The following is a 115,343-nucleotide window of genomic DNA, read 5'->3' on the forward strand; positions in this document are numbered from 1 at the left end:
GCTAAATCTAAAATGATTCTTCTCTGTTTTACATTTTCAGTCATACTCTTTCCTCCTTTTTTCACTCGGATTTGTTTCTTCTATTCCGTTTTTAGTTATTCATTTTTAATAAATTCTTAGATAAATCGCATTCTATTAAAAGTCTATTATTCAAAATGTTATTATACAGTTATTTAAGTTTGAAAAATAATAAATTCATAAAAAAAAGGCAACCAATTAAAAAGTTAATTAGTTGCCTTTTCGTATGTTTTTTTAGTTTTATCTTAAACTTATAATATTTTTTCTAAAAACAGCTTAGCTCGATCTGTTTTTGGTTTTGTAAATAGTTCAATTGGTGTAGCATCTTCCACTAATTTCCCTTCATCTAAGAAAAGAATTCGGTCTGCTACTTCTTTAGCAAACCCCATCTCATGAGTTACGATTACCATAGTCATACCAGTATGAGCTAATGATTTCATTACTTCTAGAACTTCTTTAACCATTTCAGGGTCTAATGCTGATGTTGGTTCATCAAACAGCATTACTTTCGGTTCCATTGCAAGTGCTCTAGCAATCGCTACACGTTGTTTTTGTCCACCAGATAATTTCGGTGGATAAACCCCAGCTTTTTCACTTAAACCAACTTTTAAAAGTAATTCTTTCGCAATTTCCTCAGCCTTACTTTTACTGATTCCTTTAACATTAATTGGTGCATACGTAATATTTTCTAAGACAGTCATATGAGGGAAAAGGTGAAAATGTTGAAATACCATTCCTACCTCTTCTCTAATTTTCATAATATTATTTTTTGGATTTGTAATTTCCACTTTACCCATCAAGATTTGACCAGATGTAGGTGATTCTAATAAATTCATACATCTTAAAAATGTAGATTTACCCGAACCCGAAGGTCCAATTACAGCCACAACAGATCCTTCTTCGATTGTAGTGGTAATGCCTTTTAATACATTTACATTGCCAAAGCTTTTATATAAGTCATTAATTTTAATCATTTGTACGTAATCTCCTTTCAACTGCTTTACCTAGGAGTGTTAATAGCATAATTAAAACATAGTATACCCCTGCTACGAAGATTAATGGTTCCATGTAAGAATACGATTCTCCACCAACTAAATAAGCTCTACGCATTAAATCGGACGCACCAATTACGGTTACCATTGCTGATTCTTTCGTTAACGTTATAAATTCATTCATAAGTGCTGGTAAAATATTTTTAAATGCCTGAGGTAAAATGATTTTTGACATCATTTTGCGATACGGAATTCCAAGAGCAGAAGCTGCTTCTTGTTGACCTTTATCAACTGCTTGGATCCCAGCACGGATTACTTCCGAGACATATGCACCAGAATTTAACCCAAATGCTAAAACTGCCGCTGGAAATTGTTCTATTTCAAAACCAATTATTTGTGGAAGTCCAAAATATATAATCATTAATTGTAAAACCATTGGCGTACCACGGAAGATTGATGTATAAAAATCTGCAATTAATACTAACCATTTAGAACGACTAATTTTCATTAATGCGAGAAGAATTGCTAAAACTAAACCTAATAAAATTGAACATACAACAACTAGTATGGTTAATTTTAATCCAGCTAAAATATACGGGATCGAAGGAACGATTTGCGAGAAATCTAAGTTCATATATTAGTACTCCTTTATTTATTCGACTTTTATTACTGTTCGTTTTTGTAAATTTAGATAAAAAGCACTGGTTTAGAAACCAATGCCTTTTGTTTCAAATAATTCATAGCCAATTGATTGCTCATATTCAGTTAGTGCTTCATCTAGGATGTTTAGCCCATCATCAATTTGACTTTTTGTTACTGTTAAAGGTGGGATCATTCTAATCACTTCACTGTTATTTCCACAGAAATAGAATAAAACTCCTTTTTCTAAAGCGATATCAAGAATTTTAAATAAGCCATCCCCATTCGGTTCTTTTGTTGATGGATTGATGATTTCAATCCCGATCATTAAACCGATTGAACGAATATCTCCAATTACTGGGTGCTTTTTCTTTAACTCATGCAATTTTTCAACAGCATAAGCCCCAACCTCTTTTGTATTCTCTAATAAATTTTCTTCTTTAATAATTTCTAGTACAGCAAGTGCAGCCGAGCATGCAATTGGATTTCCACCAAAAGTTGTCCCGTGACTACCAAGTGGCCATTGTTTCATTAATTCATTAGATGCAACAGTCGCACTTAACGGGATCCCGTTTGCAATCCCTTTAGCAATTGCCATAATATCAGGTGTTACATCAAATGTATGAGCTGCAAACCAATTACCTGTACGACCAAATCCAGTCTGTACTTCATCGAATATTAATAAAATATCGTGTTGATCACAGATTTCACGGATCTTTTTCAACCATGCTTTAGGAGGAACCACATATCCGCCTTCTCCTAATACAGGCTCTACAATTACGGCTGCAACTTCTTCTGGTGTTACTTGATGATTAAATAGTCTTTTAAAATCTTTTTCTAATCGATCAACAACAAATATTTCTTCATCCATTCCTTCAGGACATTCTGAAACATTTGCATATGGAATTTGGTATGAACCAGAAGGATTTAGAAATTTACGATATTTACTTTTTGAAGTCGTAACGCTTAATGCACCCATTGAACGACCGTGAAAGCAACCAATAAATGAAACGATATACGGGCGCTTTGTCGCGTGTTTGGCTAATTTTATAGCTCCCTCAATTGCTTCCGTACCACTATTACCAAAGAAGAATGTATCTAAGTCTCCTGGTAGTATTTCTGCTAATTGATCAGCTAATTTTAAAATAGATTCATAGATTATAACGCCAGATGGTCCATGCGCTAGTGAATCTGCTCCATCTTTAATAGCCTGTACTACTTTTGGGTGACGGTGTCCAACATTTGTTGTTGCAATACCTGAAGTAAAATCTAAATATTGCTTCCCATCAACACCGTAGTAGTAACAACCTTCTTCTTTAACAACTGGTAAATTTGGGTGATCTTTCGCCATACTAGGCGCTAAGCGTAAAGGCATTTTTTCAAGTAAGTGACTCCAATCTTTCTCCATCAAATCATTCCTCCTGATCTAAACGAATCCTTTTTATGACGTTTATTTAAGATCCCCAAACCATTTTTTAATTAATTTATCTACTGTTCCATCTTCTTTTAATTCAACTAAGGCTTTATCAAATTTAGCTGTTAACTTAGAATCCTTTGGAAATGCAACTGCTGAACCAGATTGCTCAAAGAAATCTTCAATTAGTAAGCCTTCCATCGTATCAAGTTTATCTAAATAACCTTTTGCAACTGTTTGTTCTATAATAACTGCATCAAAACGACCAGCTTTTAATTCTTCTACCATTTCTGGAATTCTGTTTCGATTTTCCACTTTAAATCCAGCTGTTTTTGAAACTTCAATAGCTTTAGTCTCTTGGATTGATGCAGCTTGTACACCAACTGTTTTTCCTTTTAAATCTGCTAGAGTCTTAATATTAGAATCTTTATTCACGACAACTTGGTTTTGGTCAATAAAATATGAATCTGTAAAATCTGCTTTTTTCGCACGTTTTGGTGTTTCTTTCATTCCAGCCATAATAAAGTCAACTTTATCTGCATTCATTGCAGTAATAAGTGAGCCAAAATCAAGGTCTTTCACTTTAATTTTATAACCAGTTTTTTTACCTAACTCTTTTGCTAAATCGATATCAAAACCAATAATATCGTCATTCTTTGTATCGATAAACTCATATGGCTTGTAGTCAGCACTTGTTCCTAAAATTAATGTTTTGTCATCAGATTTACTATTACACGCTGATAACATTCCGATTGATAACACTGTTGCAGATAAGACTCCGATTAATTTTTTCATTACTGTTTCCCCCTTAATTTTTGAAAAATTCTAACTACTAGTCTTTATTATCATGATTAAATTTAGATTAAACAACTAGTTTTTTTCAATGAATAATTATTTTATAAAATGAATTTTAACACATACTAATAATTATGCAAACACAATTTTATATATTTCGACAAAATATCTTAGTAAACACTTATATACCAACGAAATTATATAAAAATATTTTCTTTGCAAATCCACTAGTTTTATATATTTATACAAAACTAGTGAATAACCGCTATATAACTCACTTAGTTTTATTCGATAACTTTTTTTCGACAAATACTGCAAAACCCCAGTGAGAATCAATATTATTCAAGAAAAACCCTATAAATAAAGCGTTTTCATTAATATACACAAAAAAAGCGCCATTTTTTAAATGGCACCCACTTCAAAATGTGTATAATATTCAACTCATAAATTATTTCATCATACTAATTTGTTCTTTAACAACGACATCTACTACTCTAGATTCTTCATAATAAAAAGCATGATGATACTTTTTATCGTCATTTAATAGTATAGGAAGAAAATATGGTATACACTCTCCAACACCTTCATTTTGCTTGTCTGTTACCCAATCGATCCTCTTCCAGTCTAATATACCTTCATCTGTTTTGATTGGAGTATTGTAATACAGCTCTTCAGCAACATCAGCTTTAAAAATATACATCCCACCAAAAACATGATCTTTTTCCTGCCATGTGACTAATCCTTTATGTGTAATTTGATCTAATTCTATGAATAATCCAGTTTCTTCTAATATCTCCCTTTGTACCGATTCTTCTATTGTTTCATTTATTTCAATTTTCCCTCCAACCCCATTCCAGATTCCCATTGTTGGTGCTTTGAATCTATTTAGCATTAATAATTCCGATTTACGCTGTATAAAACATAATGTATATTTCAAAATTGACACGAGCCTTTCAATGATTAGTTTGGTTCTTTTCCACTTATTATGGCATAATTTGCTATTAATTTGTCAGCTAAATTAACTTTACTAATTATTTAGAATATTTTAAAATTTATTATATAAATGAAATTGGAGGGGTATAAGTGGACCAATCAAATGTAATTGATTTAAATCAATATCGAAAATTACGCAAACACAGAATAGGCTCCTTTGCATTTCGAGCAGAACATGATGAATCAGTTCATATTGATGCACTTATGCTTCTAATCGTTACATGTTCAATTGGAATCATATCTTTTTTTCTTATATTTTATATTATCTTCAATTTTTTCAATTAAAAAATCTAAAATACATAAAAAAGTACAAAATGCTGAGCATTTTGTACTTTTCTTTTTTTAGATTTGTTCGCAGTATTGATCAAAATAGTTTTGAAGTTTTTGAATAACTTGCATTGGATCATGTCCTTCAATTTCATGACGTTCAACCATTGCAACTAGTTCACCGTCTTTTAACAAAGCAAATGAAGGTGATGATGGCGCTTTACCTGTGAAATATTCACGAGCTTTTGCTGTTGCTTCTTTATCTTGCCCTGCAAATACCGTAACAAGTTGATCAGGTCTTGCGTCATAATGAACAGCATGAGAAGCCGCAGGACGTGCAATTCCTCCAGCACAACCACATACTGAGTTAACCATGACTAAAGTTGTTCCCTTCTTAGCAAGAGCTTCATCTACTTCTTCTGGTGTTTTTAATTCTATATACCCAGCTGCTGAAATTTCTTGACGCGCTGTATGAACAACATCATTCATAAAAAAATTAAAATTCATATTCATATTTATCTACCCCTTATATACTTTTCTTCATCTTACCAATTGATCGTCTATTTATTCAAGCTTTTGAACTCGAATATTTATTCGTTAAAGGAACGAATGATCTTTACAACAGCATCTTGCATATCAATTCCTTTATTCATAAATTCTTCTTCACATTCGATTAGCTTTGTTTTAACATTTTCATTATTGAAAAATGATTGAATGACTCGATCTTTTACTGAACGATGAAACCATTTTCTATTTTGTTGACCTCTTAGATCAGAATGATAACTATTTATATTCATCAATTCTAAAAACAAATTGGTCTTTTGTAAAAATTCGCTCATGCCTAGACCGGATTCCGTCGAAGTGGCCATAACTACCTGTTTCCAGTTAGGTGTTGGTGAAGAGACAAGTTTCATCGTCTGTTTCATTAATGAGGCTGTATACTTCGAAAGTTCAATTAACTCCCCATCACATTTATTAATAATAACGAAGTCGACAAGTTCTAGTATACCTCTTTTAATGCCTTGTAAATCATCGCCACCTCTAGCCAATGTTAATAAGACCATACAATCAACGTGCTCTCTAATACTTCCTTCACTTTGACCGATGCCGACTGTTTCAATTAATGTATAATCAAACCCAGCAGCTTCACATAATAGTATTGTTTCATACGTATTAGCATGTACTCCACCAATAGTCCCGTTCGATGCAGAAGGTCTTATAAATGCTAATGGATGATGTAATAATTCCGTCATTCGAGTCGAGTCTCCAAGTATGCTCCCTCCTGTAATCGGACTACTAGGATCAATTGCTAAAACTGCAACTTTTTTACCAGACTCACATAAATCTTTACCGAAATATTCTATAAATGAACTCTTACCAGCTCCAGGAATTCCAGTAAAACCGATTCGAAAACTCTTTCCGGTATAAGGTAAAATTTTACCAATCAATTCATTTACAAACATTTTATCTTCAGACTTTTGACTTTCAACTAAAGTAATCGTTCTTGCAAGAGTTGACAAATCGCCAGAAAGAATCCGATTAATCGTTTCTTGAATAGTTAACCGCCTTCCATTCATTTGATTAATCCTCTTTAGATAAACAGAGTAGAATCTTTTCTGCAGCTTCGGTTAACACTGTTCCTGGCCCAAAAATTGCACTTGCGCCATTATTTAATAAGAAATCATAATCCTTTTCTGGAACAACTCCACCTACAAAAATCGTCATATCGTCTCTTCCTAATTTTTTTAATTCATCTCTTAATAGTGGCAATAATTCTTTATGCCCTCCTGCAAGAGAGCTCATCGCAACACAATGAACGTCAAATAAAACGGCTGCTTTTGCCACCTCTGCAGGTGTTTGGAAAAGTGGACCAACATCCACATCAAATCCAAAATCGGCATATGCAGAAGCTACTACTTTAATCCCACGATCGTGACCATCCTGACCAATCTTCGCCATAAATATCCTTGGTCGACGCCCATCTTTTTCTGTAAAGTCTGCTACTAAATTTTGAATACGTTTTACTTCATCTTCGTTTTTATGCACAGACGAGTACACCCCTGTCACAGTTTCTACCTTCGCAATATGTCTTGGCGCATATTTTTCAACCGAAGTAGATATTTCACCTAGAGTCGCACGTACCTTTGCACATTGAATAGCGATTTCAAGTAAATTTCCTTCTCCCGTTTTTACACAGTTCTCTAATGCTTCTAACCAGTATTGAACCTCTTTTGTATTTCTGCTTTCTTTCAGTTGTTTTAATTGATCTAGTTGCTGCTCTCTAACTTCATTGGCATTAACCGACAGTACATCTTCAATTTCTTCCTCATCTATACTAAATCGGTTCACACCGATAATGACATCTTCTCCACTATCTATTTTCGCTTGTTTTGCAATCGCAGCTTCTTCTATTCTCATTTTCGGTATCCCTTTTTCGATCGCTTGTACCATACCGCCCAATTCATCTATTTCTTTCATATATACCCATGCTTTTTGAACTAATTCATAGGTTAACTCTTCTATTTTATTTGAACCACCAAATGGGTCGATAACATTAGTCAGACCACATTCATGTTGTAATATTAATTGTGTATTTCTTGCGATTGAAGCTGAATTCGGTGTAGGAAGAGCAATTGCTTCATCAAAGGCATTTGTATGTAATGATTGTGTTTGTCCGAACACCGCAGCGAGTGCTTCAATTGTTGTTCTTGCGATATTGTTCATCGGATCTTGTTTTGTTAAACTCCATCCAGAAGTTTGGCAATGTGCTCTAAGCATGTAACTCTTTTTATTTTTCGGATTAAATTGGAGCATCATTTGTGCCCAAAGAAGTCGCCCCGCTCTTAATTTAGCAATTTCTGTTACAAAATCCATTCCAATTCCCCAAAAAAATGATAATCGTGGAGCAAACTCATCAACTGTTAAGCCTGCTTCTAAGCCGGTTTTTACATACTCTATACCGTTTAAGATTGTATAAGCTAACTCTATTTCAGTTGACGCTCCTGCTTCTTGCATATGATAACCAGAAATGCTAATTGGGTTAAATTTCGGCATGTTTTTTGAGCAATACGAAAATATATCGCCGATTATTCGCATTGACATTTTTGGAGCATATATATATGTGTTTCTTACCATATATTCTTTGAGTATGTCATTTTGAATCGTACCGGTGAGTTTAGCTGTATCTACCCCTTGCTCATTTGCAGCAACAATATAAAAAGCTAAAATTGGAAGAACTGCTCCGTTCATTGTCATTGATACAGAAATATCTTGTAATGGAATTCCGTCAAACAGTATTTTCATGTCTTCTACTGAGTCAATAGCCACTCCTGCTTTACCAACATCTCCAACAACTCGATCGTGATCTGAATCATATCCTCTATGAGTTGGTAAATCGAAAGCAACTGACAAACCTTTTTGACCTTTTGCTAAATTTTGTTTATAAAAAGCATTACTTTCTTTTGCCGTTGAAAATCCTGCATATTGTCTAATTGTCCAAGGTTGTGTAACATACATTAATGGATAAGGTCCTCTTACAAATGGAATTTGACCAGGATAGGATTTTGGAATTTTCATTTCTAGATTATTATTAGGTGTCGCTATGGAAAAAGGTTTCTTATTAAAGGTCTTTCTCATTTTTGCACCTCGATCTTCATTAATTCATTAATTAAATTTGGTAAATGGGTTATTTCAGACATAGAATACTGATCCTCATCACTAACTTCTTCAACTACTCTTACTAATTTCTTCTTTGGATTCATTAATTGAAAAAAATTCACTTTCTTTTCATCACCAGCGATAAATAATACATCAGCATCAATTTTATTTTTTAATCCGATGGAATGTAACGTAAAAAGAATATTTTTCATAAGGTCTTCTTCCTGTTCACTTGCTCCCTCAAGAATCAAACAATCCCAGTTTGCATTTGCTAGTTGATGGCATTTTTCAATCCAATTACTAAAATGATAGATTTCTAGATCATGATTCAATTCGTCTGGATCTTTTCTATTATATTTATTCGGTTCATGTCTTCGGTACGAATTTAAACCTACAAGTTTCACATCACCTAGCATCATTTTTTCAATCGATTTCTCCCTTTCGACCGCAATCTCTTTATGTAGTTCTCCAGTTTCTATATATTCTTTATAGCCACCATTGCTTTCGACTTGTAAAAAGAGATCCCAGGCACCCACACATAGTTCATGTGTTAATTCCTCCAAATAATAGCAACCCTTTACAATATTACCGAATTCTTTTAATTTACTTTCATAGTTCAATAAGTGAAAAATATTTTCTGACCATCTCTTAGCATCCTCTGTATTTTCATATGGAATCAATTCTATGAAATTAGCCTCGCCAATCATCCCAGCAATCACTTCTACTGTTTTTCTAATTAAATTTAATTGAGGTTCTTCTTTCGTAATCGTTCTTGTCGAAGTCACAGCTTTAATCGGTATGTCAATTGCTATATCCTCTTCATTAATAAACTCTCTTAATATAGTTGGGAGTAACAAACGGAAAACTTGTAATTTTGAAATAGAGCCGAAAAAATCTGTATCAATATAAACCTCTAATTGTAACTCATTGATAAATTGTTCTAATTCATCCTTTTCTTTCGAGTGTAAAATATCTGATAATAGCGCTAATGTATAACCAATTTCTTGAATCAAGCTTGCACCATTTTGATGAAATTCCTTCGTAGATACTAAATGTTTCTTATCATTTTTTTCTTCTATTAATTGAACTTTTTTCGTGTCATTTATGAAAGATAATATATTATTTTGATTCTCATAATATAGTGGTTTAATCGTAATTTGAGTATATAGTTCCTTAACATAACATTCTAAGTCCATTGGAATTGAATTGATCCAGTCAGAAGCAGTAGCTTGAAATAAATTTGAATTTAATAGGAGTTTGTCCACTTTAGTCCCTCCAGTACAGTGTTTATTACCATATGTATGAAGGTACACACCAAAGCAGACTAGAAAGGATAAAATTGAAATAAAAAAAACCGCTATTAATAGCGGTTTTAGACTAGTCGCAAACGCTCGTCTTCTTCGTTGTAACGTCTACTTACGATATTCAAGAATTAACTGTTAATTTCGCACCACTTTGCATTTCGACTTTTTTTCTTTTTTGAAAAAGTCTATTCACAAATAACATCATTGGAAAGCTAAAAAATGCGATAATACTAATTATAATAAATGCATATCCACCTTTTTCATATCCAAAATAGGATAATAAACTTCCCCCTAATGCTGGACCAAATACGAAACCAAACTTCGAAAAGCCCATTGCTCCAAAGTAAGTTCCTTTTAATTCTTCTGGCGCAAGTTGATCTACAAATACATCAGTAAAGGTAAAAGCAAATATTTCTCCGATTGTAAAAACAATCATGACAATTGCTAAAAGGTAAAAATTCGTAAATATGCCAAATCCAGCGACTGATAGACTGACGATGATATTCCCAATCATCATTGATACAGTTGGTGGGAAATTTTTCATTCGACTTACAATTGGAAACTGTAATAAAACGACTGTTACAGCATTAATTGTTGTTAAGTAAGCATAAAGCTTAATACCTTCATGAAATTGTGGCGCATTTGCAAAGTATTGAGACATTGTAGAGAAACTTTGTGAATAGCCAAGTCCGTAAATACAAATAGTCAGTATAGTCAATGCAAAAACAACATCTTTACGTAAAATCGATAAAGATTCTTTCATAGAAACCTTTTGTCCACTTGAAGAAGTTTGATTTTCACCAATCTTGTATTTCGATAGCATATAAAACAAAGTGATTCCATAGAAGAAATAAACAATACCTGATAATACAAATGGTAATGTGCTATGCGAACTACCAAGATATAATCCAACTAAAGGTCCTATTGCTACACCAACATTAATAGCAGCATATCTTAAATTAAATACTAGAAGCTTTGATTTTTCATCTGTTAAATCTGAAAGTAAGGCCCTTGAAGATGGTTCAAAGAATGAAGAGCATATATTTAGAATTGAATTGAGGATAAAAAACCAACCAAAACTATCTCCTAACCCAAATCCTATCAAGGTCAGAGACCAAAGAAAAATACTGGTAAGTAGAATCTTCTTTCGTCCTATTCTATCTGAAAGAGATCCTCCTATGAAGCTAAAAAACACGCCTAAAAATGCAGATACCGTTAACATAATTCCAACCATCGCTGGAGAAATATGCTTTTCTGAAGTTAAGTATATCGCCAAGAATGGCATACTAACTGTACTAGCAAAACGTACAAATAATGTTCCTATCACGATATTCCAAGCAACTGGATGTACCGCTGATAAATTTTTAAACATCTTATTCCCCCCTATTCCTAAGATGTCACATATTTTAAAATTATCTTACAAATGTTAAGTTTTATCAAGTTTTTTAGACTAATTAGTCATTTTTAAATTTGACTCCTTTTAAGGACATTCCATCAACCCAGCACGCTATTTACTCTCTATTGAGATGAATAAAAGAACTTAAGAATCGAAAAGCCAATAAAAAATAGCAACCAATTAAATGTTAATTAGTTGCCATTATGTATGTTATTCTGTTTATCACACTTTGCTAAATAAGTTAATGTCGTTTATGAATTATTTTTTTCACTTAACTTCATTTGTCTATACATATTGTCTTTAAAGATCCCCATAAAACGATTTGAACTATTATCGATCACTTCAAATCCATATTTATTGTATAAAGTATGCGCATCTTTTGTCCCTAACATAAATACTCTCACTGTTGTTAGCTTCTCATACTTCATTATTTCTTCCATTAACCACTTTGATAAACCTAAGTTTCTATAATCTGATAATACAAATACATCCGCTAAATAGGCAAATGTTACGCCATCAGATATAACTCGAGCAAACCCAACTTGGCGTGAATTGGTACTACTCGGCTCACCAGCATAGATACCAAAGCAAAAAGACCCCTCTATGAATCTTTCAACAAATTCATATGGAATATCATTTGCCCAATATGAATCATGATCTAAAAATTGGTGAATAACACCTTTGTCTAAATATTCTTTATTAGTAGATATATAAAAGCCATTTTTTTCAGCAAGCATTTGTATCACTCCTCTTAAACCTTTTATTCAGAATAATATAATTATACAAATTATTCTATTATTTAGAATCAAATAAAGAATAATCATTGCATACAAAAAAACCTTACTTCTAATTAGAAGTAAGGTCTATTCTTAATATACGCTTGTATTTTCTTTTGTTGTATTTTCTAGGATTTCTTTAACTCTTCCTAAGAATTTACCACAGATAAATCCATCAAGCACTCTGTGGTCAAGTGATAAACATAAATTAACCATATCACGTACACCAATCATGCCATTTACAACAGCAGGACGTTTTACGATGCTTTCAATTTGAAGAATCGCTGCTTGTGGATAGTTAATAATACCAGCACTTTGTACACTTCCAAATGAACCTGTATTATTGACAGTAAATGTACCACCTTGCATTTCTTCAGATTTCAACTTACCTGTACGTACTTTTTGTGCAAGCTCAGTAATTTCACGAGCAATGCCTTTAATTGTCTTTTCATCAGCATTTTTAATTACTGGAACAAATAATGCATCATCAGTAGCTACTGCGATCGATAAGTTAATATCTTTCTTTTGAATGATTTTGTCTCCAGCCCACATTGAGTTAATTTGTGGATATTCTTTTAATGCTTGCGCAACTGCTTTTACGAAGAATGCAAAGAATGTTAATGGGAAGCCTTCTTTTTGTTTAAATGAATCCTTCAAGCTATTACGGTAATTAACTAAGTTTGTCACATCAACTTCAATCATCATCCAAGCATGTGGTGCCTCATGCTTACTACGAAGCATATTAGCAGCAATTGCCTTACGTACGCCTGTAACAGGAATTTCGATATCTCCTACTGCAGAAGTAACTGGAACTGAAGGAGCAGCTGGTGTTTTTGCAACTTCTACTGAAGGAGCAGTCGCTTGTTGTGTAGCTGGCTGTGAAACAACTTCAACTGAAACAGCTGGTGCAGCAGGCGCAGTTGGAACTCCGTTTGCAATTGCATTTAAAACGTCTTTACGTGTTACACGCCCATTTGTACCTGTACCTGGTATGAATGATAAATCTAAATCGTTTTCTTGTGCTAAACGAAGGACAGCTGGAGAGAATCGAACTTTTCCAGACTCATCTGTTTTAGCAATTTCTCTAACTTGTGCTTTTTCAGGAGTTTGTGCAACTGGTGCAGGAGCTTCAGCTGTTTTTACTTCTTCTACTGTTGTAGCAGCAACTTCACTTGTTGCCCCTTCAACTTCGATTGTACAAATGATTTCACCAACAGCTAACGTTTCACCTTCACCTGCGATTAACTCTTTGATTACGCCTGTAAATGAAGATGGTACTTCCGCATTTACTTTATCTGTCATTACTTCAGCTAATGGATCGTATTTATTTACACGATCTCCTACTTTTACTAACCAAGTACTAATCGTACCTTCCGTAACACTTTCACCTAATTGAGGCATTTTAATATTTTCGATCATAGGTCATGTCCCCCTTTTCAAAGCAGTGTGATTAAAATGCTGCAAGCTCTCTTGCTGCTTTTTCAACTTTATCTGGATTTACCATAAAGAATTTTTCCATAGTAGGTGAATATGGCATAGCTGGAACATCTGGACCAGCAAGTCGTGCGATTGGTGCGTCTAAGTCAAATAAGCAATGTTCAGCAATAATCGCTGCAACTTCACTCATGATGCTTCCTTCTTTATTATCTTCAGTCACTAATAAAACTTTACCTGTTTTAGATGCAGCTTCGATAATTGATTCTTTATCTAATGGGTAAATTGTTCTTAAATCTAAAACGTGAACTGAAATGCCATCTTGTGCAAGTTTTTCAGCTGCTTGAAGTGCAAAATGTACACATAAACCGTAAGTAATGATTGTGATATCATCACCTTCACGTTTAACATCAGCTTTACCGATTGGTAAAACGTAATCTGTTTCAGGAACTTCACCTTTAATTAAGCGATATGCACGTTTATGTTCAAAAAAGATAACTGGATCATTATCGCGGATTGCAGCTTTCAATAAACCTTTTACATCATAAGGAGTTGAAGGCATAACGATTTTTAAACCTGGTTGACCCGCAAATACTTTTTCAACTGATTGGGAATGATATAATGCACCGTGAACTCCACCACCATATGGTGCACGGATTGTGATTGGACAAGTCCAATCATTATTTGAACGATAACGAATTCTTGATGCTTCTGATATAATTTGGTTGACTGCAGGCATAATGAAGTCAGCAAACTGCATTTCTGCAACTGGACGTAAGCCGTACATTGCCGCCCCAATACCAACACCCGCGATTGCAGATTCTGCAAGTGGTGTATCTAATACACGATCCTCACCAAATTGATCATATAGACCATGAGTCGCTTTGAATACTCCACCTTTTAATCCAACGTCTTCCCCTAATACAAATACCTTTGGATCGCGTTCCATTTCCTCTTTTAACGCTAATGTTACTGCATCTATATAAGAAATTACTGCCATATTGTCCTACCCCCTATTATTGTTCTTCGTAAACATACTTCAATGCGTGCTCTGCTGCAGCATATGGAGCGTTTTCTGCATAGTCTGTCGCTTCATCAACAATAGCTCTAATTTTTGAATCCATCTCATTTTCGATTTCTTCTGTCAGTACGCCAACTTCACGAAGATAAATAGCAAATGTATATAAACAATCCTTACTTTTTGCCTCTTCTACTTCTTCACGAGAACGGTAAATACGATCATCGTCATCACTTGAGTGAGCAGTTAAACGGTAAGAAACTGCCTCAATTAATGTAGGTCCTTCACCACGACGAGCGCGATCTGCTGCTTCTTTTGTAACGCGGTATACTTCTAAAGGATCGTTTCCATCAACAGTAAATCCAGGCATACCGTAACCAATTGCACGGTCAGAAACCTTTTCACAAGCTAATTGTTTCTCGATTGGTACTGAAATTGCATATTTATTATTTTCACACATGAAAATGACTGGTAACTTATGTACACCAGCAAAGTTAGCTCCTTCATGGAAGTCACCTTGGTTAGAAGAACCTTCACCAAATGAAACCCAAGATACGATATCTTTACCTTCCATTTTTGCAGCTAATGAAACACCAACAGCATGTGGAACTTGAGTAGTAACTGGTGATGAACCTGTCACGATACGATTTTTCTTTTGTCCAAAATGTCCAGGCATTTGACGTCCACCTGAGTTTGGATCTTCTGCTTTTGCGAATCCTGATAACATTAATTCTTTTGCAGTCATACCAAATTGTAAAACTACACCCATATCACGGTAATATGGAAGTACATAGTCCTTTGTATTATCTAACGCATAAGCCGCTCCAACTTGAGCTGCCTCTTGACCTTGACAAGAAATAACAAACGGAATTTTACCAGCACGATTTAATAACCACATACGCTCATCAATACGACGCGCTAATAGCATTGTTTCATACATGTTTAGCACATCATCATTTGATAAACCTAGTTGATCATGACGATTTGAAGCTGTAACCTTTTCCATAAACATCCCCCTAGCTTTGTTAGCTCCACGAATGGAAGCGATTGTAAAAATGTATCAATTAATCCTATTCATCGTTTAAAAATGTGAAATGCAGAAGTTTTATTCTACATTTCACATTTGAAAGTTATATTATGAGTGTATTGCCAAGCCTTCAACTGCAAGTGCAGCTTCACCAATCGCTTCTGATAAAGAAGGATGAGGGTGAATTGTATGAGAAATTTCCCAAGGTGTTGCATCTAATACTCTTGCTAAACCTGCTTCTGAAATCATGTCTGTCACATGAGGTCCAATCATATGAACGCCCAATAGATCATTCGTATTTTCATCAACAACTAATTTAACAAATCCATCATGTTCACCGTAAACAAGCGCTTTACCGATTGCACGGAAAGAGAACTTACCAGTTTTAACTGCAAACCCTTGTTCCTTTGCTTCACGTTCAGTTAATCCGACTGAAGCTACTTCTGGATTACTATACACACACTTACTAACCATTGTTGGATCTAATTTGTGTGGATTTTTGCCGACAATATGCTCAACTGCAATCGTTCCTTCTCTTGAAGCAACATGTGCAAGTTGTAATCCACCGATTACATCTCCAATAGCATAAATATGCGATTCTTTTGTTTGATAGAAATCATTTGTTTGAATAAAACCGTTTTCGATTACTATGTCAGTATTCTCAATTCCGATTCCTTCAACATTTGCTTGACGACCAACTGAAACTAACATTTTTTCAGCAGTAAATGACTTTTCATTATCCTTGTGTAATGCAGAAATCGTAACACCATTATCAATTACTAATGTTTCAGCTAATACTTTAGCATCAGTCACAAGTTTAATACCTTTTTTCTTTAATAATCTCGTCATTTCTTTTGAAATCTCGTCGTCTTCTAATGGTAAAACACGCGGGCTATATTCAATAACCGTAACCTCAACGCCAAAATCAGCTAACATCGATGCCCACTCTATACCAATAACTCCGCCACCAACAATGATAATTGACTTTGGTAATGATTCCATTTTTAATGCTTCATCAGATGACATGACAAATTCACCATCAATTGTTAAACCTGGTAATGATCTTGGTCTTGATCCAGTTGCAATTAACACATTTTTAGGAATCAACATTTCATTTTCACTACCATCATTCATTTCTACAGAAATTGTTCCTGGCATTGGTGAAAAGATTGAAGGTCCTAAAATACGGCCTAAACCATTGTATACATCAATTTTCCCTTGCTTCATTAAATGTTCTACACCTTTATGAAGTTGGTCAACTATATTATCTTTACGTTGTTGTACTTTACTAAAGTTTAAAGTCACTCCTGAAGTTTCTACTCCAAACTCTTCACTCTTTTTAGCAGTTGAATATACTTCTGCGCTACGTAATAATGCTTTACTTGGTATACAACCAGCGTGTAAGCAAGTTCCGCCTAATTTGTTTTTTTCAACAACTGCTACTTTTAAACCTAATTGAGAGGCGCGAATCGCTGCTACATAACCACCAGTACCGCCACCGAGTACGACTAAATCATATTCTGTTGCCATGATATTCTCCTCTTTATACTAAAGATTTTACTGCGAATTCCCCAGGATAAATTTTAGCTTCTTCCTCATCACGAAGAACACGTAATGCGCCTTCACAAAGTGCTTGAAGCTCGTTTTCACCTGGTAATACAATAACTCGTGCCATCCATTTAACACGTTTTGTGATTTCATTTACAATAAAATCACTATAAGCAATCCCACCAGTTAAGATGATTGCATCAATATCGCCTTCTAATACAGCTGCGGCACTGCCAATTTCTTTTGCAACTTGGTAAGCCATTGCTTCATAAACTAATGCAGCTTTCTCATCACCCTGATCAATCATGTTTTCTACTTTGATTGCATCTGCAGTTCCAAGATAACTTACAAGTCCACCTTGACCAACGATCATTTTTTGTACTTCATTAATATAGTAATCGCCAGAGTAACAAATTTTTATTAAATCTCCTACTGGAACTGTTCCAGTTCTTTCTGGACTGAAAGGACCTTCACCATCTAACCCGTTATTTACATCGATTACTCGACCTTTTTTATGAGCTCCGACAGTTATACCGCCACCCATGTGGGCTACAATCACATTTAATTCGTTATATGGTTGATTTAATTGTTTTGCTACTTTTCGTGCGACAGATTTTTGATTTAAAGCATGGAAAATACTTCTACGATCCACCATTGCAAGCCCACTGACTCTTGCGACTGGTTGTAATTCATCAACTACAACTGGATCTACGATAAACGCAGGAATATTTAAGCCTTGTGCAATTTCATTTGCGATAATGCCCCCTAAATTAGAAGCATGCTGGCCACTATAGCCTTTTCTTAAATCTTCAAGCATCACATCGTTTACAGAGTAAGTACCACCTTCGATTGGTCGTAATAATCCACCTCGACCACATACAGCACTTAATTTAGAAATGTTAATTCCTTCTTTGTGCAAAACTTCCAAAATAACATGTTTTCTAAATTCGTATTGATCAATGATTGATGAGTATTGATTTAGCTCTTCATCATCGTGACGGATTGTTTGTTCAAAAATTGGTTTTTCATCATCGAATACACCAACTTTTGTCGATGTGCTGCCTGGGTTAATTACTAATATGCGATGCATTGCCAACACTCTACCTCCTAATATTTAAAGCAATATCGTAACTAATATTTTTTCTTACCTTACCTTTATAGCTAGAAAGAAAGAGCAAAATATACTCTTTCTTTCTAGCTTAAAAATAAAGGACTAAATTATTTATTGTAAATTTTAACTTATCTTCTGCTTAAGATGTGGTGTCCATTTTGTAAAAATTGGCTACGAGATTTTGCCATACGAGCAATGCGCTCTTCAGCTAAACGATCAGCAGCTAAATAAGTTGGGATACCATCACGTTTTGAGATTTCAATAACTTTTGCAATGTTATCATAAACACCTTCAACTTTTTTCATTGCGCGTTCGCGGTTGTAACCATATAATTCGTCAGCAACGTTAATTACGCCACCTGCGTTAATTACGTAATCTGGAGCATAAACAATACCTAATTCATGGATAAGATCACCATGACGAGTTTCTTTTAATTGGTTATTTGCAGCACCTGCAATAACTTTCGCTTTCAGTTGTGGAATAGTTTTATCATTAATTGTTGCACCTAATGCACATGGCGCATAAATATCACATTGAACATTGTAGATATCGTCTGGATCTACAGCAGTAGCACCAAACTCCTCAACAGCTCGTTGAACTGATTCTTTGTTAATATCAGTAACGATTAATTGAGCACCTTCTTCATGTAAGTATCTACATAAATTGAAAGCAACATTACCTACACCTTGTACTGCAATTACTTTTCCTTCTAGGCTGTCAGTTCCAAAAGCTTCTTTTGCTGCAGCCTTCATACCACGGTATACACCAAATGCAGTAACAGGTGAAGGATTACCAGAAGAACCAAATGAAGGTGAAATACCTGTTACAAAATTAGTTTCTTCGTGAATTAAGTCCATGTCAGCAACAGTTGTACCAACATCTTCTGCAGTAATATAACGACCATTTAATCCTTGAATATATCGACCAAATGCTCTAAACATTTCTTCATTTTTATCTTTACGTGGATCTCCGATAATTACAGTTTTACCACCACCAAGGTTTAAACCAGCAGCAGCATTTTTATATGTCATACCTTTAGCTAAACGTAGAGCGTCTTCAATAGCTGCTTCTTCTGATTCATAAGTCCACATTCTTGTTCCACCTAATGCTGGACCTAAAGTTGTATCATGTATAGCGATAATCGCTTTTAATCCTGATTCTTTATCTTGGCAAAAAACAACTTGTTCATAATCGTAAGTTTCTAAGTATTTGAAGATTTCCATGTACTAACAGCTCCCTTAATTTGAGTAAGTTTTATGAATTACATATAGCTAAAGCTAATGAATATAATTTTGTCTTCGCAGAGTCAGAACGTGATGTTAACACAATCGGTGCCTTTGCTCCTGCGATTAACGCAGCTACTTCAGCATTTGCCATAAAGACTAACGATTTATATAAAATATTTCCCGTTTCGATTGTAGGTACTAATAAAATATCAGCTTGACCTGCTACTTCGCCTGTTAACCCTTTATGTTCTGCTGCTTCAATTGAAATAGCATTATCAAGAGCTAACGGTCCGTCTACTACACAATTTTTAATTTGTCCTCTTGCGTTCATAACTGTTAAAGATGCAGCGTCAATCGTAGCTTGCATTGCAGGATTTACAACTTCAACTGCAGCTAGTACTGCAACTTTAGGGGTTTCTATTCCCACTTTTCTTGCTATATTAACACTATTCTCAATTATTTTTGCTTTTTGTTCTAATGTAGGCGCAATGTTCATGGCAGCGTCTGTCACAATTACAGCTTTTTCTCTACCAGGTACTTCAAACATCGCAACATGTGATAGAACACCCTTATCTCGTAAACCATATTCTTTATTCAAAACTTCTTTTAGAAGTATTGATGTCGAAAGATTTCCTTTCATGACAATAGAAGCATTTTCTAATTTTACAGCTTCTACTGCAAGTTTTGCAGCTTGTTGCATTGAATCAGCATGAACAATTTTCAATCGATTAGCATAGTCCTTATTTATTAAAAGATCTACATACATCTCATGAATAGCTTGTTCATTACCGAAAAGTAAAAAGTTTGCTAAGTCATTTTCTAAAGCTAATGTAACCGCTTCTTTCACTTCTAAATCTTCAGCGATCGCAACTGCTACAGTTTGCCTTGAATGACTTTTAGCTTGTAACATGATATCTGCTAAATTCATTGAAAGCCCTTCCTTTCATCCCCTTACTCTTAATATTAGCAATTAGCGTGCCAACTTTTAAATAAAGAGAGAAATATTTTGAAAAACAGTTGGAAAGTCTTATGAAAAGCCTTACATAATCAATATTCAAATAATTTATTAGCACCAGGTACTAGTAAAAGCCACTAAATACATCATACACTATATTTGAAAAAAATAACAGGAATTGTATGCAGAATAATTCATAGCACGCAAATTATTGCGTGCTATTTTTTGCAGAGTTATATTTATCGAGCTTATAATACAGATTTCTTACTGATATTCCTAATTCTTTAGCGGTTTTCGTTTTATTTCCATTATTTTTATTTAAAACCTGTTCAATCAATTCACCTTCGAAATTAATCACCATATCATCAAGTGAGCCAATGTGGTCTGTTAATGGAACTTTCGGTTCTATTTCATTTTCTTGTTTCACCTGAGTAATGGATGTAATATGTTCAGGTAACATTTGTTTCTCATGTATTTTCATGAAAATGATTGCTCGTCCTAATACATTTTCTAACTCCCTAACATTTCCAGGCCAGTGATACGACTTCAATTTTTTTACAGCAGATGGAGAAATCTGATCTACATTTCGACCATAATCTTGATTTATTTTCGCCAATAATCTTTCACTAATTGGTAAAATATCTTCTAATCGTTCTCTTAGTGCTGGAATCGTAATAGGTAATTTATTTAAACGGTAATACAAATCCTCACGAAACTTTCCTTCTCTAATTGCTTCTTCAAGATGTACATGCGTTGCAGCGATGACTCGTACATTAATTGGAATTGCTTTCGTACCACCAACACGTCTAATTTCCTTTTCTTGCAGTACTCTCAATAGTTTGGCTTGCATAGCAGGTGATAATTCTCCAATTTCATCTAAGAAAATACTACCATTATTCGCTTCTTCAAAAAGACCTCTTTTTCCACCACGCTTTGCCCCTGAAAAAGCACCTTCCTCATAGCCAAATAATTCACTTTCTAATAAGGTTTCTGAGATTGCCGCACAATTTACACGGACAAATTTATTATATTTTCGATCACTTTCATTATGAATCGCGTGCGCAAACAGTTCTTTCCCTGTTCCGGATTCACCTCTTAATAGCACAGTTGCAGGTGTACTAGCAGCTAACTTTGCTTGCATAATTGCTAATTGAATCCCTTCAGATTCTCCAGCAATATCTTCAAAAGAGTATTTTGCCTCTAAAGTTCTAATAATTTGACGAGCACGATGAAGCTCATTTGTTAATTGCGAGATTTCAGAAACATCATGAATAACACCGACGCTTCCTTTTAGTTTCCCATCAACGATTACTGGTGCAACATTTACCAATACATCTCTATTTTGTTTACCAACCTTCATCCTTACACCACGGACAGCCTGCTTTGTTTTCAGTACTTTAACATGAACACTTTCACCTTCTGAAATATCAATCGTTGCATGTTGTCCGATTACTTGTTCACTCGTCAATCCAGTTAATCGAGTATAGGCAGGGTTTATAATCATTCCATTACCTAACTCATCCACAACTGAAATCGCTTCATCAGAACTTTGTATGACAGCCTCGAGCATGCTATATACTTCTTTTAAATTTGTAACTTCCTCTGCTAAGTTGAATACTTCTGTATCATCTTTAAATACCGCGATTGCTCCTTCAAGCTCTCCGTCTTCACGAAAAATCGGAATCCTCGTCGTGAAAATCTTACTTCCATTAATCAAAATATGTTCTTGGTTAATTTCTTTTTTCTTCGTTTGTAATACACGAGGTAATTTACTAGTCGGTACTACCTCAATAATGTCTCTTCCAATTGCATTTTCTTTATCTATTTGTAAAATATTTTCTGCCGATCGGTTAAAAAGTAATATCTTCCCCCACCGGTCTACTACAATCATTCCATCATGAGTATTTTCTAGGATTAATTCTTGTTGTCTTTTCTTATTATTTATTAAATGAAATAAGGATTCTTTTTCTTGTACTAGATTTGCAATAATCTTTGCAACAGAACCCGGAATCGCTAATGTATGTTTTGCTTTATGTTTTAAGATTTCTTGATGTATTGATTCATCTCCAGTTGTATCAAATACAACATCTATATCGTTTTTTAAATGTTCTTTCCATTCCTTCAGAACAGGGATATGTAAACTATTAGCTAAATCGACACCTTTAGCTTCTTTAATAATATCTACTACTGCAACAATCTTAAATAAATCAGAATGCGAAAGTAGTTTTAAAACTGCTGTACCACCAGTTCCCATCCCTATTATCATAACGTTTTGTTTCACATTCGTTCACCTACTAATCCAAACTAATTATTAAGCCATCATATCATTATATATACATAGTTCCATTTGAGTCTATTTCTAAAGTCTTGACAACGCAATTCTTGTATACCATTATGAATAAAGAGAGAATTATACAACTTAATGATTATTTTTATTTTTAAACGGGGGCATCAAACAAAATGAGAGAATCCTTAACTAGAATGCTTGCATTTGTCGTTATACTTATACCCATATCTTTAGCAGTTATCGGAATTAAATTACTTCGAGATACATTGTTTTTAATTCATTCTTTTGGAATACCTTATCTTCCACTTCAACTTTTAATCGGATTAATATCTTTAGGTGCTGGGTTTTATCTAGTCGGAAGCTTCGTACTATTTAGAGACCGTAAGCACGAAAAAGTTCAAGGAAGATTTTTAAAGAGAAAAGTTTAAATGTTTTAGTCAAAATAAAAGTGCTTACAAAAAGTAAGCACTTTTTTATTTTAGAATTTTTCCTCTTAATTGAAATGCTATTTCTGGGTAATCAGTAATAATCGCTGAACATTTCGCATCTATTAATCGTTTCATTATTTTTGAGTCATTTACTGTATATGGTCGAACAGCCACGTTATATTTTAGAGTTTTTTCGATCAAATCATCTGTTATGATGCGATAATTTGGATGAATCGCCCTCGCTTTAAAATCCTCAGCAATTTTCCATGGTTCTTTATTTCTTTTATTATATAATACAGCAGTTTCAATATCCGGTGCCATTAAAGTAAACTTCAACATGCTTTTATGGTTGAACGAAGATAATACAACTCTATTTTCCATTTCAAATGAACGAATTAAGTTTATGACTCGTTCCTCTAAACCATGGTATTCTAATTTATCATTCTTTAATTCAACATTCACACTAAAGTTATTCCCTTGTGCCCATTCAAATACTTCTCTTAAGGTCGGAATCGTGCAATTGTCGAATTGACCCTTAAATTTATAACTAGCATCAAATTGTTTTAATTCTGATAATGTATAGTCTTTTACATATCCTTTTCCATTTGTGGTTCGATTGATTGTTTCATCATGAATGACAACAATCTCTCCATCTTTTGACAGCTGAACATCTAATTCTATCCCATCTGCACCAAGTTTCTCACAAGCAATAAAAGATACCATCGTATTTTCTGGAAAAGTTCCCGCAGCTCCTCTATGTCCAATAATCGCGACCATCAAATACCCCCTGCATTATATATGTACTTTCCTTCTTACCTTATTGTATACTAATTTTACGAAACAAAGGAGGGATAATATGCGTCCATTGCAAATTTCAGCAGAAACAGCAATCTTACTTTCAAAAAAATTAAATGTTCCTTTAGAACAAATTATGCATATGCCACAACACATATTAATGAAAAAGTTAATGGAATTAGACAATCAGGAACCTCAAACAGAAACAGAGGGAAAGTAAATTTTCAAAACCACTATTAGTGGTTTTTTTATTTTATTCACAAATTTAGTCAAAATGAAATGATAGATTAACTTTTTTTAACATTTTCTGACTTTTAATCAATTAAGAATTCAAGTAAAATGTAAAGTATTGTGAAAAGACAAGATTTTATGGAGGTTCTAAACATGTTACCTGATTGGTTAATTGGATTCATCATGGGTTTAGTTGAAGGGTTAACGGAATTTTTACCTGTTTCTTCAACTGGTCACATGATATTAGTTGCTGACTTGTTAAATTTTACTGGTACGAAAGCTACTGTATTTGAAGTAGTTGTTCAACTTGGTTCAATTTTAGCAGTTGTCGTTGTATTTTGGAAACGACTGTGGTCAGTTCTTGGTGTTAAATCAGAAGGATATAGACAAACAAATTTAAATTTAGGTCATATTTTTATCGGAGCAATTCCAGCAGGAATCGTTGGTGTGATTTTCCACGACTTTATTAAAGACGTATTATTTTCACCTGAAACTGTAGTAATCGGATTAGTAGCTGGTGGTATTTTATTAATTGTCGCCGAGAAAGTTTCTAAACACCCTAGATCATCTGACTTGGATCATATCTCATATAAACAAGCTTTTATTATCGGATGCTTCCAAATGCTGGCACTATGGCCAGGGTTTTCACGTTCAGGTTCTACAATTGCCGGTGGATTATTATTTGGATTAGATCGAAAAACATCAGCTGAATTCACATTTATCTTAGCAGTTCCAATGATGATTGCAGCGAGTGGTTTAGATTTAATTAAAAATATGGATATTTTAAGTGCTTCAGATTTACCTTTATTTGCATCAGGTTTTATTACAGCGTTTATTGTTGCATTACTTGCGATTGTAACATTTTTAAAACTACTAGAAAAAGTAAAACTAACAGGCTTTGCTATTTACCGTTTTATCGTAGCAATTGTTTTTACAATCGTATTTATCTTCTAAAAACGACGAAAAGGAACTCCATTTTTTTGGAAGTTCCTTTTTTTGTTATCTATATATTATTATAATGCTCAAGGATTCCTTACTTCTCGAAGCGATTGCAAAGCCTTCCGATATGGAAAAAGGCTATTCGCACAACGTATACGAATAGCCTTTAATATATTTAAGTTAGTTTTTTTAAAAGTAAAATTGTTGTCTATTGGCGAAAGCCCTACCTCTCTTTCGCAATTCGGCTCCAGGGCCGTTCCATTAGGCAGCTTGTTTCACAACAATCTTCACTAACAGATACTACTACCTTTTTAGAACCGGTCGAAATAGCTAGCGCGTCATGGGTACGCCCAATTTTCTTCCTAATTCTCAAGTAATAACATCATATATTTTATTGTAACAGTGGCGCAAAAAATATTATAGCATAGGAAATTTACAAAAGCAAATTCTTCTTCAATTTTATATGTTAAATAACTTATTTTTTTATTTAAATATCTCCTGTGTTTTAAGTTCAGAATGACAAATGAAACATAAAATTATTCAATGAATATTTACTTTATTTAATTACATAATAATTTTTGTAACTAAATCCCTGCATCAAGGAGATTAGATGAATTTATTTTTGAAAGGAAGTAAGATCATTATGGGAATTTTAAGTGGAAATCCACAAGATGAGCCTTTACATTATGGCGAGGTATTTGCATTATGGACGTCATTATCAGTTGCAAAATTTAAATTAGATAGTTATCAAGTATATATTAATCATACTGGTGACGAAGAGTTAAGGGCTTTTTTAAAACAAGTGATTGAAACATCAATTAAACCATCAATTAAGGAACTAGAAGAAGTATTATTACATAACGATATTGCAGTTCCTCCTACGCCAGCAGAGCGACCTGAAGCAGATCTTGAACAAATTCCAGTTGGAGCTAGATTCCAAGACGCTCAAATTGCTTATATTGTTGGTGCAGATATCGCTGCTAGTGTTATAGCTTGTGGCCAAGGAGTTAGCCAATCCATACGTGAAGATATTGGCTTATTATTTGCTCAGATGGGTGCAAAAAAAGCAAAAGACGGTGCAGCATTATTACAAATTACAAAAAATAAAGGTTGGTTAGTTCCACCACCACTTCATCATGAGACAAAACAACAATAGTATTTATTCTACGATATGTTAATTTTTGGTTTTTTGATTTACGAATTCAGAGAGCCCAATTCTTATATGATGAAAACAAAAAACGTTGCCCTTTATAAGGCAACGTTTTACATTTTATAAGTGCTATTGCGATAAATACCGATAATTTCTCGAAAAGTTAGTCGCTATAACGAAGATCATTCATCGGAAACACTGTCAAAAATTTATCGGAATTAACCGTCAAAATTTCTTCGAATTCCCTAATATATTAGTACCTTAGCTAGCTTTATGCTCTAAACGTAATTTATCAGCAACCATTGCGATAAATTCTGAATTCGTTGGTTTTGCTTTTGACATAGAAATAGTGTAGCCAAACAATGTAGAAATACTATCGATATTTCCACGGCTCCAAGCTACTTCAATCGCATGGCGAATCGCGCGTTCTACACGGCTTGCAGTTGTATTAAACTTTTTAGCGATATCTGGGTATAAGACCTTTGTAATTGATCCTAATAGCTCAATATCATTGTATACCATTGAGATTGCTTCACGTAAATACATATAACCTTTAATGTGTGCAGGCACACCAATTTCATGAATGATACTTGTGATGCTAGCATCTAAATTACGTGGCTTACTTTCATAATTAGACACTAAAGATGGTGAATTACGTTTTGTAATTGAACTACCTTTACCAACAACTTGACGAATATTACTGATTAAATGTTCCATATCAAATGGTTTTAAAATGAAATATGAAGCACCTAAATCAACAGCTTTCTTCGTAACATCTTCTTGTCCAAAAGCTGTTAACATGATTACATTTGGAATTTTTTCAACTAATCCAGTACGAAGACGATCTAATACAGCCAACCCGTCTAAATGAGGCATAATAATATCTAAGACAAGTACATCTGGTTTCTTTTCCTTAACTAGAGGTAAGCAATCTTGTCCATTAAATGCTACACCAACCACTTCCATATCTGCTTGTGCGTTAATGTAATTTTCTAACATGATAACAAGCTCTTTATTGTCATCTACTAATAATACTTTTATTTTCTCCACAACCGTTCCTCCCTATATCTTCTATAGTGAATTTCATATCTTATTACCGATTATTTCGACAATAAAAATTTATTTCCTGTTTTTATTATAAATTCTGAATATTTTTATTAATATAGATAGTTTTCCTCAATTTCTTCTAGCATTCGACGATTGTGTTAAAAACTAGTATGTATTAAGTCGAATTTTACATAATATTCATTATATAGAAAATTAAATAGTATGTAAATTTATAATTTTTAATAAAAGGTTACAAAACCATTACAAGATTTTGTAAATTTTAATAAAATTAATATAAAAACTCAATTTTATTTTTAGAAAAAAAATCTTTTATGGTAAAGATTGAAGCTTTTATTTGAAAATTAAAAAGGTGTTGTCGGAACAAAAGATGTTCGACTCCTTTATCTTTTAAAGTGCCATTTAGATTGGTTTTAGAAGCTTTTCAAGAAGAAATAGAATGGAACATGCTAAAACCCCTATTGGAAATGCGAGACACCTGAGATATTACATGCATGAACAAATGTAGGCACTCTTAAAACCACACATCGTCCAGTCGTAACGCATGCATGAACCACATCCTGTGGGGCCCAGGAGGCTCACCACGCGTCCAATGTAATAGTGAGCATCCTGAAGTGGAATACAACACTCTTCTTTTATCAGAGCCACTTAGATTTGTTTTGAGACCAGCCTTTCTACAAGTTGAATGAAACGGAAGGTGCTCGATTCCTATGGGATATGCCGGACAGCTGAGACCCCATAGGAGCTTATGCGACGAGGAGGCTCAGCGCCAGCCACATGGAAAGCGAACATCCTGAAGTGAAATTCAGCATTCTTCTTTCTCAGAGCCACTTAGATTTGGTTTTATATTCCTTTCAAGAAGTTTGAATGGAACGGAAGGTGCTCCACTCCTATGGGAAATGCTGGAAAGCTCAGACCCCACAGGAGCGTATGCGACGAGGAGGCTCAGCGCCAGCCACATGGAAATGGAGCATCCTAAAGTGGGATTTAACACTCTTCATTCTAAAAGCCACTTAGATTTGGTTTTAATTTCAGCTTTTCAAGAAGTTGAATGGAACGGAAGGTGCTCGACTCCTATGGGATATGCTGGACAGCTGAGACCCCACAGGCGTATGCGACGAGGAGGCCCAGCGCCAGCCCCATGGAAAGCGGGCACCTGAAGTGGAATTCAACATCCTTCTTTCTCAGAGCCATTAAGAGTTGTTTTTAACAGAACAAAAAGACACTTAACAATTGTTAAGTGTCTTTTCATCATGATGCTTTCTTATCCTGATAGTCATAAATAGGAACTTTAGCCTCATCAAGCATCCATTCAATATGAACCCCATATCCACTAGTAGAATCGTTTACAAAGACATGCGTAACCGCTCCAATCACTTTACCATTTTGGATAATTGGCGATCCACTCATACCCTGTACAATACCACCAGTTTCCTTCAATAAACGCTTATCTGTGACTTTTAATATAATTCCCTTTGTAGAAGGAAACTTTTGTTGAATACTACTTACAATCTCTATGTCAAATTGCTCAACTTTATTGTCATGAATCACCGTAAGTATTTTAGCCGGTCCTTTTTTAACTTCATTTGATAAAGCAATTGGTAATGGCTCTGACATAACGCCATTGTCAATTTTATCATTCACCTTACCAAAAATACCAAAAGGACTATTTGATGTAATGTTTCCAATTGTTCCTCGATCCATAGCGAAATGAGCAATTTTTTCACCTGGGGACCCATCAGAACCTTTTTCAATTGACGTTACAGTTGAATAAACGATATGACCATCTTCAACTTCAATTGCTTTTCTTGTATCACTATCAGAAATCACATGACCTAATGCACCATATTTCAATGAATTTGGTTCGATGAATGTCATCGTCCCAATTCCTGATGCAGAATCTCTAATATATAAGCCAATACGATAATTATTTTGACCATTGTCTCGAATAGGCTTTAAAAGTTTTGTGTAGTATTTCCCTTCACGTTTTACAACAATTTTAATCGGTTTACCATTTTTACCTGCTTTTTGAATAAAAGGTAATACATCAGACATTTTTTCTATTTGTTTTCCATTCATTTTTATGATCATATCTCCAACTTTAATTCCTGCAATTTCTCCCGGAGATTTTTGACCCTCACTAGTATTCACTAAGTGATGACCTACAACTAAAACACCAACTGAGTTAAGCTTTACTCCTATTGATTGGCCTCCTGGTATTACTCTTAAATTGTTTAATACTTTCACATCTACTTTTTTAATTGGAATATCATTTATCCCAAGGGCAACATCAATTAGATCAGCATGTTGATTTTTACTTTTGATTGTAGATGAGAATACATTTTTTTGATTTATATTAAACGCGCCAATACCAACTATGAATAAAAGGAGAAGAATTTTAATTATTCGTTGAACATTTACATTTTTCACAATCGAATCACTCTCCTAGTGCCAGATTTTTTGTTTCTTAATTCGTGGCTGTATAGTTAATGTTAGCTTCATAAAAGCAAATTATAATTGTAAAAATATAATATAAATCTAAAGGTATAATGTTGTATTAGTATGTTTCAATTCACATTATCCAATTACTAAATTATCAATATTTCCCACAAAAAAAGAGAATATTTAATGTATAGAAAAAAATGTTCTAACATTAAATATTCCCTTATTAAATTCACTGAGATTGGTACTTCGTAGATGTTGCTTGCTCAATCAATTCTTTCGCATGTTGAATCGTCACGTCAGTGATTTCAACACCGGCAATCATCCTCGCGATTTCATTGATTTTCTGCTCATTTTGAAGAGGTGTTACTGATGTTTTTGTGCGATTCCCATCAATGAGCTTCGCAATAAACAAATGAGTATCAGCCATAGAGGCTACTTGTGGTAAATGGGTAATACATAGTACTTGTGAATTAACTGAAACTTTGTGAATCTTTTCAGCAATTGCTTGTGCTACCCTACCACTCACACCAGTATCTACTTCATCAAATATGATGGAAGTAATTCCTTGATGTTTTGTGAAAATACTCTTTAATGCAAGGAACATTCTCGATAATTCCCCACCACTTGCTACTTTAGCTAATGGCTTTAAAGGTTCACCTGGGTTCGTAGAAATATAAAATTCTACAGTATCAAAACCTTCTTTTGTAAATTTAACATGTTGATTATTAAAATATGGATCAGTACTTGAGCCTTCTTCAAATGAAAATACAATTTCAAATGTCGTTTTCTCCATATAGAGCTCTTTTAATTCTTTATGTATATCAGAAGTTAATTGATTAGCAAGTTCTTTTCGTTTCTCAGAGAGCTTTAACCCAACGTCAATTAGACTTTGAGTAGCATTTTGTAGATCCTTCTCTAATTTTTCAATATGCATATCCTTATGCTGAATTTTATCAAGTTCTAGTTCAATTCCCTCGGCATATTTCAAAATATCAGTTACAGTTGTACCATATTTCTTTTTCAGCATTGATATTTCATTCAGACGATTTTCTATTTCATTCAAGCGATTAGGATCGTATTCCATTTCTTCTATAGAATCTCTTAAACGATACGAAATATCCTCCAATAAATAATAGCTACTACTAATGCCTTCATGCATCTCTTTTATATTTTGATCTATCGAAGCAACCGACTCTAATGAATACATACTAGATCGAACAGAGTCTAAACCAGAACCGTCCTGAGATAAACTTTGATATGCTTCTACTAATGATTTATATATCCGTTCAAAATTTGCTATTTTTAGTCTTTCTTCTGTTAGCTGCTCATCTTCATTTTCTTTAAGATTTGCATTTTGAATCTCAGATAATTGAAATTGAATTAAATCTAATCGATGAGCCATTTGCTGTTCATTCTCAGTTAGTTGCTTTAATTGCTTCTTTAAAGAAGAATAATGACTAAAAACACCTTGATAACTTTCAATTAACGGCAATAAACCTTTTCCATCGTACTGTTGTAGCATTGCAAGATGATGTTCGTGATTCATCAAATCCTGACTTTCGTGCTGCCCGTGTATATCAACCAGTAATCCACCAATTTCTTTTAAAATTGTTGTAGTGACTAATTTTCCATTTATTCGGCAAATGCTCTTACCGGAGGCAGTAATATCTCTTTTTAAGATTAACATCTCATCTTCAATATCAAAGCCATGCTCTTTACATCTTATATAAATTGGATGGTTTTCATCTTCAATATGGAATAAACCTTCAATTTCGGCTTTTTCAGTATCGTATCTTACGAATTCAGCAGAACCCCTGCCGCCAAGTAATAAGCCGATTGCATCAATGATGATTGATTTACCTGCACCAGTTTCTCCACTTAAAACAGTTAATCCTTTTTCAAATGAAATAGAAACTTCCTCAATGATTGCAAAGTTTTTAATGATCAGTTCAGATAACAATGAGTTTCTCTCCTCTTATAAAACCTTCACCTTTTAATGTCTAAATTTTAAGATTAATCTTTGTAGAGGCATTAGACATGTACAACTAAAACCAGTTTAACCGTGCTTTTTCTAAGCCCCAACAGATAAATATGTCAACCTTTATTGCAACATGTCAATAAATTTACCTTGTAAAATTTCAGCATCTTCAGGTGAACGACAAATGATTAATATTGTGTCGTCTCCACAAATTGTTCCCATAATATCCGGCCAATCAAGATGATCAATTAAAGCTCCAACTGCATTTGCATTACCAGGTAAAGTTTTCATAACGATTAAATGACTTGAACTATCGATTTTAATAAACGAATCAATTAATAGTCTTTTTAACTTTTGTAATGGGTTAAAACGCTGGTCTGCCGGTAAACTATATTTATAACGACCATCAGATAAAGGAACTTTCACTAAATGTAATTCTTTTATATCACGAGAAATCGTAGCTTGCGTTACTTTAAAGCCCAAATCTCGTAATGATTGTACTAGTTCATCTTGTGTTTCGACTTCATTTTTTGCGATGATTTCACGTATTTTAATATGACGTTGACCTTTATTCATAATACACCTCTTTGCAAATTACGACAAATATCTTACATATGTAAGATTATCTTAACTAATCTAATGTATAATGTATACAGTTTTTTAACCGTTTTCACAAAAACGGTTTTTCTATAGTATTTAAAACAATATTGTTTCTTACTCACATAAGGAAAAAGGAACCTATTATGGTTCCTTTTTGTTATTTCACCTTTTTCAACTCAGAATGTGCTTCTTTCACAATTTCTTTTGTTGTATAAGTTAATTCATTGTCTCCAAGTTCCTTTGAACCTTCCCAATGAAGATGAATTAAAAATTCAATGTTTCCATCTCCACCAGTTATAGGTGAAAAAGTTAGAGCTTTCACATCATATCCTTGTCGTAACGAAAAATCAATCATCATATCGATAACGTCTTCGTGTACTTTCGGCTCTCTGACAATTCCTTTTTTACCAACTTGTTCTCTACCAGCCTCAAATTGAGGCTTTATTAGTGCAACAACATCACTCGAAGCAACTAATAATGTTTTTAGTACAGGTAAGATTAAGCGTAGAGATATAAATGAAACGTCAATAGACGCAAATTGCGGTAGGCCAGCAATTAGATCTTCTGGCTTCACATAACGGAAATTAGTTCGTTCCATTACAATTACACGATCATCTTGTCTTAACTTCCATGCAAGCTGATTATACCCTACATCAAGTGCATAAGATTTTTTTGCACCATTCTGGAGCGCGCAATCAGTAAATCCTCCAGTAGAGGATCCAATATCTATCATAATTTTATCTTCTACAGTGACATTAAACGTTTTTAATGCTTTTTCTAATTTATAACCGCCACGACTAACATATGGCATTACCTCGCCCTTAATTTGGAGAGGTAATTCAATATCAATCTTTTCGCCCGGTTTATCTAGTCTTTGTTCATTTGTATAAACAAGACCTGCCATAATTGCACGTTTTGCTTTTTCACGTGTTTCAATCAATCCACGTTCTACTAAAAGTACGTCAATACGTTCCTTTTTTGCCATGATTATTACATCCTCTTATTTATTACATACCATTTCACGAATTTTTTTAACTGATTCTTCCATCGTTAAATGAATTTCATCTAACAATTTATCTACATCACCATGTTCAACGTATAAATCAGGAATCCCAATTCGATCAACACGTACATTTTGATAGTTATGATCACTTGCGAATTCTAGTACTGCACTACCAAATCCACCTTGTAACATAGCTTCTTCGATCGTTAATATTGGTTTGCCGTTTTTGAATATATCATGTAACATCGCGGTATCCATTGGCTTAATAAATCTGGCATTTACAACTTTCACTGAGATATTTTCTTTCTCTAGTTTTTCAGCTGCATCTAATGCCATTTTGATTGTTGTACCAAATGTTAAAATTACAGCATCAGATCCTTCTCTTAACACTTCCCATGAACCTATTGGAATTTCTTTTAACTGATCATCCATTTGTACACCAATACCATTTCCTCTTGGGAAACGAAGTGCAATAGGACCATCATCATACTTAATTGCAGTATTAACCATATGTTGTCCTTCATTTTCATCCTTAGGCATCATTAAAACTAAATTAGGAATATGACGTAAAAAGGCAATATCAAATACCCCTTGATGAGTCTCCCCATCTGCTCCAACTAAACCAGCTCGATCTATTCCAATAAAAACATTTAAATTTTGTCTACAAATATCATGTAGTACTTGGTCATATGCTCTTTGTAAGAAGGTTGAATAAATTGCTAGAAACGGCTTCATGCCTTGAGTTGCAAGTCCTGCTGCAACCGTTGCGGCGTGTTGTTCAGCAATCCCGACATCAAATATTCGGTCAGGTAGTTGAGCCTGGAAATTCTCTAATTTAGAACCGACTGGCATAGCAGGTGTTAGAGCAACAATTCTTTCATCTTTTAAAGCTAAATTTAATACAGTATCACTGACAAGCTTACTCCATGCAGGTGGCGCTTTATCAGGCTTGATGATTTTACCAGATTCAACTTTATATGGACCTGTTCCATGCCAAGTTCCAATATCATCACTCTCTGCTGGCTTATAACCTTTTCCTTTTTTCGTTAGAACATGAACTAGTACTGGACCTTTTGTTTTCTTGGCATACTCAAGTGTCTCAAATAAGTCTTCGTAATTATGACCATCTACTGGTCCAAAGTACGTAAAGCCCATTTCCTCGAAGAACATCCCTTGAGTTACTAAGTATTTAAGGCTATCCTTTAGCTTTTTAGAAGTACTGGATAATTTGTCACCAATACCAGGAATTTTTTTAATAACTCCTTCAAGCTCACCTTTTGCCCAACGATATTTCCCAGTCGTTCTTAGACGACCTAGAATACTATGTAAAGCACCCACATTTGGCGCAATAGACATTTCATTATCGTTTAAGATCACAATCACATCTTTTTGTTCATGTCCAATATGGTTCATTGCTTCTAAAGCCATACCACCTGTCAGGGCACCATCACCAATTATCGGAACAATATATTCCTTCGTCTTTTTTATATCTCTTGCAATCGCCATACCCATTGCTGCAGATAATGAAGTAGAACTATGGCCCGTTTCCCAAACGTCATGCTCACTTTCAATTCGCTTTGGAAAACCACAAAGTCCTTTAAATTGTCTTAAAGTAGAGAATTCATTCGCTCTACCCGTTAGAATTTTATGTACATAGGATTGATGTCCAACATCCCATAAAAATTTATCCTTTGGCGAGTCAAACACTTTATGTAAGGCAATCGTTAACTCAACTACACCTAAATTTGGTGCAATATGCCCACCTGTTTCGGATAACTGCTGTATAAGAAATTTACGGATTTCTTCGCTTAATAGTTCTAATTCCTCAATCGATTTATTTTTTAAAAAACTTGGATTTTCAATCGTCGTAAGATCCATATTGGATCACTCACCTTCCTAGATGTTAAATCTATTCTAATAAAAATTAATGATTATTTAATACTATCTCTAAAATGATTTTACCATACTTGCAGTTAAACGCTAAGTCTTAGAGTACTAACTCTTAACACCATGTATCATAATACCATTATATTTGAACTCGTAAATAAAAACGTTAAATAATGAAATGAATTGATTCAATATCTTCACGAATTTTTGATTTCTAATTACTTGTCCATACCATTCAATTACATTAAAACAGATAAATGTGAATCTATATACTAAACCTCATACACTTTCATAAAAAGAAAGCCGCTAGCACATTTGTGTTAACGGCTTACATTTCTGTATATTATATTAACAACATTGCGATTAAAGTAGTTACATTATACATAAATGTTTAAATCTATTCAATCATATACATTAGAACTTGTACAATTAGCAGTTAAAAACTACGATTTTCTACAAAGTCACAGATAGAAAGTAATAGATCATCTTTTATACCGCATGCTTTAATATGTTGTTTTGCTTCAAATATGAATGTATGAAGTCGTTTTTTAGCACCTTCAACTGTATATAATTTCACATAAGTTGTCTTATCATTTTCGATGTCACTGCCTACAGGCTTACCTAAAACTTCTTCATCACCGATTACATCTAATATATCGTCTTGAATTTGAAATGCTATGCCTAATTTATATGCGAATTGTGTTAAATGTGATAATTGTTCAGCTGTTGAATTAGCTAAAATGGCACCAGCGATAACAGGATACATAAGCATTTTCCCAGTTTTTCTTTCGTGAATATATTGCAATTCCTCTCCTGATAATTGCTTACTTTCACCATCCATATCATCTACTTGCCCTGCAACCATCCCTTCAGGACCTGCTGCGATTGCTAATTCACTAATCAATCGAATTTTAACTTGATCTGATACATTAGGGTCATTCATTTCCGTAATAAGTTGGAATGCATAAGTAAGTAGGCCGTCTCCTGCTAATACAGCTAAATCCTCACCAAACACTTTATGATTTGTAGGTTTTCCTCTACGAAAATCATCATCATCCATGCACGGTAAATCATCATGAATTAATGAATACGTATGTATCATTTCAAGTGCACAGGCAGGTTTGATACCAATTTCAACATTTTTACAGAACGCATCTAACGTTGCAAATAATAACAAAGGTCGAATGCGTTTACCTCCAGCTTGAAGGGAATATGTCATTGATTCTTTTAATCTTTCTGGCGCTTTTAATTTCTGAACCGATTCAACCATTGATTCACTAACTAATTTACTGGAGTATTCCATAAATTCTTTAAAAGTACTCATGTTTATTCCTCCTCAACAGTAAAAGGAGCTTCTTCACCTTGATCATTTAAAATTGATGTCATTTGTTTTTCAACTTTTGTAAGCTTTTCTTTACAAATTTGAGAAAGCTTAATACCTTCTTGGAAGTATTCGATTGCTTTTTCTAGTGGTACGTCACCTTGTTCTAACTTCTGAACAATTGTTTCAATCTCTTTTATTGCATCTTCAAAAGATAAATCTTTTTGTTCCATTTTTTCATCACTGCTCCTTTACATCAAGTACTTCACAGCTTAATTTCCCATCTGTCATTTGCAACTCGAACTGATCACCGTTTTTCACTTGCTTCACAGATTTCACTAGTTCTTCATTTTCCTTGTATGCTAATGAATATCCTCTTGCCATAACTTTTAACGGGCTAAGGGCATCTAATGTATGTATGACCTTTTCCATCATAAATTGCTTATGTGTAATCAGTCGATTAAATTCTTTTTGTAAGCTCATATGTAATTGTTCGTGTTTTTGTTTTTCAAGCTTGACCCTATTGCTCGGATGATGGATTAGAAGAGAAGAAGTCAATTCTTTATATTGAATCGATTTTCCTTTTACAATTTCATTCATCGACTGTTCTAGTTTCTCTAGTGTTCGATCAAATAGTTCTTGTTTTGGATTTAATAATGAATTTGGATATCTAAATACATAAGATTCTTGAATAGTACTTAATTGCAATTTCTTTTTATCAATTATCGAATTCATTGCTTTATTTAATCTTGCTTCTCGGACTGCAAATTGTTCAAGGATTTCTCGTTGGCTTAAAGATACTAACTCAGCCGCAGCTGTTGGAGTTGGAGCACGCAAATCGGCTACATAATCAGCAATTGTCGTATCTGTTTCATGACCAACTGCAGAAATAATCGGTATTTTCGATTGGAAGATTGCTCTTGCTACTTTTTCATCATTAAACGCCCAAAGTTCTTCAATTGAACCACCACCACGCCCAACAATTAATACATCAATATTGTTTAATTTATTGGCAGTTTCAATAGATTTTACAACAGACGCAGGAGCTCCATCACCTTGCACAAGTGTAGGAATAACAATTATTTTTCCAATAGGATATCTTCTTTGGATTGTTGTAATGATATCTCTTACTGCCGCTCCTGTCGGAGAAGTGGCAACCCCGATTACACTAGGAAAAGAAGGAATCTTTTTCTTAAATTTCTGATCAAAGAGTCCTTCTTCTAATAATTTTTTCTTTAATTGTTCGAATGCAACAAAAAGTCCACCTACACCGTCCGGTTGCATGTCACGAATATAGATTTGATAACTACCAGACTGAGGATATACAGTTATCTCACCTTGGACAATAACCTGCATACCGTCAGTTGGTTGAAAAGCAATTGTTGAATTATAGGATTGGAACATGACTGCAGCAATTCTAGCTCCGTCATCTTTTAAAGTAAAATAAAAATGTCCACTCGAAGAATGACGTTTAAAGTTTGAAATTTCCCCACGAAGCATTATATTTTGTAAATTTCGGTCTGCTTGAAATTTAGCTTTTAAATATTTAGTTAATGCGGTAACTGTAACTGGCAACTTTTCCGTCATGCCGATCCCTCTTTCATTCTTGTGGAGCAATCTTTAAAGCTTCACACCTAAATTGCTTTTATTTTCAATTTGAGATGCTGCCTTTAAAGTATTGTGAAGTAGCATAGTAATCGTCATCGGTCCAACTCCACCTGGTACTGGCGTTATATGACCTGCGATACTTTTCACATTTTCAAAATCTACATCTCCACATAATTTTCCATTTTCGTCTCTGTTCATTCCAACATCGATTACAATGGCACCTTCTTTTATATAATCAGACGTAATTAATTTTGCAACACCAATCGCAACGATTAAAATGTCAGCTTGTTTCGTAATATGTTTTAAATCAGTTGTACGTGAATGAGTATAAGTAACAGTTGCATTTTCATTTAAGAATAATTGGCCAACTGGTTTTCCAACTATATTACTTCGTCCAATTACAACAACGTGTTTTCCACTAATTGGAATATTTGTATTTTCAATTAATTTTAATATACCAAAAGGAGTACATGGTAGTAATGAATCTTGATTTGTCATCATACGTCCGATATTAATCGGATGAAATCCATCAACATCTTTAAATGGTGAAATAGTTTCAATAACTTTCTTCTCAGAAATATGCGCAGGTAAAGGCAATTGTACTAGAATACCATGAATTTTAACATCGTCATTTAGCTTTCTAACAACCGATAACAATTCATCTTCTGAAACAGTCTCTGGTAATTCAATTACTTCTGAGTACATACCTAATTCATTACAAGCTTTATGCTTTGAATTTACGTAAGTTCTTGATGCTGAATTATTTCCAACTAACACAACAGCCAGTCCTGGAATTACTCCTTGGTTTTTTAATTCAGTAACCCCAAGTTTTAATTCCTCACGAATTGATAATGAAATTTCTTTACCATTAATTAATGCTGCTACCATTTTCATTTCCCCCTATGCATGTAAACACTTTATCTATTTAGAATTTTGATAATACCGCATTGATAAATTTACTTGAGTCATCGTCTCCGTAAATTTTGGCAATTTCGATTGCTTCATTAATTGTCACACTTTTTGGAACATCTTCTAAAAAGTCTATCTCAACTAGTGCAATTCGAAGTATATTACGATCGACATTCCCTAAACGATCGATTGTCCAGCTTTCAATATTCGAAGATAATTTATTGTCAATCTCATCTTTGTGTTTTACAAAGTTTGAGACAATTGACTCTAAAAATACATCTTCTTTTTCTTCAGCTTCTTCTAAAACATGCTGTAATGCATCTGAAGCATCCGCCTCACTTAAATCCATTGTAAATAATGTTTGTAATGCAAGTTCTCTTGCTTTTCTACGTTTCATCAAAATAATAAACTCCTTTAAGCTAAATTCACAATTCGTTGCATAGGTAATAACGAATTCTAATTTTTATATAGTAACACGTTATTTTACCATTTTTTTTAATAAGTTCCAACGATGTATATTAACTAATTTTTTATTATTATTAACGTATTTAAGCTAAGTCCATACTTTTTAAAGTATTTTCTACATTTTAACTTAAAATCTAAAAAAATAATAGTTTAATGTATGTGTTTTTTATTATTTTTTTAAGTTTTTTTACACTTCATTTAATTTTAGTGACTAAAACACGAACATTAAATTTTGCGCCGAATAAAAAAAGAGTTCCATATGAATATGGAACTCTTTTTAAACGAAATTAATTAAAGCTCGATTGGAGCTTCTTGCTCTACTTTTGTATCAAATTGAACACCAACTACATGTACATTCACTTCTGATAACTCTAAGCCAGTCATTGTTAATAATGCTTGACGGATGTTATCTTGAACATTACCTGCAACTGTTGGTATTGATTTACCGAATTTAACTAAAATGTAAACATCAATTTTAATTCGCTCTTCTGATAAATCAACGCGAACACCTTTACCATGATATTTCTTACCAATAATTTCTGAAATACCAGATGCAAGATTACCACGCATGCTAGATACGCCTTCTACTTCCGCAGCTGCAATACCAGCAATTACTTCAATAACCTCAGGTGCTATTTCTACTCGGCCAAGAGTCGCGCTACCCATTTCTAACATTTGATTTTCATTCATGTAGATCCCTCCACTTTATCCTTTCGTCACAAGCGCATGTTCCTCAAGGAATTTAGTATTATACTTCCCTTTTACGAAGATTTCATTTTGCAGTAAATTTAAATGGAAAGGAATTGTTGTGTAAATTCCCTCTACTACAAATTCTTCCAGTGCTCTTATCATTATAGCAATTGCTTCGTCTCTTGTCTTGCCATGAACGATAACTTTTGCAATCATTGAGTCATAATATGGCGGAATTGTGTAACCGTTATATACTGCAGAATCAACTCGAACATTAGGACCACCTGGTGGTAAATACGTAATAATTTTACCAGGTGAAGGCATAAAGTTTTTATCAGGATTTTCAGCGTTAATACGACACTCGATCGACCAACCATTTAATTTAACGTCTGCTTGAGTCATTTTTAATGGATGACCTTTTGCAATTAATAATTGTTGTTTAATCAAGTCAATTCCAGAAATATATTCTGTTACTGGATGTTCAACTTGAATACGAGTATTCATTTCCATGAAATAGAAGTTTTTAGTATGTGGCTCATAAATGAACTCAACAGTACCCGCACCCCAGTAATTAACTGCTTCAGCTGCACGTACAGCAGCTAGCCCCATTTTAGCACGAGTTTCCTCATCTAAAACAGGTGATGGAGCTTCTTCTACCAATTTTTGCAAACGACGTTGAATTGTACAATCGCGTTCACCTAAATGAATTGTATTACCATGTTCATCTGCTAAAACTTGAATTTCAACATGTCTAAAGTCTTCGATATATTTTTCAAGGTACACTCCAGGATTACCAAAAGCTGTTTGAGCTTCTTGTTGAGTAATCTGAATACCTTTTTCTAAATCCTTCTCATCTCTAGCTACACGAATACCTTTACCGCCACCACCAGCAGTTGCTTTAATAATGACTGGGTATCCGATTTGTGAAGCGATTTTTTTACCGTCTTCAATACTAGAAATAATACCTTGTGAACCTGGTACAACAGGTACACCTGCTTCTTTCATCGTTTCTCGAGCTACGTCTTTTGTACCCATTTTTGAAATGGAATCAGCAGTAGGTCCGATAAACTTCACATTACACTCTGTACACAATTCTGCAAAACTAGCATTTTCAGATAAGAAACCATAACCTGGATGAATTCCTTCACAACCTGTTAATTTTGCAATACTGATAATATTAGTCATATTTAAATAACTATCTTTTGACAATTTAGGACCGACACAATAAGCCTCGTCAGCCATTTGAACATGTAATGCTTCTTTATCCCCTTCAGAATAAATTGCAACTGTTTCAATATTTAATTCTTTACATGCTCTTATAATACGAATCGCTATTTCCCCACGATTAGCAATTAAAACCTTCTTCATTTCTTCACCTTCTTAAGTAAAGTACTGTAACTTAATCTGTATGTCTATTAGCTTTTTACTAAAAATAATGGTTGGCCGTATTCAACTAACTGGCCATTTTTAGCCAAAATTTCAACAATTTCCCCATCAATTTCAGCTTCGATTTCATTAAATAACTTCATTGCTTCTACGATACATACAATTGAATCACTTTTAATGCGATCACCAACTGCTACATATTCTTTTGAATCTGGTGATGGAGATGCATAGAATGTACCAACCATTGGTGATGTAATTTTATGTAAATTACTTGTATCTTCTTTCACTACTTCTTGTGCAACAGCTTCAGCTGGTTTTTCTAAAGTTGCAACCGGAGCAGATACAACAGGCATTACTTCATGTTGAACTACTGGAGCAGCAGCTTGAGTAACAACAGTTGTTTGTCCACCCTTTTTAATTTTAACGATGGCACCATTATTTTCAAATTCAAACTCATTTATCGTTGTTTGGTCAATTAATTTAATTAATTCTCTAATTTCATGAATTTTCATTTTCATTCACCCCTTAAAAACATATAGTCTAATCTTATAACCTAATACTAAACTTTTCAACAAAATATTTTCCTTGAGCATGTCTCATACTAATTTTAGCCATTTTTCCACCAAATTAATTATCTTATTCTTTACCAAAACTAATTTGTTATAAACTTACGGACTACATATCTATTTTAACGTACAAAAGCACTACCTACAACTTTGTAGACAGTGCTTTGAATGGTCTGACTTTTTGTTTAGTCAAGGCGAGAGTTTTTGTTCAATTTCTATATCTAATATTATAGCCTGCTCTTTGAGGTCATATGTTACGTCCCCCTACAGATAAAGTTGAGCTTTGCTCCACATTGTCAGAGCTGAACAGTCGCCTCCACTTTTCTTTCTGTCTAATTCCGGCTCCTAGCTCCTCGAGGTCATAAGCCAAAAACCAGTAAAGGTAAAAAGCACCTTTTCTGGTTTCTGTCTTATGCTTGTCGGAGCTGACCAGTCGCCTCCACTTTTCTTTTTTACTTAGTCTGGAATGTTACGATTACTAGTTTTTCTCCTAGTACGCTTCTTGCCATTTGGATGATTTCGTTTGCTGCTGCTTTGCTATGTTTTTTTGTTGATTTTACTGATACATTTACTTCGTTGCTGTCAGCGCGTACTAATGCATCTTTGTAACCTGATTCTTTGATCATTGTTTCAACGTCTGCTTCTAGTGCTGTTAATGTTTGAAGTTCTTTTAAGCTTGTAAATGCTTGGCTTTTTTCTTCTGCTGATGCTGTAGCTGAGTCAATCGTTGTTTGAAGTTCTTCTTTTAATTGAGCTCTTTTATCTTCTTGTTCCATACGTTGTTTTAAGAATACTTCATTTGTTGCTTCTTCTTTAGATGTCGTTTCTTTTCCATCATCATTTTTATTTGTGTCATTTGATGGAGTAGAGTCTAAAGAGTTATTACTAGTCATATTCATAATTCCTGCAGTTTTCATTTGATCAGGTGTTGTTACGTAATATACAGATAGTACCACTACTAAACTTAACATTGTTAATAACCAAATCGTTTGTCTTTTCATTTTCATTTTACCTTCTTCCTATTATTTTTTTGGTAGTACAGCGACACGGTGGCTTGGTACATCAAGTAATCTTGTGACAGCTTCTCGTATCATATTTTTTACTGCAAGATTCTCAGCACCTTTAGCGATAATAAGAACCCCTTTTATATCTGGCATTTCTGTTTGCACAATAACTGGAATTTCTTTTTCACCGTCATTTATGATGACGACTTGCGTATCATGGGATTCGTCTTCAATATTCCTTTTCCCACCTTGCTTGTCTACTTCTTCCGTCTGTTGTGTACGATCAGTTCTATTAAATTGGTATACATTTTTTTCGCTGCCGTCTACATTCACTTCAACTTTTACTTTGCTAACGCCAGCCATTTGATTTAAAGTTTCTGTTAACTGTTGTTCATATTTATTTTCAAAATCATTTATACTTCCTGATGATTTTTCACCACCGAGTTTAAGAGTTTCAACAGCTTCTTCGTTATTTTTAGGACTTGCAGTTGTTTCAGTTGAAATCGGTGAAAGCATCGAATTGGTTTTACCAGTTGAATTTGCAAATAGACTACTTGCGATCATCCAACAAACTCCAAGTCCGAGTAGAGCTAGTACATATTTCCTCGTGAGTTTAAATGGACTATGCTCTTTGTCAGAAGAGGTATTTTCATCTTTGTTTCCTTTTAAAAAGTCTGCTAGTTTTATTGGTGGTATTTTCTTTTTCATTTGCCATTACTCCCCTCCTTCCATCTTAACTTCGATTTGCTTGTCCTCAAGTTGCCATCTATCTGCTAAAAAATTCTGTAGTTCTTGTTGTTTAATTTTTTCGCTGTCTGTTTGGATCGGCTCAGTTGTATTAACACTTACTTCTTGAACAGGTTCTACATTGCTTGTCTCATCTTTTTTGGCGCTTACATAAACTGTTACCTTGGATAAATCTTGTGCAGTTTTAATTGTTGTTACGCCTTCTTTTACTTCTAACTCAACGTTTGTAATAACCTGTTTGAAATCCTGTGTAATGTTTTCTTCAACTTCTTTTTTCATTTGGACAGCCATTTGTTTTAATATATATGCACGTTCTGTTGCTTGTATTTCATTTTTCTTATTATTTATTTCATTTTTTATTTCACCACTTGCTTCATATGTCGTTGACTGGTATCCGGCAAGCACTTCTTTTATATTCACTTTAAATAATTGAAAAATTGGTTGGAGCATCATGACAATTAATAATAGACTTGCAACAAAACGAACATATTTTGCTAATCCAGTATTCGGAATTAACATCATGATAATAGTTGCAATTAAGATATAGACGATTATGTTTGATACCCATTGAATAAAGAAATCCATCTTCACACCTACCTAAACATAACGACAATATTTCCTGCCGCAATGATTAATGTCATACTTAAGAAAAACATTAATGATACAATCGCTAAACAAACAAATAAGTAGATGACACTTTTTCCAATCACATCAATCGTACTAATGATTGCTTTACTGCCTACTGGTTGAAGAATGGCAGCTGAAAATTTATAAATAAGTGCCAAAACTAATATTTTCAATGCTGGAAAGACAATGATCGCAAGCATCGTGACTAATCCGACGATCCCGACAGTATTTTTTAATAGAAGTGAAGCACTGATAACAGTATCTGTTACATCCGCAAACACCTTACCGACTACCGGGATAAAATTACTCGTCACAAATTTTGCGGTTTTGATAGCTACACCATCAGTTACAGCAGTTGTCATACCTTGTACACTTAACACACCGAGGAAAATTGTTAAAAAAATACCAAGTACACCTACAGCTATATTTCTAATTAATGCTGCTAGTTTCGTAACTTGGAGTTCATCATTGATAATACTGACAATACTTAAAATCGTTGAAACGAGAATAAGAGGTAATACAAAATAGGTTACTAATAATCCACTTGTATGCATTAAAAAGATTAGAATCGGATGAAAGAACCCAACTGAGATTACTCCACCTGAAGTCGCAATTAATGCTAATAAAATTGGAATTAATGCTCTTAAAAAGTTAATCATCATTGTGATTGCTTCTTGAGTTGCTTGTGTGGCTATATAAAAACTATTTAAAGCAAATACAACAAGCACTAAAAACACAACACTGTCAGCGATTTTGCTAATCGAACTTTTTTCAAATGCATTTTGCAATGATTGTAGTAGTGAACTAAAAATGACGAGCATGATCAGTATCCCAAGTATTTTTCCATTACTTAAAAGCTCAAAAAATAAATATTTACCAAAGGCGATAAACCATTCTTGAATTGAAAACTTCTTTTCTCCTTTAATAAATTCAATAAAATCTCCTTTTTGACTTTCTGGAAGAAATCCACCATATTTCGTTACTACTTCATCCCAGTATTGCTGAACTTCATCAATACCGAGTTTTTTGATTTGTTCATTGACAATTTCAGCAGGTGGAGGAGCAGCTTGTACATTTTTTGGGATAAAAAAAAGGAGAAAAAGGAAAAGAAGAAAAAATTGAATCTTATATTTCATAAAGTCCTCCTTCCCTCTTTATTAAGAAATTTTAGGTAAAAAACTTAATATTGTTTCGATTAATGCTGTTAATATTGGAACTGCTAAAACTAAAATTAGCACTTTTCCACCTAATTCAATTTTGGAGGCAATTGCACCTTGCCCAGCATCTTTTGTTATTTGAACGCCAAATTCGGCGATATACGCAATTCCAATAATTTTCAATAAAGTCTCTACATAAACGTTTTTTATACTTGCTTGATTCGCTAATTTTTGAATTTCATCTAATAAAAATTGAACTTTATCTAATAAGAATAAAAATAATACGCAGCTGATAAACACTGTAATAGCCAAATTAAATTTATCCATTTTAAATTGATTTAAAAGGAGAATTAAAAATGTAGCACATAACCCGATGCCAACAATCTGGATGATTTCCATTACTAACTCACTCCTAATCTAATGAAATAGAAATACATCCTTGACTTTATTAAACAAATCGCCTGCTTTCGTAATAACTTGAAAGAATACAATGATAAAGGCTGTAATGATTGTCCATGTAGCAAATTCTTCCTGACCTGCTTTTTTTAAGACTGCATGTATAATCGCAGCGATTATGCCTATCCCGGCAATTTGAAACATTAATGCATAATTTGTAATCATCGAATTCCCTCCTTTAAATTAATAAAATAACGATTAAAATCCCGCTTAAAACGCCTAGCATTTTTGACATTCTTTCATAACTAGATTGAGAGTCAATTGCCTCTTGCTCTTCCCGTTCTAAATGTTTTAACGCTAAAATAATTTGCTTTTGTTGTGAAATTTTGTCATGCATTCCGATTGTCTCGCCAAATTGCAAAAGGACTTGGATATCTGAATCTTTAATCGATACTTTTTTGGCATACTCTTGTAAAGAATGTTTCCATGCTTCTTTTGCAGATAAGGCACTTGTTTCGAGTTGATTCGCAAAACCGATTAAAAATATTTGGATTTGTCCGTTTAATTGTTTCGCAATTCGCCTACTTGCTTCTTGTAGAGGTAATTGACTATACATAACTTCCGCTTCAAGTGATTGAAGCGCTAACTTCCAAGCGCGTAATTCCTTCGTCCGCTCAGATAATCTTCCTGCAAAATAAAAACCTAGCCATGTTGTAGAAAAGATAATAAATAGTGCGCCAATCCATTTCATCTAATACACCACCTTTTGTGAAAAAAGGCTTATATTTTTTCTGTTTTTTATATCCGTGACATTACCCGGTCTTGGGTGATTGGATATTTCTATAAATCGTTCGAATGTTCCATTTTGAAATAAAGGCTGCAATGACGGTCTTTTTCTAATTTCCTCAAGAGAATAACCATGGACAGTTACGATTAATTGAACTCCCGCGAAAATCGCCTCCAAGATTGCATCTACATCTTCTTTCTTACCAATCTCATCAACTAGAATGATATGAGGACTCATCGATCTAACGAGCATCATCATCCCCTCTGCCTTTGGACAAGCGTCTAATACATCGATGCGTTCTCCGAAAGTATATTGAGGTACACCTTTCACCGAACCAGCGATTTCAGAACGTTCATCAACGATTCCTACTTTTTGAGGTTTAATACCTCTAACATAATCTCCTTGACTGACAACTCTTGCAAAATCTCGTAATAATGTCGTTTTTCCGGCTTGAGGTGGCCCGATCAGCATTGTATTTTTCCATCTTCCATCATATAAATACTTAACAAATGGACTTGCTATGCCTACTTTTTCTTTTGCGATTCGAAAATTATATGAACTAATATCTCGAATCATCTTTACCATTCCATTTTCAGTCACTACACGTCCTGCTAGTCCTACTCTATGGCCGCCTTTAATGGTGATATATCCTTTTTTCAACTCTTCCTCAATTGTATAAATAGAAAACTGACTAAGTTTCCCAAGAATTTGACTACCATCTTCCTCTGTCACGATATACGGTAAAAATGTTGAATGATTATTTGCAATTACTTCTACAGGTCTTGAGACTCTTATACGCAATTCTTCTACTTCGTTTAAATCTGAAAAAGAAAGGATTAATTTCTCTTTCAGCATTGTAGGTAATACATTGAAAACCTCTTCCATAGCAGTTCACATCCTATTAATCATTTAAAAACCGCTAATAAAATTAAAAATACCCCACAAAAAACAAGCACAAGTCGGATTGGATCTAACTCACTAGCTACACCAATAATCCCAATCGTCATTGTCGATATGAGGATAATTGGACCAACAGTTGCTAGAATACTATTAAGAGCTAATGCTTTTTTAATGTCATTAAAGTAAAGTATTGTAATTGCTGCCATCAATTCTAAGCTACCACCAACCACTCTCAACAAACCCATGCCAAGTACAGCTTTATCCATTGAATCAATCCATTGCTTCATACATTACACACCTTTTTTTCAGTCTTTTTATTACTAATATGCAGAACATGTCCATTTAAGAAGATATTTCATCATTTGATTTTTAGTCATTTCTAATAGATGTTTCCTCTTAAAAGCCTACTTGATTGGAAAATGAGTTCTGAGGAATCGATCGTTGGAGAATCCTTTAGTTTAAGTGTGGTAGGTTTCTATAATGAATGATGTATTAGAGTTTGCTTTCCGCTCACCTCAATAAATAGGAGCATACTAGTGAGGAAATCTCAGGTGTTTAGTATACGAAGACAACCTATAGAAAATAAAACAAAAAAAAGAGAAGCATAGCGCTTCTCTTACATAATGACAAATATAAAAAATAGGATGACCATGATGATTTGTAAAATTGCTTTTGCAAGCGAGCTACTCAGAAACGATATAACAGTAGCCCATGAAGATTTTAAAGCTTCTTTAGTCGTTTTACCTTGAACTTTTTCAGTTACAAACACTGAAATAAACGGAACAATGATTAGACCAAACGGTGGAAAAATAAAGGAACCAACAATCACAGCTAAGCAACCTACTCTTTCACCAGTCTTCGTACTTCCGTATTTTTTAAGAAAGTATTTATTGGCAATAAAATCTACAATAAATATGAAAGCAGTAAAAATGACCATGATGGTCCAAAAGAATAGACCTAATTCCTCTCTATTAATACAGAAGTGATAAATTAAAAATCCTATCCATAGTACAGGTACTCCCGGAATAATCGGTTTGATTAACGCAATAAAAGCTAAAACAAAACAAATAATAATCAATGTCCAAAGTAAAATTGATGTTAACATATCCAACCCTCCATCAAATGTTGATGATATTTCATAAGAAAAAGAGACACTTTTTACAAGTGTCTCTACTTTTCATTCTATTACACTAAATGTTAAATTAGTTTTTTGCACGAGAAACGTAACTTGATTCAGTCGTATTAATAATTAATACTTCACCTTCGTTAATGAAGATAGGTACTTGAACAACTAAGCCAGTTTCCATTGTAGCAGGTTTTGTAACGTTTGAAGCAGTATCACCTTTAATTCCTGGTTCTGTTTCGATAACTTTTAGATCAACAGTGTTTGGTAATTCAACACCTAAAATTTCACTTTCATAAGTCATGATATAAACTTCCATATTTTCTTTTAAGAACTTTAATTCACGCTCAATGTTTTGTTCTGGTAATTCAATTTGTTCGTAAGATTCATTGTCCATGAATACGTGTTGGTTACCATTTGCATATAAATATTGCATTTTACGATTTTGGATATGTGCTTTCGCAACTTTCTCACCAGCACGGAAAGTTTTTTCTTGTACTGCTCCTGTGCGTAGGTTACGAAGTTTAGAACGTACGAACGCAGCCCCTTTACCTGGTTTAACGTGTTGGAAGTCAATTACTTGCCAAATGCCACCGTCTGTTTCAATTGTTAAACCTGTACGAAAATCGTTTACTGAAATCATTAAATATCCTCCTAAAAAATGAAATGGTTCTGAATTGCTTATGTACCCGTGTATGAACCATTTCGCTTACCTTGAATTAATGTCTAGATTAAGCGCCTGAACCCTTAGTTCATGCGCCTCCACATTTCTATATGATAATGTATATTACTTCGTTTGTGTAGTTCTTTTTCGTTTATCGCGAAAACTTATAGAATGATTAAGTTTTTAGGTGATGACATTAAGTTTTCGTTACCACCATTTTTAACGATTAAATCATCTTCTATACGAACTCCACCAAGATTTGGGATATAAATTCCTGGCTCACAAGTTACAATCATATTTGGCTCAAGTACTAAATCAGAACGGAATGATAATCCAGGACCTTCATGTACTTCAAGACCAATTCCATGACCAGTTGAGTGTCCATAGTATTCGCCATAACCTTTTTCAGTAATATAGTCACGTGTTAAAGCATCAGCTTCTTTACCAGTGATTCCAGCTTTGATTCCATTTACACCACGTAATTGAGCTTCTAACACGATGTCATAGATTTTCTTTAATTCTGCAGCTGGCTCTCCTACTGAAACTGTTCTAGTCATATCAGAAACATATCCTTTGTAGTATGCACCAAAATCAAGTGTTACAAAATCACCTGTTTCGATTACTTTACTAGATGCAACTCCATGTGGTAAAGCAGAACGCGCACCTGAAGCAACAATAATATCAAATGACGATGATGTCGCGCCTAATTTACGCATATAAAATTCAAGCTCATTTGATACTTCTAATTCTGTTACACCTGGACGGATATAGCCTAAAATATGATCAAAAGCCGATTCAGCAATTTTAGTTGCTTCTTTAATAATTGAAATTTCAGCATCCGTTTTGATTAAACGTAAATTTTCAATGATTCCATTAACAGGTACAAGTTCTGCTCCTGCTACTACTTTACGGTATGTACCATACTCAGAAAACGTCATATGATCTTGTTCAAATCCAATTTTAGCTACACCATTTTTTTCAACTTGTGATGCAACTTCACTTGAAATTAATCCTTCGTGTTTAACGATTTCAAATCCTTCACATTGGCTAGTTGCTTGCTCAACATAACGGAAATCAGTAATAAATAATGCCTTATCCTTTGTAATAAGCGCCACACCTGATGACCCTGTAAAATTTGTTAAATAACGACGGTTATATGTACTAGTAACTAAAAGTGCGTCCAACCCTTTTTCTACAAGAGCTTCTCTTAATTTTTTAATTTTTTCCATGTACTTTCTCTCCCTTACTAATCTGTTGTAATGCAAGTAAAGCTAAGTCATAACCGTACACACCTAATCCAACAATTTGTCCGACCGTTACAGCAGCTAATACTGATGTATGACGAAACTCTTCTCTTTTATGTATATTTGAAATGTGTACTTCAATTGTTGGTACTGTAATACTTGCAATCGCATCGCGAATTGCATAACTATAGTGTGTAAATGCACCTGGATTAAAAATAATTCCATCATAAACATTGTTTGCTGCATGTAGACGATCAATAATCTGACCTTCGTGATTAGACTGGAAACAATCAATTATGTCATTACACTCACTAGCCAGACCAGATAAATGGTTTTCTATATCCTTAAGTGTTGTAGAACCATAGATTGAAACCTCTCTCTGGCCGAGCATGTTTAAATTAGGTCCATTTAATAATAAAAACTTAGCCAATTTTCTTGTCTCCACCTATCATTTCAGCATATTTGCTCCAATTTAACATAATATGGAACACTCATCCTTATTTTATCATAGGCCAGACTATTTTGAATAGCCACGCAATGAGGGTTCTTCTTCTAGTGATGCAAAAGAAACCGAATATGCAATAAAGGTTCCGTATAGAATGAATATACAAATGCTTGTTACCATCGTGTCAGTTGAATACTCTTTAATTGGTTTTAAATCAAACGCAATTCTTCCAAGTACAAGGAAAATAATAACCCACCACAATAATCCATAGAACACTCCAGGCAATACACCTGTAAATTTTTTTCCTATAAAGAAAAAGATGAATGCAATGACGATTGATATAATTCCAATACAAAAAATAGATAATAAGACCTCAATATAAAAATTAGCCCATTTTCCAAGAGGAATTTTTTCTAATACAAATGTTGGACCGATTTGTGTGAAATCAAAAAAACTTAGTACGAAAGATACTGTTGACCAAAATATTCCACCGAAAAATCCGATACTTGCAATCTTATTAAAATTCATTGCACCTTTTGCATAATCCGGACTTTGTCCTTGATCTGTTACACCGCCTTGGTTTTTGCCTTGACCATGTTGTGTTTGTTCATCTTTTTCACTTTGCGCTTGATTATTTTCTTTATCCATGTATCATGACCCTTTCCATACATTGCTAATTATCTTATTGTAGTATGTCCAAGTGAAATTCTTTCATGTGAATAGAATATTTGTAAGAATATTGAAAATATTAAGACTTCATTTTCTTAATTCATAGTACTTATACTTGCACCAATATTGTTATTCCATTTACAATAGATTCAAATAGATATATTTATGCAGTAAAAAATGAATTTAGGTTGGTGCAACATGAAAGAGAAAGAAAGAGCAATTTATGGGGGGCAGGCGATCGTAGAGGGTGTCATGTTTGGTGGTAAAAAACACACTGTTTCGGCAATTCGAAGAAATGATCACTCTATTCAGTATTTCGAAGAACCAATTCAAACGAATCCTACGATGCAAAAACTAAAGAAAGTTCCATTCGTACGAGGAGTTGTTGCGATTATTCAAGCTAGTATTAATGGATCAAAGCATTTGAACTTTTCAACAGAACGTTATGGAATTGATCCAAATGATGATGAACAAGTTGCTTTAGAACGTGAGAACCAAAAAAGTACGATTGCTACATATATTGGAATATCTGTATTAGCAGTTTTATCTTTTTTAGTAGGGAAAGTTATTTTTACCTTAGTTCCAGTTCTGTTAGCAGCTACACTTAGACCATTTTTCGAAACTGATGTTCAGCAGGTAATTGTAGAAAGTATAATAAAATTACTTTTTTTATTAATCTATATTTATTTAGTTTCCTTAACTCCTTTTATCAAAAGAGTTTTCCAATATCATGGTGCCGAGCACAAAGTGATTAATGCCTTTGAAAATAATGCTCCATTAACTGTTGAAGGTGTCAGATCACAATCTAGATTGCATTACCGTTGTGGTAGTAGTTTTATTTTATTTACGGTTATTGTTGGGATGTTTATTTATTTCCTAGTTCCAACGAGTCCACTTTGGTTAAGAATAGTAGACAGACTTTTATTAATACCGGTAGTCTTAGGTATTTCGTTTGAAGTTTTACAATTAACGAATAAAGTTCGTCATATTCCAGTACTAAAATGGGTTGGCTACCCAGGATTATGGCTACAATTATTAACAACAAAAGAGCCTTCTGATGACCAAATTGAAGTTTCAATCGCTTCATTTAATCGACTTTTGGAGATAGAAAAAAATACCAAAATATAATTGACAGAATTTTATAAAAAATATCAACTTATTGAATAAAATGTAATAAACTATAAGTAACCTATTTTTTTAGAAAACGATTTAAAAATAATTCTTAACATAGGAGGTGCTTAAGTGAATCAAAAAGTGTACACATCAATATTTTACGGAATGATAGCATTAGCACTTTTTGGCTTAATTGCTGAATTGATTAACGATCCAGCAAAATTATTACAAAGAATTTTATTTATTGGATTAATTCTCCTTGTTCTTTATTTTATTTATAGAGTATTTACATCATCTAACAGTCAAAGAAGCCAACAAGACTCCTATAGAAAAGCTGCTAAACAGACTGTAAAAAAATATAATACGCAAAAAAATAGTTCAGTAAAAAAATCGTTTAATAAATCAAAGCCCACTTCAAGGAAAAGTACCTCCAGTCCATTGCTAAGAAAACGAAATAAAGATTCTAGTCACCTGACCGTAATTGAAGGTGAAAAGGGTAAAAAGAAAGACCGTGCTTCCTATTAGGCACGGTCTTTTAGTCATTATTAGATTGTTCTTCATTCGATTTTTGAATGACCTTTAATGCTTCTATCCTACTCTTATCTTCCTCGAAGAATTGAACTAAATCACCAATTCGATCAATTGCTTCCCAGCTCATATGATGTTCCATTCCTTCGACATCTTGATAAATTAAGTTTTCGTCTAAACCGATAATTCGTAAAAATTGCTCAAGTAAAACATGGCGATATACAAGCCTTTTCCCCATCTTCTTACCTTTTTGAGTTAATATAAGTCCTCTATACTTTTCATAAATTAAATATTCGTCTTTATCAAGTTTTTGTACCATTTTCGTAACTGACGATGGATGTACTGATAAAGCATCAGCAATATCAGACACGCGTGCATACCCTTTATCTTCAATTAAAAGGTAAATTTGTTCAATATAATCTTCCATACTAGGTGTGGGCATGTTTTTCCTCCAGTTAAGTATTACAATTTAAATAATCCGTTACAAATAAACATCAAATAAAATGATACAACACAAAATACAAAAGTGCAATTAACTCGACTTTTTCAATCTTTACATATATATCATACTGGTCATAAAAAAGAAGTGTACCAAATTAGTACACTTTTTTACTTATGTAAAATATTGTATCTCTCCATTTGGAAAGTAATATTTAATATAAGCAGAAATCGTTTCTTCGATGGAAGCTGCTTGATCCGTTTGATACACATATTTCCCTATTCCATATTTGCCCCATTTGTATTTTCTTTTCTCTTCATCCATCTCTAATTTTGTATTCGGATAACGTTCAAGAATGACTTTTTTTGCTGGCTTTGTGAAACGATGCTGAATCAACTCAAATGTCATCTTTTGATTCGCTAAGTCACCAAGCGCTTCTTTTAACCGAATAAATAACTCCTCATAGCCCTCTTCCCAATCTTCATGCATATAAATTGGCGCGACTATAAATCCAAAAGGATATCCTGCATTTGCTACTTTTTTCGCAGCTTCAATCCTCTCATCAAATGAACCAGTGCCTGGCTCAAAATTTTTAATCACATATCTTGAATTAATACTAAATCTAAACGTTGTTTTGCCGTTATGTTTAGCATCCAATAAATGATCTACATGAGGAAATTTTGTTACGAAACGTAATCGGCCATATTCAGTTTCACCAATAAATTCGATCGTTTTTTTTAAAGAATGAGTCAAGTAATCGATGCCTACTATATCAGAAGTACATGCAGCCTCAAATCTTGTGATCTCCGGCTTTCTTTCGTTCATATATTTTTCTGCTTGTTCAAAAATTTCTTCTAAATTAACATACACTCTAATATATGGTTTAGATCCTAATGTTGTTTGTAAATAACAATAATGACAATGTCCCATACATCCCGTGGCCAAAGGTATTGCATATTCAGCTGAAGGCTTTGAGGTTTCAAATTTCAATGTTTTTCGCAAACCAACTACTAACGTTGATTTTGCAATTCGATATTTCTCTGCGTCAGTATCACCGGGTAAATTTCGGATTTGATTATGTGATGTTGTTTCCCTAATTTCTAAACCCATCTTCTCAAACTTCTCTTTTAATTCTTTTCCTAATGGATATTCCAACGCTTGTGGCTCAAAATAAACGAGCCTAGGTATAAATGGCTTCATATATCTGATAATTCCTTTCTACATTTATCTATTGATAGTATGAACCTTTCAAAAAAAACAAACGGTCCAAGTATTGGGAATAAAGGTAAAGAAAGGAGATAATCGTTTTATCTTTAGTTAAATCTATTATATAAATGACTCCTTTAAAAAAATCAAAAAAAGAAAGCTTATCCAGCTTTCTTTCCAACACATTCATTATTTTCGAAGATTCCATTCTTCAGTACTATATTTTGATGCAACTAATGCTTGTACTTCTTTTTCTTGGTCATCAGTTAATTCATAAGGAACCAATTCAATATCCAAACCAATTTCAAAGCCTTCTTTAAATGCAATATACAATTCATCCATTGATTTTGGTGCATCGCTTTCTGCGTTGATCCATGTAGCGCGTTCTAAGAATCTTTTTTTCATTTTGTTTCTAACTTCTTCTGAAGAAAAAATGTATAGGTCATACAGCATAGTAACATCAATATTTAAAGGGATTGAACCGTGCTGTAAGATTGAACCTTTTTGTCTTGTTTGTGCACTTCCAGCAATTTTTTTATTATTAACAACAACTTCATACCAAGATGGAGCGTCGAAGCAAACTGCACTAGATGGTTTTTTTAATTCATCTTTTTCTGCCGCTGTTTTCGGCACAGAGAATGAAGCATCTAAACCTAATAATTTAAAGCCTTCTAATATTCCCATTGAAATCACTTTATAGGCTTCTGTTACTGTAACTGGCATATTTGGATAGTTTTCAGGAACAATTACACTATATGTTAATTCCTCATGGTGAAGTACACTTCTACCACCTGTTTGTCTTCTGACAAAATCACCGTTATATTTTTTTAATTGTTCTAAACTGATTTCTTGATTCTTTTGAAAATATCCAATTGTTACTGTTGGATGTTCCCACTCATAAAAACGTAAAGTAGGTAAAAATACTTCTTCGCTTTGCCATTTAATAAGACATTCATCTAGAGCCATATTATAACTCCCAGATTTTTTTCCACTATTAATAAAATACCACTTTGTCTTTGACATGTTGAAATCTCCTCATACAATACTGAAATTTTTCTTTTTTTATTAAAGAATCTTGCACAATCTTATTAGAGAATTATAATAAGATAAGTAGGTAATTGAAAGGTGTTGAATAAAATGACTAATTTGATATGGTTAATTTGGGTTGTCCTAGGTATCATTGTATACACAACAATCATGTATTTCTACCAAAAACGCTTAATAAAAACATTAAACGAGGAAGAATTCCGCTCAGGTATTCGTAAAGCTCAATTAATTGACTTACGAGATCAAGAGGATTTTAAAAACGGACATATTTTAGGTGCACGTAATATTCCTTTTGCTCAATTAAAAATGCGTTCAAAAGAAATTCGTAAAGATCAACCAGTTTATCTGTATGATCAAATGGGTGTTCGTCCTGGACAAGCAGCCCGAATTTTACGTAAACAAGGTGTAACAAACCTGTTCCAATTAAAAGGTGGATTTAAGGTTTGGTCTGGTAAAGTAAAAAAAGGTTTATAATTCCAGACTTTGAAAAACGCTCGCTTTCTTCGTTGCTTCGCCTGCTTGCGGTGCTCTTTACCGTCAAAGGTAACTCCGCTCCTCATTCGGCTCCTGAGCCTCGAAAGACAAGCGTTTTCAATCAGTCTGTATCTCTTAGTTTTTGTACTTCGTGGAACTACTACTATTTAAGTAGTAGTTTTTTTATTTTAAACTGTTTAACGTAGTTTAGATAAAAATCCCTCAAAACTTCTCCGAGGGATTCTAATAAAATTCAACTTATTCTTTATTCGTCTTAGGTTTAGGATATTTTACACCCATCGTATCAACTTTAATAGATTCGATGATGATAGGCGTTTTTGGTTGCTCCTCAGGTGTCGTTTCTGCAGCTTCAACTTTCTTTACGATATCCATTCCTTTTGTCACTTTACCAAATGATGCATACGCACCGTCAAGCTGTGAGGAATCATTTGTCATAATAAAAAATTGACTTCCAGCACTATTCGGATCATCCGTACGTGCCATTGATAAAACTCCTGCAGTATGCAATAAGTTATTTTCAAATCCATTTGAAGTAAACTCTCCATTAATTGTATATCCAGGACCACCTGCTCCAGTACCCTCTGGATCTCCACCTTGAATAACAAAGTCTTTCACAATTCTATGTATTTTAAGTCCGTCATAAAATCCTTTATTTGAAAGCGAAATAAAATTATATACAGTATTTGGTGCGATATGTGGATACAGCTCCGCTTCAATCACCCCGTAATCCTTAATTGTAATTGTTGCGACTGGTAATTTCTCAGGTTTCTTTGGTTTTGCAACTTGTGAAGATTTTTGATTATCATTTCCACAAGCAGTTAAAATGGTGAACATTAAGACAAAGCAGCAGATCAGAACTGCTTTCATTGATTTTTTAAACATTTCATGTCTCCCTTCTATTTGCTAGTATCATTTTACCAATCATTTAGCTCTTTTACTAATCTATCCTTCATTTACGATTCATTTTATTTTACACTAACAATTACGCACATAAAAAACTGCTAAACCTTTTCATTGTTTAGCAGTTTTACGATTGTATTTATCCTACTTTCTCCTTTGGTTCTTCAACTTTATTTTTCGCAAATGGGAACCACCAATTCCACTTACCAAACAGTTGCATTAAGCTCGGTACGAGTACTAATCGAACGATGGTAGCGTCTAAGAATATTGCAATCGCAATCCCAATCCCCATTTGTTTAACGGGAACCATATCTGTGAATGCAAACGCACCTGTAATAACAATCATGATCGAAGCTGCTGAAGTGATAATTCGACTTGTTGAAACTAAACCCTCTCGTGTCGAATATGTATTATCACCCGTTTCTTCATATAACTCTTGCATCCTAGACATTAAGAACACTTCATAATCCATACTCAGGCCAAATACTAAACCAAAGACGAATACTGGTAAAATTAGCATAATATCAGATTGCGGTAATCCAAAATTCCCACCCTGGAATAGCCATGTATTAATGCCAAATGTTGCACTTAAGGAAAGGACGTTCATGATAATCGCTTTGATTGGAATAATAATCGATCTAAATGCAATCATTAATATGATAAATGTACTCACCATGATTACAATTAATCCATATCGAATATTATCAGTAATTTCATCAAATAACTCTTGTTCAAATTTAACCTGCCCACCATTAGTCATTTGGAATCCTTCAATTTTACCTTTGTATTTCTTTTCAATATCTCTTACCCATTGCTTCCCTTTTTCAGACTTCGGATCAGAGTTTAGAAATACTTGCATGAAGGTCTTATCCTTTTGTTTGAATATATGCATCTACAGCTGGCTGAAGCTTTGTTGCATTAGGTGATTTTAAAGCAGGTAAAAGTTGAGCAGCATTCATATTAACAGCATTGAACACACTTCTTACTTTTAAAACGTCTGAATCATTTTCAAATTCCTGTTGAACTTTCTCTAATGATGTTACATTATCATTCGTTAATATATCTTTATCCGAATCTAAAACGACTACAACTGACCCATGATTTAAAGCATCAGGAAGAAATTCCTTTTGATACTTCTCGTAATTGATTCTAGAGGGTTCATGTTTTGGAAGTGCATCAATAGTTGGGATGTTTAAATGAACATCTCGAATTGGAATGACAAATATCCCTAATATGATTAATGAAGTAAGTGCCATGATGATTGGTCTCTTCATTACAAACTGCGCAAATTTTCTCCAAATTGCTTGTTGCTGATCTTGACTGCGGTTTGCAATCCACTTTAACGTACCTTTATTAATATTTCTTCCTAAAGCAGAAAGTACTGCAGGTAATAATGTTAAAGATAAAAATAAACTAACTAAAACGACTACAGCACCACTAATTGCAACACTTCTAAATAAATCGATATTAATGAAATACAGTGCAGATAAACCAATAAACACGCAAATACCTGAAAAGATAATCGCTCTACCTGCAGTCGCAAAAGTGATACTGATTGCTTCTTTTACAGATGTTTTTTGTTCTGAAAGCTCACTTTTGTATCGACTGACAAATAACAAAGCAAAATCGATCGATAAAGCCAAGCCAATCATCGGTGCTACATTTAAGACAAAGATTGATAAATCAACGTACTTACCAATATATGCTAGAATACCAAAAGTTGTAAAAATACTAATTAACCCTATTAATATAGGGATTGCTGAAGCAACAAGACTACCAAAAGCAAAGAATAAAACAATAAATGCTATTGGAACCCCAATCATTTCGGCCTTTTTCAAATCTTCTTGACTCGTTTTATTCATTACATCACTAATAATCGTAAAGCCCGTTGTACCAACTTTCACTGATTCATCAGTGTAAGATTCTATTTTTTTAGAAAAATTATTGTTCCGATCAACTAATTTATCATAATCTTTTTCGTTAAATAGAAGAGAAATATAAGCAATATTTTCTTTTTTCATCGTTGGATCGACCATTGGATTCATGAACTGCTTAATATTTTTTTCTTGTTCAATCACTTTTACAATTCTTTCAATATCTTCCTGAAACTCTTTAGTTGTAGCTCCCTTTTTTCTCTCAATTAGAATAATAAGTGAGTCAGGAGATTGTTCAAAATCTCGTTCTAAAATATTTTTAGCTTTTTCATAATCACCAGGTGTTCGAAATCCATCACCCTCTAAGATACTGGGTAGTTGTTTCGCATAAATACTTAAGAAGATTGAAATAACTGCTATTAAGCTAATTAATACAAATCGAAAATGATAAATTCCTCGTCCGACTTTCTTCCAAGCACTATGTTCGTTTACAATACTTTTCATTCTTTCACTCCTTACTTACAAATCCTAACAATATCTTATCAAACTTATTTATATAACTTCTATTTTTTACATTTAATTATTTATATTATGAAAATACGCTCAAGAATAAATCTTTTGATTCATTCTTGAGCGCAAGTAAGATTAGGTAACAATGATTGCAACTATGATACCAATTATTGCCCCTACAACTACTTCGTATGAAGTATGTCCGACCAATTCGTTTAAAGCTTTATAATTTTTTATTCTGCCGTGAAAAAAGTCATTAAGTATTTTTGCGTGCTTACTAACAGCAAGACGCACACCTGAAGCATCATACATAATAATCGTAGCAAAAATTGCTGCCATCGCGAAATCAACGCTCTCAAAACCCATCGTTAATCCCACACTTAAAGCTAGACCAGTAACCGTTGAAGAATGAGAACTTGGCATACCACCTGAAGCAAAAAATTTAGATAAATCAAAATCCTTATTTTTCACTAAGTGAATAATGACTTTTAAAAACTGAGCAATAAACCATGCTATTACAGCAGAAATCAATGGCTCGTTATGAAGGATAGTCAAGACGAACCCCCTTAATTTTTATTAAATTACCTACTTATTATTATCTTCTTTCAACAATTGTATATTCATAACGTTTCTGAAAGAACGAAATAAATGTTCATTTCTTCTAAAATGTCTATTCGCATACACTACATTTTTTTATTCAAATAGTTCTTTTTTTTTGCCAATAATGAGATGAAACGCTTTCATTTCAGGCGTATTTTCCTTTTTGTTATAATTTTCAAAATTTATTTAAAAAGTGGAATTTTTGAAATTGACAATTCATACAATTCTGATAAACTTAGTTGTAATTAAATTCAGAGGATGATGCTCATGAGCCAAACCAACGACTTAAAACCGTTAATCGAGGTCGTGGAATCGTTACTAAATGGTTTAAAATTTGGAACGATTACTTTAGTCGTTCAAGATGGAAAAATTATTCAGGTAGAAAAACAAGAGAAAATACGATTAAAGTAAATGAGATCCTGCTGACTAGAAAAACTAGAGGCAGCTTAAATCTATGTAATCTTTACATCATAGATTTAAGCTGTCTTTTTCTATTTAAAGAGAAATGTTTTGATACATTTTCATATAGAAAGTATTTATATCGATCTTTTCATAAATTTATGACAGAGTATCTTGCTCTTTTTTTATTTTCTTTAATTCACTGGAGGAAGACAAATGAGATTTGAAACATGGAACGAGGAACAACTGCCAAACTTTTCTATTGATAATGATACAAAGGGAGCCCTTGAAGTTCTCCATTGGGCTTATTCTACTTATGGAGATGAATGTATCTACGCCTGTAGCTTTGGCGTGGAGGGAATATTATTAATTGACTTGATCTCAAAAGTAAAACCCAACGCAAAAATTGTTTTTTTGGAGACAGGTTTACATTTTAAAGAAACTTACGAATGTATCGACCGAGTCCAAGCAAAGTATCCATTATTACAGATTGAAAAAAAACTTCCTAGCCTTACTTTAGATGAACAAGCAGACATACATGGTGCTGAACTTTGGAAACGGGAACCAAATCAATGTTGCCAAATTCGTAAAATCATCCCATTACAAGAAGCATTAAAGAATGCACCTGCTTGGATCTCAGGTTTACGTAGAGAGCAATCTTCATCTCGTCAAAAAACGAATTTTCTCAATCTAGACAATAAGTTCAAATCTATTAAGGTTTGCCCACTAATCCACTGGACTTGGAAGGAAGTTTGGAGATATGTGTATTATCAAAACCTTCCATATAATCCGCTTCACGACGTAGGTTATCCAAGTATTGGTTGTGAGGTTTGTACTTTACCAGCTTCTAATTCGTCTGATAGCCGCTCAGGTCGTTGGTCCGGTACAAGTAAAACCGAATGTGGCTTACACGACTAAACCATTCTTCATCTCAATTTGCATCGTCTTTTTTTCATTAATATATGAAACTATTACATTAGAAAATTTAAGGAGTGTCTAGAATATGAGTTTACCAGCACATGGTGGAACATTAATTAATCGATTTGATTCAACCGTTTTAACAAATGAAATTTCCCACGAGATTCCTTTAGATCTCATCGGGATTAGTGACTTAGAGTTAATTGGAAATGGTGCATATAGCCCATTAACTGGTTTTCTAGGCAAAGATGATTATGAACAAGTTGTTAGTTCAATGAGATTAAAAAATGGCGCTGTCTGGAGTATCCCGATTACCCTTCCTATTTCGAAGTTATCTGCTAAATATCTTCAAATCGGTGATGTAGCAAAGCTGATTTGGGAAAATGAAGTATATGGAATCATTAAGATTGAAGATATTTATACACCTAATAAATTAGTTGAAGCACAATTCGTTTATGGAACAACGGATCATGAGCATCCAGGGGTAGCTAAATTGTATTCCCGTGGAGATGTTTATATCGGTGGAGAGGTTACTGTTACTAAGCAGTTGAACAGAAACGATTTTTCTGAACATTATTTAACACCAATTGAAACTCGTGAAAAATTTGCAGCATTAAACTGGAAAAAGATTGTTGGTTTCCAAACTCGAAATCCTGTTCATAGGGCACATGAATATATCCAAAAAAGTGCATTAGAAATCGTTGATGGTCTGTTTTTGAATCCATTAGTTGGAGAAACAAAATCAGATGACATTCCTGCAGATGTGAGAATGAAGAGTTATAAGGTTTTACTAGAAAACTATTATCCAGCTAACCGAGTATTCTTAGCAGTTTTCCCTGCCGCTATGCGCTACGCTGGCCCACGCGAGGCTATTTTCCATGCAATCGTCAGAAAAAATTATGGGTGTACTCACTTTATTGTTGGACGTGATCATGCTGGAGTTGGAAATTATTACGGAACTTATGATGCTCAAAAAATCTTCCAACGCTTTACAGCTGATGATTTAGGAATTAATCTCCTATTTTTCGAAAATAGTTTTTACTGCTCAAAATGTGAAAATATGGGTTCAACAAAAACTTGTCCTCATAGTAGCGAGCATCATATTACCCTTTCTGGAACGAAAGTACGAGAAATGCTAAAAAACGGTGAAATTCCTCCAACTGCTTTTAGCCGAAAAGAAGTAGTTGAAATATTAATTGAAGGAATACGTGAAGCAGCATCGATTTCAGTTGAATAGGAGAAGAACAACATGTCTAAAAATATTGTTTGGCATCACGCCAGTATTACGAAGCAAGATCGACGTCAGAAAAACAATCATCATAGCTGTATCCTTTGGTTTACCGGTTTATCAGCGTCTGGAAAATCTACGATTGCAAATGAAATAGCAAAAGCATTGTTTCAACAAAATGTGCAGCAATATGTTTTAGATGGTGATAATATTCGCCACGGATTAAATAATGATCTTGGATTTACAGATCGAGATCGAACCGAAAATATTCGTCGCATTGGGGAAGTAGCTAAGTTATTTGTCGATGATGGGCAAATTGTACTTACTGCCTTTATCTCCCCATTTCAAGCTGATCGTGATCTTGTTCGATCAATTGTTGAAAAAGATGAATTTATTGAAGTTTATGTTGAGTGCTCAGTTGAAACATGTGAAAACAGAGATCCGAAGGGACTTTATAAAAAAGCAAAAAGTGGTGAAATTCAACATTTCACAGGAATAAGCTCCCCTTATGAAGCACCAAATCGTCCGGAAATCACTTTAAATACAGACACACTTTCGATTGAACAATGTGTTGAAACAGTACTTCAATATTTAAAAGTTCAAAATTATATCAAATAAGGAGATGTGTTAATGAGTACTGAAAAAGTTTGGAAAGACAATCCTAAGTTAAACGAAACTGAAAAAAAGAAGCTAGTAAAAGATGGATTAAAAATTTATGACGACATTCCTTATTATGCTAAGAATGGTTTTGAATCGATCCCAAAAGATCAATGGGATTTATTTAAGTGGGCAGGATGTTATCTACAAAAACCAAAAGAAGCTGGCTACTTTATGATGCGAGTAAATGTTCCATCTGGTATTTTAACGCATGATCAACTAGTCGTATTAGCTGAAATTGCCCGTGATTACGGTCGCGATGTTTATGATATTACAACTCGTCAAGCGATTCAGTTTCATTGGTTAACAATTGAACAGATTCCAGATATATTATCACGCCTTGAAAAGGTTAGTCTTTCAAGTGCAGGTGCTTGTGGAGATATAACACGAAATATTGTTGGTAATCCATTGGCTGGTATTGATCCGAATGAATTATTCGATACAACACCAATCGTAAAAGAAATATATGAATTCTTCCAATTTAATGAAGATTTTTCGAATCTTCCAAGAAAATATAAAATGTCAATTAGTACAAATACTAGTAATGCTTCTAATGCTGAGATTAACTGTATTTCATTTGTTCCAGCTATCAAAGAAATTGATGGAGTTAAAACACCTGGTTTCCATTTAAAAGTTGGTGGTGGATTATCTGCAGCACCACATTTAGCACAAACACTTGATGTATTTGTTTTACCACATCAGGTAAAAGAAGTAGCAATTGCAGTAACAACGATCTTTAGAGATTTTGGTTACCGTGAAAAACGTCATCACTCCCGTTTAAAGTTTTTAGTAGCAGATTGGGGAGTAGAAAAGTTTAAAGATGTACTACAAGAATATACAGGTGAACTTTTAACAAAAGGAACTGGATTTGATGAGTCCTGGAATGCAGGTTATTTTTACGGTGTACATCCGCAAAAGCAAGATGGTTTAAACTATGTCGGTTTAAGTATCCCAGTTGGAAGATTACATTCAGAGGAAGTTTTCGAGTTAGCTAGAATTGTAAAGAAATACGGAAACGGAGAAATCAGAAACTGTAATTCGCAAAATTTAATTTTACCAAATATCCCAACTGCAAATATCAATGAATTACTTGAAGAACCTTTACTAAAAAAATTCACTCCAATTCCACCTAAGTTCATTGGTTATTCTGTGGCATGTACAGGGAATGAATATTGCAATCTAGCATTAGTAGAAACAAAAGCTCGTATGAAAGATACTGCTACTTACTTAGATGAAAAAGTTTCACTTGATGTTCCAGTTCGGATTCATATGGTTGGTTGCCCGAATTCATGTGGTCAAAGAGCAATCGCTGATATCGGCCTACAAGGTATCAAAGCTCGAAATGACAATAAAGAATTAGTTGAAGCATTTGAGATCTATGTAGGTGGGACTTTAGCAAACGGTGGAAAATTAAACGAAAAACTAAAAGGAAAAGTGGAATCCCCTTCCCTTCATCTTGTTTTAGAAAAATTCTTGCAGCATTTTCAAGAGAATAAATTACCTTCTGAACCATACTTAGATTATGTAGCCAGAGTTGGTATTGAGGAATTACAAAATCATTTAACGACAATTCTTGAAACAGTTAAAGCATCTTAAAGAAAGTCGGTGGCCTATGTTTTTATATCGTTTTGAGGCGCAAATAGAAAATCGAACTGTACCGATAGTCATTCTAGCAAATGATGATGAAAAAGCATTTAAGCTCGTTGATACCGAGCTTGAGAAATTTTATGTAAAAAAACCTGACGTTAAAGATTTACTAATGTATGAAAAAAAGAGAGTTAGTCAAAGTGGTGGTTTTGTCTTAGATATTGAGGTTTTAAGTAAACGATGATGATGAGGTGTATGGAATGATTGGAAAAGTTTATTTAGTTGGCGCTGGACCAGGTGATGCTGATCTAATTACTGTAAAAGGTCTAAAATGCATTCAAAATGCTGATGTCATTTTATATGACCGTTTAGTGAATAAAGAACTGCTAGAGTATGCAAAAGAATCAGTAGAATTAATCTACGCAGGTAAACTACCAAACTACCATGCATTAAAGCAAGAAACAATTAATGCTTTCTTAGTTAAATATGCTAAAAAAGGTAAAAATGTTGTACGTTTAAAAGGTGGCGATCCTTTTATTTTTGGGCGAGGTGGTGAAGAAGCCGCTTATCTTGTTGAGCGCGGAGTTCCATTCGAAATCGTTCCAGGGATTACATCTGGTATAGCAGCACCGGCTTATGCAGGTATCCCAGTAACACATCGTGATTTTAGTAGCTCTTTTGCATTTGTAACTGGGCATTGCAAGGAAGATGATACTGTTAAATGGGAAGCATTAGCAAAAGGGATTGACACGCTTGCAATCTATATGGGCGTAAGTAATTTACCATATATTCGTCATCAACTTTTATCAAATGGAAAACATCAGGATACACCTGTAGCTCTCATCCACTATGGTACAACAGAACAACAGAAAACTGTGACATGTACATTAATAGACGTACTATCAGTAGCTGAAAGAGAAAAAATAAGTAACCCAAGTATGATTGTCGTTGGTGAAGTTGTAAATTTACATCATCAACTAAAATGGTTCGAATCTAAACAAGATTCAATTGTACGAACAAAACAAAAAAGTTACTCTAGTATTTAATGACTACTTGTAAGGAGTGATAGAATGGATGCTATTTTATATATTTGTCACGGAAGTCGCGTACAATCTGCAGTCCATTCTGCCATAAACTTTGTTAAAAAAGTGCAAAAACAAATTAATTGTCAAATACAAGAAATTAGTTTTATCGAATTAGCAGAACCCTCTATATATGAGGGACTAGTTAATTGTATTCAACAGGGAGCAACTTCGATTACGGTCCTCCCTGTTCTACTATTATCAGCCAATCATGCAAAAATCGATATTCCAACAGAAATAGCAGCATTTCAAAAACGATTTCCAAAAGTTACAATCACAATAGGCAATCCAATAGGTGTTCATCAAAATATGATTGAATTAGTGAAGAAACGTATTTATGAAAAAACGAGTAAAGTACATCCTCATTCTAAAATTTTATTAGTTGGACGTGGCAGTAGCGACCCACTTACGCAAAATGATTTTTTAAACATCGCAACACTACTTGAAACTAAATTAAATAGAGCTGTCATTCCAGCTTACATGGCCGTGTCGAAACCCTCTTTCGACGACGCTTGGAGACTCCTACTTACTGAAAATAATTGTCCGATCATCGTCGTACCTTATTTATTCTTTTCGGGTACATTGATGAAAGAAATTGCAGAGAAAATTAGCAGTCTAACAGCTTCTATTCAACAGAATTGGATTGTATGTGAAACACTAGGATATGACCATTTGATTGCTTCTATTTTTGAAGAAAGATTAATAGAAACAAAGTGTAATCACCCCTTCACCCATGTATGAAAAAAGCTCTTGTCTATTCCATATGGAACACACAAGAGCTTTTTCTTTTAGACTATTTACTTTCAATTTTCGTTAAATTTACTGGTTGAAACGTCGGGAGAGTTTGTAAAAAACGCCCTATTCTTTTTGTTGCTTCAATTAACTGTTCAAGTGAAGTAGCATACGAACATCGGATAAATCCTTCTCCGCAATCTCCAAAAACATTTCCCGGGACAACCGCAACTCTTTCTTTTAACAATAATTGCTCTGCAAATTCCTCAGATGTTAACCCTGTATTTTGGATTGATGGGAAAACATAGAATGCTCCTCCAGGCAAATGACATGATAAACCATGTTCTTGAAGCGATGAAACAAGATAATTTCTTCGTTGCATATAACTTCTTCTCATTGCTTCTACATCATGTTCACCATTACGAAGTGCTTCAACCGCTGCATGTTGTGACATTGTTGGTGCACACATAATCGCATACTGATGAACCTTTAGCATATGCGAAATAATTTCTGAAGGTGCAGCAACAATCCCTAAACGCCAGCCAGTCATAGCAAACGTTTTAGAAAAACCAGAAATTAAAATTGTATGATCTCTCATACCATCTATCTTTGCAAAACTAGTATATTCCCCATCATAAACAAGCTCTGCATAAATTTCATCAGAAATGACAATTAAATTATGCTTTTTAACAAATATTGCTAAATCCTCAAGTAATTCTTTTTCAAGTAATGTACCAGTTGGATTATTAGGATTACAAAGTAAAATTGCTTTTGTCTTTGGTGTTATCTTTTTCCTTAAAGCTTGAAGATTAATTTTAAACTCTTCTTCACCAGTTGTTGCCAAATGAACAGGCACACCACCTGCTAATGAAACTAATGGTGCATATGATACGAAGCAAGGATCAATAACGATCACTTCATCACCCGGATTTAAAATCGTTCGTAACGCTATATCAATCCCTTGGCTTGCACCAACTGTGATGATTAGCTCCTCGTTCGGATCATAATGTACATCAAATTTCTTTGAGAAATAGCGACTGACCTCATCTCGTAATTCAAATAAACCAGCATTTGAAGTATACGCTGTATGCCCTGTTTCTAACGAATAAATACTTGCCTCACGTACATTCCAAGGCGTGACAAAATCAGGCTCCCCTACTCCTAAGGAAATAACATTATCCATGCTAGCAGCTAAATCAAAAAATTTACGAATCCCCGAAGGTTGAAGTGTTGTGACTGTATTAGATAAGGTAAATTTACTCATGGCGTGATCACCATACGCTTATCATTTTGTTTCTGTCCATAAACAATACTGTCATGTTTATATCGTTTTAAGATAAAGTGCGTTGTAGTGGATAAAATTGATTCTAAGGTTGATAGTTTTTGAGATACAAATGAAGCAATTGAAGTCATTGTTTTACCTTCAACAACAACTGACAAGTCATATGTACCTGACATTAAATAAACTGATTTTACTTCAGGATATAAATATATTTTTTCAGCAATTTCATCAAAGCCTACTCCTCTTTTTGGAGCTACTTTTACATCAATCATTGCCGTAATACTTTCTTGAACAGGAACTTTACCCCAATCAATCAGTGTAATATATTGTAAAATTACACGATCGTTTTCAAACTTTTTAAGAATCTCAACGACTTCTTCTTCTGACACTTGAATCATTTTTGCTAATACGTCATTACTTAATCGACCATTTTGTTCAATACACTGAAGTAATTGAATTTCTTTATCTGTCATTTTCATAAGCTCCTTATGCATTCCATTTAATCATGGAATTTCTGCTGTTGTTTTATACTCTTCATCTATATTTAAATATTTTACTTAGATGACACTTTTGGGAAGAATTCTTCATAAATTACTTGTACTGCTTTTTTCTCGTCACTTGCTTTTACACCAAACATCATACTAACTTCAGAAGACCCTTGATTAATCATTTCTATATTGATGCTTGCATTTGCAAGAGCTTTACTGGCGCGTGCCGTAGTCCCAACATTATGACGCATTCCTTCACCAACTAACATGATTAAAGCAAGATCTCTTTCAATAACCACATGATCAACATGAAGTTCGTCCTGAATACGGTTGATAATTTGATTTTCCATCGTAGTTGTTAATTGATTTTGTCTAATAATAATTGAAATATCATCTATTCCACTTGGTTGGTGTTCATATGATATATGAAAGTCTTCTAAGATTTGTAAGATTTTACGTCCAAACCCAACTTCTCTATTCATTAAATACTTACTTATATAAATACTACAAAATCCATTGTCACTGGCTACGCCAACTAATGGACCATTCGTTAACTTTCTTTCTTTTACAATAACTGTCCCGGGAGCAGTTGGATTGTTTGTATTTTTAATATTAACCGGAATGCCCGCTTGAAAAGCAGGAATTAGTGCTTCGTCATGGAATACATTGAAACCAGCGTAAGATAACTCCCTCATTTCACGATACGTTAATTCTTTAATCTCTTTTGGCTCTTGAATGATAGAAGGATTCACTGAATACACTGCATCCACATCTGTAAAATTTTCATATAAACTAGCTTTAACTCCATTGGCAATTACAGAACCAGTAATATCTGAACCACTTCTTGAAAAAGTGACAATGTCTCCATCTTCTGAATACCCGAAGAAACCAGGAAAAATGACTATACCTTTTTTATTGCGAAGTTCATGTAACAAAAGATAACTTTTTGGTAAGACTTGTGCATGACCAGGTTCATTAGTTACAAATAAACCAGCATCTTTTGGATTGATATATTCTGCGTCAATTTCTTTCATTTGAAAATAGTTCGCTACTAACCTAGCACAATTATCTTCACCACACGCCATTACAGCATCCATATATTTTGCATGATTTTCCTTTGAACCAGATAGAGCACCTTCTATATTTAATGAAATCTCATCAATTATGTCAGATGACAAACACAAACCATTTGCGATTTCAGAATATCTTTCAATGATCTGACTATATTCCATCGAATAGTCTTCACCATTGATTGATTTTCTCCCACAAGTAATTAAGAGATCAGTTATTTTAATATCATCTGGATATCTTTTTCCAGGTGCTGAAACCACAATAATTTTACGTTCTTTATCTGAAACCACAATCTGAAAAACTTTTTCAATTTGTTCCCAAGTGGCTAATGATGAACCACCAAATTTTGCGATTTTCATTCTTAACGTCTCCCAATTATGTTAATTTTCTGTTAAATAATGCTACAATTATCCCTCTAATCTAAAAAAAAATCAATAATTTATTGGAAAAATATAGTATGTTAAAATAGAATTTTTTAATCTATCATTTATTAAGGAAGAAAAGAAGTACATTACTCTTTAATATCACTTCTATTCATTAAGAAGGAATCGGCTCTCTTTTTAACGAAGTTACATTTATATATGAAAAAATAGGAATGAAGAGAGGAAAAGAAATTATGAAAAAAATATTTTTATTTATTGTCATATTCCTATTTAGTTTGTCGGCTTGTAATAAAGATCATCATATAAAAGATGATCAAAAATTCACTTCATTCAAGCAATCAAAGCATAATGATATACCTGATCATTTTAAAGATGAAACTATTCGATTTGAGATGAAGATTGAACCAACTTCATTTGATAAAAAAACGAAACATATTCCCCTTATTATAAAGAATTATGGAGATTCAATTCTTTACGGAACACCCTATGAACTAGAAGTTTTTCAAGAAGATAAATGGAGAAAAATTCCTTTTCAAGATAATATAGCTTTTACTATGATCGGCATAATTTTAGATAAAGGGAAGTCAGATAGTAGTGAAATTGGATTAGATACAGATAATTTAAAATATAATATACACCCTGGTTATTTCCGTATTGTAAAAGAGTTTTCTATAGGTAAGGGTACTGGGAAAAAAATTAAATTATCTTCTATATTTCAATTAAAATAAAAAAAGTTCCCTTAAAAAGGGAACTTTTTTATTTATGCTTTTTGATAACGTAATACAGGCTTACGAGCAGCTAATGTCTCATCAAGACGACTTACTACTGTTGTGTGTGGAGCCTCTTGAACGATTTCTGGATTTTCTTCAGCTTCTTTCGCAATCGCAATCATTGTATCAATGAATGAGTCTAATGTTTCTTTCGATTCTGTTTCAGTTGGTTCAATCATAATACATTCTTCCACGTTTAATGGGAAGTAGATTGTTGGTGGGTGATATCCAAAGTCTAATAGACGTTTTGCGATATCTAATGTACGTACGCCCAGTTTCTTTTGACGTTTGCCACTCATTACGAACTCATGCTTACAATGACGATCGAATGGTAGATCAAAGTACGGCTCTAAACGACGCATCATATAGTTTGCATTTAATACTGCATCTTCTGTTACTTGTTTTAATCCTTCTGGACCCATTGAACGAATATAAGTGTATGCTCTTACATTTATTCCGAAGTTTCCGTAGAAAGGTTTAACTCGACCAATTGTTTCTGGACGATCAGAATTTAAAACATACTCATCTCCAACTTTTTCAACGATTGGTGCAGGTAAATATGGAATTAAATCTGCTTTTACTCCAACAGGACCTGAACCAGGACCGCCACCACCGTGCGGACCAGTGAAAGTTTTATGAAGATTTAAATGTACTACGTCAAATCCCATATCGCCAGGACGAGCTTTACTTAATACAGCGTTTAGGTTTGCGCCGTCATAATAAACTTTACCGCCTGCTTCATGGATAATCTCTGCAATTTCATAAATGTCTTCTTCAAAAAGACCTAGTGTATTTGGATTTGTAAGCATTAATGCTGCTACATTTCCATCAACTACACGACGTAAATCGTCTAAGTCTACTAAACCTTTTTCATTTGATTTAACTGTTATTGTTTCAAATCCCGCAACAGTTGCAGAAGCTGGATTTGTACCATGTGCTGAGTCAGGTACGATTACCTTTGTACGGTTGAAATCTCCACGGCTTTCATGATAAGCACGGATAATCATTAATCCCGTCCACTCTCCATGAGCACCAGCTGCTGGTTGAAGCGTAACTTCATCCATACCTGTGATTTCTTTTAATTCTTGTTGAAGCTCGTGCATTAACTCAAGAGCACCTTGAACAGTATACGTATCTTGCAATGGGTGAATATGAGCAAACCCGTTCATTCGAGCAACAGCTTCATTAATTTTTGGATTATATTTCATCGTACAAGAACCTAATGGATAGAAACCAGAATCAACGCCATGATTTCTCTTAGAAAGTGCTGTATAATGACGCATTAAGTCTAATTCAGATACTTCTGGTAAGTTCGCTTTTTCTTTTCGAATATAAGTCGCTGGAATAACATCTTCTATATTAATGTCTTCAACATCCATTACTGGAAGACTATAAGCAATACGACCTTCTTTACTCATCTCAAAAACTAACGGTTGATCCTTCAGCATGTTGCATCCCCTTTCCGTCTACTAATAATGCTAGCTCTTCTACAAATGTATCAATATGTTGTTTAGAACGTAGTTCTGTTACAGCGATTAACATATGATTTTCCATAGCAGGTTCAACTTTCGCTAAATCGTAACCACCGATAATTTTCTTTGTAAATAATTCTTTATTAATTTCTGACACATTTTGTTTTACATCAATTACTAGCTCGTTAAATGCAGCACCTTCAAAAACAACAGAAATGCCACTTTCAGCTAATTTCTTTTTCATATATTGAGTGCGTTGGATGTTTTGTGTTGCCATTTCAACTGCACCATATTTACCAAGTGCTGTCATTGCAACTGAAGCTGCTAATGCATTCAAAGCTTGGTTTGAACAAATATTCGAAGTCGCTTTATCACGACGGATATGTTGTTCACGTGCTTGAAGTGTTAATACAAAACCACGACGGCCTTCACCATCAACTGTCTGTCCAACTAAACGACCAGGCATTTTACGCATTAATTTTGTAGTAGTAGCAAAATAACCACAGTGTGGTCCACCAAATTGAGTAGGGATACCAAATGTTTGAGCATCTCCTGCAACAATATCAGCACCAAATTCACCTGGAGGAGTTAATGCAGCTAATGCTAATGGATTACTTGATACAACAAATAAGCTTTTTCCAGTATGAGCAACTGGTTCAATTTCATCTAATGCCTCTATTTGTCCATAGAAGTTAGGGTATTGAACAACAACACAAGCTACGTGATCGTTCATTTCATTTTTCAGCTCTTCGATATCAGTTTTTCCATCTTTCAAACCAATTTCAACAACCTCTAAGTGTTGACCTTTAGCATAAGATAAAATAACTTCACGCGACTGCGGATGAACAGCTTTTGATACTAAAATTCGTTTTTTACCAGTATGACCGGCTGCTAAAGTAGTCGCTTCTGCAAGAGAAGTTCCTCCATCATACATAGAAGAGTTTGCAACATCCATTCCAGTTAATTCACAAATCATTGTTTGGAATTCAAAAATTGCTTGAAGCTCACCTTGTGAGATTTCAGGTTGATATGGAGTGTATGCAGTATAAAACTCTGAACGAGAAATTACATGATCAACAACTGTAGGTAGGTAGTGATCATATACTCCAGCACCTAAGAATGATACATATTCTCTTAAATTCGCATTTTTATTAGCTAATCCACTAAGCTCTTGTAATAAATCAGATTCAGATTTTGCTTTTTTAATATTTAGTAATCCATTAAAACGCACATTTTCAGGAATATCACTAAATAGTTCATCAACTGAAGAAACACCAACTGTTTTTAACATCTCTTGACGGTCTTGCTCTGTCATTGGTAAATAACGATGCATTAAGGTAATCCCCTTTCTCCCCCTAGTTACTTCTTCTCTCTTTTATAAAATGGTGTAGAAACTACAACCGCTTTTAATTTTTTATTTCTAATTTCAACTTCAATTTCAGTACCTAAGCTTGAATATTCTGTTTTAAGTAACGCAAGTCCAATATTACGTTTTAATGTTGGAGATTGTGTACCACTTGTTACTTCTCCAATACACTCGCCATCCTTATATACAGGATAATGATATCTTGGAATTCCTTTATCAATCATTTCGATTCCTACTAATTTACGAGGAACGCCTTGTTCTTTTTGATTTTTCAGAACTTCTTTACCGAAGAAATCCTCTTCTTTATTTAACTTCACAGCAAAGCCAATTCCTGCTTCAAGTGGAGTGATATCTTTTGAAAGTTCTTGTCCATATAGTGCTAACGTTGCTTCAAAGCGCAGTGTATCACGTGAACCTAATCCACAAGGTTTTAATCCGTCTTCTTTACCAGCTTCAAGTAGAATATTCCAAAGCTTAGCAGCATCAACAGCTGCACAGTAAAGTTCAAAACCATCTTCACCTGTGTATCCAGTACGTGAAACTAATGCTTCTACATCACTAATTTGGACATTATTTTTAAAAGTAAAATATTTAATTTCGGAAACATTAATTGATGTAAGTCGTTGTAAAATTTCAACTGCCTTTGGACCTTGTAGTGCCAATTGAGCAATTTCATCACTTTTGTTTACAACTTTTACATCACCTTCAACGTGTGAGTGTAACCATTCAAAATCTTTTTCGATATTAGACGCATTGACAACTAATAAATAATGATCATCGCTAAATTTATAGATTAGTAAATCATCTACAGTTCCAGCATCTTCATAGCACATTGCACTATATAATGCACCTTCTTCTTTTAGCTTTGAAACATCATTTGTCATCATTTTTTGTAAATATTTAAGACTATCTTTACCAGTTACTTCAATTTCTCCCATATGAGAAACATCGAATAAACCAGCCGCTGTTCGAACAGCTTCATGTTCTTCTTTAATGCTCGAGAATTGCACTGGTAGCTCCCAGCCACCAAAATCAATTGTTTTACCACCTAAAACTTTGTACTCTTCATACAAAGGTGTACGTAATAAAGTCGTCATGTAGTCTTCTCCCCCTTATCTACATGCTAGCATGAAGGAAAACTAAATTAATAGTTCGTCCAGCTAAACAATTAAATAATTTACATAATTTGTCTTTTTTCGGAAAAACTAGTAGAAAACAAAAAATTATTATTAAACAATATTAGTTTACTGTTAAATCAAAAGAATCTAATTCTTTGATTTAATAAAACTTATAAGAATTTTCTTTTTTCTACACTCTTATCCTAACACTAAACGACAGTTTTCATCAATAACGAAGTGAAATTTTATCAAAAGAAAATTACGAACGTTACACAATCTATTTTACTATAATGTTCATTATTTACCAATAATAAAATGAAATAGGTGAGAAAAAAATGTCAATAGAGATTAAATTCCATACAGAATGGCAAAATGAGTTCTTAGAAAAGCTTGAGAATGATGGACCTTGGTCAAATTGGGAAAACTATAAGCTCGCCTATCATACGAGTACAAAGCTAGCAGTCCCATCATTTACGGGTATGATCGCACCATCTCATTTGCCTAATTTAACACCATTACCACATCAATTAGAGGTTGCTACAACAGTCATTGAAAAAATGAATGGTAAAGCAATACTTGCAGATGAAGTTGGGTTAGGAAAAACAGTTGAAGCAGGCTTGATCTTAAAAGAATATATGATTAGAGGTTTAGTGAATAAAGTATTAATACTAGTACCCGCTTCACTAGTATCACAGTGGACATTTGAATTAAACACTAAGTTTCATATACCTGCCATTGCTCAACAGAAGAAAAACTATGTTTGGGATAACTGTGATGTAGTCGTTTCTTCCATTGATACTGCTAAACGTGCACCACATCGTGAAAAAATATTAGACATAAACTATGATCTAATAATTATCGATGAAGCTCATAAACTAAAAAACAATAAAACAAAAAACTATGAGTTTGTTCAGCATTTGAAGAAAAAATATTGTCTATTACTAACGGCTACACCTGTTCAAAATAGAATTGAAGAGATTTTCCATCTCGTTTCCTTATTAAAACCTGGACATCTCGGAAATAAAACAAGTTTTGAAGAATATTTTTCTGCTAAAAACCGCTCTTTAGAGCATGAAGACTTACTCCGTGAATTAATCGGAAAAGTTATGGTTCGAAACCGAAGACAAGACACAGGAATTGAGTGGACAAAACGAAAAGTTGAAACAGTCCTAATCAATTTCAATGAAGAAGAACAAAAATTATATGATTTAATTGAAGAATGGCAAAAATCCCAATATACAGGAGTTAACTCTGCTTTTTCATTTTTAACATTTAAACGAGAAGCTTGTAGTAGCCGAGAAGCAGTTTATGTATCCCTAAAAAAAATGCTTCAAAGATTTGAAAAAGAAAATATTGAAGTAAATGATCCATATATCGAAAAAATATTTCATCAAATCAATCAAATCACTTCAAATTCAAAAGCAAATAAAGTAATTGAACTAATCAAGAAAATCGATGATAAAGTGATTATTTTTACTGAATATCGGGCGACTCAATTGTATTTACAATGGTTACTAAAACAAAATGGCATTACTTCTGTACCATTTCGCGGAGGCTTTAAAAGAGGTAAAAAAGATTGGATGAAGGAACTATTTAAAAATAGAGTACAAGTTCTAATTGCCACAGAAGCTGGTGGCGAAGGGATTAACTTACAATTTTGTTCCAATATGATAAATTACGACTTACCTTGGAATCCGATGAGACTAGAACAACGAATTGGTCGTATTCATCGACTTGGTCAAACAGAAGACGTATGTATTTATAATTTTGCAACTGTCGGATCAATAGAAGAACATATTTTACGATTACTATATGAAAAAATCCATTTATTTGAGCGAGTAATTGGTGAGCTAGATGATATTCTAACTAGAATTCCTTACAAAGATTTTGAAGCACATATGAACGAAATATTCTTGAATTCAAGTACTGAAGGAGAAATAAAAATAAAAATGGAGAATCTAACTTCCATTATCCAATTACAGCAACATAAACAAGCAGGTGATCAGTATGCAGCAAAGTGAAATACATGACTTTATAGAATACTTTTTTATAAATAATGAATGTGAACTTGTCAAAAAAACACCGACATATTTAGAAATTCAATTAACGGTTGAAATGGATAAAAAGCTCATGAATCGCCCTTTCTATTGGCATTATTTAGAGAAAACAGGTGGTATTCCAAATCCAATGAAATTAACATTTATTACGGACAGTGAAAATGTACCTGAAGATATAAAGGGAGAACAAATCCACTTTGGTTCTCCACGACTTCATCAAATATTCTCAATTGTAAATGAGCTTGGTCAATCAATCAGATTATACGAAAATACGAAAGCACCTATGGGACAACAAATTGCACTTCATCCTTGGTTAGCTGTAAATTACCAAGTATCTTTTACATGTGACCATAAGAAAGATTATTTATACTCTTACGGAATTCATTTAATCTCAGGAACAATTATTGAAAACTTTCACTCAAAACTTGAAAAAATTCCATTCAGTTCAAAAATTCCAGACTTTTGTTACTCGATGTCACCAATTATAAAACCAATAAGTGGTTTAAACAGAATGGAACAATTACTCAGAAGTAAAATTCAAGAAGAAGATGAAACTTGGGCAGAGGAAGCAAAAAATAGGTGGAAACATGATTTGGAATTGCTAAATCAATTTTATAAAGATGACGAGGAAAAACCTGAAAACTATCATGTTGAATATAACGCATTAAAGGAATTATACGAACCTGTCATTCACGTCGATTGTATCAATGGCGGCTTATTTTATCTCTCACCAAATACGATGAATCGATTGGCATAAATAAGTAACCAATTCATTACAAGAAAAGAAGGGATTGTCTCATGAGTCTATTTGACAATAAAACAACCCCTTCTTTTTATATTTTAGTCACTGTTTAATTTAAATGTTGATTTTTGAGCAAATGAAAAGACCACAAAAAAGTGGTCTTGCTTTTCTTTATGCAAATAACGCTTGCGTAAGATGAACAACAAATCTTTAAACGTTATTCAAATTCTATCTTAAAATCAGAATTCTTAGTTTGATGAATTACAGCACTTATAATTCTTTCTTTTATTTCTTCACTAATTTCCATATATTCGTAGGGTGGCTCCCAATTTTTGATTGAGTCAACTTATGCAACAAACCCGTTTACTAATAATTCACCAGACCAGATATTTTAACTATTTTACCTTCAAACTATAAATATATAGATGATGATGTTCCTGTAATTTTTAAAATATAAAACACCTCTATTAATTTTTAAATATCTTATCTAACTAACCCATGCGATTGTTGTAATGTGTCTTATTATTTCTTCTTTTTTAACATAATCCCAAACGGAAAAAATAGCGGACTGTGAAAATAAGATTACCAACATCCAAACACTCCAGTCTTCCGGATTCATTTTACAAACAATGATGACTATAGGAATATAAATCAATGAAATCAATTAGAGCATCTTGATTTCTTCCAAGTATTCTTGTAAAGAGCTCAAAATCAATAAAAAAGGACTACCAAGTAGCCCAACGTTGTTGAATTAACGCTGAGCGTTAGTTAGATGAAAATTTATCATGTTAAGTTATTAAAAGTTACAATGACAATTTGAGCAATAATTACTTCCCCTAACACGTTTATTGACTGTACGTGAATCATATTCAGCTGACTTCATTGTCCTAGCCATAATTTGTGTTTGAATCCAATCAGTTCTAAAAAACGCATAAGCTAACACAATAAGTGATATTACAAGAATAATAAATGTAATCATAAAAAAGATCCTCCGAATTTCTCCATTTGTTAAATTACACCATTTTATTTTTATTAAAATTATCTTCTTTTTCATATTCAAACCCGAAATCGAGTATTGAACTAACTCTTACGTTATTTATATAAGGAAAGTTTCATTTCAACTTTATCTCATCTTCATTTCATCTTTACATAATCTGATTATCCTTGTAACTGTAACACCCAATATAACTATGAAAAGAGGTTTTAAAATGGTAAAGCATAAAACAAAATTATTCACTGTAGTGGGAATCTCAACAGCATTATTAGTAGGAGCAGGGACTACATACGCTGCTCAAATGGAAAAAAACGAATCAGTAAAAACTGAACTATCTATTAAACAAAATAAAATAGTAAAAACACCAGTAAAAGCACCTACCTCTAAAGAAATACAATCGGTATTAAAAAGTAAACCTACACCTTCGAATATGAAAGTTGAAGGCTTTTTTTCAACAAATGGTCAACCGGATTATACTGCAGATTACTTTTTAAACGATGAAAAATTATTTTCCATATTAAAATTAAACGCACAAGAATTAAAACAGGAATTAGCGACAGGAAAAACTGTAGTTGAAATTGCAACTGCTAAAAATGTTTCTAAACAACAAGTAATTGATACCATTGCAAATACACAGGCACAAATCCAGGTTGGAAATAATGAGGATCAAATGGAGCAAATGAAAAAAAATATTGAACCAAAAGTCGTACACGTCATCGAGCATAAAACTGAAACTCCTTGGAAGAAATAAATTAACTAGTATTTAACGTTTGGTCTCCCCCTACCATAAAAGAGCCCTATTCTTCTAAAGAACAGGGTTCTTTTACTTCTTATCTACTTTATTAACCATTTTCTTATTCAACTAAATTTCAATTTAGCATAATAAAAAATGGACTACTGAAGTAGCCCATCATTGTTGAACTAATGTATACGTTAGTTGAATTAGAATTTGAATTATTGTTAGTTTTACTTTTTCTTGCCAATGTATAGCAGGTGAGAGGAAATCCCAAGGATATAAGGGTCTGTTGCATTTTCTTTAATCAAGTTAATAATTTTTTCAACCTCAGTATCACCTTTGTCTCTCCAATAATTCCAACTATCATTGTTTAAAATAGCTCCTACATTTGAACCAATTAAATCCACACTTTCAAATCCTTGCGTTTCCATAAAAGGATTGATGTCTTCAATATTAAAATAATATGCGCCTGTAAAACGTCCCTCATCTGCGTGATTGAAACAACCAGATTGAGAAAATTGAAGAATAGAATCAACTTTATCGTTTGGCTTCCAATTATTTGGAGATAAGAGTGAATTAAATATGTGTCTGATTCTAGGCATAAAAGCAACAAAAACAAGTCCGTTCTTTTTTGTCACTCTATTTAACTCTTGAACCGCCTGAATACGGTCATTTTCTTTCTGTAAATGATACATAGGACCAAGCATTAATGTTGCATCAAAGTGTTCATCTTTGATCATATTAAGCTCTCTCGCATCAGCAGTATAAAAACCATCAAATTGTCCTTCTAATTGAAATTCTTTAGCTTTATTTTTTGCAATTTCAACTAGTTTTGGTGTTAAATCGGTTAAAGTTACCTTAAAACCTTCTTTAGCAAGCTCCATTGAGTATTTTCCAGGTCCAGCGCCATTATCAAGTATACATCCTGTTTTAGGCAAATATTTTTTTATAAAATGCCAGTTAACTTGGAACTCAATCGGTTCACGTTCAAGCCTTCCCCACTCATCAAACTGATTATAATAACTTATTATTTTGCTCATAAAATTCCACCTACTATTTTCATTGATTTAATTTCAATTCTACATAAAACCATTTCTATCCTTCTTAAACCAAACTACTAGTTAGATCAATAAAAAAATCGACTAACTAAATAGTCGATCATCTTGTTTAACTAACGCATGTGTTAGATTAATTAATAAATATTAAAATTATCTAGGTTCATACCCAATTATTGTGAAATAACAAACCACCTCATCATTTAGCTCACTGAAAGACAAGTTGATTTTTCTCTTGTATGTACAATTTTAAAAACATTGATGTATCAATGTTTCCATAGGGGAATTTACCTTTTTTTATTCTCCTATTTTTGTATAAATCCCTAGATATAACCACCTTGGACTATTGTGAAAAAAAGTATACAATATTAAAAGTAGTAGTTCTTTTGCTTTTTGAACAGATGGATTTGGTTTCATGCGTAATGAAACAAGAAACTCACTCCACTTGGAGAGAGTTTTTTTATTTAAGGTCATTAAAGGTATCAAAAAGAATCTACTTACAGAAAGGTGGCTAAATTATGTATTGGTATTTGAAAGTTTTGAAGAATTATGTGAATTTTAAAGGGAGAGCAAGGCGAAAAGAATATTGGATGTTCACACTAGTTACTACGTTGATCTCCATTTTTATTTCATTAATAGAGTTACCGTTTAACACAGATATAAGTTCAAATATCTATGCACTTGTTACAGCATTACCAACTTTAGCAGTCACAACAAGAAGACTACATGATATTGGTAAAAGTGGTTGGTGGGTAGTGCTTCCTACAGTCCTTTTAATTCCAATATTACTTGTTGGGATGGGGATTACAGAATCAATGGATTTTTTAATAGGAAACGGGGTTGGATTGACTATATTTTTTGTACTTTGTATTTCGTATGGGATTTTAATGTTGGTATGGACATGTACCGATAGCCAAGCTGCAGAGAATAAATATGGAAAAAATCCGAAAGCCAATGACCCTATGATAATCTAACGAGTAAGATAGTTATTATGCGTATGCTAGTTTACCTTTAAGTTTTTCAACTCATTGTGATACCCTTACTTTTTTTGAAAACATAGGGAGATTTTAGTCTTCCTATGTTTTCATTCAAATTATTTATCTGTTTGTTTTTGCTTCTTTTTCAAATACTCCGCACGCATTTTTTCAAGTTGCTGCTTTTTATCAACTTTGGCAGGCGTTTGTTTTTCATGAAACTTTGTCACAGCTAACTGACCTTTGTAATCCAATTGATATTTTCCCACTTTGTTCACCTACTTTTCTTGACTTTAAAGAGAATCTATTCAACAAATATAATATAATTCATCGCCAAATGTTATTCATTTCATTACTAAAATCAAAATAAAATGCCTCGACACTCTGCAACTCTGCATAAGCCTTAATAATTTTATTTCTTGTTTGTTCAGCTCTCTTCTAAAGGTCTAATTGTTCGTTAAATAAGGTTTAAAATATTAAGACAATCTTTAATGCTAATAAACATTACGTTCTCGATGATATCATATTTAGGTTCCTGAAGGGAATATTATTTATCTTGCAAGACTTTTTACTAGTGTTTTTAAAAAATCTACCTCCCTAAAAAATGAATAGGTGAATAGGAAAATCAGCATTATACTTCATTAATATAATTAATATAAATTCAAAATTAAAAAGACCAAATCATATAAGATTCAGTCTTCTAATTTTCTTAGTTTTTATACTTTGTATTTAGCATTTTAATTAACCTAGAAATCAGCTTTTTTACATACTCTTCTTATTTTTTCTACTTTGAATTTTCTTCATGTATAGTGCAAAACTCAATGGAAGCATGCCGAACATATTAGTTGAAAAAGATTCTTTATTTTCTTCCTTTTCATGTTTCATCATTTCACGCTTTTCTTTTGGTTGATCGATATAATTCATAAACTGCTCAGTCATATATTTAACATAATCATTAGTCTTCAAACTAATCACCTAGCTTTCTATTCACTTACTTCTACTATCTCCTCATCGAAGTGAATTTAAACAGTTAATGATTTCCACAGAAACATCCTTTGGTGACTTTTCAGTAACTGAAATGGTGAAATCAGCTTTTTCATAAAATGATTTTCTACTTATGAATAAATTTTTTAACTCTACTAATGATCGGTTTACAGCGTTCGGGCGATTTGAATCCTGATGAATTCTTTTATATAACGTTTCAATAGTTGATTCTAAATAGAATATAATTCCATTTTGTTTCATGAATACAATATTTTCGGGACAGGTAACAATTCCACCGCCTGTTGAAATAATTGAACTATCACTCGATACCTTTTTTAAAACTTCGGACTCAATTATACGAAAACCATTTTCACCCTTTTCTTCGAATATGGTTGGTATACTTTTACCTGTATGTGAAACGATCTCTTCATCTAGATCAATGAAATGACAATTCAATGCTTTTGCTATTATTTTACCAACCGATGTTTTGCCACAACCCATAAATCCTACTAAATAAATTGATTTCATATTCTCCTCCAACTTAATCAATCCAGCCTGATATTTGATTTACACTTTTTTTATATTTAAATTGTACTACATGCTTTTTAATTCTCGAATTACTACTAGTTAGTTTAATGAAAAACTCATCACTAGTTGTCGCTTTAATATCCCATACAATTTTTGTATCATTATAATACTTTACAACATTAGATTGAAGTGGAATATTTCCAACTTTCAAATCATAAATAGCATGGGCATACGTACGTTCTAGTTTATTATGGGTACGACTCAGTTGGATGAATGAGTTATAAGAATGAATAATATCAATTTGTATGAGAAAAAATACGATTAGTAAATTTACAATTAACACCGTATAAGGTAAATAAACTCCACTTTCATTTAACTTTTTTTCAATTGATAAATAGTCGTATATTTTTTTCAAAAATATTACCATTTAAATCAACTACCTTAACAGTTATTTGATGTTTTCCATTTTTTTTAAATATAATCTTACTTATATTTTGTAAAACAATTTCATGGCCAACTCCGAGTACTTGTCTTCTAACGATGCCACCATATTTTTGATAACTACTTGGTACTTCATATGAATTTTCAAAAATGAGCAATTCTGAATAAACCGTTTGCTTACTACTTGTATTAGCTTCTTCTTGAATTTCATTAATAAAATTATCCCATTCTAACTGATTTAATGAACCCTTTTTATGATTTTGCTTAACAAATGCACTTAAACTTGAAGTAGTGATAGAAATGATCACCATGAATATTACTAACGATAATAACGATTCGATTAAGGTAAAACCTTTTTCATTCTGAAATGTCCTCACAGATCTCACTTTCATTTGAGCGTCCATACCAACTAACACAAATCTCCCTTTCTGCATGTATTGTTTGATTTACATTTATTGTAAAGAAAACACCGTTTCGTATGATCGCATTTGTATTAAATTCTTCTCTATTTAGATAATAAGAATGTACAGAATCAGTTAATATATCTTCTGCATTTTTCATCTTGATTGCTTGCTCCTTTTTTTGTAATAAAAGTGTGATTGAAGGTACGATGATCACACAAAAAATAACTAATATATTTAATGAAATAATTGCCTCATAAAATGAAAATCCTCTTTCATTTTTTAACATATGAAAATCGACCACTTCCTAAATAAAACGTAACGATATATTTACTATTTTTATACGTGATAGAAATTGTTCCTGAAGTCGAAATATTTCCATCTAGGTTAAATCTTAATGGGGCTTTAAGTGATAAATAGGTAATGATTAGCTCTGAATCAAATGTTCGCTTCAAAATAGGAGGATTCAGTAAGTTGTCTTCGATGATATAACTTCCATTAGAAAAGATAATTCTTGTGGGGAGCTGATGAACTGCAGCATTTCTTTGCGCAAGAAAAATATCATTTTGTAGCATTTGTAAAAATAAGATGAGTTTTTGTTCCTCTTCTATTTTTTTAACTTGAATGATTGGAAATACCATTAACAACATTATAATGGAAAGGACTACTAACAACTCTACAAGAGTAAAACCATCTGCGTTTTTTTGAAAGTTTTTAAGGTATAGATACAATGCCAGAATTTTTTTCATAAGTTAAGTCTGAATTATTTTTACATTTATAAGTTGTTATATAACCCTCGTCCTTTAATACTTGTAAGCTTTCTGGTAATTTTTCATTTTCTAATCGATATGCTTCTACGCTTGATTGCACCATTTTTTGTAATGCAGAACAGCCTTTTGTCTGAATCGAATCTTGTTGTTTACCGATATTCGGAATCACTAGTAATAACAAGATAGAAATGATTAATAAAACAACAAGCATTTCTATTAGAGTAAATCCCTTTTCATCCATTTCTTCCCTCCTAAAAACTATTCATTAATTGAAACATCGGAAATAAAATTGCCACATAAATTGATAAAATGCTCGAGGCTATAAATATAAAAATAATAGGTTGTATAAATCGAAGTGAGCGATGGAAGTGTTCTTCCAATGACGTTTTTAAATAATCGGCATAATCTCCAAGCTCTATAGCTAGTGTACTGTTATTCATTCCGTGATCTATTACTAAAATTAAATCCCGATGGAATGTTTGATCATTCATTAGAATTCTTTGTAATACTTCACCATTTCGAATTTGATTATATAAAAATTTTGATTTTGTTTTGATGAAAGTTCTACTATCATTGTTTTGCATAATCTTTAATGCTTCTGCAATTGAAAAGCCTGCATGTAATAGAACACTTAATTGCATTGAAAATTCATAGGTGTTTATTGCAAGTAGGAATTGTTTAAATAAGGGGACTCTAATTAATTTCTCCATTTGGCTTATTGGATTTAATTTTTTTAATGATAGAAAATATGATATGAAAAGAATCAAACCGATTACAAAAATTATACAAACAGTGATTGGTAAACGTTTAATGATTTGAAGGTATATATAGGAGAATGAATGATGATCTGTTTGGAATGTTGAAAATAGCATTTCATATTGAGGGATAATAAATAATTGAAAAATGATGAGAATGAAAAGTAAAAACAGTAAAAGACAGATCGGATACCCCATTACTTTTCGTAAGTATGCTCTATGTTGAATTTTTTTCAATAACATAAAACTGCCTTCTCTAAGAGCAAACGATAGATCTCCATGTTTTTCTGCAAAGTACAAATATACAATTACATCTGGATGTAACCTCATTGATTTTGCAAATTCAATAAACGAATGTCCATTTATCAATAAATGCCTAGCACTAAGAATTGTATTTCGAAATGAAGTTGGAAATTGTATAGATAAAAATTCAATAGCCTGTATCAATGGATAGCCTTTTTGTATTAATTCACCTAGTATTTTTAGGAGCCGAGCCTGTTCTACCAATGAGAAATTCTTTTTTGAAATTCTGTTAACCATAAAGTAAGCTTCTATCTAATGATTTATAGTCTATATAACCAAGTGCATAACCTTTAATTATTTCATCGTTAATTGTAGATATTTTATACTCCTCATGATGACCCTTTATTTCATTCGTTACAGCATTTAAAGCTTGCCCGTACAATAGCTCGTAAACTCCTAATCTCCTATTTTTGCGGTTTGCCAAGCAATTTGGTTGGCATTCATTCTCACAGAAACGACACTTTATTTGTACTAATCGTTGAGAAACAATTGCTACTATTGATTGAAACAATTCTTCTTTCGGGATACCAAGTTCTATCATCCGATATAAAGCACCTTTTGTATTCTTAGAATGAATCGTTGTCAAAACTAGATGACCAGTTAAAGCAGCCCTAACTGCAATTTTAGCCGTCTCTTCATCTCTAATTTCTCCAACCATCACAATATCAGGATCAGATCGTAAAATCGCTTTTAAACCCGATGAGTATGTTAGTCCGGCTTTTTCATTGATCTGCACTTGAAAGTATTCCTCAGATTTACGTTCAACTGGATCTTCAATTGTAATAATATTTCTAGTAAAATCCTTTCTCGCTGCATGTAAAAGGGAATAAAGTGTCGTTGTTTTTCCACAACCTGTTGGTCCAGTAAAGAGCATAAGTCCGTGAGAGTGATGAAGAAGTGATAGAAGTTTTCTAGTAGTTGAAGGAAATAATGAGAGTTTTTCTATTGGTGTTATTTTTTGTTGGGGATGAATTCTAATTACCATTGATTCATCAGAAATAGAAGGTAAGGTTGCTAAACGAAGAGATAATATGATGTTATTAATATTCACAACAAGGATGCCGGTTTGAGGAATTCTTTTTTCGCCAATATCCATACTACCAAGAAATTTTAAATGCATAATCATTCTTTTTGCTTTTTCGCGATCAATTCGTTGAATTAATTTGATATCCCCATCTATACGAAATAACACTTCGACATTTGAATACTTAGGTAACAAATGGATATCGGATGCACCAAAGTGACAAGCTTTTTTTAAAAGTTCTTCTACAATTTGTTCAACTGAGTTCATTTAACATTCTCCTTTCAATTAAACAGATTATAAATTGAAATAGCTAAATGACACAAATCGTTAAAATTGGAAATTTAATAAGAAAACTTATTTTTACTACAGATATTTTAATCAGTTAAAGTTACTTATTAAAATAATTTAGGATAAAATTTGAAAATCACAATTTAAATAGTTAAATCCAAGTAGGAATATCTCAGAAAAAGTAGCATACTAGTGATCATGTTTATAGAAATATTCTAATTGTAATTTGGCAAAATAAAAAACAATGAATTAGCACAAACAGTACAAATTCATTGTTAAATTAATTAGTTAAGAAACATGTTTAATCTTAAATCTGTTGATCTTTTTGTACATTCAAATAAAACTTGCAGCTGTTTTAAAGCTTTTTCCACATCGCCAGTAACCATAATTCTAATCAATTCAATATGCGCCATATTAATTACCTTTGTTAACCCTTCATCAATATGATAGTTGAAATAATAAAATCTTCTAGCTGAAACATGCAAAGGTGTAATTGCATTTGCAGCATACGGATTTCTTGATGCTTTACTAATTAAGCTATTAAACATGCAGTCGTATTGTACTGAATCTAATGCATTTTTTTCAATTGTTGCTTTTTCAAATGCATCAGCTATTTCTAAAAGTCTTTTTTTCTCTTCTTCATTCATAAACTTTGTCGCACGTTCGACGATAAGTTTTTCAAGTACTCTTCGTACTTCTAACTGCTGTAACATTTCCTCAACTGTAATTTCTTTAACCATGATGCCTTTTCTAGGTAAAATGACAACCATATTTACAGACTCTAATTTTTTTAATGCTTCTCTTATTGGCATTCGTCCAATATTTAGTTTTTTACTTATTTCATTTTCTGTGATGATTTGGCCAGGTTCTAATTCTAACGATACGATCATGTTTTCTAAAATTTCATAAGCTTTTTCTGCTTGAGAATACTCTTTTTCTATATTCATTATTATACCCCATTCAAAAAATAACAACTTAATTAAATATTCTTTTATCTTTATATCGTATTATATCATAGAGATATGAAGAAAATGGAGCTTTCACCAAAAAATTTACGCTAGTAGTCTAGACATTATATCAAATGCCTCTAATTTATTTTTTTAATCAAATGACTTTTTCTGATACCAATATGTATAGAATTTTACAAATGAACGAAAATAATACAGATAAGAATATTATTTACTTCTAAATACATTCGACAATTGTAGTAATACGTTGTTTACAATTGTAACTTTCTTATTTTATAATAATGAATGGGTAGAAATTATTTATGGGGGGATTTAGAATGGATCGTATGTTTCGCGTTCTAGGATTCTGGACAGCTATATTTGCGGTAATGTTCTTAATTGGTCATATGACTGCTGCTGCATTAATTTTTGCAGTACAAACAGCATTTTTCGTAGTATTAGGCTATCTAAAGCTTTCTGAGCGTATGTACATCTATATCTTTGGCGCATACTTAACTGTGTTCTTTGTAGGATTTACATATTATAGTACTTTCTTATTAGTACCAAGCTTTGGTGAGTAATAAATAAAACCAGTCATTTGACTGGTTTTTTTATTTGTACTCATTCATTTTAAGACATTCTCTCGTTTTTAATTTTTTTGTTTCAGAAAAACCCTTTTATCTGTAACAATAATTGAAACGAATCACTTATACCACCTGGCATAATTAATGATTGGATTGCTCGATTATTTTTATATTCATCTGAAAATGGATTCATTGATGCATGTTGTACAAGCCAATTTAATATACCAAAATCTATAAGTGCTTGTCTTTGAGAATGAAAGTATAAATTTTCTAGATGATTCATATCTGCAAGCCTTCTTAGTTCATCCCAATGAATATGTGTGGTTAAATCCATTTCACCTAAAAATTCAAACACATTTGTTTTCATTTCATGCTGGTGATAGCCCCTCAAGCTTCCTTTCACTCGATGAGGAGCATTCCATTCATCTTTTGTAAAACCATAATCAACAGTCATGATGATTCCATGGTCAAGTACTTGATTTAATCCTTTAAACACAGATTCCATTGCAATAGGAATTTCAACCCTTTGTCCATGTTTTCCAGAAAAATGATGATACTTAAGAAATTCGAAAGTCGAATCGTTTTCAATCTCTATAAATTTCTCAATTAAATCATTAGTTTCATTATAGGAAATGACAACTTCTTGCCATTTGTTTTGGCAAAATTCAACGACTCTTACTGGTAAAGCATCAAAAAGCTCATTTGAAAAGATCAAACCGTTTTGAATTTTACTCAGGTCTGAAATGCTTGAATAGTAACTTACATTTGTATGTTGCAGTAATGCTTTCATTTGTAATGAACGATGATATTTACTTTCATCAACGATTCTATATTCTAAATTAGCATAAATTGTTGGTTCATTTTTTTTGCAATAAGTTAAAAATGAGTTAGCAAAACGACCATTTCCGGCACCAACTTCAATAAAAATTGGATCAATTACCTCATTTTTTATCAAACGACAAAAAACAGAGGCAATTACTTCTCCATAAACTGTCCCTACTGAGCTCGTCGTATAAAAATCGCCTTTTCTACCTATTTTTGTATCTGATTTTTGATAATAGCCCTTATCTGAATGATACAAACAAAGTGAAATGAACTCTTCATATGTAATGTAATTTTTTCCACTCTTTTGAATGGCATTTAAAATTATTTTTTTCATGTTATTCCCTTAGAAAAATGGATTATGTTTTTTCTCTTCACCAATTGTCGTCGTAGGTCCATGTCCACTACAAACAACAACATCGTCTGGTAGAGACAATAGTTTACTTTTAATACTTTTAATTAGTAGCTCGTGGTCACCACCAATTAAATCTGTTCGACCAATACTTCTTTGGAAGAGCGCATCACCGGAAAATACTGTTCTTAATTCCTTATTATAAAAAGAGATACTTCCTGGAGAATGTCCTGGCGTTTCAAAAACTGAAAATGTAAATTGACCAAATTCCATTTTGCCTTCTTTTTCAATTACATGATCTGCTTCACGAGCAAATATCGTTTGATTTCTTAAAAAAGATGCTGAACCATTTTTTTGGCCATCCGTTAACCAATCAGCTTCATATTTATGGATATAAACGGGTATATTATATTCATCACGCACTTCATCTACAGCCCCAATATGATCAAAATGAGCATGTGTTAGAAGAATTGCTAATGGCTTTAATTTGTTTTCTTCAATAACATTAAAAATGATTTCCGCTTCTTCACCTGGATCAAAAATAACAGCTTCTTTTACATCATTACTAACAATATAGCAATTTGTTTGTAGAGGACCTAATGGTAATTGATAAACATTCATGCTTTAACCCTGCTTTCTATTTAATCTAATTAATACTATATCATAATTTTGTTTACGCTTTAGAATTTCAAATAGACAATTGTTAATAAAAGTTTTACAATAATAATGATGTAATAGCAAACAGGGGTTGCTTGAAGAATTTTTTATAGGGGGTTTACAATGGGTACAGTTATTATATTTATTCTAACGGCTATTTTATGTGTTCCTGCATTATTTGGATCTTTAAAGAAGAAAAATTTATTAGGAATCGTATTTTCTGGTCTTACTTTAGTACTTTTCGCATGGTTTGCGATCATGACAATCGTACATAGCGGTTATCCACCAACACATTTATAATGATGTATTCGTTTTCTCATATTACATATAAAGAAAACAAATAAACAATGGAAGGCTGACAAATTTGTCAGCCTTTTTTACTTACATTTAAATTTATAAGAGATGCAAATAAAATCGGAAAGGTTTCGGCATATATTAAATCAAACATTGAAAGTGGTAAAGGATTAATTCCCTTACCTAGTTCCAATGTAAAACCAGGTTTTCTAAATTCTTGAATAAACCAATCCTTATATCCTGCATGGCTATCAATTGTTTTGACTGATTTAAACGGACTAATTTTAGTAAAGAATTCAGCATAAACAGCTGAAATTTCGGGTTCTAAATGATCATACCCCCAATAAAACTCTTTTCCTTGTGTATGAAGTGCTAAAAGTAGATCGAAATTTCTTTCAATTGCCAAATTACTCATTGCAATTGCTTCTGGTTCAGTTAATGGAGCATCTCCTGGATAATCTCTCGGTGCATATGTTTTTGGTATCTTTCTTTCTTTTTCAATTTCCCAATTAGCAGGAAACTGGTTATTCAAATCCACGCCTCTTATATTTGCCTTCCACCCCGTAAAATCGTCATTGGCTGCATTTAGACTATTAACATGGTTCATATACCCCTCGTCCTCTATATGGCCGTTAACGACTAAATTAACCCCATCTGGATTCACCATAGGAACAATTGATAAGGTGTTCAAATGAAAAAAGGTCAAAACCTCTTTATGAAATCGTAATTCTCCATTTGAAACAGTTTGGCATAACCATTCTAATGATTTCATCAATACACAGGTAGTAATCCATTCATTTGCGTGAAATGAACCATTCCAATGAATCCTTCTCTCTCCATTACCAAAGATGATTTCGTATATTGGTTGATCTAGGACACTTCTCCCGATCACATTTAACTTAAGAAAAGGATACTGCTGCGTTAGGATGCTAATATCTTTTTCAAGTTCAGTAAAATTGTAACTCCTCGGTATGAAGAGATTTGTAGGCGACTTATAAAACAACCATTCCACCCCACCAATCGTATTTTTAATACAATTGTATGTAAATACACAAAAGAAAAGCACTTCCCAAAAGGAAGTGCTTTTCTTATTCGAACTTAGTTTTTGCTCGCTCATATTTTACTTCAAAGAAACGAAGTAAATCTTTATAAATAATTGAGTTTGAATACTCTAGTGATTTTTTAGCTTTTGCTAAATCTTCTTTAGGTGGCTTTTGCCCCTTTAATTCTTCACCAGTATTTGCATCATACATTTTTTCATTTTTGTAAATATATTTATCAGTAACGATTGTACCATCACGGAATACAACAAAGTCTTTATGCTTTGGTGAAAAAATATCATTACCAAAGTTAATTGATGTTTTATTAGCATTTACACCTAATAAGTTTAGGATTGTTGGTTTCACGTCAATTTGACCTGCAACTTTATGAATTGTTTCACCTTTTGTTTGACCAGGTAAATGGATAAAGAAAGGTACTTGTTGTAATTTTACATGCTCAACAGGCGTAATTTCTTTTCCTAATACTTCACTCATTGCACGGTTATGATTTTCAGATATACCATAGTGATCACCATACATCACTAGGATTGTATTATCGTATAAGCCTGATGCTTTCATTTCTTCAACGAAGTGCTTAATTGATTCATCTAAATAACGAACTGTTGTTACATAGTTATCTACTGTCTGATCACCAGTTTTTAATTTCTCAATCATTAAATCCTTTTCGCCTAATTCAAAAGGATAGTGATTTGTTAATGACAGCATACGTGTATAGAATGGTTTAGGCATTTCTTTCATCTTTTCAACAGATTGTTCAAAGAAGTATTGATCCTTAAGACCCCATCCAATTGAAGTATCCTCAGTTACTTTGTAATCATTTTCATTGTAATAACGATCGTAACCTAAGCTTGGATACATCATGTCACGATTCCAAAACGATTTATTGTTTGAATGCATGACTGAAGTATAATAATTTTGTTCTTTTTTCAGAATTGCTGGTGTTGCAGTAAATGTGTTACCACCGTTTGTAAAATAAACTGCTCCACGATCTAATGGATATAAACTATTATCAATTAAGAACTCAGCATCTGATGTTTTACCTTGTCCAGTTTGGTGATAAAAATTATCAAAATAATAACTCTCTTTAATGAAGTCATTTAAGAAAGGTGTTATTTCTTGTCCATTAATTTCTCTGCCAATTACAAAGTCTTGTAATGATTCTAAAGAAATAACAACAACATTTTTACCTTTATATTTCCCATGAAGCTCAGCATTTACGCCAGTATCATTTGCACGGATAAAGTTTTCAATACCAGCTAACTCACTATCATCGGCCATTGCTTTTTGAGCAGTTGTTTTCGATTGTTGAACCATATCATAAATATGGTAATTGTATAATCCTAAAAACTTTACAATATACTCTCTATCAAAAGAACGAGTTAATAATTGTGGACGCTCAGTTTCAGCCATCCCAAGATTAACTAAAAATACTGCAGCTGCAACTAAATAATATGCAGTTCTTGTTTTACCTTTAATATTTTCAGTTGTAAAGAATTTTTTACCCCAGAAAATATTAACTAGAATTAAAATAATGATATCAGCAAAAGCTAAAATTGTTTTATAACTAATCATCGATTTAACACTTGAACCTAAGTCAGCAAAGTTCTGTGTCATAAATAAAACTGGAATCGTTACGAAATCATCAAAGAATGAATAGTAAGCTGTGTCACCAATTAATATAAATGACATAACTAAACTGATCCAGATGACAGCCCTATTTCGTTTATGTCCTTTCGCAAAAAGACCAATACCAATAAAAATTAGTAATGAAGAAATTGGACTTATTATTAAAATAAATTTTTGCATTGAATTTTCAATTTCTAAGTCAAAGTAATACAAGCTCAGTAAAGTCGCTTTTGTCCATAAAAGGAATACTGCAAGTAAAGGAAATCCGAAGTTTTTAATAAACTTTTTCCACATAGTCTGTTCCTCCTTTTTTAAAACTTATAATCTATTATTTACCATGTTTATGAATTCACATGTTTATTTTCATATCACTTAAATACCTTGGTTTTGTCCGTCCACGTTGTATTTTCTACCGTCAAAACTTTCTAGTAATCTCGTGTATTTTTCTGACGTCATTCAATTTATCATAAAAATACTCAACACGTCAAATAACTAATTTTTTCTTCAATTCAATTAACATTAAAAAAAGATACCTCTTTTGAAGTATCTTTAAAATACAATTAACGATTGATTATAAAAGTTAAATCGTTGCTTAATTTATTTCTTTTGTAATAAATTTTTTAACTAAATATGCTGCACCAATTGCACCTGCATCATTACCTAATTGAGCAATTGAAAGCTTTGTAGATTCACGAACAGTTGTAAAAGCATATTCATCAAAATATTTTCTTAACGGCTTCAGAAGTAATTCTCCTGCATTTGAAACTCCACCGCCAATAATAATATTTTCTGGGTTTAAAGTATTGCCTACACCAGCCAAAACTAATGCCAGATACTTCATAACATGATTAACTATGTCAGTAGCTACTTCATCTCCATCCTTGAAAGCATCAAATACATCTTTAGTCGAAATGGCATTTTCATTAAACTTCTTCTTTAAAATCGTGTCTTTAGTAGTAGATTGTAAAGTTTCGTTTGCAATTCGGACAATTCCAGTAGCTGAAGAAATTGTTTCTAAACACCCAGTTTTACCACAATTACAAAGTACGCCATTTTCAGTTTGAACTGTAATATGGCCAATTTCGCCTGCAGCACCGCTTATTCCGTGAGCAACTTGACCATTAACAATAACTCCTCCACCTACTCCAGTTCCTAATGTGATCATTACTACATCTTTTGCACCATTTCCTGCGCCCTTCCACATTTCGCCAACCGCTGCAATGTTCGCATCATTATCAACAATTACAGGAATTCCAGATTCCTTCTCTAAAACTGATTTTAACGGGAAGTTCACCCACCCTAAGTTAACTGCCGCGAATATTAAACCATCTTCAAGGCGTACCGACCCTGGTGCCCCAATACCAATACCAGCAACATCATCTTTCGTTTTATTCATTTCTTTTAACTTATCTTCAATTGCAATGGTAATTGTTTTTGGGATATGGATCCCTTGGTCTGATTTATCTGTTGGTACTTCCCACTTTTCGATAAATTGTCCATCGTTTGTTAATAACGCTAATTTAATACTCGTACCGCCTAAATCAACACCTACGATCATTTTTTCCATCTTACTCTCTCCCCTTATAGTGAAACCGCTTGCATCTCTTGCTAATAAAAAACGACTTTTATCAAATCGTTTTCTTTTGGATTTCACTTATCTCTTTTTTTATGATTAATGTAGCAACTTGAAAATCTTTTCTATCTAGTAAGTTCGCTAAAAATAGTTCCTTTAACTCATCTTGCATTAACATTAAGTCAGACTTACGATCACCAGTGTAAATAAACGTTCCATAATTTTTTAAAAATTGTTGGATATCATATATTGAATTCATGCGCGACTCCTACTATTTAATCTACCAAAAAAATTTTGAATACTATGTATTAAGTATAAAGTTGAATAGAATCTTCGTCAATCGAATGCTAATAGATTCCTTCTGGTACTTCTCATGTTATTTTGGAGACATTACCTCTTCTAGTACTAAATCATTTTCATAAAGGTATGTAGCATGTTTTACACCGATATAACGTATATGCCAAGGTTCATAATTATACTCAGTCTTTTCAACCTTATCTTCCGGATAACGAATAATAAATCCGTATTCATGTGCGTGATCTGCCAGCCAAGTACCTTCCTTTGTTTCACCAAATTCCTTTTCAAGCATATTTCCAAAATTAGGTGAAGAAACATCAATGGAAAGTCCCGTTTGATGTTCACTTGTCCCTGGGTAAGCGCTGTATGCTTTTGTCCATTCTTCCCCATGTGATTGGATATAGAAGTTATATAGGCTTTGCTGTCTATCAAAAGAGCGATAGGCTGATACTGGTGTCAGTACAATGCTATCCGCTTCTGCGGCTTCAAATAGCTTTTCTAGTGCCTTAGCTGCTTCTTTCCTCATTAATGTCTTATCTTTTGATGCACCATGTAGTGGAACAATAGGATACGTTAAATCTGGCGGCTCATATCCATCAGGTAATTTACGAGCTTTATTAACTAAAACTAAATTTGATTGCTCATTTGTTACTTCGAGTAACCCATCTTCTGCCTCTACTGAAGTTTTTTCATAATTTGGAAATAAAGGTACTGTTTCTTTAACTTTTTGATTTGAATTTTTTTGTTCACTATTAGTAAACATCTTATCTCTCATAGAAAAAGCTAAAGCTAGTCCAATTAAAAGAATTACTAAAATGATTCCCAAAACTAAATATCGTTTCTTTTTACTTTTTGCTCTATTCAATGCAATCTTCCTTACTAACTTATTTGATTCACTCATATTAACAATAGCGAATGAAAGATATTTTTTCAAATGTGAAGGGTAAAATAAAACCTCTTTCGTAATTGAAAGAGGCAACCCATTTTTATAATTGAATCGATTCCATACTTTTCCTCAAAATTTCTACAGAATTTTTAAATTGTCGAGTTTCAAGATCATTTAAGTCTAATTCGACAATTTCTCGAATGCCAGCACGATTAATGACAGCAGGTACACCTATGTAAAGATCATTTTCTCCATATTGACCATCTAAATAAGCTGAAACAGTAATAATACTATTTTCATTTTTGAGTATTGCTTTTGTTAATCGAACAAGTCCCATACCAATCCCGTAGTATGTTGCACCTTTCCGTTTTATGATATGATAAGCAGCATCTCTTGTATTTAAAAAGATCTCATCTAACTCACGCATGCTATATTGTTGATTTTTCTTTAAAACCCTTTGGATAGGTTGAGTGCCGACTGTGGTCTGAGACCAAACAGGTAGTTCACTATCACCATGTTCTCCTATTATATATCCATGTATATTTCTAGCATCAACGTTAAAGTAGTCCCCAAGTAAGTAACGGAATCGTGCTGTATCAAGGCTTGTTCCAGATCCAATAACTCTTTCTTTCGGTAATCCTGAGAATTTCCATGTTACATAAGTAAGGATGTCAACCGGATTTGTTGCGATTAAAAATATACCGTCGAATCCAGCTTCCATTATTGCGCCAATTATCCCTTTAAAAATCATACAGTTCTTAGAAACTAAATCCAAACGAGTTTCTCCAGGCTTTTGGGCTGCTCCAGCTGTAATTACCACTAGGTTCGCATCTTTGCAATCGTTGTAATCTCCAGCCCATATTTTCGTTCTAGAGCTTACAAAAGGTAAGCAGTGGCTTAAGTCCATTGCATCACCTTCTGCTTTATCCTTATTTAAATCAATCATGACTAATTCTTCAGCCAAACCAGCATTTAACATACCAAATGCATAGCTTGCTCCAACAGCACCTGTTCCTATTAGAGCAACACGATTTATATCTTTATGTCGCATGATGTCGTCCACCTTCTTTTTTCAAGCTATTTAAAATAACAAAAACAGTCACATTCTTACTTTATTCTCATCAAATTGTGATTTCTTATACAATGGTCAAAGTATTTTAATGATATTCGTTTCAGTAATAATCAATGGCATTCTATGATCATGTGCTTCAATAGGTAGCTCTTCGACAATTTGCAAATCATAAGCAAGTGCAACAAGGTTTCCAGCATAGTCTGATAAGTATCTATCATAATACCCGCCTCCATAGCCTAAGCGGTCCCCTTTAGAGGTATAGGCAACACCTGGTACAACAATTAGATCAATTTCATCTTTATTGATTTTTTCACATAATAACTCATTTGGTTCCTGTATACCAAAATAACCTTTTTCTAATTGTTCAAAACTTGTAATTTTAAAAAACTGCATTTCTTTCGTTTTATGAATACATTTTGGTACTACAACATCTTTATGTAACCTCCAACAAGCTTGAATGAATAATGTAGTATCAATTTCGTGTTCCATAGGCATTGTTGTTGCAATCGTATTGGCGTTATTCCATTCTGGTGTAGTGATTAATTGATCAATAATTTGTTTTGACTTCGTGTTACGGTCTTTCGCTGTGATTTCGTTTAACTTTTTAATAATAGCTGATCTAATTTCCTTTTTATCCATAATAGATATCTCCCATTAATAAAGTAAGTAGAAAAATGCAGAAAAATTTTATGAGGCTTATATAGTAGAAATACAAAAAAAACAGTAGGAATATTCCTACTGCTTACTTTGTTTCGCGATGAACTGTAACTTTTTTAAGTCTTGGGCAATATTTTTTAAGCTCAAGACGGTCTGGGTTATTACGTTTATTTTTAGTAGTGATATAGTTACGATCTCCGCATTCTGTACATGCTAATGTAATATTTACGCGCATTTATTTTCCCTCCTGACATAGTGACATAATCAGACTTGTATATAATAACACTCTTTTAGAATAAATTCCATAGTTTTTCAACATTCATTGCATTTCTTTTGATAATTTTTTTATTGTATTTTTTGTAAATTTATTTTCATGATTTAATGTGTACTTTTGGAATACTGCTTGATGGTGTAAAATACTTCCTTTATTAATTACAATATTCGAACTAATCGATACATATGGACCAATTATACAATTTTCTTCTATTGTTACATCGTTTCCAATGATGACTGGTGAAACAATTTTCACATTATTTTCTATTTTCACATGTTCACCTAAAAATATTCTAGGTAAGATTTGTACAGCTGGGATTGGGAGGTTTAACTTTTCTTCAATCCAGTCCACATTTAACTTAGCAAATCTTCGTGGTGTCCCATAGTCGATCCAATATCCTTTTAATTCAGCGGCATTTAAAATAATATTCTCTCTTAATAAAAGCGGAATCAAATCGGTGCTAATATCAAAATAACAATAGTCTGGTATGTACTTTAGTAGCTCTGCATTCAAAATATAAATACCTGTATTCACTAAATTACTGATTTCTTTTCCTATTTGTGGTTTTTCTATAAATTCCATTATTTGTCCATTTTTTACTTTTACATTTCCATATGACTCACATTTATCAACATGTTTTACTAGCATTGAAAATTGTTGATTGTATTCTAAATGTTGGTAAATCGCCTCTCTAATATCTCCATCAAATAAAATATCTCCATTAACTAATAAAAAAGTATCATTTAAATATGGTTTGGATAATCGCAAACATCCTGCGGACCCTAAACTTTCTTCTTCTATAATATATTCAATAGATATATTCATTAGATTCATACCATCTATCGTTTTTATAATTGCTTGTGACATATAATGTAATTGAATGATGAACTCATTAAAACCCATACTAATTAAATGTAACAGTAAATGTTCAATTGCAGCACGGTTCGCAATTGGTAAAAGTGGTTTTGGTATGTTATTTGTTATAGGTAATAGTCTTTGACCAAATCCTCCCGCTAAAATAACTACCTTCATGATTAACCACCCCAAATATATAGTTTCGTTTTAGAAGTATGCTTTTATTGACAGAAATATGACAAAAGGGTGTTCATGAACATTTTGTCCAGAACACCCTTTTCATTATTGATTTAATAAATAATACTTACCTTTGACTAAATAATAAATGTTTTCTGCAATATTCGTTGCATAATCTGCAATTCTTTCTAGGTATCTACAAACGAACGCCATTTGCATAACATTCGAAACATGTTCTGGAGAATCTGCTATGCTCGACATCAATGTTTGTACTGTTATGCCATATAATTCATCCACTTGATCATCTATCTCGCCAATTTCCTTAGCGGCCTGTAAATCTTCCGTACGATATGCATCCACAGCCTTCGATAACATATCTAATCCAAGCGCATGCATTTTTTCGATATTTTCAATTGGTAAATTTTCTTGACGACTACGAATTCTAATTGTTGATTTTGCGATATTTACAGCATAATCTGCTACACGCTCTAAGTCGTGTGCAATTTTAATAGCCGTTAAGTTTCTTCTTAAATCAACAGCAACTGGTTGTTGTCTTGTGATAATCACTAATATTAATTCATTAATTTCTTTTTCTAGTTTATTAATACGCTCATCTTCATCAATTACTTCTAGTGCTAGTTCTATATTTTCTGTACGAAAAGCATCCATACTTTTCATAACAGCTTTTTTTGTTTTCATAGCTAATTCAATAATCATTTCTTGAAGTGATTTTAAATCTGCATCAAATTGTGGTCTCATTTTTTGTCACCAATATCCTTCCATTAACCGAAACGGCCAGTGATATAATCTTCAGTACGTTTATCTTTTGGCGTTGAGAATAATTTATTTGTATCAGTATACTCAACAACTTCACCACTTAAGAAAAATGCTGTTTTATCAGAAACACGTGCAGCTTGTTGCATATTATGTGTAACAATAATAATACTAAATTCTTTTTTCAGTTCATGAATTAATTCTTCTACTTTTAATGTAGAAATCGGATCAAGCGCAGACGTAGGTTCATCCATTAAAATAACATCTGGTTCAATCGCTAAACAACGTGCGATACATAAACGTTGTTGCTGACCACCTGAAAGTCCGTATGCATTCTCATGTAAACGATCTTTCACTTCATCCCAAATCGCTGCACCCTTTAAACTCTTTTCAACAATTTGATTCAACGTATTTTTATCTTTAATTCCATGAATTTTAGGTCCGTAAGCAACATTTTCCCAAATTGATTTAGGGAATACATTCGGTTTTTGGAACACCATTCCTACATGTGTTCTTAATTCTTCAACTGGATAACTTTTATCAAAAATATTTTGCTCACGATAAAGAATTTTACCTTCTGTTCTAACAGTAGGAACTAACTCAACCATTCTATTTAAAGTCTTTAAATAAGTTGACTTACCACAACCACTCGGACCGATAATTGCAGTAACTTCATTTTCATAAATACTTAAATTAATATCCTTTAAAGCCTTATCCTGTCCATACCATAAATTTAAATTTTGAGTATCATATACAATCGATTTCTTAACTGTCGTCATCTCTTCAACATCTTCAGTGTTCGTTTTATTCTCTCTAATTAAAGTAGTTGTCATTTATAAATTCCCCTCTCATCCTAAAGGCTTTCAGTCATCATAAATATATAAAAATTTAATAATAAATTTAGTAACAAACCTTATTCATTCAAATAAGACTACATCACTAATCATAAATCCCAACTATTAAAAGCGTTTTAACCAAATGTAAAGATTGTGTAAATATGAAAAGTGGAGGCGACTGGTTAGCTCCGACAAGCATAAGACAAGGACCGGTAAAAGTTGCTTTTTAACTTTTTCTGGGCTTTGGCTTATGACTCGAGGAGTTAGGAGCCGGAACTAGACATCATGAAAAGTGGAGGCGACTGGTTAGCTCCGACAAGCATAAGACAAGGACCGGTAAAAGTTGCTTTTTAACTTTTTCTGGGCTTTGGCTTATGACTCGAGGGGTTAGGCGCTGGAACTAGACACCATGAAAAGTGGAGGCGACTGGGTAACTCCAGACATCATGAAAAGTGGAGGCGACTGGTTAGCTCCGACAAACAAAAAAAGAGAAGGGAAATCCCCTTCTCTTTACTCGTTATTATTTGAATCTTGATCTTCTTTATTATTAGTATTTAATTTCTTTTCTTTCATTTTGAAGTATTCATCCATTATTCCGCGTCCAATATATTTGTTAACTGGAGCTTGGTCACTTTGCAGCCATGGAACAACAACGGCAAATGCGATTTCAGGATTATCATATGGTGCATAACCAATCAGTGTTAGGTTATATGTTTTTTGTGGCCCGTTATATTTTTTACGATCTGGTCCATCATAGACTGACTGAGCAGTTCCTGTTTTACCAGCTGGTTTATAATCAGTTCCTTGGAAGTATATATTAGCTGTACCGCCTACTTCATTGTATACCTTATAAAATCCTTCTTTAACACGATCAACATATGAGTCTTTCATGTCAATTCTATTTAAAATTTTAGGTTCGATTTCTTGTCTAACAACACCTTTGTCATTTCCAATTGAAGGCTGTCTTAATTCTTTTGCTACATGTGGTTGTACACGATAGCCTCCATTGGCAATTGTTGAGACATATTGCGCTAGTTGTAGTGGCGTGTAAGTGTCATACTGTCCAATTGCTAAGTCAAGTAAGAATCCAGGATTTCTAGTATCTGTTCCCTTAAACCCGATTGCCTCATTTGGTAAATCAACTCCTGTTTTCACCCCTAGACCAAATTGACTAAAACTATTTCGGAAAGTTTCAAAGGCTTTTGGATCTATATCCAGTGGTTGATTTTCAACGTAATGTCCCTTACCAATCGCAATCGCTGTTCGGAACATATAAACATTGGAAGATCGCTTTAAAGCATCTAAATCAGAAACCCATCCCATATTTTTATATGAAGCTTTCTGAGGTGTATCTTTTATTTTAATTGGAGTATCAAACAATCGTGTACCTGGACTAATTGCTTTTTGCTGGAAGCCAGTTAAAACAGTTGCACCTTTAACAGTAGACCCCATCTCGTAAGAAGTTGTCATGTTTCCAGTTGCAAAATCTTGCACTTCCATTTTACCTGTTTTTTTATCTTTTACGAGTTGCTTTCCTGACATTGCTAGGATTTCACCAGTTTTTGGATTCATCATTGTAACAAACGCTCGGTCCAAATATTTACCATTCGATGTTTGTTTAGCTCTTAACAGTTCTGTTTTAACAATTTCATCTACCTTTATTTGCAATTCGATATCTAGTGATAAAACAAGATCACTACCTGGTTCGCCTTCAGTGATTACTTTTGTATCAATTACATTCCCTTGAGTATCAACAACATTTTGCGCTTTACCTTTTGTTCCTCTTAGCACATCTTCATATTGTTGCTCGATATAACTTTTTCCTACACGGTCATTACGGTCATATCCACGTGCCAAGTAATAATCTACATTTTCAGCTGGCAGACCTTCTTTTTCCGATGTAATATTTCCTAAAATTGTTCGGAAAGTATCTTCATACACGTAATCTCTTTCCCAATCAGTTGTTACATCTACACCGGGAAGCTCATCTAAATGTTCACTAACCATTGCATATTCAGGTTCGGTTACGCCCTCACTTTTAATCGTTTGAGGTGTTAAGGCATATCCAACACTCATTTGTTTATAAATAGCTAGTATTTGCAAATCTTGCTTACTTAAAGATTTGATATCGTCTTTTGTAATTGCTTCTAGTTGCATTTTATAATACTCTTTGTTATATGATGCAGGATCTTCTTCGTATTTCGCTTTTAATTTTTTATCTTCCTTTTTTGAAACAAGTTCTTTTGCTTCTTCAGGATGTGTAAGTAGCCAATAATCTTGTCGATCTCGTTCCATTATTTTATCTGTTGGCATTTTTATATAGCTTGTTAATTTTGTTGCCATTTCTAATAGCTCAGCAGAAGTTGTCCCTTTTTTTCTTGTATACGTAATAGAACGAAGTGGTGTGTTGTCTACAACAACCTTTCCATTACGGTCTAAAATTTTTCCCCTTGGTACTGATTTATCAACTGTCATATTCTCTGTACGTTCTAATTCTAGTTGGTAGTCTTCACCTTTCACTATTTGAACAACGCCTAGTCTTAGAATTAATAAAGAGAATAATAAAAACACAAGAAAAAATAGTGTATTCAGCCGAGTTGGTAATTTAATTTTATTTTTCTTTGGTTTATTCATCTCTTCTCCTCTTTTATACTCTACTTATTGGTTTAACATATAAGGGAACTATTTCTATATTCGATCTTATGTAATTTCGTTAAGTAGGATCAAGTTCTAATTTCCTCATCACAAAATAAACCAAGAAATGCCCGACTCCAAAAATACAAATTAGGATAGGGATAACTTGTTTTGCGGGAAAAAACGCTGTGAAAATAATAAATGCAGCTATTGAGAACATTCTTCCACTGTTTAAATACACTTCACGAATTACAATATATTCAACTCTATATTCCCTCGCTTTATACGATTTTCCTATTATATCATATGTTATAGACAAGTAAGGTACTAAAATGATTGGATATGCCAAAGAAATAATCACACCATAAATAATCAGTAAAGAAAATGTCACTTTAAATACAATTGTAAAAACGGCAGCAAATAAGAGAAACCCTCCGATAAATATTGCCTTTAGTCGATACTCCTCTTTAATGATTCGAGTAACAACGTAATATGTAATAAAACTAATTAATGAAGTAATGAGCCCATACTTCCCAACAGCAAATTCACTACCTGTAGCTAAGTAAATATAAATAGAGATGACGAATAAAAAGATCCCTTCTCTGATTCCTTGAAAAAAATTAGCGTGTGTAACTCTTCTCCAATTTCCATTTAATTTACGTTCTAAGATGACTCTTTTCAAATTAAATTCAGTATCCAGTTCTCTTCTGACTAAGAAGCAACTTAAGATCACTGCACAGATAAATAATATAACGGCTGCCACAAAAACATAGGTATATCCTTTGTTGCCAATCATTGATGAAATTATTGCCCCAGCGATAAAAGGGCCAATTATTCCAGAGAATGAGCCAAGTAAACCCATAAAACCATTAAAAAACTGTCTTGTATCAGGTTCAGTCACTTCAAATGTCAGTAAATTAAAGGATAGATAATAACATCCATTTCCAATTCCTAAAATTGCCCCGATCAGTATTGTCGCAATCAAAGTATCTGTTTCAAATAGTAAGACAGCGATATAGAATATCGCTAAAAACGAAATACCAATTCTTAAAATAACGACCCGATCAATTTGTTTGGCTAACCTTCCAGCAATGATAAAAGTGAGTGCCTGAAAAAAGGCAATTGAAAATTGATAAGAAGCAATTGGTAAATAATCATTGGATTGCTTCCATAGATAAACATTTACAAACGTATTCGATAATGCTGTTGCTAATGAAAATAAACCGCCAACACTTAATAATAATATTAAGTCTTTGTTTACTTTCACATCGCCGATTAAAAATTTCAACTTACTCATAAATACTCTCCTTTGTCCTAGGTCTAGTTTTTTCGAGTAAGTGAGAAATTATCCATTTTTTTGGCAATAAAAAAACACTACTAAGAGATTCTTAGTAGTGTTTACATGCTAATTACTTAGCAGCTTTGTATAATTCTTCTACTTTAGTCCAGTTAACAACGTTCCAAAAAGCACCAACATAATCAGGACGTTTGTTTTGGAAGTTTAAGTAGTAAGCGTGCTCCCAAACATCTAATCCAAGAATTGGTGTTTTACCTTCCATTAATGGAGAATCTTGGTTTGGTGTGCTTGTTACTTCTAACTCACCATTGTTTACTACTAACCAAGCCCAACCAGAACCAAAACGAGTTAAAGCAGCTTGAGTGAATGCAGCTTTGAACTCATCGAAGCTACCGAATTTAGCGTTGATTGCTTCAGCAACTTCACCAACTGGAGCGCCAGTACCTTCTGGAGTTAATAAAGTCCAGAATAAGCTGTGGTTTGCATGTCCACCACCATTGTTACGTACAGCAGTTTGGATACCTTCAGGAAGTGCATCTAAGTTTGAAATTAATTCTTCAATTGTAGTTGCAGAAACTTCTTTACCCTCTAAAGCTGCGTTTAAGTTTGTAATGTATGTATTGTGGTGACGAGTGTGGTGAATGTTCATTGTTTCTTTATCAATATGTGGTTCTAAAGCATCATAAGCATAAGGTAATTGTGGTAATTCAAATTTTGACATTCGTAATTCCTCCCAAAAATATAGTAAAATGCAATTTAAAGTTATCAAATAAACCGAAAGATTTCAATAGTTATGCTCATAATTGGGAAAGAATGTTAAAAATAAAATCTGTTTGAATAAACTTCTTGCTAATCCGTCGCTTTTAAATGATGACATGATTCCATAAATGTCACCCAAATCAATGACGTCTCCGCTTACATGAATTAACAAAACAAGCCTCTGGAAGATTATCCGCGAGGCTTGTTCTGATCCCATTCAGTAAAACTACTTATTATTTCACTTTCAAGGGGTAAATCATAGTAATTTGTTAAAATTTGATATTGCGTAATATACGATTCAAAATTCTTCTGATTGAAAGCTTCTTTATGATACCTTCTCCATAATAATGGTTTATTCATAGCAGTAAATTTGTTAATAGCGCTTATAATCGATTGAACGTCCTCGTTAGACATTGGTTTTGGAAATCGACGTTTAATAGCGTGTTCATTCTTTTGACCGGTCGTATCGTATAACGCTGCTGTTATTGAGCTATGCAGCTTATCTTCTAATCGTTCTAAGTATAGGTCCTGACTTTCCGTTGGATACATACTAATCTCCTACCTCATATTTTTGTCACAAAAATAATACATTAATATTTCTTGATTATCTACAAAAAAAGCAAAAACAGGATATAAATCATATTTCAAATAATGCCAAAAGATCTATTGATTTTTATCAACTACTTTCCATCAACCACTCTGTTTATATATTCAATGAATTCGACTTGTGATTCCACGTTCTTACTAGAACCTCAATTTAAACAAGAAAAAACTCTAACGGAATATCCGTTAGAGTTTTTTTCTTAAATCGGTAAGGAGTAAGAGGGATTCGAACCCCCGCGGGCTGTTACACCCCTGTCGGTTTTCAAGACCGATCCCTTCAGCCGGACTTGGGTATTACTCCATAATATGATTTGGTAGCGGCGGAGGGAGTCGAACCCACGACCTCACGGGTATGAACCGTACGCTCTAGCCAGCTGAGCTACACCGCCAAAATGAATAAGTATAAATGGCTCCGCAGGTAGGATTCGAACCTACGACCACTCGGTTAACAGCCGAGTGCTCTACCACTGAGCTACTGCGGAATAATTTAACATTTACTTAAGACAATATTTAATTTAACATGTTTCCAAATTAACGTCAATGCTTTTTTAATTTTTTTTTATTTTTTTAAGATAATTCGCTAATTTGAGTAATCGGACTAGTTATAATCTTTACCAAATGAGGTTATAAAAGATCAATAATGAAGTTTTTCTAATATAAATGCTTACATTGTACAAAATTACCAAAAACATACATAATAACGTTGTAAAGAGATATAACATTATTAAGAAAGGATGAGTTTATGAATCTATTCAAACAATTTTGGTACAGCCTATACTCTCCCAAATCAATTGCAAAGTTCAGACTCCAAAAAATCGGTAAAACAATATTCTATTTATTTCTATTAGCGATTCTTTATACTCTTCCAGGTTTTTTTTCATTTGAGAAAGCTGTAAAACTCCAGGTGAATAATGCCTCAGATTTGTTAAAGGAAAACATCCAAACAATCTCCTTAAATAAAGGGATCTTAACGATAAATGATAATAAACCATTTGAACGTAAAATTGGTAACTTTAGATATGCATTTTATCCAAATGAAACAAGGCTACCCTCTTCAACTTCAAAGGATAAATATTCGATTACAGTCCTAAAAAATCGGGTTGTCATAAAAACTGATACTGGAGAACAAGATTATCCCTATCCTTCATTAGATACGACTGAAATAAATAAAGAGGATATTTCTAAATTTATTAAAAATGTCAAACAAGCTTTACCGGTTTTTATGATTGCATTGTTTTTCTTATTTTATTTGGGTTCATGTTTCTTTATTTTCATTGTCGCAACGATACTTGCGTTTATCACTGCACTATTTCACTCAAATAAAAACTTAACTTTTAGACATAGATTTGCAATGATTGCCTATAGCTTAACACTGCCAACAGTCATTTATTTTATTGTTGGACTATTTAATATTAACATCCCATTTCAAACAATCTTATTTATTATAATTTCTGCAGTAATGTATACATTAACTGTTAAACAATTACCTTCAAAAAGATAAAAGATGTGTGTACTCACACTCTTTTATCTTTTTTTCGATTGAATCAAAAGATTTTTTAAACAAAGCTTATTTTTTACTAAAATAAAGTAGGTCACTTCTATACTTATATGGAATATAAAGAGTGGACAAGCATATAGTCTACTAAAGGAGTGATGTAAATGAAGAAAATTTTTTATTTCTTTGGCATACTATTAGTTATTTATATCGTGTTCTTTGACCTTCAAGTAGGGACAATCCCTACAAAACATATAAGCACAGTTGCAACTGTTTCAAAATCAAACGAGACGTCTAAATCAACTAAATCACTTCCAGACTTTGAAGAAATTCAAGTTAAAAATGGAGATACAGTTTTAGGTATTGTAGAGGAGCTTAATCCAGACTTTACTCAACCAATTAGTCAAATTACGAAGGATTTCACTGAATTAAACAAAGGGCTATCACCAACAAAAATTCAAAGTGGAAAATCATATAAATTTCCACTTTACTCTTCTAATAAATAGAATTTGTGGTATATTTCTTTTTAGCTAGTTTATAAAAAGAGAAATCATGAAGAAAATATGATAATGTATAGAAGTACACAAACACAAAATGAAATTAGTTATTTTTGAAGGAGCGAGTTACTCGTGAATGAACTTACACATAGAAGTAAAACACGTGCAGTAAAAGTTGGTAATGTAGTTGTTGGTGGTGCAAATGAAATTTCGATACAAAGTATGTGTACTACAAAAACACATGATGTTGAAGCAACAGTTGCTGAAATTAAACGTTTAGAAGAAGCAGGTTGTCAAATTGTTCGAGTTGCGGTACCAGATGAACGAGCTGCAAATGCAATTGCTGATATCAAAAAACAAATTAATATACCACTTGTAGCTGATATCCACTTCGATTACAAATTAGCTTTAAAAGCAATTGAAGGTGGAATAGATAAAATAAGAATTAACCCAGGTAATATTGGTCGTAGAGAAAAAGTTGAAGCAGTAGTTAATGCTGCGAAAGCAAAAGGTATTCCAATTCGAATCGGTGTAAATGCTGGTTCTTTAGAGAAACGTATTTTAGATAAATACGGTTATCCTACAGCTGATGGAATGGTTGAAAGTGCATTACATCATATTAAAATTTTAGAAGATCTTGATTTCCACGACATTATTGTTTCAATGAAAGCGTCTGATGTAAACCTAGCAATCGAAGCTTATGAAAAAGCAGCTAAAGCTTTTAGCTATCCACTTCATTTAGGTATTACTGAATCCGGTACACTATTCTCTGGAACAGTGAAAAGTGCAGCAGGTCTTGGTGCGATTATCAGTAAAGGGATCGGTAATACAATGCGTATTTCTTTAAGCGCAGATCCAGTAGAGGAAATAAAAGTTGCTCGTGAGCTATTAAAATCGTTTGGTTTATCATCAAATGCAGCAACATTAATTTCTTGTCCAACATGTGGACGTATTGAAATTGACTTAATTAGTATTGCAAATGAAGTTGAAGAATATATTTCTACATTAAAAGTACCAATTAAAGTTGCAGTTCTAGGCTGTGCGGTAAATGGTCCTGGAGAAGCACGTGAAGCTGACATCGGAATCGCAGGTGCTCGTAAAGAAGGTTTACTATTCCGTCACGGTGAAATTGTTCGAAAAGTCCCTGAAGCAACGATGGTTGAAGAATTAAAAATAGAAATCGATAAAATTGCTGCTGAAAAACTTGCTGAGCTAGAAGCAGCAAAAAATTAAGTAAATTGATATCAACAAAAAAACATACAAAACTCTCATGTTTTGTATGTTTTTTCTTTTAGATTGAATAGTCTTGCGGTATAAAAACTTTTAATTCATTTGGACGGACAAATACTCGCTCGCCTAACTCAAGGTTTAATTTGATAAATAATTCATTCATTAATTCCACTTCTACATATTCTTTTGTATCTTCTCTTAACACTTCTACATAAACAATCGGACCAACAGCATGTATATGTGTCACAATAGCACTGATTGAGGTTTGGTTTGTCTCAAATTTCTCAATCGTTATTTGATGTGGTCGGACGTATCCAGTCACTTCTTTATGATCATCATCTTCCAATTCTGGTAATGGTATTTCTAAACCGCCACTGATTAAATTCCCTTTCTGAACCCGACCGTGGAATAGATTTACCTTCCCTAAGAAGTCATATACAAATGGTGTTTCTGGAGAATGATATACTTCTTCAGGTGTTCCAATTTGCTCAATCTTACCATTATTCATAATGACAACTCGATCCGCCACTTCAAGCGCTTCTTCCTGATCATGTGTAACGAATATACTTGTAATTTGGATATCATCATGTAGCTTTCTCAACCATCTTCTTAAATCTTTTCGAACCTTTGCATCCAAAGCACCGAATGGTTCATCCAATAGAAGCACAGTAGGCTCAACCGCAAGAGCTCGTGCTAACGCAACTCTTTGTCTCTGTCCACCTGATAGTTGTGAAGGATACCGTTTTGAAAAGTTTTCAAGCTTCACTAGCTTTAACAATTCCACTACCTTTTCTTCTATTTCACGTTTCTTTGGTCTCGTCGATTTAGGTCTTACATTTAGCCCAAATGCAATATTATCAAATACAGTCATATGCTGGAAAAGCGCATAATGTTGAAAAACAAAGCCTACGTTTCTTTCTTTCACCTGAAGCTGACCAACGTCTTGATCTTCAAATAAAATACTACCTTCATCTGGAATTTCTAGACCAGCAATAATTCTTAGCAAAGTTGTTTTCCCTGAACCAGAAGGACCTAATAACGCAACTAGCTCCCCTTTTTTCACGTCTAAATCGATCTGTTTTAAAGCAGATTCATTTTCATAGTTTTTTATTACTTTCGATACTTTTATTGACATTCAATCCACTCCTACTGTTTTGCTTCTTTATACGTTTTCCATTCAATAATATTTTTAATAAGCAATGTCAGTATCGCAAAGATAGACATTAAAGATGCGACTGTGTATGCTTCAGCGAAATGATATTCATTATATAAGTTTTCAATATGTAGAGGCATCGTAATGGTTTCGCCTCTAATATGGCCAGATACAACTGAAACCGCACCAAATTCACCAACCGCTCTGGCATTACACAGGATTACACCGTATAATAACCCCCACTTAATTTTCGGAAGTGTAACCTTCCAGAAGGTTTGCCAGCCATTTGCTCCTAATGTCAAAGCAGCCTCCTCTTCTGAACTGCCTGTTGCTTGCATTAAAGCAATAAGCTCTTTCGCAACAAATGGAAGGGTCACAAAAATTGTTGCAAGTACAATACCATGAGTTGAAAAAATGATTTTTAGATTATGTTCTTTTAACCATTCACCGAAAACACCATGATTTGGACTAAATAATAAAACAAAAAGTAAGCCAGCAACTACCGGAGAAACTGCAAATGGTAATTCAATTAATGTTAGTAATAAGTTTTTACCTTTAAAATGAAACTTCGTTGTTGCCCACGCAATCGCAATTCCAAACACTGCGTTAAGCGGAACTGTAATGATCGTCACTATAAAAGTTAATTTAATCGCAGCAATTGTATCTTCGTTCACCACTGCTGCTTTATAAACTTCAAACTCTTCACTTAGCGCTTTTATAAAAATGGAAATCAGAGGTAGAAATAGAAATAATGATAAAAATAAGATGACGATTGCAATTAAAATAAACTGTATGAGATTCCCTTTCCCTTTCTTTATGTCCGAAGGTTTTAAGATTGTTTCTTGTTTAATCTTTATATTTCCTTGCATCCAATCATTTCCCCCCTTCAATATTTACCGCTCTACCCGCGTATCTCTGGAATACACTAATAATGAATAAAAGGATAAATGAAATGACTAATAAAACAATAGCAAGAGCAGTTGCACCTGCATAATCATACTGTTCTAATTTAGTCATAATTAATAAAGGGGTAATCTCGGTTTTCATCGGCATATTCCCAGATATAAATACGACCGAACCATATTCGCCTAAAGATCTAGCAAATGCTAAAGAAAAACCAGTTAGTAAAGCTGGTAAAACCCCAGGAAATATAACCTTCCAAAATATTTGAAATCGGTTCGCACCAAGACTAGCTGCCGCCTCTTCTACCTCACTTTGGAAATTTTCTAATACAGGCTGAACCATTCTCACAACAAACGGCAGACCAATAAATGTTAACGCAATGATAATTCCTAATGGAGTATAGGCAATTTTAAACGATACAAATTTACCGATCCAGCCTTCCTGAGAGTATAAAGTTGTTAATGTAATACCTGCTACTGCAGTAGGTAAGGCAAAAGGTAAATCAATAAAAGCATCTACTACTCTTTTCCCTGGAAAACGGTAACGGACTAATACCCACGCCACTAATAATCCAAAAACTGCATTCAAAATCGCTGCAACGAATGCAGTACCAAAACTTACTTTATAACTTGCCATAACACGTGGATCTGTAACAATATCAATAAATTTTGACCAACCAATATCAAGTGTATTTAAAAACAACATAGAGATAGGTAGTAAAATAAAAAAACTTATATAGAAAATAGAAAACCCAAAGGTTAATCCAAAACCTGGCAGGACTCTATTTTTTTTACTAAATAATTTCAATGTAGGCCATACCTCCTAAAAATAAAAAAATGAAATAAAGAAAACTCGAATTTGACAAGCAGCCATTGCATCATCAAATTCGGAGCATTCTTTATTTTTGAATTCTACTAAACTTTTTTTAATTTAATTAAAAAGTCTATTAGTTTATTGATAGATTTGATCAAAAATTCCGCCGTCACTAAAATGCGTGGATTGTGCTTTTTTCCAACCACCAAAGTCCTTGTCAATCGTTAATAATGGTATCGTTGGGTATTGATCACTGTATTTTGTAAGTATTTCTTGGTTTCTTGGTCGATAATAATTTTCTGCAATGATTTGTTGACCTTCATCACTATATAAGTAATTTAAATAACTCTCCGCAACTTTCTTTGTATCATCATCTTTAATATTCTTATCAACAATCGCGACTGGTGGTTCTGCTAAAATACTAATTGAAGGATATACAATTTCATACTTTCCTTCTCCTAACTCTTTAACAGAAAGTAAAGCTTCATTCTCCCAAGCTATTAAAACATCACCAATTCCTTTTTCAACGAATGTTGTCGTAGACCCACGCGCACCAGTATCTAAAACGGGTACATTCTTATATAATTTTGCAATGAATTCTTTTACCTTCTGCTCATCTCCGTTAAATTTCTTTTCTGCATATCCCCATGCAGCTAAGTAATTCCATCTCGCACCACCAGATGTTTTCGGATTTGGCGTTATAACTTCAATACCTTTCTTTGTTAAATCGTCCCAATCTTTAATACTCTTTGGATTGTCTTTTCTTACTAAAAAAACAATTGTTGAAGTATACGGTGTAGAATTATATGCAAATTCACTTTGCCAATCCGGAGAAATTAATTCTGCTTGTTCATTGATCGAATCAATATCATACCCAAGTGCCAATGAAACAACATCAGCATCTAATCCATCGATAACCGCTCTAGCTTGTTTCCCAGAACCGCCATGTGATTGTTTAATTGTTACCGTTTGATCGTGTTCATTTTTCCATTTTTTACTAAAAGATTTATTAATTTCTTCATAAAGTTCACGAGTTGGATCATAGGATACATTTAAAATTTCAATGTTTTTAGAATCAGCTGTTGTATTTACTGCCTTTTTATCATCTTTTAATGTTGTATATAAAATACCTGGTATAACAACTACCGCTATTGTTGAACTGATTAACCATTTTTTTGCGCTCATATTTTTCTCCTCTCAAGTTCCAGTACTAATTAATGTCGTTGCACCTTTTTGACCTTCAACACATATCAATCTCCCCTTTTAAGGCGCAAATGCAAAAAGACCCTTAACTATATTGAATAGTTAAGGGCCTTTGGTCTTCCAATCAGCCATATATTTATTTAATAGCTTAATCATAAACAGAGTATTCCCATGTGTCAACTATGTTTTTAGATAATTAAAAAAATTTTTCATTTTGCAACATTTCATTTCTAAGTCATTGTATACTCTATATAATTTATCATTAAACAACTTGTTCACGAGGAGGTATGAAATGGATATCGAAAGATATTTCGAGCACATCGGTATCAAAAAACCAACATCAACTTCATTTGAAGCATTGAAAGAAATACATAAGTCTCATTTACTAACAGTACCTTTTGAAAATCTTGATATTATAAATCGTGAACCACTTAGTATGGAGCCTACTTTTATAATGAACAAGATTATTCAGAAGAATCGCGGTGGAATTTGTTTTGAAACGAATACATGCTTGCCAACATTTTAATTGAACTAGGATTCAACGTACAAACTGTGTCTGCAAAATTTTGGAATGATGAAAAACAAGAATGGAATCCAGATTTTTCACATCTAGCATTAATTGTGAGAATTGAAGGATACTTGTATTTAGCTGATGTTGGTGTCGGTGGAGGTTTTTTAGAACCAATATTATTGGAACATAACCATGAATATTCTGACTCAAATGGCGCTTATCGTGTAATCAACATCACAGATACGACATATATACTTCAAAAGCTAGAGGAATTGATTTGGAAGGATTTATTATTCATTTCTACTGAATCTAAACAATTACATCAATTTGAAGAGCAATTCTTATATTATCAAACTAGTAAAGAAACCATTTTTACAAAAAATAAAATTGTTAATCGGTTAACAAATGACGGACGAATTACTTTATCAGATCATCAATTAAAAATAACGAAAAATCATATTGTAACGATTACAGAATTTGATTCCGAGGAAGAGTGGCTCAAAATATACAATGACATTTTCCAACCATCTAAGTCATGTAAAAATGAGTAAAAGATTTCACTCGCTTTGAGAGCATAAATGCACACAACCAATGCTCAATTGAAAGAAAAATCTATTTCGACCTACTTACATTTAAACTAAATGCTAAAACTTGAGTAAAACTATACTTAATGAAGCATATTAAAGTTAAAATTGTGAGGAGGATGAATATGGAAGAAAAGCGAAAAAACCAACCATTTATTAACGAAAGAAGAGAAGATGAAATAAGTAAAATAAATGATGCTTCTAAAAATAATACACCAACACCCAATCCTAAAGATTATGAAGAAATAGAATATTAATCAAAAAAACCTTCAATTTATCTGAAGGTTTTTTCTCTGATTTTCTACTCTAATCCCTATTCCACTTTCAATACAAATGCATAATATGCATCTCCATTTGAGATATTTTGTCTATTTTCATCCATCCACCATGCACTAAAAGCATAATAATAAATCCCTTTTTCTTTTGGTGCTGAAAATATATATTTTTTGATTTTTACACTTTTTTCCGCTTCCTCATTCAAAACAGTCAGATTATATTCATCAGGCCTCAAATT

The 115,343-nt window shown here is 33.2% G+C and carries 122 protein-coding genes, 3 tRNA genes and 3 pseudogenes (2 of these 128 running past the window's edge); 28 read left to right on the forward strand and 100 right to left on the reverse strand.

Annotated elements, in window-relative coordinates; all coding sequences use genetic code 11:
- The 6 genes from ABID96_RS13620 to ABID96_RS13645 all read right to left on the reverse strand — a co-directional run.
- Nucleotides 1-44, reverse strand: partial view of a dihydrofolate reductase family protein gene (locus ABID96_RS13620; protein ID WP_192602510.1) — the start only. Its footprint begins 526 nt before the window's first position; the window shows 44 of its 570 coding nt (coding positions 1-44); its start codon is at nucleotides 42-44; its stop codon lies off the left edge, out of view.
- Nucleotides 45-269: 225 nt separating this feature from the next.
- Nucleotides 270-992, reverse strand: coding sequence for an amino acid ABC transporter ATP-binding protein (locus ABID96_RS13625; RefSeq protein WP_192602511.1), 723 nt, complete (start codon nucleotides 990-992; stop codon nucleotides 270-272).
- Nucleotides 985-1,644: an amino acid ABC transporter permease gene (locus tag ABID96_RS13630; protein WP_087999015.1), complete on the reverse strand. Its 660-nt coding sequence runs from the start codon at nucleotides 1,642-1,644 to the stop codon at nucleotides 985-987. Before ABID96_RS13630 ends, ABID96_RS13625 begins: the two co-directional genes overlap by 8 nt.
- Before the next feature lie 72 nt (nucleotides 1,645-1,716).
- The gene (locus tag ABID96_RS13635) at nucleotides 1,717-3,057 is read right to left on the reverse strand and encodes an aspartate aminotransferase family protein (RefSeq protein WP_192602512.1); all 1,341 of its coding nucleotides are present in this window, start codon (nucleotides 3,055-3,057) and stop codon (nucleotides 1,717-1,719) included.
- A 42-nt stretch (nucleotides 3,058-3,099) separates the two neighbouring features.
- Nucleotides 3,100-3,858, reverse strand: a complete 759-nt coding sequence (locus ABID96_RS13640) for a transporter substrate-binding domain-containing protein (RefSeq protein ID WP_192602513.1) — start codon at nucleotides 3,856-3,858, stop codon at nucleotides 3,100-3,102.
- Between the two features lie 448 nt (nucleotides 3,859-4,306).
- The gene (locus ABID96_RS13645) at nucleotides 4,307-4,804 is read right to left on the reverse strand and encodes an NUDIX hydrolase (RefSeq protein ID WP_377896904.1); all 498 of its coding nucleotides are present in this window, start codon (nucleotides 4,802-4,804) and stop codon (nucleotides 4,307-4,309) included.
- Nucleotides 4,805-4,941: 137 nt separating this feature from the next.
- Here ABID96_RS13645 and ABID96_RS13650 point away from each other — a divergent pair, with 137 nt between their 5' ends.
- Complete coding sequence (locus ABID96_RS13650; protein WP_087999011.1) at nucleotides 4,942-5,136, forward strand: hypothetical protein; 195 nt, start codon at nucleotides 4,942-4,944, stop codon at nucleotides 5,134-5,136.
- Between the two features lie 57 nt (nucleotides 5,137-5,193).
- On the opposite strand, the gene ABID96_RS13655 is transcribed toward ABID96_RS13650, so the two are convergent.
- The 14 genes from ABID96_RS13655 to ABID96_RS13720 all read right to left on the reverse strand — a co-directional run bounded on the left by ABID96_RS13655 (nucleotide 5,194) and on the right by ABID96_RS13720 (nucleotide 22,851).
- A complete protein-coding gene (locus ABID96_RS13655) occupies nucleotides 5,194-5,631 on the reverse strand; it encodes a BrxA/BrxB family bacilliredoxin (protein WP_192602515.1) in 438 nt (145 codons plus the stop codon).
- A 77-nt stretch (nucleotides 5,632-5,708) separates the two neighbouring features.
- Complete coding sequence (gene meaB, locus ABID96_RS13660; protein ID WP_192602516.1) at nucleotides 5,709-6,695, reverse strand: methylmalonyl Co-A mutase-associated GTPase MeaB; 987 nt, start codon at nucleotides 6,693-6,695, stop codon at nucleotides 5,709-5,711.
- A 4-nt stretch (nucleotides 6,696-6,699) separates the two neighbouring features.
- Nucleotides 6,700-8,754, reverse strand: a complete 2,055-nt coding sequence (gene scpA / locus ABID96_RS13665) for a methylmalonyl-CoA mutase (RefSeq protein ID WP_192602517.1) — start codon at nucleotides 8,752-8,754, stop codon at nucleotides 6,700-6,702.
- Nucleotides 8,751-10,040: a methylmalonyl-CoA mutase family protein gene (locus ABID96_RS13670; RefSeq protein WP_192602518.1), complete on the reverse strand. Its 1,290-nt coding sequence runs from the start codon at nucleotides 10,038-10,040 to the stop codon at nucleotides 8,751-8,753. The genes scpA and ABID96_RS13670 overlap by 4 nt, the downstream gene beginning before the upstream one ends.
- Before the next feature lie 160 nt (nucleotides 10,041-10,200).
- Nucleotides 10,201-11,451 (reverse strand): MDR family MFS transporter, encoded by a 1,251-nt coding sequence (locus ABID96_RS13675; RefSeq protein WP_192602519.1) that lies wholly within the window; start codon nucleotides 11,449-11,451, stop codon nucleotides 10,201-10,203.
- A 275-nt stretch (nucleotides 11,452-11,726) separates the two neighbouring features.
- A complete protein-coding gene (locus ABID96_RS13680; RefSeq protein WP_192602520.1) occupies nucleotides 11,727-12,212 on the reverse strand; it encodes a GNAT family N-acetyltransferase in 486 nt (161 codons plus the stop codon).
- Between the two features lie 132 nt (nucleotides 12,213-12,344).
- Nucleotides 12,345-13,670 carry a dihydrolipoamide acetyltransferase family protein gene (locus tag ABID96_RS13685; RefSeq protein ID WP_192602521.1) on the reverse strand — a complete coding sequence of 442 codons (1,326 nt, stop codon included), beginning with the start codon at nucleotides 13,668-13,670 and terminating at the stop codon, nucleotides 12,345-12,347.
- A gap of 31 nt (nucleotides 13,671-13,701) precedes the next feature.
- Nucleotides 13,702-14,685: an alpha-ketoacid dehydrogenase subunit beta gene (locus ABID96_RS13690; protein ID WP_087999003.1), complete on the reverse strand. Its 984-nt coding sequence runs from the start codon at nucleotides 14,683-14,685 to the stop codon at nucleotides 13,702-13,704.
- A 16-nt stretch (nucleotides 14,686-14,701) separates the two neighbouring features.
- Nucleotides 14,702-15,709 carry a thiamine pyrophosphate-dependent dehydrogenase E1 component subunit alpha gene (locus ABID96_RS13695; protein WP_192602522.1) on the reverse strand — a complete coding sequence of 336 codons (1,008 nt, stop codon included), beginning with the start codon at nucleotides 15,707-15,709 and terminating at the stop codon, nucleotides 14,702-14,704.
- A 129-nt stretch (nucleotides 15,710-15,838) separates the two neighbouring features.
- Nucleotides 15,839-17,260: a dihydrolipoyl dehydrogenase gene (lpdA, locus tag ABID96_RS13700; protein WP_192602523.1), complete on the reverse strand. Its 1,422-nt coding sequence runs from the start codon at nucleotides 17,258-17,260 to the stop codon at nucleotides 15,839-15,841.
- Between the two features lie 13 nt (nucleotides 17,261-17,273).
- Nucleotides 17,274-18,374 carry a butyrate kinase gene (gene buk / locus ABID96_RS13705; protein ID WP_174567276.1) on the reverse strand — a complete coding sequence of 367 codons (1,101 nt, stop codon included), beginning with the start codon at nucleotides 18,372-18,374 and terminating at the stop codon, nucleotides 17,274-17,276.
- Between the two features lie 143 nt (nucleotides 18,375-18,517).
- Entirely contained in the window at nucleotides 18,518-19,612 is a 1,095-nt protein-coding gene (gene bcd / locus ABID96_RS13710; protein WP_087999000.1) for a branched-chain amino acid dehydrogenase, read from the reverse strand.
- A 31-nt stretch (nucleotides 19,613-19,643) separates the two neighbouring features.
- Nucleotides 19,644-20,543 (reverse strand): phosphate butyryltransferase, encoded by a 900-nt coding sequence (yqiS, locus tag ABID96_RS13715; RefSeq protein WP_087998999.1) that lies wholly within the window; start codon nucleotides 20,541-20,543, stop codon nucleotides 19,644-19,646.
- 235 nt (nucleotides 20,544-20,778) lie between these two features.
- Nucleotides 20,779-22,851 (reverse strand): sigma 54-interacting transcriptional regulator, encoded by a 2,073-nt coding sequence (locus ABID96_RS13720; protein ID WP_192602524.1) that lies wholly within the window; start codon nucleotides 22,849-22,851, stop codon nucleotides 20,779-20,781.
- 179 nt (nucleotides 22,852-23,030) lie between these two features.
- Between ABID96_RS13720 and ABID96_RS13725 the strand changes: the two genes are divergently transcribed.
- Entirely contained in the window at nucleotides 23,031-23,285 is a 255-nt protein-coding gene (locus ABID96_RS13725) for a DUF2627 family protein (protein WP_192602525.1), read from the forward strand.
- 45 nt (nucleotides 23,286-23,330) lie between these two features.
- Here the strand turns inward: ABID96_RS13725 and ABID96_RS13730 are convergent, their stop codons facing one another.
- Nucleotides 23,331-24,062, reverse strand: coding sequence for a glycerophosphodiester phosphodiesterase (locus ABID96_RS13730; RefSeq protein WP_192602526.1), 732 nt, complete (start codon nucleotides 24,060-24,062; stop codon nucleotides 23,331-23,333).
- 79 nt (nucleotides 24,063-24,141) lie between these two features.
- Here ABID96_RS13730 and ABID96_RS13735 point away from each other — a divergent pair, with 79 nt between their 5' ends.
- From ABID96_RS13735 to ABID96_RS13745, 3 genes are all read left to right on the forward strand, one after another.
- A complete protein-coding gene (locus tag ABID96_RS13735; RefSeq protein ID WP_087998995.1) occupies nucleotides 24,142-24,300 on the forward strand; it encodes a YycC family protein in 159 nt (52 codons plus the stop codon).
- A gap of 164 nt (nucleotides 24,301-24,464) precedes the next feature.
- Nucleotides 24,465-25,265 carry an undecaprenyl-diphosphate phosphatase gene (bacA, locus tag ABID96_RS13740; RefSeq protein ID WP_087998994.1) on the forward strand — a complete coding sequence of 267 codons (801 nt, stop codon included), beginning with the start codon at nucleotides 24,465-24,467 and terminating at the stop codon, nucleotides 25,263-25,265.
- A 628-nt stretch (nucleotides 25,266-25,893) separates the two neighbouring features.
- Entirely contained in the window at nucleotides 25,894-26,406 is a 513-nt protein-coding gene (locus ABID96_RS13745) for a DUF3231 family protein (protein ID WP_192603146.1), read from the forward strand.
- A 255-nt stretch (nucleotides 26,407-26,661) separates the two neighbouring features.
- Here ABID96_RS13745 and spo0A read toward each other — a convergent pair whose 3' ends face one another.
- From spo0A to ABID96_RS13885, 28 genes and pseudogenes are all read right to left on the reverse strand, one after another.
- A complete protein-coding gene (gene spo0A, locus ABID96_RS13750) occupies nucleotides 26,662-27,450 on the reverse strand; it encodes a sporulation transcription factor Spo0A (protein ID WP_192602527.1) in 789 nt (262 codons plus the stop codon).
- Nucleotides 27,451-28,716: 1,266 nt separating this feature from the next.
- Nucleotides 28,717-29,844 (reverse strand): annotated as a pseudogene (gene spoIVB, locus ABID96_RS13755) (SpoIVB peptidase); the annotation flags it as partial.
- Nucleotides 29,845-30,139: 295 nt separating this feature from the next.
- Nucleotides 30,140-31,870, reverse strand: a complete 1,731-nt coding sequence (recN, locus tag ABID96_RS13760; RefSeq protein ID WP_192602529.1) for a DNA repair protein RecN — start codon at nucleotides 31,868-31,870, stop codon at nucleotides 30,140-30,142.
- Between the two features lie 141 nt (nucleotides 31,871-32,011).
- Nucleotides 32,012-32,464, reverse strand: a complete 453-nt coding sequence (ahrC, locus tag ABID96_RS13765; RefSeq protein WP_192602530.1) for a transcriptional regulator AhrC/ArgR — start codon at nucleotides 32,462-32,464, stop codon at nucleotides 32,012-32,014.
- 181 nt (nucleotides 32,465-32,645) lie between these two features.
- Nucleotides 32,646-33,476, reverse strand: a complete 831-nt coding sequence (locus ABID96_RS13770) for a TlyA family RNA methyltransferase (protein ID WP_192603147.1) — start codon at nucleotides 33,474-33,476, stop codon at nucleotides 32,646-32,648.
- 12 nt (nucleotides 33,477-33,488) lie between these two features.
- Complete coding sequence (gene dxs / locus ABID96_RS13775; RefSeq protein WP_192602531.1) at nucleotides 33,489-35,369, reverse strand: 1-deoxy-D-xylulose-5-phosphate synthase; 1,881 nt, start codon at nucleotides 35,367-35,369, stop codon at nucleotides 33,489-33,491.
- Between the two features lie 445 nt (nucleotides 35,370-35,814).
- Nucleotides 35,815-36,702: a polyprenyl synthetase family protein gene (locus tag ABID96_RS13780; RefSeq protein WP_192602532.1), complete on the reverse strand. Its 888-nt coding sequence runs from the start codon at nucleotides 36,700-36,702 to the stop codon at nucleotides 35,815-35,817.
- Between the two features lie 2 nt (nucleotides 36,703-36,704).
- Nucleotides 36,705-36,932, reverse strand: a complete 228-nt coding sequence (locus tag ABID96_RS13785) for an exodeoxyribonuclease VII small subunit (protein ID WP_192602533.1) — start codon at nucleotides 36,930-36,932, stop codon at nucleotides 36,705-36,707.
- Between the two features lie 7 nt (nucleotides 36,933-36,939).
- Complete coding sequence (xseA, locus tag ABID96_RS13790) at nucleotides 36,940-38,286, reverse strand: exodeoxyribonuclease VII large subunit (protein ID WP_192602534.1); 1,347 nt, start codon at nucleotides 38,284-38,286, stop codon at nucleotides 36,940-36,942.
- Between the two features lie 33 nt (nucleotides 38,287-38,319).
- Complete coding sequence (folD, locus tag ABID96_RS13795) at nucleotides 38,320-39,195, reverse strand: bifunctional methylenetetrahydrofolate dehydrogenase/methenyltetrahydrofolate cyclohydrolase FolD (protein ID WP_192602535.1); 876 nt, start codon at nucleotides 39,193-39,195, stop codon at nucleotides 38,320-38,322.
- 37 nt (nucleotides 39,196-39,232) lie between these two features.
- Complete coding sequence (nusB, locus tag ABID96_RS13800; RefSeq protein ID WP_192603148.1) at nucleotides 39,233-39,613, reverse strand: transcription antitermination factor NusB; 381 nt, start codon at nucleotides 39,611-39,613, stop codon at nucleotides 39,233-39,235.
- A gap of 359 nt (nucleotides 39,614-39,972) precedes the next feature.
- Entirely contained in the window at nucleotides 39,973-40,371 is a 399-nt protein-coding gene (locus ABID96_RS13805; RefSeq protein WP_087998981.1) for an Asp23/Gls24 family envelope stress response protein, read from the reverse strand.
- 15 nt (nucleotides 40,372-40,386) lie between these two features.
- Nucleotides 40,387-41,739 carry an acetyl-CoA carboxylase biotin carboxylase subunit gene (gene accC, locus ABID96_RS13810; protein WP_192602536.1) on the reverse strand — a complete coding sequence of 451 codons (1,353 nt, stop codon included), beginning with the start codon at nucleotides 41,737-41,739 and terminating at the stop codon, nucleotides 40,387-40,389.
- A 47-nt stretch (nucleotides 41,740-41,786) separates the two neighbouring features.
- On the reverse strand, nucleotides 41,787-42,269 hold the full coding sequence (accB, locus tag ABID96_RS13815) for an acetyl-CoA carboxylase biotin carboxyl carrier protein (protein WP_192602537.1): 483 nt from the start codon (nucleotides 42,267-42,269) through the stop codon (nucleotides 41,787-41,789).
- 506 nt (nucleotides 42,270-42,775) lie between these two features.
- Nucleotides 42,776-43,330, reverse strand: a complete 555-nt coding sequence (locus ABID96_RS13820) for a SpoIIIAH-like family protein (RefSeq protein ID WP_192602538.1) — start codon at nucleotides 43,328-43,330, stop codon at nucleotides 42,776-42,778.
- A 15-nt stretch (nucleotides 43,331-43,345) separates the two neighbouring features.
- Nucleotides 43,346-44,035 carry a stage III sporulation protein AG gene (gene spoIIIAG, locus ABID96_RS13825; RefSeq protein ID WP_192602539.1) on the reverse strand — a complete coding sequence of 230 codons (690 nt, stop codon included), beginning with the start codon at nucleotides 44,033-44,035 and terminating at the stop codon, nucleotides 43,346-43,348.
- Between the two features lie 6 nt (nucleotides 44,036-44,041).
- Complete coding sequence (spoIIIAF, locus tag ABID96_RS13830; RefSeq protein ID WP_192602540.1) at nucleotides 44,042-44,659, reverse strand: stage III sporulation protein AF; 618 nt, start codon at nucleotides 44,657-44,659, stop codon at nucleotides 44,042-44,044.
- Between the two features lie 8 nt (nucleotides 44,660-44,667).
- Entirely contained in the window at nucleotides 44,668-45,837 is a 1,170-nt protein-coding gene (gene spoIIIAE / locus ABID96_RS13835; RefSeq protein WP_192602541.1) for a stage III sporulation protein AE, read from the reverse strand.
- A 21-nt stretch (nucleotides 45,838-45,858) separates the two neighbouring features.
- Nucleotides 45,859-46,257 carry a stage III sporulation protein AD gene (gene spoIIIAD, locus ABID96_RS13840; RefSeq protein ID WP_174567275.1) on the reverse strand — a complete coding sequence of 133 codons (399 nt, stop codon included), beginning with the start codon at nucleotides 46,255-46,257 and terminating at the stop codon, nucleotides 45,859-45,861.
- An 18-nt stretch (nucleotides 46,258-46,275) separates the two neighbouring features.
- On the reverse strand, nucleotides 46,276-46,479 hold the full coding sequence (gene spoIIIAC / locus ABID96_RS13845; protein WP_087998975.1) for a stage III sporulation protein AC: 204 nt from the start codon (nucleotides 46,477-46,479) through the stop codon (nucleotides 46,276-46,278).
- 13 nt (nucleotides 46,480-46,492) lie between these two features.
- On the reverse strand, nucleotides 46,493-47,005 hold the full coding sequence (gene spoIIIAB / locus ABID96_RS13850; protein ID WP_192602542.1) for a stage III sporulation protein SpoIIIAB: 513 nt from the start codon (nucleotides 47,003-47,005) through the stop codon (nucleotides 46,493-46,495).
- Nucleotides 47,006-47,926 carry a stage III sporulation protein AA gene (gene spoIIIAA / locus ABID96_RS13855; RefSeq protein ID WP_192602543.1) on the reverse strand — a complete coding sequence of 307 codons (921 nt, stop codon included), beginning with the start codon at nucleotides 47,924-47,926 and terminating at the stop codon, nucleotides 47,006-47,008.
- Nucleotides 47,927-47,946: 20 nt separating this feature from the next.
- Nucleotides 47,947-48,228 carry a YqhV family protein gene (locus ABID96_RS13860; RefSeq protein ID WP_192602544.1) on the reverse strand — a complete coding sequence of 94 codons (282 nt, stop codon included), beginning with the start codon at nucleotides 48,226-48,228 and terminating at the stop codon, nucleotides 47,947-47,949.
- 329 nt (nucleotides 48,229-48,557) lie between these two features.
- The gene (locus tag ABID96_RS13865) at nucleotides 48,558-49,046 is read right to left on the reverse strand and encodes a DUF456 domain-containing protein (RefSeq protein WP_192602545.1); all 489 of its coding nucleotides are present in this window, start codon (nucleotides 49,044-49,046) and stop codon (nucleotides 48,558-48,560) included.
- Nucleotides 49,047-49,143: 97 nt separating this feature from the next.
- Nucleotides 49,144-49,707, reverse strand: coding sequence for an elongation factor P (efp, locus tag ABID96_RS13870; RefSeq protein WP_192602546.1), 564 nt, complete (start codon nucleotides 49,705-49,707; stop codon nucleotides 49,144-49,146).
- 185 nt (nucleotides 49,708-49,892) lie between these two features.
- Entirely contained in the window at nucleotides 49,893-50,957 is a 1,065-nt protein-coding gene (locus ABID96_RS13875; protein ID WP_192602547.1) for a M24 family metallopeptidase, read from the reverse strand.
- The gene (aroQ, locus tag ABID96_RS13880; RefSeq protein ID WP_192602548.1) at nucleotides 50,944-51,402 is read right to left on the reverse strand and encodes a type II 3-dehydroquinate dehydratase; all 459 of its coding nucleotides are present in this window, start codon (nucleotides 51,400-51,402) and stop codon (nucleotides 50,944-50,946) included. Before aroQ ends, ABID96_RS13875 begins: the two co-directional genes overlap by 14 nt.
- An 87-nt stretch (nucleotides 51,403-51,489) precedes the next feature.
- A complete protein-coding gene (locus ABID96_RS13885; protein ID WP_192602549.1) occupies nucleotides 51,490-52,065 on the reverse strand; it encodes a YqhR family membrane protein in 576 nt (191 codons plus the stop codon).
- A 219-nt stretch (nucleotides 52,066-52,284) separates the two neighbouring features.
- Here ABID96_RS13885 and ABID96_RS13890 point away from each other — a divergent pair, with 219 nt between their 5' ends.
- Together ABID96_RS13890 and ABID96_RS13895 are read left to right on the forward strand one after the other, a co-directional pair.
- Nucleotides 52,285-53,214 (forward strand): DUF1385 domain-containing protein, encoded by a 930-nt coding sequence (locus tag ABID96_RS13890; protein WP_192602550.1) that lies wholly within the window; start codon nucleotides 52,285-52,287, stop codon nucleotides 53,212-53,214.
- A gap of 114 nt (nucleotides 53,215-53,328) precedes the next feature.
- Nucleotides 53,329-53,724, forward strand: a complete 396-nt coding sequence (locus ABID96_RS13895; RefSeq protein ID WP_377896905.1) for an SA1362 family protein — start codon at nucleotides 53,329-53,331, stop codon at nucleotides 53,722-53,724.
- Between the two features lie 10 nt (nucleotides 53,725-53,734).
- On the opposite strand, the gene mntR is transcribed toward ABID96_RS13895, so the two are convergent.
- The 3 genes from mntR to ABID96_RS13910 all read right to left on the reverse strand — a co-directional run bounded on the left by mntR (nucleotide 53,735) and on the right by ABID96_RS13910 (nucleotide 56,395).
- Nucleotides 53,735-54,169 (reverse strand): transcriptional regulator MntR, encoded by a 435-nt coding sequence (gene mntR, locus ABID96_RS13900; RefSeq protein WP_192602551.1) that lies wholly within the window; start codon nucleotides 54,167-54,169, stop codon nucleotides 53,735-53,737.
- A 171-nt stretch (nucleotides 54,170-54,340) separates the two neighbouring features.
- Nucleotides 54,341-55,366 (reverse strand): spore photoproduct lyase, encoded by a 1,026-nt coding sequence (splB, locus tag ABID96_RS13905; RefSeq protein WP_192602552.1) that lies wholly within the window; start codon nucleotides 55,364-55,366, stop codon nucleotides 54,341-54,343.
- A 195-nt stretch (nucleotides 55,367-55,561) separates the two neighbouring features.
- Entirely contained in the window at nucleotides 55,562-56,395 is an 834-nt protein-coding gene (locus tag ABID96_RS13910; protein ID WP_192602553.1) for a lipoate--protein ligase family protein, read from the reverse strand.
- 114 nt (nucleotides 56,396-56,509) lie between these two features.
- On the opposite strand from ABID96_RS13910, the gene ABID96_RS13915 reads away from it, so the two are divergent.
- A complete protein-coding gene (locus ABID96_RS13915) occupies nucleotides 56,510-56,893 on the forward strand; it encodes a rhodanese-like domain-containing protein (RefSeq protein WP_192602554.1) in 384 nt (127 codons plus the stop codon).
- 258 nt (nucleotides 56,894-57,151) lie between these two features.
- Here ABID96_RS13915 and ABID96_RS13920 read toward each other — a convergent pair whose 3' ends face one another.
- The 3 genes and pseudogenes from ABID96_RS13920 to ABID96_RS13930 form a co-directional block, all read right to left on the reverse strand.
- On the reverse strand, nucleotides 57,152-57,796 hold the full coding sequence (locus tag ABID96_RS13920; protein WP_235821384.1) for a peptidylprolyl isomerase: 645 nt from the start codon (nucleotides 57,794-57,796) through the stop codon (nucleotides 57,152-57,154).
- A 157-nt stretch (nucleotides 57,797-57,953) separates the two neighbouring features.
- Nucleotides 57,954-60,192, reverse strand: a pseudogene (locus ABID96_RS13925) (MMPL family transporter).
- A gap of 141 nt (nucleotides 60,193-60,333) precedes the next feature.
- Complete coding sequence (locus ABID96_RS13930; RefSeq protein ID WP_235821383.1) at nucleotides 60,334-60,753, reverse strand: divergent PAP2 family protein; 420 nt, start codon at nucleotides 60,751-60,753, stop codon at nucleotides 60,334-60,336.
- 312 nt (nucleotides 60,754-61,065) lie between these two features.
- Here ABID96_RS13930 and ABID96_RS13935 point away from each other — a divergent pair, with 312 nt between their 5' ends.
- The 8 genes from ABID96_RS13935 (at nucleotide 61,066) to ABID96_RS13970 (ending at nucleotide 67,410) form a co-directional block, all read left to right on the forward strand.
- Nucleotides 61,066-61,209, forward strand: coding sequence for a YezD family protein (locus ABID96_RS13935; protein ID WP_235821382.1), 144 nt, complete (start codon nucleotides 61,066-61,068; stop codon nucleotides 61,207-61,209).
- A gap of 204 nt (nucleotides 61,210-61,413) precedes the next feature.
- Complete coding sequence (locus ABID96_RS13940) at nucleotides 61,414-62,115, forward strand: phosphoadenylyl-sulfate reductase (protein WP_192602555.1); 702 nt, start codon at nucleotides 61,414-61,416, stop codon at nucleotides 62,113-62,115.
- 85 nt (nucleotides 62,116-62,200) lie between these two features.
- Nucleotides 62,201-63,352, forward strand: a complete 1,152-nt coding sequence (gene sat / locus ABID96_RS13945) for a sulfate adenylyltransferase (protein ID WP_192602556.1) — start codon at nucleotides 62,201-62,203, stop codon at nucleotides 63,350-63,352.
- Nucleotides 63,353-63,364: 12 nt separating this feature from the next.
- Nucleotides 63,365-63,961 (forward strand): adenylyl-sulfate kinase, encoded by a 597-nt coding sequence (cysC, locus tag ABID96_RS13950; protein ID WP_192602557.1) that lies wholly within the window; start codon nucleotides 63,365-63,367, stop codon nucleotides 63,959-63,961.
- A 12-nt stretch (nucleotides 63,962-63,973) separates the two neighbouring features.
- Nucleotides 63,974-65,596: a nitrite/sulfite reductase gene (locus tag ABID96_RS13955; protein WP_192602558.1), complete on the forward strand. Its 1,623-nt coding sequence runs from the start codon at nucleotides 63,974-63,976 to the stop codon at nucleotides 65,594-65,596.
- A gap of 16 nt (nucleotides 65,597-65,612) precedes the next feature.
- Nucleotides 65,613-65,831 (forward strand): DUF3906 family protein, encoded by a 219-nt coding sequence (locus tag ABID96_RS13960; protein ID WP_087999549.1) that lies wholly within the window; start codon nucleotides 65,613-65,615, stop codon nucleotides 65,829-65,831.
- A 19-nt stretch (nucleotides 65,832-65,850) separates the two neighbouring features.
- A complete protein-coding gene (cobA, locus tag ABID96_RS13965; protein WP_192603150.1) occupies nucleotides 65,851-66,633 on the forward strand; it encodes a uroporphyrinogen-III C-methyltransferase in 783 nt (260 codons plus the stop codon).
- A gap of 24 nt (nucleotides 66,634-66,657) precedes the next feature.
- Entirely contained in the window at nucleotides 66,658-67,410 is a 753-nt protein-coding gene (locus ABID96_RS13970; protein WP_192602559.1) for a sirohydrochlorin chelatase, read from the forward strand.
- 52 nt (nucleotides 67,411-67,462) lie between these two features.
- Here ABID96_RS13970 and ABID96_RS13975 read toward each other — a convergent pair whose 3' ends face one another.
- The 3 genes from ABID96_RS13975 to ABID96_RS13985 all read right to left on the reverse strand — a co-directional run bounded on the left by ABID96_RS13975 (nucleotide 67,463) and on the right by ABID96_RS13985 (nucleotide 70,601).
- Nucleotides 67,463-68,665, reverse strand: a complete 1,203-nt coding sequence (locus ABID96_RS13975) for an aminotransferase (protein ID WP_192602560.1) — start codon at nucleotides 68,663-68,665, stop codon at nucleotides 67,463-67,465.
- A complete protein-coding gene (locus ABID96_RS13980; protein WP_192602561.1) occupies nucleotides 68,662-69,162 on the reverse strand; it encodes an Lrp/AsnC family transcriptional regulator in 501 nt (166 codons plus the stop codon). Before ABID96_RS13980 ends, ABID96_RS13975 begins: the two co-directional genes overlap by 4 nt.
- 74 nt (nucleotides 69,163-69,236) lie before the next feature.
- Nucleotides 69,237-70,601 carry an aspartate kinase gene (locus tag ABID96_RS13985; protein WP_192602562.1) on the reverse strand — a complete coding sequence of 455 codons (1,365 nt, stop codon included), beginning with the start codon at nucleotides 70,599-70,601 and terminating at the stop codon, nucleotides 69,237-69,239.
- Between the two features lie 257 nt (nucleotides 70,602-70,858).
- Here ABID96_RS13985 and ABID96_RS13990 point away from each other — a divergent pair, with 257 nt between their 5' ends.
- Complete coding sequence (locus ABID96_RS13990; RefSeq protein ID WP_192602563.1) at nucleotides 70,859-71,353, forward strand: immunoglobulin-like domain-containing protein; 495 nt, start codon at nucleotides 70,859-70,861, stop codon at nucleotides 71,351-71,353.
- A gap of 32 nt (nucleotides 71,354-71,385) precedes the next feature.
- Here the strand turns inward: ABID96_RS13990 and gcvPB are convergent, their stop codons facing one another.
- Genes gcvPB through gcvT form a run of 3 tightly spaced genes read right to left on the reverse strand, consistent with a single transcriptional unit; the run spans nucleotide 71,386 to nucleotide 75,330 of the window.
- Entirely contained in the window at nucleotides 71,386-72,843 is a 1,458-nt protein-coding gene (gcvPB, locus tag ABID96_RS13995) for an aminomethyl-transferring glycine dehydrogenase subunit GcvPB (RefSeq protein ID WP_192602564.1), read from the reverse strand.
- Nucleotides 72,815-74,200: an aminomethyl-transferring glycine dehydrogenase subunit GcvPA gene (gene gcvPA, locus ABID96_RS14000; RefSeq protein ID WP_377896906.1), complete on the reverse strand. Its 1,386-nt coding sequence runs from the start codon at nucleotides 74,198-74,200 to the stop codon at nucleotides 72,815-72,817. Before gcvPA ends, gcvPB begins: the two co-directional genes overlap by 29 nt.
- Before the next feature lie 26 nt (nucleotides 74,201-74,226).
- Nucleotides 74,227-75,330, reverse strand: a complete 1,104-nt coding sequence (gene gcvT, locus ABID96_RS14005; protein WP_192602565.1) for a glycine cleavage system aminomethyltransferase GcvT — start codon at nucleotides 75,328-75,330, stop codon at nucleotides 74,227-74,229.
- Between the two features lie 356 nt (nucleotides 75,331-75,686).
- On the opposite strand from gcvT, the gene ABID96_RS14010 reads away from it, so the two are divergent.
- Together ABID96_RS14010 and ABID96_RS14015 are read left to right on the forward strand one after the other, a co-directional pair.
- Nucleotides 75,687-77,372: a DEAD/DEAH box helicase gene (locus ABID96_RS14010; protein ID WP_192602566.1), complete on the forward strand. Its 1,686-nt coding sequence runs from the start codon at nucleotides 75,687-75,689 to the stop codon at nucleotides 77,370-77,372.
- Nucleotides 77,359-78,165 (forward strand): YqhG family protein, encoded by an 807-nt coding sequence (locus tag ABID96_RS14015; protein ID WP_192602567.1) that lies wholly within the window; start codon nucleotides 77,359-77,361, stop codon nucleotides 78,163-78,165. Before ABID96_RS14010 ends, ABID96_RS14015 begins: the two co-directional genes overlap by 14 nt.
- A gap of 202 nt (nucleotides 78,166-78,367) precedes the next feature.
- On the opposite strand, the gene ABID96_RS20810 is transcribed toward ABID96_RS14015, so the two are convergent.
- On the reverse strand, nucleotides 78,368-78,487 hold the full coding sequence (locus ABID96_RS20810; protein WP_483301363.1) for a hypothetical protein: 120 nt from the start codon (nucleotides 78,485-78,487) through the stop codon (nucleotides 78,368-78,370).
- Between the two features lie 459 nt (nucleotides 78,488-78,946).
- Entirely contained in the window at nucleotides 78,947-79,129 is a 183-nt protein-coding gene (locus tag ABID96_RS14020) for a hypothetical protein (RefSeq protein WP_192602569.1), read from the reverse strand.
- A 229-nt stretch (nucleotides 79,130-79,358) separates the two neighbouring features.
- Here ABID96_RS14020 and ABID96_RS20815 point away from each other — a divergent pair, with 229 nt between their 5' ends.
- Nucleotides 79,359-79,895, forward strand: coding sequence for a hypothetical protein (locus tag ABID96_RS20815; RefSeq protein ID WP_192602570.1), 537 nt, complete (start codon nucleotides 79,359-79,361; stop codon nucleotides 79,893-79,895).
- Between the two features lie 215 nt (nucleotides 79,896-80,110).
- On the opposite strand, the gene ABID96_RS14030 is transcribed toward ABID96_RS20815, so the two are convergent.
- Nucleotides 80,111-80,920, reverse strand: coding sequence for a class I SAM-dependent methyltransferase (locus ABID96_RS14030; protein ID WP_192602571.1), 810 nt, complete (start codon nucleotides 80,918-80,920; stop codon nucleotides 80,111-80,113).
- Between the two features lie 533 nt (nucleotides 80,921-81,453).
- Between ABID96_RS14030 and ABID96_RS14035 the strand changes: the two genes are divergently transcribed.
- Complete coding sequence (locus ABID96_RS14035; protein ID WP_192602572.1) at nucleotides 81,454-81,909, forward strand: DUF805 domain-containing protein; 456 nt, start codon at nucleotides 81,454-81,456, stop codon at nucleotides 81,907-81,909.
- Between the two features lie 119 nt (nucleotides 81,910-82,028).
- Here ABID96_RS14035 and ABID96_RS14040 read toward each other — a convergent pair whose 3' ends face one another.
- The 11 genes from ABID96_RS14040 to ABID96_RS14090 all read right to left on the reverse strand — a co-directional run bounded on the left by ABID96_RS14040 (nucleotide 82,029) and on the right by ABID96_RS14090 (nucleotide 88,350).
- The gene (locus ABID96_RS14040) at nucleotides 82,029-82,178 is read right to left on the reverse strand and encodes a hypothetical protein (protein ID WP_192602573.1); all 150 of its coding nucleotides are present in this window, start codon (nucleotides 82,176-82,178) and stop codon (nucleotides 82,029-82,031) included.
- Nucleotides 82,179-82,671: 493 nt separating this feature from the next.
- On the reverse strand, nucleotides 82,672-82,875 hold the full coding sequence (locus ABID96_RS14045) for a YqzE family protein (protein WP_087998941.1): 204 nt from the start codon (nucleotides 82,873-82,875) through the stop codon (nucleotides 82,672-82,674).
- 42 nt (nucleotides 82,876-82,917) lie between these two features.
- Nucleotides 82,918-83,421 (reverse strand): shikimate kinase, encoded by a 504-nt coding sequence (locus ABID96_RS14050; RefSeq protein ID WP_192602574.1) that lies wholly within the window; start codon nucleotides 83,419-83,421, stop codon nucleotides 82,918-82,920.
- A 13-nt stretch (nucleotides 83,422-83,434) separates the two neighbouring features.
- Entirely contained in the window at nucleotides 83,435-83,836 is a 402-nt protein-coding gene (locus ABID96_RS14055) for a hypothetical protein (protein ID WP_192602575.1), read from the reverse strand.
- Entirely contained in the window at nucleotides 83,805-84,239 is a 435-nt protein-coding gene (gene comGF / locus ABID96_RS14060; RefSeq protein WP_192602576.1) for a competence type IV pilus minor pilin ComGF, read from the reverse strand. The genes ABID96_RS14055 and comGF overlap by 32 nt, the downstream gene beginning before the upstream one ends.
- On the reverse strand, nucleotides 84,220-84,552 hold the full coding sequence (locus tag ABID96_RS14065; protein WP_192602577.1) for a hypothetical protein: 333 nt from the start codon (nucleotides 84,550-84,552) through the stop codon (nucleotides 84,220-84,222). The genes comGF and ABID96_RS14065 overlap by 20 nt, the downstream gene beginning before the upstream one ends.
- Nucleotides 84,539-85,012 (reverse strand): competence type IV pilus minor pilin ComGD, encoded by a 474-nt coding sequence (comGD, locus tag ABID96_RS14070; protein ID WP_192602578.1) that lies wholly within the window; start codon nucleotides 85,010-85,012, stop codon nucleotides 84,539-84,541. Before comGD ends, ABID96_RS14065 begins: the two co-directional genes overlap by 14 nt.
- Complete coding sequence (gene comGC / locus ABID96_RS14075; protein WP_192602579.1) at nucleotides 84,978-85,274, reverse strand: competence type IV pilus major pilin ComGC; 297 nt, start codon at nucleotides 85,272-85,274, stop codon at nucleotides 84,978-84,980. Before comGC ends, comGD begins: the two co-directional genes overlap by 35 nt.
- Before the next feature lie 10 nt (nucleotides 85,275-85,284).
- A complete protein-coding gene (gene comGB, locus ABID96_RS14080) occupies nucleotides 85,285-86,328 on the reverse strand; it encodes a competence type IV pilus assembly protein ComGB (RefSeq protein ID WP_192602580.1) in 1,044 nt (347 codons plus the stop codon).
- Nucleotides 86,321-87,382 (reverse strand): competence type IV pilus ATPase ComGA, encoded by a 1,062-nt coding sequence (gene comGA / locus ABID96_RS14085; RefSeq protein WP_192602581.1) that lies wholly within the window; start codon nucleotides 87,380-87,382, stop codon nucleotides 86,321-86,323. Before comGA ends, comGB begins: the two co-directional genes overlap by 8 nt.
- A 305-nt stretch (nucleotides 87,383-87,687) precedes the next feature.
- A complete protein-coding gene (locus ABID96_RS14090) occupies nucleotides 87,688-88,350 on the reverse strand; it encodes a GntR family transcriptional regulator (protein ID WP_192602582.1) in 663 nt (220 codons plus the stop codon).
- 338 nt (nucleotides 88,351-88,688) lie between these two features.
- Here ABID96_RS14090 and ABID96_RS14095 point away from each other — a divergent pair, with 338 nt between their 5' ends.
- Nucleotides 88,689-88,931 carry a DUF2626 domain-containing protein gene (locus ABID96_RS14095; RefSeq protein WP_192602583.1) on the forward strand — a complete coding sequence of 81 codons (243 nt, stop codon included), beginning with the start codon at nucleotides 88,689-88,691 and terminating at the stop codon, nucleotides 88,929-88,931.
- An 82-nt stretch (nucleotides 88,932-89,013) separates the two neighbouring features.
- On the opposite strand, the gene ABID96_RS14100 is transcribed toward ABID96_RS14095, so the two are convergent.
- Together ABID96_RS14100 and ABID96_RS14105 are read right to left on the reverse strand one after the other, a co-directional pair.
- A complete protein-coding gene (locus ABID96_RS14100) occupies nucleotides 89,014-90,093 on the reverse strand; it encodes an SAM-dependent methyltransferase (protein ID WP_377896907.1) in 1,080 nt (359 codons plus the stop codon).
- Between the two features lie 9 nt (nucleotides 90,094-90,102).
- Entirely contained in the window at nucleotides 90,103-90,729 is a 627-nt protein-coding gene (locus ABID96_RS14105; RefSeq protein WP_192602585.1) for an MBL fold metallo-hydrolase, read from the reverse strand.
- 159 nt (nucleotides 90,730-90,888) lie between these two features.
- On the opposite strand from ABID96_RS14105, the gene ABID96_RS14110 reads away from it, so the two are divergent.
- Complete coding sequence (locus ABID96_RS14110; protein ID WP_087998928.1) at nucleotides 90,889-91,065, forward strand: DUF2759 domain-containing protein; 177 nt, start codon at nucleotides 90,889-90,891, stop codon at nucleotides 91,063-91,065.
- Between the two features lie 67 nt (nucleotides 91,066-91,132).
- On the opposite strand, the gene ABID96_RS14115 is transcribed toward ABID96_RS14110, so the two are convergent.
- The 18 genes from ABID96_RS14115 to ABID96_RS14200 form a co-directional block, all read right to left on the reverse strand.
- Nucleotides 91,133-92,062 (reverse strand): M14 family metallopeptidase, encoded by a 930-nt coding sequence (locus ABID96_RS14115; RefSeq protein ID WP_192602586.1) that lies wholly within the window; start codon nucleotides 92,060-92,062, stop codon nucleotides 91,133-91,135.
- A gap of 85 nt (nucleotides 92,063-92,147) precedes the next feature.
- Nucleotides 92,148-94,040, reverse strand: a complete 1,893-nt coding sequence (locus ABID96_RS14120) for an LTA synthase family protein (RefSeq protein WP_192602587.1) — start codon at nucleotides 94,038-94,040, stop codon at nucleotides 92,148-92,150.
- Nucleotides 94,041-94,338: 298 nt separating this feature from the next.
- Nucleotides 94,339-95,313, reverse strand: a complete 975-nt coding sequence (locus tag ABID96_RS14125) for an ROK family glucokinase (protein ID WP_192602588.1) — start codon at nucleotides 95,311-95,313, stop codon at nucleotides 94,339-94,341.
- A 61-nt stretch (nucleotides 95,314-95,374) separates the two neighbouring features.
- Complete coding sequence (locus tag ABID96_RS14130; RefSeq protein WP_192602589.1) at nucleotides 95,375-95,578, reverse strand: YqgQ family protein; 204 nt, start codon at nucleotides 95,576-95,578, stop codon at nucleotides 95,375-95,377.
- A 117-nt stretch (nucleotides 95,579-95,695) separates the two neighbouring features.
- Nucleotides 95,696-96,481 (reverse strand): M15 family metallopeptidase, encoded by a 786-nt coding sequence (locus ABID96_RS14135; protein WP_192602590.1) that lies wholly within the window; start codon nucleotides 96,479-96,481, stop codon nucleotides 95,696-95,698.
- A 121-nt stretch (nucleotides 96,482-96,602) separates the two neighbouring features.
- Entirely contained in the window at nucleotides 96,603-97,553 is a 951-nt protein-coding gene (locus ABID96_RS14140; RefSeq protein ID WP_192602591.1) for an L-lactate dehydrogenase, read from the reverse strand.
- A gap of 96 nt (nucleotides 97,554-97,649) precedes the next feature.
- Nucleotides 97,650-98,213 (reverse strand): 5-formyltetrahydrofolate cyclo-ligase, encoded by a 564-nt coding sequence (locus ABID96_RS14145; protein WP_192602592.1) that lies wholly within the window; start codon nucleotides 98,211-98,213, stop codon nucleotides 97,650-97,652.
- Between the two features lie 103 nt (nucleotides 98,214-98,316).
- On the reverse strand, nucleotides 98,317-98,466 hold the full coding sequence (rpmG, locus tag ABID96_RS14150; protein WP_056475024.1) for a 50S ribosomal protein L33: 150 nt from the start codon (nucleotides 98,464-98,466) through the stop codon (nucleotides 98,317-98,319).
- Between the two features lie 84 nt (nucleotides 98,467-98,550).
- On the reverse strand, nucleotides 98,551-99,537 hold the full coding sequence (locus ABID96_RS14155; RefSeq protein WP_192602593.1) for a nucleotidyltransferase family protein: 987 nt from the start codon (nucleotides 99,535-99,537) through the stop codon (nucleotides 98,551-98,553).
- A 105-nt stretch (nucleotides 99,538-99,642) separates the two neighbouring features.
- A complete protein-coding gene (gene phoU / locus ABID96_RS14160; protein WP_192602594.1) occupies nucleotides 99,643-100,296 on the reverse strand; it encodes a phosphate signaling complex protein PhoU in 654 nt (217 codons plus the stop codon).
- Nucleotides 100,297-100,319: 23 nt separating this feature from the next.
- On the reverse strand, nucleotides 100,320-101,090 hold the full coding sequence (gene pstB / locus ABID96_RS14165; RefSeq protein WP_377897066.1) for a phosphate ABC transporter ATP-binding protein PstB: 771 nt from the start codon (nucleotides 101,088-101,090) through the stop codon (nucleotides 100,320-100,322).
- 567 nt (nucleotides 101,091-101,657) lie between these two features.
- Complete coding sequence (locus ABID96_RS14170; RefSeq protein ID WP_192602596.1) at nucleotides 101,658-103,781, reverse strand: peptidoglycan D,D-transpeptidase FtsI family protein; 2,124 nt, start codon at nucleotides 103,779-103,781, stop codon at nucleotides 101,658-101,660.
- Between the two features lie 79 nt (nucleotides 103,782-103,860).
- Nucleotides 103,861-105,078 carry an MFS transporter gene (locus ABID96_RS14175; protein WP_192602597.1) on the reverse strand — a complete coding sequence of 406 codons (1,218 nt, stop codon included), beginning with the start codon at nucleotides 105,076-105,078 and terminating at the stop codon, nucleotides 103,861-103,863.
- A 112-nt stretch (nucleotides 105,079-105,190) separates the two neighbouring features.
- On the reverse strand, nucleotides 105,191-105,799 hold the full coding sequence (locus tag ABID96_RS14180; RefSeq protein WP_087998917.1) for a superoxide dismutase: 609 nt from the start codon (nucleotides 105,797-105,799) through the stop codon (nucleotides 105,191-105,193).
- 227 nt (nucleotides 105,800-106,026) lie between these two features.
- Complete coding sequence (locus tag ABID96_RS14185; protein ID WP_192602598.1) at nucleotides 106,027-106,386, reverse strand: hypothetical protein; 360 nt, start codon at nucleotides 106,384-106,386, stop codon at nucleotides 106,027-106,029.
- A gap of 265 nt (nucleotides 106,387-106,651) precedes the next feature.
- Nucleotides 106,652-106,741, reverse strand: a tRNA-Ser gene (locus ABID96_RS14190).
- An 11-nt stretch (nucleotides 106,742-106,752) separates the two neighbouring features.
- Nucleotides 106,753-106,829 (reverse strand) — tRNA-Met (locus ABID96_RS14195).
- An 18-nt stretch (nucleotides 106,830-106,847) separates the two neighbouring features.
- Nucleotides 106,848-106,922: transfer RNA gene (locus ABID96_RS14200), tRNA-Asn, on the reverse strand.
- Between the two features lie 260 nt (nucleotides 106,923-107,182).
- On the opposite strand from ABID96_RS14200, the gene ABID96_RS14205 reads away from it, so the two are divergent.
- From ABID96_RS14205 to ispG, 3 genes are all read left to right on the forward strand, one after another.
- Nucleotides 107,183-107,941, forward strand: coding sequence for a DUF1189 domain-containing protein (locus tag ABID96_RS14205; RefSeq protein WP_192602599.1), 759 nt, complete (start codon nucleotides 107,183-107,185; stop codon nucleotides 107,939-107,941).
- 158 nt (nucleotides 107,942-108,099) lie between these two features.
- Nucleotides 108,100-108,441: a hypothetical protein gene (locus ABID96_RS14210; protein WP_087998914.1), complete on the forward strand. Its 342-nt coding sequence runs from the start codon at nucleotides 108,100-108,102 to the stop codon at nucleotides 108,439-108,441.
- Nucleotides 108,442-108,564: 123 nt separating this feature from the next.
- A complete protein-coding gene (ispG, locus tag ABID96_RS14215) occupies nucleotides 108,565-109,665 on the forward strand; it encodes a flavodoxin-dependent (E)-4-hydroxy-3-methylbut-2-enyl-diphosphate synthase (protein ID WP_087998913.1) in 1,101 nt (366 codons plus the stop codon).
- A gap of 58 nt (nucleotides 109,666-109,723) precedes the next feature.
- Here ispG and ABID96_RS14220 read toward each other — a convergent pair whose 3' ends face one another.
- The 4 genes from ABID96_RS14220 to ABID96_RS14235 all read right to left on the reverse strand — a co-directional run bounded on the left by ABID96_RS14220 (nucleotide 109,724) and on the right by ABID96_RS14235 (nucleotide 113,716).
- On the reverse strand, nucleotides 109,724-110,797 hold the full coding sequence (locus ABID96_RS14220) for a sulfate/molybdate ABC transporter ATP-binding protein (RefSeq protein ID WP_192602600.1): 1,074 nt from the start codon (nucleotides 110,795-110,797) through the stop codon (nucleotides 109,724-109,726).
- Nucleotides 110,798-110,808: 11 nt separating this feature from the next.
- On the reverse strand, nucleotides 110,809-111,684 hold the full coding sequence (gene cysW / locus ABID96_RS14225; protein WP_192602601.1) for a sulfate ABC transporter permease subunit CysW: 876 nt from the start codon (nucleotides 111,682-111,684) through the stop codon (nucleotides 110,809-110,811).
- A 4-nt stretch (nucleotides 111,685-111,688) separates the two neighbouring features.
- Complete coding sequence (cysT, locus tag ABID96_RS14230) at nucleotides 111,689-112,525, reverse strand: sulfate ABC transporter permease subunit CysT (RefSeq protein WP_192602602.1); 837 nt, start codon at nucleotides 112,523-112,525, stop codon at nucleotides 111,689-111,691.
- 144 nt (nucleotides 112,526-112,669) lie between these two features.
- Nucleotides 112,670-113,716, reverse strand: coding sequence for a sulfate ABC transporter substrate-binding protein (locus ABID96_RS14235; protein ID WP_192602603.1), 1,047 nt, complete (start codon nucleotides 113,714-113,716; stop codon nucleotides 112,670-112,672).
- Between the two features lie 310 nt (nucleotides 113,717-114,026).
- Here ABID96_RS14235 and ABID96_RS14240 point away from each other — a divergent pair.
- Together ABID96_RS14240 and ABID96_RS14245 are read left to right on the forward strand one after the other, a co-directional pair.
- A pseudogene (locus ABID96_RS14240) lies at nucleotides 114,027-114,796 on the forward strand (arylamine N-acetyltransferase family protein).
- A gap of 158 nt (nucleotides 114,797-114,954) precedes the next feature.
- Nucleotides 114,955-115,086, forward strand: a complete 132-nt coding sequence (locus ABID96_RS14245; RefSeq protein ID WP_377896908.1) for a hypothetical protein — start codon at nucleotides 114,955-114,957, stop codon at nucleotides 115,084-115,086.
- Between the two features lie 56 nt (nucleotides 115,087-115,142).
- Here ABID96_RS14245 and ABID96_RS14250 read toward each other — a convergent pair whose 3' ends face one another.
- Nucleotides 115,143-115,343 carry the final stretch of a hypothetical protein gene (locus tag ABID96_RS14250; RefSeq protein ID WP_192602606.1) on the reverse strand. It continues 270 nt past the right edge of the window, so only the last 201 of its 471 coding nucleotides appear in the window; its start codon lies off the right edge, out of view; it ends in the stop codon at nucleotides 115,143-115,145.

The sequence above is a fragment of the Gottfriedia sp. OAE603 genome, assembly GCF_040543965.1.
In the GTDB taxonomy this organism is placed as follows: domain Bacteria; phylum Bacillota; class Bacilli; order Bacillales; family Bacillaceae_G; genus Gottfriedia; species Gottfriedia solisilvae.

Bases quoted from the DNA above. Each gene is read 5' to 3' on its own strand.
- ABID96_RS13625 (WP_192602511.1), bottom strand. From the start codon at position 992: ATGATTAAAATTAATGACTTATATAAAAGCTTTGGCAATGTAAATGTA.
- ABID96_RS13630 (WP_087999015.1), bottom strand. From the start codon at position 1,644: ATGAACTTAGATTTCTCGCAAATCGTTCCTTCGATCCCGTATATTTTA.
- ABID96_RS13635 (WP_192602512.1), bottom strand. From the start codon at position 3,057: ATGGAGAAAGATTGGAGTCACTTACTTGAAAAAATGCCTTTACGCTTA.
- ABID96_RS13640 (WP_192602513.1), bottom strand. From the start codon at position 3,858: ATGAAAAAATTAATCGGAGTCTTATCTGCAACAGTGTTATCAATCGGA.
- ABID96_RS13655 (WP_192602515.1), bottom strand. From the start codon at position 5,631: ATGAATATGAATTTTAATTTTTTTATGAATGATGTTGTTCATACAGCG.
- meaB (WP_192602516.1), bottom strand. From the start codon at position 6,695: ATGAATGGAAGGCGGTTAACTATTCAAGAAACGATTAATCGGATTCTT.
- scpA (WP_192602517.1), bottom strand. From the start codon at position 8,754: ATGAGAAAGACCTTTAATAAGAAACCTTTTTCCATAGCGACACCTAAT.
- ABID96_RS13675 (WP_192602519.1), bottom strand. From the start codon at position 11,451: ATGTTTAAAAATTTATCAGCGGTACATCCAGTTGCTTGGAATATCGTG.
- ABID96_RS13680 (WP_192602520.1), bottom strand. From the start codon at position 12,212: ATGCTTGCTGAAAAAAATGGCTTTTATATATCTACTAATAAAGAATAT.
- ABID96_RS13685 (WP_192602521.1), bottom strand. From the start codon at position 13,670: ATGATCGAAAATATTAAAATGCCTCAATTAGGTGAAAGTGTTACGGAA.
- ABID96_RS13690 (WP_087999003.1), bottom strand. From the start codon at position 14,685: ATGGCAGTAATTTCTTATATAGATGCAGTAACATTAGCGTTAAAAGAG.
- ABID96_RS13695 (WP_192602522.1), bottom strand. From the start codon at position 15,709: ATGGAAAAGGTTACAGCTTCAAATCGTCATGATCAACTAGGTTTATCA.
- lpdA (WP_192602523.1), bottom strand. From the start codon at position 17,260: ATGGCAACAGAATATGATTTAGTCGTACTCGGTGGCGGTACTGGTGGT.
- bcd (WP_087999000.1), bottom strand. From the start codon at position 19,612: ATGGAAATCTTCAAATACTTAGAAACTTACGATTATGAACAAGTTGTT.
- yqiS (WP_087998999.1), bottom strand. From the start codon at position 20,543: ATGAATTTAGCAGATATCATGTTACAAGCTAAAAGTCATTCAAGGCAA.
- ABID96_RS13725 (WP_192602525.1), top strand. From the start codon at position 23,031: ATGAGAGAATCCTTAACTAGAATGCTTGCATTTGTCGTTATACTTATA.
- ABID96_RS13730 (WP_192602526.1), bottom strand. From the start codon at position 24,062: ATGGTCGCGATTATTGGACATAGAGGAGCTGCGGGAACTTTTCCAGAA.
- ABID96_RS13735 (WP_087998995.1), top strand. From the start codon at position 24,142: ATGCGTCCATTGCAAATTTCAGCAGAAACAGCAATCTTACTTTCAAAA.
- bacA (WP_087998994.1), top strand. From the start codon at position 24,465: ATGTTACCTGATTGGTTAATTGGATTCATCATGGGTTTAGTTGAAGGG.
- ABID96_RS13745 (WP_192603146.1), top strand. From the start codon at position 25,894: ATGGGAATTTTAAGTGGAAATCCACAAGATGAGCCTTTACATTATGGC.
- ahrC (WP_192602530.1), bottom strand. From the start codon at position 32,464: ATGAATAAAGGTCAACGTCATATTAAAATACGTGAAATCATCGCAAAA.
- dxs (WP_192602531.1), bottom strand. From the start codon at position 35,369: ATGGATCTTACGACGATTGAAAATCCAAGTTTTTTAAAAAATAAATCG.
- ABID96_RS13780 (WP_192602532.1), bottom strand. From the start codon at position 36,702: ATGAGTACTTTTAAAGAATTTATGGAATACTCCAGTAAATTAGTTAGT.
- ABID96_RS13785 (WP_192602533.1), bottom strand. From the start codon at position 36,932: ATGGAACAAAAAGATTTATCTTTTGAAGATGCAATAAAAGAGATTGAA.
- xseA (WP_192602534.1), bottom strand. From the start codon at position 38,286: ATGACGGAAAAGTTGCCAGTTACAGTTACCGCATTAACTAAATATTTA.
- folD (WP_192602535.1), bottom strand. From the start codon at position 39,195: ATGGTAGCAGCATTAATTAATGGTAAAGAAATTTCATTATCAATTCGT.
- nusB (WP_192603148.1), bottom strand. From the start codon at position 39,613: ATGAAACGTAGAAAAGCAAGAGAACTTGCATTACAAACATTATTTACA.
- ABID96_RS13805 (WP_087998981.1), bottom strand. From the start codon at position 40,371: ATGAATGAAAATCAAATGTTAGAAATGGGTAGCGCGACTCTTGGCCGA.
- accC (WP_192602536.1), bottom strand. From the start codon at position 41,739: ATGAAGAAGGTTTTAATTGCTAATCGTGGGGAAATAGCGATTCGTATT.
- accB (WP_192602537.1), bottom strand. From the start codon at position 42,269: ATGAAAATTCATGAAATTAGAGAATTAATTAAATTAATTGACCAAACA.
- ABID96_RS13820 (WP_192602538.1), bottom strand. From the start codon at position 43,330: ATGAAAATGAAAAGACAAACGATTTGGTTATTAACAATGTTAAGTTTA.
- spoIIIAG (WP_192602539.1), bottom strand. From the start codon at position 44,035: ATGAAAAAGAAAATACCACCAATAAAACTAGCAGACTTTTTAAAAGGA.
- spoIIIAF (WP_192602540.1), bottom strand. From the start codon at position 44,659: ATGGATTTCTTTATTCAATGGGTATCAAACATAATCGTCTATATCTTA.
- spoIIIAE (WP_192602541.1), bottom strand. From the start codon at position 45,837: ATGAAATATAAGATTCAATTTTTTCTTCTTTTCCTTTTTCTCCTTTTT.
- spoIIIAD (WP_174567275.1), bottom strand. From the start codon at position 46,257: ATGGAAATCATCCAGATTGTTGGCATCGGGTTATGTGCTACATTTTTA.
- spoIIIAC (WP_087998975.1), bottom strand. From the start codon at position 46,479: ATGATTACAAATTATGCATTAATGTTTCAAATTGCCGGGATAGGCATA.
- spoIIIAB (WP_192602542.1), bottom strand. From the start codon at position 47,005: ATGAAATGGATTGGCGCACTATTTATTATCTTTTCTACAACATGGCTA.
- spoIIIAA (WP_192602543.1), bottom strand. From the start codon at position 47,926: ATGGAAGAGGTTTTCAATGTATTACCTACAATGCTGAAAGAGAAATTA.
- ABID96_RS13860 (WP_192602544.1), bottom strand. From the start codon at position 48,228: ATGAAGCAATGGATTGATTCAATGGATAAAGCTGTACTTGGCATGGGT.
- ABID96_RS13865 (WP_192602545.1), bottom strand. From the start codon at position 49,046: ATGTTAACATCAATTTTACTTTGGACATTGATTATTATTTGTTTTGTT.
- efp (WP_192602546.1), bottom strand. From the start codon at position 49,707: ATGATTTCAGTAAACGATTTTCGTACAGGTTTAACAATTGAAACAGAC.
- ABID96_RS13875 (WP_192602547.1), bottom strand. From the start codon at position 50,957: ATGGAAAAAATTAAAAAATTAAGAGAAGCTCTTGTAGAAAAAGGGTTG.
- ABID96_RS13885 (WP_192602549.1), bottom strand. From the start codon at position 52,065: ATGGATAAAGAAAATAATCAAGCGCAAAGTGAAAAAGATGAACAAACA.
- ABID96_RS13890 (WP_192602550.1), top strand. From the start codon at position 52,285: ATGAAAGAGAAAGAAAGAGCAATTTATGGGGGGCAGGCGATCGTAGAG.
- mntR (WP_192602551.1), bottom strand. From the start codon at position 54,169: ATGCCCACACCTAGTATGGAAGATTATATTGAACAAATTTACCTTTTA.
- splB (WP_192602552.1), bottom strand. From the start codon at position 55,366: ATGAAGCCATTTATACCTAGGCTCGTTTATTTTGAGCCACAAGCGTTG.
- ABID96_RS13910 (WP_192602553.1), bottom strand. From the start codon at position 56,395: ATGTCAAAGACAAAGTGGTATTTTATTAATAGTGGAAAAAAATCTGGG.
- ABID96_RS13915 (WP_192602554.1), top strand. From the start codon at position 56,510: ATGACTAATTTGATATGGTTAATTTGGGTTGTCCTAGGTATCATTGTA.
- ABID96_RS13920 (WP_235821384.1), bottom strand. From the start codon at position 57,796: ATGTTTAAAAAATCAATGAAAGCAGTTCTGATCTGCTGCTTTGTCTTA.
- ABID96_RS13935 (WP_235821382.1), top strand. From the start codon at position 61,066: ATGAGCCAAACCAACGACTTAAAACCGTTAATCGAGGTCGTGGAATCG.
- ABID96_RS13940 (WP_192602555.1), top strand. From the start codon at position 61,414: ATGAGATTTGAAACATGGAACGAGGAACAACTGCCAAACTTTTCTATT.
- sat (WP_192602556.1), top strand. From the start codon at position 62,201: ATGAGTTTACCAGCACATGGTGGAACATTAATTAATCGATTTGATTCA.
- cysC (WP_192602557.1), top strand. From the start codon at position 63,365: ATGTCTAAAAATATTGTTTGGCATCACGCCAGTATTACGAAGCAAGAT.
- ABID96_RS13955 (WP_192602558.1), top strand. From the start codon at position 63,974: ATGAGTACTGAAAAAGTTTGGAAAGACAATCCTAAGTTAAACGAAACT.
- ABID96_RS13960 (WP_087999549.1), top strand. From the start codon at position 65,613: ATGTTTTTATATCGTTTTGAGGCGCAAATAGAAAATCGAACTGTACCG.
- ABID96_RS13970 (WP_192602559.1), top strand. From the start codon at position 66,658: ATGGATGCTATTTTATATATTTGTCACGGAAGTCGCGTACAATCTGCA.
- ABID96_RS13975 (WP_192602560.1), bottom strand. From the start codon at position 68,665: ATGAGTAAATTTACCTTATCTAATACAGTCACAACACTTCAACCTTCG.
- ABID96_RS13980 (WP_192602561.1), bottom strand. From the start codon at position 69,162: ATGAAAATGACAGATAAAGAAATTCAATTACTTCAGTGTATTGAACAA.
- ABID96_RS13985 (WP_192602562.1), bottom strand. From the start codon at position 70,601: ATGAAAATCGCAAAATTTGGTGGTTCATCATTAGCCACTTGGGAACAA.
- ABID96_RS13990 (WP_192602563.1), top strand. From the start codon at position 70,859: ATGAAAAAAATATTTTTATTTATTGTCATATTCCTATTTAGTTTGTCG.
- gcvPB (WP_192602564.1), bottom strand. From the start codon at position 72,843: ATGCTGAAGGATCAACCGTTAGTTTTTGAGATGAGTAAAGAAGGTCGT.
- gcvPA (WP_377896906.1), bottom strand. From the start codon at position 74,200: ATGCATCGTTATTTACCAATGACAGAGCAAGACCGTCAAGAGATGTTA.
- gcvT (WP_192602565.1), bottom strand. From the start codon at position 75,330: ATGACGACTTTATTACGTACACCTTTGTATGAAGAGTACAAAGTTTTA.
- ABID96_RS14010 (WP_192602566.1), top strand. From the start codon at position 75,687: ATGTCAATAGAGATTAAATTCCATACAGAATGGCAAAATGAGTTCTTA.
- ABID96_RS14015 (WP_192602567.1), top strand. From the start codon at position 77,359: ATGCAGCAAAGTGAAATACATGACTTTATAGAATACTTTTTTATAAAT.
- ABID96_RS14020 (WP_192602569.1), bottom strand. From the start codon at position 79,129: ATGATTACATTTATTATTCTTGTAATATCACTTATTGTGTTAGCTTAT.
- ABID96_RS20815 (WP_192602570.1), top strand. From the start codon at position 79,359: ATGGTAAAGCATAAAACAAAATTATTCACTGTAGTGGGAATCTCAACA.
- ABID96_RS14030 (WP_192602571.1), bottom strand. From the start codon at position 80,920: ATGAGCAAAATAATAAGTTATTATAATCAGTTTGATGAGTGGGGAAGG.
- ABID96_RS14035 (WP_192602572.1), top strand. From the start codon at position 81,454: ATGTATTGGTATTTGAAAGTTTTGAAGAATTATGTGAATTTTAAAGGG.
- ABID96_RS14050 (WP_192602574.1), bottom strand. From the start codon at position 83,421: ATGAAATCAATTTATTTAGTAGGATTTATGGGTTGTGGCAAAACATCG.
- ABID96_RS14065 (WP_192602577.1), bottom strand. From the start codon at position 84,552: ATGTTAAAAAATGAAAGAGGATTTTCATTTTATGAGGCAATTATTTCA.
- comGD (WP_192602578.1), bottom strand. From the start codon at position 85,012: ATGAAAAAAATTCTGGCATTGTATCTATACCTTAAAAACTTTCAAAAA.
- comGC (WP_192602579.1), bottom strand. From the start codon at position 85,274: ATGGATGAAAAGGGATTTACTCTAATAGAAATGCTTGTTGTTTTATTA.
- comGB (WP_192602580.1), bottom strand. From the start codon at position 86,328: ATGGTTAACAGAATTTCAAAAAAGAATTTCTCATTGGTAGAACAGGCT.
- comGA (WP_192602581.1), bottom strand. From the start codon at position 87,382: ATGAACTCAGTTGAACAAATTGTAGAAGAACTTTTAAAAAAAGCTTGT.
- ABID96_RS14090 (WP_192602582.1), bottom strand. From the start codon at position 88,350: ATGAATATAGAAAAAGAGTATTCTCAAGCAGAAAAAGCTTATGAAATT.
- ABID96_RS14095 (WP_192602583.1), top strand. From the start codon at position 88,689: ATGGATCGTATGTTTCGCGTTCTAGGATTCTGGACAGCTATATTTGCG.
- ABID96_RS14100 (WP_377896907.1), bottom strand. From the start codon at position 90,093: ATGAAAAAAATAATTTTAAATGCCATTCAAAAGAGTGGAAAAAATTAC.
- ABID96_RS14105 (WP_192602585.1), bottom strand. From the start codon at position 90,729: ATGAATGTTTATCAATTACCATTAGGTCCTCTACAAACAAATTGCTAT.
- ABID96_RS14110 (WP_087998928.1), top strand. From the start codon at position 90,889: ATGGGTACAGTTATTATATTTATTCTAACGGCTATTTTATGTGTTCCT.
- ABID96_RS14120 (WP_192602587.1), bottom strand. From the start codon at position 94,040: ATGTGGAAAAAGTTTATTAAAAACTTCGGATTTCCTTTACTTGCAGTA.
- ABID96_RS14125 (WP_192602588.1), bottom strand. From the start codon at position 95,313: ATGGAAAAAATGATCGTAGGTGTTGATTTAGGCGGTACGAGTATTAAA.
- ABID96_RS14130 (WP_192602589.1), bottom strand. From the start codon at position 95,578: ATGAATTCAATATATGATATCCAACAATTTTTAAAAAATTATGGAACG.
- ABID96_RS14140 (WP_192602591.1), bottom strand. From the start codon at position 97,553: ATGCGACATAAAGATATAAATCGTGTTGCTCTAATAGGAACAGGTGCT.
- ABID96_RS14145 (WP_192602592.1), bottom strand. From the start codon at position 98,213: ATGGATAAAAAGGAAATTAGATCAGCTATTATTAAAAAGTTAAACGAA.
- rpmG (WP_056475024.1), bottom strand. From the start codon at position 98,466: ATGCGCGTAAATATTACATTAGCATGTACAGAATGCGGAGATCGTAAC.
- ABID96_RS14155 (WP_192602593.1), bottom strand. From the start codon at position 99,537: ATGAAGGTAGTTATTTTAGCGGGAGGATTTGGTCAAAGACTATTACCT.
- phoU (WP_192602594.1), bottom strand. From the start codon at position 100,296: ATGAGACCACAATTTGATGCAGATTTAAAATCACTTCAAGAAATGATT.
- pstB (WP_377897066.1), bottom strand. From the start codon at position 101,090: ATGACGACAGTTAAGAAATCGATTGTATATGATACTCAAAATTTAAAT.
- ABID96_RS14170 (WP_192602596.1), bottom strand. From the start codon at position 103,781: ATGAATAAACCAAAGAAAAATAAAATTAAATTACCAACTCGGCTGAAT.
- ABID96_RS14175 (WP_192602597.1), bottom strand. From the start codon at position 105,078: ATGAGTAAGTTGAAATTTTTAATCGGCGATGTGAAAGTAAACAAAGAC.
- ABID96_RS14180 (WP_087998917.1), bottom strand. From the start codon at position 105,799: ATGTCAAAATTTGAATTACCACAATTACCTTATGCTTATGATGCTTTA.
- ABID96_RS14185 (WP_192602598.1), bottom strand. From the start codon at position 106,386: ATGTATCCAACGGAAAGTCAGGACCTATACTTAGAACGATTAGAAGAT.
- ABID96_RS14205 (WP_192602599.1), top strand. From the start codon at position 107,183: ATGAATCTATTCAAACAATTTTGGTACAGCCTATACTCTCCCAAATCA.
- ABID96_RS14210 (WP_087998914.1), top strand. From the start codon at position 108,100: ATGAAGAAAATTTTTTATTTCTTTGGCATACTATTAGTTATTTATATC.
- ABID96_RS14220 (WP_192602600.1), bottom strand. From the start codon at position 110,797: ATGTCAATAAAAGTATCGAAAGTAATAAAAAACTATGAAAATGAATCT.
- cysW (WP_192602601.1), bottom strand. From the start codon at position 111,684: ATGCAAGGAAATATAAAGATTAAACAAGAAACAATCTTAAAACCTTCG.
- ABID96_RS14235 (WP_192602603.1), bottom strand. From the start codon at position 113,716: ATGAGCGCAAAAAAATGGTTAATCAGTTCAACAATAGCGGTAGTTGTT.
- ABID96_RS14245 (WP_377896908.1), top strand. From the start codon at position 114,955: ATGGAAGAAAAGCGAAAAAACCAACCATTTATTAACGAAAGAAGAGAA.